The sequence below is a fragment of the Micromonospora sp. WMMD1102 genome, assembly GCF_029626265.1.
Classification (GTDB): Bacteria; Actinomycetota; Actinomycetes; order Mycobacteriales; family Micromonosporaceae; genus Plantactinospora.
This window is the reverse complement of the sequence record NZ_JARUBN010000001.1, coordinates 8,588,661-8,671,726: the sequence shown is the minus strand read 5'-3', so window position 1 is coordinate 8,671,726 and position 83,066 is coordinate 8,588,661. Positions and strand designations below refer to the sequence as shown.

Here is an 83,066-nt window from a genome sequence, read left to right as displayed (position 1 = left end):
GGGCGAATGCGCGGAGGTCCCGATTGCTCGCCGACACGACGCCCCGGCGAGACACAGGCGATGCGGTCGGATCCCGTTTCCGGGCAGCGTCGATCCGCAGAACCCGAGTGTGACACCCCTCGTGATCTCGCGTCAAGCCGCACCACTACTCACCGCCTCGCACTGGCTACGCTCCTGGTCAGCCTTGCGCTCGGCGCGCCGCGCATCCTCCAGCGCGGCCCGCTTCAGCACGTCGCCCAGGTCGTACGTCGGCCGGCCGTGATGCTCGCCCGTCGCGACGATCCGCCCGCGTGACGCCCACTGGCGGATCCGCGCGGCCCGGATCGGGTACGCGGCGGCGATCTCGGCGGCGGTGTACGAGTAGCCGCGTACCAGCGAGCCAAGCTCGGCCCGCCGGGTGGCCACGTCCACCACCGCGCCGCACGCCCGGCAGGTCGCGGTCGCCGCGTACGCCCGCGCGTGCAGGTCGGCCCGGCACTCGCCGTCGTCGGTCTCTGCTCCGCACTGGCCGAGCCATCGCCGGTCGCCCGGCCCGTCGACCACGGAGGTGATGACCCGGGCGGCGGCGCTGATGTCCGCGAACGCCTGCGTCGGGCCGAGGTAGTCCTCGGGTGCGCGGTGCCGCAGCCAGTCGAGCTGGGCGGTCAGCCAGCGGGCGGCGGTCACCAGCGGGTCGGCGCCGGCCGGCACCGGGATGCCGCGTTCGGCGGCGATCTCGCGTACCAGCGCGGTCAGCACCGTCTGCGTCTGGTCGAGCCGGGCGGTCGCGCCGAGGTCGAGCGGAAGCCGGCCGCGACCGCCGCCACCGCCGACGGTGGTGCCCCGGCTGGTGAGCCCGGCGGCGACGGCGCGGGCGGCCGGGGTGAGGTCGGCAACGGCGGCGAGCTGCCGCAGCGCCCGACCGCCGCAGCCGGTGCACGCGTACGCGGTTCCGGCGTCGCGCTGGCAGATGGCGCACTCGATCACGCTGCGAGCCTCCAGATCGTGGATTTGCCGGGCCGGGGCAGCCGGTGCACGTCGCCGCTTTCGGCCATCCGCGCCAGGGCCCGGGCGAGCGGGCCGTAGCGCTCTTGCTCGGTGAGGCCGAGGTCGTCGGCCAGCTCGGTGGTGGTGCGGGCGGCACCGTCGCTGAGCACCTTGGCGACGGCGGCGGTGATGCGGGGTCGCGAGATCCAGCCGTCGAGCTGGTCCGGCGGGCCGTCGACCACGCGCACAGCGGGCCGGTGGTAGCCGTACTGGCAGGCGTGACCGAGGTCGAGATCGATCAGGGGGCGCCAGCCGGGCGGGGTGGTGTGGTTCCGTCGGGCCCTGGTGTAGTCGCGGGCGTAGCAGTTGACGCACTTGCCGCGTGCGTGGCTGGGCCTGCCGGGGTGGCAGTCGGCGGGCCGCCGAGGGGTGGGGCTCGGCATCGTCACGCCTCCTTGCCGGTCGGGATCGGCCGGTCGCACTGGTCGCAGATCAGCCAGCCGCGTACGGCGCGGCGTAGTCGTAGGCAGATGCCGCAGGCGAGCGCCCACGGCCGGGTCGGTGGGTGAGTCACCGCCACCACCACCGACGCCAGCTCCACGAGCGGCGGAGTCGGCCGCTGCTGTTGATGGCGTTGCGGAGCGCGGACACGGCGTCGTCGGTGGCGAGCTTGGCCGGGCCGGCGAGGTCGCGCACGGCGTCGGCGTTGAGGTCCGTCGCCGGGTCCCGCTCGATCGCGGCGGACAGCTGGCGAATCTCTTCGACGGTGACCGGGGGGCCGGCGGGCCGGCGCCAGACGACGGTCATCGTTCCGGCGGCTTGGCCGACGGCTACGGCGGCGTCGTCGGGTTCGGCGGTCCAGGGGTCGCCGATGTAGGGCTCGGCCGTCTCAGCGGGCCGTAGAGCGTCCGGATCGGCCGGACCCTCACTCGGGTACGGGTTCGCCCCCGTTCGGCGCCCCACGGCGGACCCGGGGCGGTAGCCGGGCACGGCCTCGCGGTAGGTGGCGTGGCCCGGGTCGGCGTTGGCGGCGGCGCGCCAGCGGCGCTCGAAGTCGTCGGTGGTCACAGCACGCCCCCGAGGTCGCGGGGCGCGGCGACGCAGCGGCCGTGCGCCTCGGTGTGCATCGCGGTGGCCCGGGCGGTGACCGCGTCGAGGTCGGCGGTGGCGGTGATGGTGACCGAGGCGCCGGAGGTGGTGATGGTGACGGTGACGGGCTGCTGGTCGCGAGTGTCGTCGGTGGTGGTCACGCTGCCTCCTGGGCTCGCTGGGCCGCGCGCAGACGGCGGTGGTACGCCTCGCGCTCGTACTGGGTCATGCCGCCCCACACGCCGTGCAGGTCGGCGGTCGGCTGGTCGAGCGCCCAGCTGCGGCAGCGGGCCAGCAGCGGGCAGCGGTCGCAGATGGCGCGGGCCGGTGCGGACGCGGTGGGGCCTTTTTCCGGGAAGAAGATCTCGGGGTCGGCGCCCTGGCAGGCGGGTGTCTGGTCGGTCTGGTGGAGCCAGCGCGGGTAGGCGTCGGGCTGGAAGCGTTGGGCGCGGAACTCGCCGGCGAATCGGGCGGCGGGCATGGTCAGGCCTCCTCTCGGGCGAGGCGTTCGGATCGGCAGGGGCCGCACGAGCCGGCCAGCTGGCCGCGGTGTTTGCGGCAGCGGGGTGCTTCGGCGATGCGGCGGGCTTCGGCGGCGGCCTGGTCGCGGTCGTGCTGCTGGCGGGCGCGTCGGGCGTCGCCGCATGGTCCGCAGGGTCCGTCGGCCGGGGTGTCGAGGTGTTCGGGGCATCGGGAGGGGGGCGGCTCTTCGCGCGCGCTACCGCTAGCTACGTACGAAGAGCGCCCCCCTATAGGGGTCGGGTCGGGTCGGGTCGGGGGTTCAACGATTGGCGAAGCAAGTGCTTCGGTTTTGCTTCCCTGGTTGCTTCGGGTCTTTCCGCTGGCCAGGCCACCTTTCCGCCCGGCTGCCGCGCGCTTCTCGCGCATCGCTCGAACGTCGCTCGCGGCCGGGTTGTAGTCCGTCCAATCGTGGAACTGGTGGCCTCCACGGACCCGACGCCACAGCCCGGCGGCGACCAGCTTCCGAGCCAGCGGCACCGAGTCCGGGAGCAGCCGCGGCAAGGCGTGGTCTGGCACGAATCCCTCGGTGAGGTGCGCGCTCGACCAGGCCCCAGCGACCACCCACAGACCCAGCGCGGCCGGGTCGGTGGCGAGCACCTTGGGGTGTGCGTGGAACGTGTCGTCCACCTTGAACCACGTCATGCGGCGGTCTCCATCGCGTCGAACAGCGACGGGGCGGCCCGCAGGCCCCGGAGGACCGAGATCACGAGCCAGGCCGTCCGCTGGTTGTTGAGGTTGCCGACCAGCAGCGAGCACGACGGATCGAGGTGGAGAGCCTCGCCGACGTAGCGGCGCCGCTGGGTGTCCGACAACTGGGTGAGGTTGTTGTGCTTGCGCATCAGCTCGTAGACGCCCCAGTCGCGGAGCATCAGCCGGTGCGGGCCGCGGTCGTCGGCGAACCGCAGGCGCGGGATGTACGGGAACCGTCGGGCGCCGGCCGGGATCTCCGTACCGACGTCGAACAGGGCGAGCTGCGGGGAGTCCGGGGAGGCGGGGTTGTGCTCGAACTCCAGCTCCATCGCGTCGGCGTGCAGGATCGCCAGCGACAGCCGGCGGTCGTTCGCCTCGGCGATGGATGACACGGTGCAGCGGCGCAGCAGCTCGGCGCGGGCGGTCCGCGGTACGGTGCCGGTCGCCTCGAAGACCCGGTTGATGTGCTGGTGCACGCCGGGGCGGCGGTCTCCGGCGAGCCGGTAGGACTCGGGCCGGGAGTCGCGCGGGTTCCGCTCCAGGCGGACAGTGTTGACCGACCAGCGGGCGGGGGCGCCGTGCCGGGCGAGCGGGTACACCCGGACGAGGCTCCGCAGCGTGGCCGAGTAGCCGGCCGAGCAGACGAACACCCGGCCGTCGCTGTTCGGCTCGGGCACGGTGGTGCCGAGCATCACGAAGTCGTCCAGGACCATCACTGCTCGGTCGCCTCCTTCAGCACGTCGCCGTGGCAGTCGTCGGGGGCGCACCAGCACGCGAGCGCCTTGCCGGTCAGCGATTCGATCCGGTCGAGCAGTGATGGCTTGTGCGGCAGGTAGTGGTCGGCGTAGTTCCGGATGACGGTCTGGCGGTCGCCGTCGGCGGGCATCTCGAACGGGTTGCCCCAGTCGGTGCGCCGGTCGATGCGGACGAGCAGCCCGGCGGCGTCGGCCCACCGGGTGAGGTTGGCGTGGTGGGCGCGCAGGGAGACGACGACGGTGCGGCCGGCCTCGAGTTCGGCGCGCAGCGCCAGCTCGTCATCGGACCACTGCGGCTCCGGGGCCGGCTCGGGCTCGATGGCCGGCGGCGGGGTGGTCTCGCGCTCGTCCTGGTCCTCGGGGCGGCCGTGGCACATGACGCACCGGCCGGGGCCGTTGGGGAAGTTCTCCGAGTAGTGGTCGCCTTCGCCGTCGCATTCGTCGCAGCGGAGGTAGCCGGCCTTGGCTTGGTCGTCGGGGAGTTCGGTGCCGCATGCCTCGCACGCCACCGCATCGGCGGTCGGCTCAGGGGTGGGCAGCGGTGCCGGGGCCGGGGCGGACTCTGGTCGGCGAGCCGGGTAAACCTTCCCGTCGGCGCCCCGTCGGGAGTCCGGCAGGTGTTCACTGGTGAACACCTGCGGGTCGCTCAGCACCTTGTTGACGTACGACGGGGCGACACCTGCCACCTGCGCGATTTCGCGCTGCGACAACTCCCCGATGCCTGCCGGGGTGGCGCGCTGCGCCAGCATCACGATGTGCTCGCGCAACTGCTCGCCGGTCAGGTGCCGACGCCGGGAGTTCAGGTGCCGGGCCACCTCCCGTGCCTCGTCTTCGTCGGCGACCTGGACGACGTCGACCCGGTACTCCACGCCGAGCTCGTCGGCAATCCGGGCGCGGTGGTGGCCGTCGATCGTGTTGCCGTGCTGGTCGCGGACCACGGGGACGAGCACGCCGAAACGCTCGATGCTGGCGCGCAGCGCGTCGGCGATGTGTGCCGGCAGGACGTCGAACAACTGGTAGGGCGCGCTCACTTACTTCCTCGTCTCTTGCGGGTGGGCGCCGGGCCGGGGTCGGCCGAGTCGGCGCCGCAGGTTGTGCAGGTGGAGGGGAACCACTGGCGTTTGTCGATCCAGTACGGCGGGCCGGGTCGGAGGTAGCCGCCGCAGGGGCAGCTGCCGACGACGCCGCCGGCGGATCGGGTGTGCTCCCATGGGGCCGCGTTGATCCGTCCGCCGGCCAGGTATTGGCGCCAGATGGTGCGCCGGCCGGTGGGGAGCAGCGTCGGCCCCTCGGTCATGCCGACCGCCCCCCGACGTCGAACAGGGCACCCTGGACGCCGAGCGGGCGGTTCGACCAGAGCACCTCGGCGGTCGCCTTCGCTGAGCCGCCCTGCGTGGTCTGGGCGGCGATCTCGTGGCGGTGCCAGTCGGGGTACAGCTCCCGGTCGTAGAGGTCGCACGCGTACCCGGACACGACGACCGCGGCGCGGCACTCGTGGAGTGCCTTGGCCAGTTCGCGGTGATCTGCCGGGTCGGACATCTCGCACCGGTAGTTACTGCTGTTGCGAACCTCGGCCGGGTACGGCGGGTCGACGTACAACAGCGCCGACGGTTCGGTGCCGTACTCGCGCGCCACCTCGAGCGCGGGGCGGCAGTCGAGCGACACTCCCACAAGGCGCTCGGCGGCGGCGGGGATCCTGTCGCGGTACCAGGCGAGGTAGCCGGTCATCGTGGACCCGCCGGCTGTCTTCCGATGCCAGCGCCAGCCGGTGGGCCGCAGTCGGGCGTTGACGCCTTGCGTCAGTCGGACGTGGACCCGGCGGGCCACCTCGAGGTCATCGGCGGCGGGAGTGAAGGCGGCGACGTGTTCGGCGCGGGAGTGCGGGGTGAGCCCAACCGCCACCTCGAGGTCGCCGGGACGATCTCGCAGCACGCGCCAGTACGTCACCAGCTCGCCGTCGAGGTCGTTGACGGTCTCCATCCGGCTGCGAGGCTTGGCCAGCAGTACCGACAGCCCGCCGCAGTACGGCTCCACGTAGTGCTCGTGCGGCGGCAGCAGCGCGACGATTTGGTCGGCGATCCGCTGCTTCCCGCCGTGGTACGGCACGGGCGGCCTCACGACCGGCTCCGTACTGGGATGTCGGCGATCACCCGGGCGACCGGTCCGCGGCCGGGCCGGTGCTGGTGTTCGCACGCCTCGTCTCGCCGGCCGCCGTGGACGTCGCGGACGACCATGCGGCCCGTGCAGCGATGGCAGAGGCCGAACAGGCACAGGAGGCAGGCACGGGGCGGGCCCTTGAAGGCGCCGGGGTCGGCGGGGCGGGCGCGGAAGTACGTCACCTCGGGCCGGGTCACGGTCGCTCCTCAATGGCCTGGCGCAGGTAGCACACGAGGTCCAGCGCTTCCTGGTAGGCGTCGACCAGGGCGTCCCGGCCGTTGTGCGCGTGCAGGCTGGTGCCGTACCGTTCCCGGCCGACCGCCTCCCGGTCGACCAGGTCGCGCCGCACCAGTGCCTGAATGGACATCGGCGGCTCTTCGCCCGGCTGGCGCGGCGGCGGCTGGTCCACGATTCGGCCCGGCACGTACCGGCGGCCGCCTCGGGCCAGGTCTTCGACGGTGGTGACGTCGATGCGCTCGAAGTCGGGCTTGCTCGGCGCGGTGTCGTACTCGCTCACCGGTCCTCGCTCTCGGGGTCGGGCGCCGGCTCACGGTCGGCCGGCTGGTGGTCGGGGGCGGGGACGCCCCGGCGGTGAGGCCGGGGCGTCCCGAAGCGCTCCGCGAGCACCTCGCGGTACAGGGCGGCGCGCTCTTCGTCGGTCACGGCCGGTCCGGGTACTCGTCCCAGGTGCGGCCGTCCAGCTCGCGCCCGCCGGCCTTCGGTGTCCGCCCGCCCCACTGCTTGAAGAAGAAGGCGACCCCGGACGCCTGGCACCGGTCCCGCAGGTCCCGCACCCATCCCGGGTCGACCGAGCGGGCGCCGGGCCCGGACTCGCCCCCGGCGATCAGCCAGTCGATGCCGGTCAGATCGAGCGAGGGCAGCGGGCCGAGTAGCGGCTCGGCGGAGATGAATCGGACGGCGGCGGACGTAGCCCGGAGCGGGCACGCGCGGCCGGCGTACCGGTCCAGCTCGATCGACGTGCCGAGCCACACGTTCGGCAGCGGCCAGGCGGCCTCGTAGAGGGTCTGGGCGGTGTCCGTGAGACCGGCTTCGTCGGCCGCCTCCAGCAGCGTCACCCCGCCGTCGATCTCTTCACCGACCAGCCGCAGCATCCGCTCGGGCCGCTTCGTCAGGATCTGGTAGGTGTGCTGCGGGGTCCGGGCCATGACGCCGAAGGCCTGGGCGACGAACTCGCGCGGGACGCGGGCGTGGAACAGGTCGGACATCGAGTTGACGAACACGGTCCGGGGCGCCCGCCACCGCAGCGGCTCGGTCAGCGCCGACTGGTGGACGGCAACCCCGAAGCCGGGGCCGCTGGTGCGCGGGTCACCGTCGGTCTGGTACTTCGCCGACCCCATGGCCTTGAGCCGCTTCGCGAGGGTGAGGGCGTAGCAGTTGTCGCAGCCGGGGCTGATCCGGTCGCAGCCGGTGGTGGGGTTCCAGGTGGCTTCGGTCCACTCGATGGTGCTGCCGTCACCCATCGGTGCCTCCGATCCGGTCGCCGATGAGCAGCCGGTCGCCGAGGTCGTTGACGCCGACCCGATACCGGCCGTACCGGCTGCGCGGTGGCAGGTCGCCGACGGCGGCGGCGATCTCGACCTGGACGCGGACCGCACACGGGATGACCCGGCAGGTGGTCGGGTGGTCGACGGCCCAGCCGCCGTCGGCGGTGAGTCTCAGCACGTGGTCGAACGGGTCCGGCTCGGCGGCCGGCAGTACCCCGGCGGACCGCAGCAGTCCGGCCAGCCGCTCGACGTCGGCCCGCCGCCACTCGGCCAGGTCGTCGCCGTGCCGGCAGTCGCCGGCCATGCACTCCGCGTCCTTGACGTCGCAGCGCACCAGCTCGGGTAGGAGGATGACGTGCCCGGCCTCGCACTCGACCTGCCAGCCGCCGCCGAGCGCGTCGCCGGGGGTGAGGATGGTGCCGCCGGGCTCCAGCTCGCCGGCCACCAGCGGGGCGTAGAGCTCCCAGCGGACGGTGAGCGGCTCGCGGCAGTTGGGCAGGATGCAGGTCAGCGATCCGTACTCGTCAGGCATCGCCGGTCACCTCCGCCGCGATCCGCTCGGCGATCCGGCGCTCGATCAGGTCGCCCCACGCCTCGGTGAGCAAGCGGTACTCGGCCTGCATCGCGCCGCTGCCCCTGGCCTCGATCTCGGCCAGGGCGAAGAACCCGAGGTCCACGGCCTTCGGGTCGGCCGGCTCGGCGGGGTAGAACGGCGACTCGTCCCAGCCGCCGTAGAGCTGGCCCACCACGCAGTGCTCGGGGTCGTGAACGTCGAGCGTGATCAGGTCGATGTCGCCGACCCAGCCGGGCCGGTTCTCATCGAGCCAGCGGGCGCCGCGTTGGACGCGGGCGGCGATCCGGACGTCCTCAGCCATCCGAGGCACCGCCCGTCGCGGTCTCCGGCGGCGTCCAGCCGAGCGCGACCAGCGCGGCCGTCGTCTCCGTGTCCAGCACCGCATGGACGTCCACGCCGGCACTCACGCGCTCCCGGATGGTCGTGCTCAGCACCAGCAGCGGAGCCTTGCCGACCTCGCTGGTGAGCATGAAGCCCCGGACGAGCTTCGACATGTCGCGGCCGCCGACCACGATCTGGCCGTGGCCGCCGCCGTCGACCTGGATCACGGCCTTCACGGCTGGCCGTCCTGCGCGGCCTGCGCCTCGGCGCGCTCGGCCAGCAGCTCCTCCGCGCCCGCCTCCGGCACCACGTCGAACAGCGCCGGGTCGCCGTCCAGGTCCTTGCCCGTCCGGTCCTTGTACCGCTCGGCCAGGATCCGCTTGACCGTGGCCTCCAGGTCGCCGCGCACCGGCTCGATGTGCGTGAACTGGACCGTCGGGATCTTCTCGCCACCCTCGGCGATCTCGTCCGACACGCGCTTCACGTCGTACGCCACCACGGCGTACCGGGTGCCGCGCGGCTGCTCGACCAGCTCGTCCGCGATGCTGTCGAGTCCGCTGAATTCGCGCCGCTCGCGGGTGAGCTGAGCGCTGGTCTTGACCGTCAAGGTCGTACTCCTTCAGTGGTTGGTCCGGCCGGCGGGCGCCGGCCGGGTGAGGTCATGCACCGGTCGCGGCCCGCCACTGCTCCACGACCCGGCCGGGCGCCCGCCCGTGCGACGGGCACTCCACGCCGTTTGCGTGCGCCCACGACCGGATCTCCCGCGTCGGCAGGCCGGACGCGCCACGCTGGACGGCGCCGGACCGGACCGGCTTACCGGTCGCCTGCCGCAGCGCGGCCTGCGCGCCGTCCAGCTCGGCCCGCAGCTGCTCGACCCGCTCGCGTAGCTCCCGTGCGCGCTCCAGCTCGGCGACCGCCGACCGCAGGTCGTCCACCTGCGACCGGATCCGGGCCGCCGCCTTCTGGAGCTTGAAGATCCCGCTGCGGTCGGCGGCGTCGAGCAGTTCCAACACCGAGTCGGCCGGGCCGTCCGGGTCCGGTTCCACCTCGATGACGGGCCGCTGCTCGGGCGCCGGCTCGGGTCGGGGAGCGGCGGGCGGCGGCGCTGGGCGGGCGGGCGGCGCCGACACCGGGCGGGCCGGGGCGGCGCCGTTGCGCTGGTCGTAGTCGAGCACCGCCTGGCGGGCCCGGCCCCGGTCGAACCGGGCCACGTCGGCGACCAGCTCGGTCGCCAGCTTCTTCGGATGGCCGGCGTTGGTCAGCTCGGTGACGGTCTTGCCGGCGGCGTAGCCGGCCAGGATCTCCCGCTCCTTCGCGCTGACGATGCCGCGCTGGACGGTGGGTGCGGTGGTCATCTCGACGGTCCTCCGTCGTCGTCGGGGTCGGGTTCGTGGTGCCAATCCAGGCCAGCCAGCACGGTCAGGTCACCGCGGTCCGGCCGGCCGTAGCCGGTCGCGGCCAGTTCGGCGACGGCGAAGAACAGCAGCGCGGCCAGCTCGCCGACGGAGAACTCTTCGAGGACGTCGGCGACGGCCTCGCCGGCGCACGCCTGCGGGCTCTCGCACGCCTGCGCGTCGGTGTGCTCGCGGGCGGCCTGGACCAGCGCGGTCAACTCGGCGCGGATCTGGTCGATGCCGGCGACGGTGCCGACGGGCACGTCCGGCATCGGGGGCGGGGCGCTGGTCATCCGGCGTCCACCGCCTCCCGCTCGGCACGGGCGGCCCGGTCGGCGTCGGCGGCGGAGACGCGGGCGGTGTCGTAGCCGCCCTCGGCCCGGCTCACCGCGCACCCGCCAGGTCCGGCCAGCGCACCGACGTGATCGCCCGCGTTCGCTTCGGGTTCAGCACGGTGGTCAGCGGCGCGTCGTAGGCGTGCGCGGCCAGGGCCAGCAGTCCGAACGAGTCGGCCTCGTGCTCGGTGCCGACGTGGGCCAGGTGCCCGTACTCGGCGATGACCGCCTCGGTGACCTGCGTCTTGTCCGCGTTCCCGTTCCCGGTGACGTAGATCTTGATCTGCTGCGGCTCGACGTAGACGTACGGAACCTTCTTCGTCCACAGAAAGTGGGTCACCACCCCGTGCAACTCGGCGAGCCGGAGCGGGGTGCCGCCCTTGCCGGTGCCGGCGTACATCGCCTCGATGGCCACGATGTGCGGCCGGCAGGCGATGGCCGCGGCGACATCGGTGAGGATGTGGTGGATCCGCTGGTGGCCGGCGAGCCGGTCGGCCCAGACGGTGCGGGTGCCGGGCTTCGGCTTGGCGTGGTGGTCGCACGTCCAGCTCAGGCCGGTGGCCCGGAGAGCGAGGTCGATCGCGACGGCGCGCAGGGTCACTGGCCCTCACCGCCCGGGACCGGTTCCGGCTGCGTGACGAGCCGGATCGTCCGGATGTCCTCTTCGCGGGCCGACAGGGTGAGCGTCCAGTGCCCATCGAGTTCGGCGTGCATTCGGATGATCGACGGTGCTGACTCCTGCGCGGCGCCGAACATCAGCCCCGCCGGCACCAGCGCCATGCCGTTGTTCGGCCACGACACCTGGTGCGCCAGCACGGTCTCGATGTGCCCGGACATCCAGGTGATCTCGTACGTCTGGACCGGGCCGCGGTCGCTCACGGCTGGCCGCCCGGCGTGGCCGTCTCCGGCCAGGGCTCGGCGTCCGGCCCGACCGGCGGCACGTCGCCCGGCACGTCGGCGGCGTCCTCCACCACGTCCCCGTCGATGTAGTCCGCCTGCGCGGCTGCCGTCCCCTCCGGCATCACCGGCTCGGCCGCCACCCGCTGCGCCTCGGCCGCCGCCCTGAGCTGCTCCCGGCGGTACTCGGCGCTGGTCGGCACCCACTTCTGGAGCTGCCGGACCGCCGACTTCAGCCACATCGCGGGCTCGTGGTTGACCCACGGCGAGTACTTCGAGTCGGACCCCTGCGACGACTGCTTGATCCGGGCTATGTCGTCGCGGCCCAGCTCGACCACCCGCGACACCGCGCCGTCCTTCATCCGCGCGTACGCGTAGACGCCGAGCAGCGGGCCCCGCTCGGCCTCGCCCGCGAACGGCGTGAACCGGTGCACCGGCACTTCATCGACGCCGCGCTGGTACCGGTATTCGTCGTGCTCGCGGACGACCTCGGCGACGATGCTGGATACGGCGCCGGCCCGGTACATCAGCTCGATGTGGCCCTGGTAGCCGACGATGCCGAGAATCTCCAGCCGGCCGCGCTGCTTGCGCGGGGTCAGGTAGTACTGCTCGGTGCCGGGGTCCAGGCCGAGCCGGGCGGCGTCGAGCAGCGCGGCGAGGAACACGCCGGGGTTGTTCGCGGCGGCCTGTTCCAGCTCGAACGGGTTGGTGGGCTTGTCATCGACCCGCCTGCCCCGCTTCAGTGCGCCCTGGGCGAGCCGAACCCACGTCTCTGCCTTGACGTGCGAGGGGAGCACCTGGGCGAAGCTGGTCGAGTACTGCTTGATCAGGCCGGCCGGGGAGTTGTCCCGCTGGGCGACGGCGTTCGCGATGGTCTCAGCCACGGTTGGCGCTCCTCAGTGGAAGTAGACGAGGCCACCGTCGGCGGCCAGCTCGAAGGCGCGGGTCCAGTCGGCGTACCGCTGGCGGTCGTAGTCGTCGTCGAACTCGGCGGCGTACCGGTCGGCGTACTCGCGGAAGTCGGCGAGCAGATCCCGGGCGGCGTCCGGCCCGATGGAGCCCTCGTTGTCGGCGAACCAGATCAGCTCGAAGAACGGGCGGGCCGGATCGGCTGCCGGGTTGAACGCCTCGCGCAGGCCGTCCCGCCAGCGGCCGTAGCCGGAGTACGAGCCGGCCCGGAAGCCGTGCGCCTCCGTCTTCTCGGTGCGCTCGTAGCAGCCACCGTCGAAGAATGTTGAGCCGCTTACGCGGGTGCCGAGGATCGGGATCCCCCGGAACGACTCCGGGAACGCGTCGTAGGCGTACGCCTGGATGTGCTCCTCGCTCTCGCACCAGTCGTCGGTGTGCTTGCCGAGGTGGTTCAGGTGGCTGTAGGCGGTGATGTCCAGTCCCATCGGACAGCTCCTCTCAGGCGTAGGTGGCCGATCGGCCGGGGTTGAGCCGGTCCACGACCGGCCAGTCGTCTTCCAGCGCGGTCAGCTCGGCCGTGTCGCCGGACTGGTCGTAGACCGACCGGGACGCGACCAGCCGGCCGTTGCACATCGCCCGGCGGCCCGAGCCGATCGCCGCCCGAATCCGGGCCTCGTAGCCGTCGACCACCCGCTCGATCCGCTGCCGCAGCGCCCGCGCCCGCCGGTAGCCCTCGGCCAGCTCGACCGGCACCTCCACGTCGAAGTCCTCCACCGACGGGTGGAGCGCCTTCAGCGCGGTCGCGGTCGCCGGGTGGTCATCGATCGGCGGCGGGGTGCCGGCGGCGCGCTGGGCGATGTGCACGGCCGCCGCACCGCGCAGGATCCGGAGGTCTTTCTCATCCCGGCGGCCGTGGTAGGCCCGGAAGCCGCCGGGGCCGAGCATCGCCAGGTGCCACTCATCGACGTCGAGGACGTCGCACTGCCAGAGCACCTGGGCCCGGTAGTAGACGGGGATCTCATCGGTGTCGGGCTCGCCCCAGCCGTCCCAGCGGGCGGTCCACTTGCACTCCAGCACCGCGTGGGCCGGGCCGCCGGCACCGGTGCCCCGGCAGTCCACGCAGAGCGAGATGCCGAAGCCACCGCCGCAACCGCAGCCGCCGCCGGATCCGTCACAGCACGGGCAGGCCATGTGCACCAGTCGGTCCGGGGTGGCGAGCTGCCACGGTCGGGCTTGGCTGGCGTACAGGCCGGCTGGACACACGACCGCGTCCGGGTGGGTGTCCGCCCACCACTCTGCGATGACCGGCTCGCAGCGGCGACCGTTGGACAGGTCCTCGTTGTCCTCTACCTCCCAGCCGTTGGCCTTCCGGTGGTAGAGCGAGAACGCCGAGTCCCACGGGCTGATGCCGACCAGCGCGGCGACCTCGGACGCGGTGACCCCGGCCCGGCGCAGCTCGTGCCAGCGCGGATTGTCCGGGGTGGCCTCGGCGGCGGGCAGCAGCTCAACGGCGGTCATCGCCGATCACCCCGGTTGCTGTCCCAGAGCTGGAAGACGAAGAGGCCGATCACGAACAGCGGCACGCAGCCGACCAGGGCGACGACGGACCCGGTGTCCTCGGCGGCGGCGAGCGTGGCCGCGAGCGTCGAGATCACCGGTCACCGCCGACCGGGCCGACCGCCCGCGCCAGGTCGCTGATCTGTTCCGGGCTCAGGCCGGCGAGGGTCACCGCCGTCAGCTTCCCGGTGCCGCCGACGAGGGCCTCGATCCGGCCTCCGGGTCGGCGCAGCACGTACTCCGTGCTGCCACCGGCCATCGGGGTGCAGGAGTCGCCGCGCCAGCCGGTGGCGATCAGGTGACGGTGGGCGCGGCTGATGATGGACCGGTGGTCCACGGTGGCCAGCGGCGTCGCGCCGGCTGGGTACGCGCTGTCGGGGATCGGCGGCAGCGGCTCGCCCGGCACGGCGGTCCGCTCGGGCAGCACGTCGTCGGCCAGCGTCACGACCGGGCCGCCGGTGACGACGGCCTTCACGGTCGCCTCGGCGAGCTGGGCGGTCAGCCGCTCGGCGTCGGCCCGGGCCTGGTCCCGCTCGGCCAGGACTTCATCCCACTGGTGGACGTCCGGCACGGTGCGGTCGGCGCGGCGCCACGTCTCTGCGGACCACTCAGTGCACGGGTGGCACGAGCCGCACGGCAGGTCGAGCTTGGCCCGCAGCGCCCGCAGCTCGGCGACCAGCGCGGGCAGCGCGGTCCGGGCCTCGGCCACGAACTCGGCGTCGCGCTCTAGGAAGAACGGCTCGCCGTGCAGCCCGCCGTCGGCGCAGCAGTCGAACACCGTGTCGCCGTTGGGGTCGACCTCTTCCGTGTGGCTGGGCGAGGCGCACACCTGCCACACGGTGGTCGGGCTCTCGGTGTCGTCCAGCACGACCCGCCACGGGCCGGGCGTCGCCCGCGCGTCGAGTGCGGCGAGGCGGTTCAGGTCGAGCGGCTCCCGGGCGGTCATCGCGAACCCCCGACGGGCCGGACCGTCCACGCCTGGTGCCCGTCCCGGCCCAGCAGCAGCGCCGTCCACTCCGGATGCGCCCGCCACTCCCGGTCGAGCCGGCGGGTCAGCTCCCGGACCGGGACCGGGCGGGGGGACAACCACCGGTCGCCGCCCTGCGGCCGGAGCACGTAGCCGATGGCGAGCAGCACCAGGGCGGGGATGACGGTCGCGCCGAGGATCGGCAGCGCGTCGATGAGGGTCTGCATCATGGCTGGTCTCCAGGGATGATCGGAAGGTCGGTAACGTCGCCGGCCGCGTAGCGGGTGATGGCCTCGGCCTGGCGGATGACGGCGGCCACGTCGGCGTCCAGCGAGTCCGGCTGGAGCAGCGCGGCGGCGGTGGCGAAGTGCGCGTCGACCGCGTCCAGCTCGGCCGCCCCCGTGGCGGCGATCTGGTCGGCCTGCGCGATCCGGGCGGCGAGGGTGTCGGACAGGTCCGGGGCCGCCGGGCGGCGGGCGGGCTCGACCCGCTCCGCCTCCCGGTTCGCCTTCGCGGCGCCGTAGAACAGGCCGACGAACAGGGCCTGCAACCCGACGACGATGAGGCCAACGCCGACCCACATCGGGGCGGTCACCGCGCGGCCCTCAGGGGCGGGTCGGCGTCCACGGCGGGCCGGCGGATCGCCCGCTCCCCATCCGCCAGCACGGCGGCGTCGATCAGCCGGACGCCGATCATGCGCGACTCGTCAGGGGTGAGTACGTGCTCGCCGACCCGGACCAGGCCGGTAGCCGGCTGGACGGTGATGTCGAGCTTCGCGCTGAGGATGTCGGCGTGGAGGGTGCCGTCGGGCTGCGCGCGCCAGCGGGTGTAGTTCCTCAGGCCGCTCACAGCACGGTCCCCCTCAGGCGCGCATCGAACGCGGCGGCCACCGGGCAGCCCGGCATGTGCGCGACGATCCGCGACGTCTTGCCGCAGCCCTCGCACCGGTACGGCCGCTCCAGCCCGTCCGCCTCCCGCCGGGCCTGCGCCTCCCGGGCCAGCTCCGACGACATCCACTCGGTGTCGTCCCAGTGCCAGCCGGGGTGCGAGTCGTCCAGGCCGGACGCGTAGGCCGCGATCTGGTCCTGCATCTCATCCGGGGTCCGGGCGAGGATCGTCGGCGTCGGGTCGTAGCCGCGCGGCGTACGGCGGGCATCCGCCGAGGTCGTCGTGTCCCTCGCACCCTCGGCGGCCGTCTTCGTCGGGGCCAGCAGCGACCGGCCCGCAGTGATGTAGTTGACCTCGTAGCCGCACGGCTCACCGGAAACCCCGCCAGCGGTGCGGGCCCGCAGGCCGGCCGCCAGCAGCGCCGCCATGGCCTCGCCCCGATGCACGGTGCAGGGGTAGACCGTGCCGATCCGCCCACCGTCGAGCCGGTACACCTCGATCCGCTCGGTCGCCGGCTCGGTGCAGTCGGCCATCGGGACGGCCGACGCGGTCGCGTCGGCGATGTGCTGGTAGCCGTCGAAGGAGACGCCGCACGCGCACTCAACGCCGGACTCGCCGCACCCGGCGTAGCCGTACACCTGGCAGTGCTCGACGGGGTTGTCCGGGCCGGAGGCCGGCACCTCCGGCCCGGACGGCGCGGCCGGGCCCGTCCCACCCGCCGCACCAGCCACCGAGGGGGAGGTGTCCCCGGTGGACGTCTCGATGGCGTCGGCCCGGCACTGGACCTCCACCACCGAGTACGGACCCGCCTTGACGAGCGGGATCACGCCCGGTGTGATCGGCGGGGCCGGCAGCCCGTACGACGCCGTCCAGCGCTCCAGCTCGGACCGGTCGCCGAGGACGAACTTGATGTAGTGGTAGCCGATCGGCAGGCGGTCCCGCTCGATCCGCTCGGCCAGGTCGACCAGTGCGGCGGCCAGCTCCCTGCGGCGGTCGCTGTCCCGGTGCTCGGCGATCTCCGCCTCGGTCGCCAGCGCGACCAGCGCGCCGGCCGGGAAGCGGACGATATCCGGGTTCCCGCCGCCGAGCAGGGTCACGGTCAACGCGGCCATGGGGTCGCCGTCGGCGTCGGAGTACGGGGTGGCGGCGACGACCTCGTGCAGGCCGGTGTAGGGCGGGTCGTCGGTGGCCAGCGGCAGGATCGCGCCGGGCTGGATCTGGTCGGCGCGGACCGTGCCCGCCTCGGCGGCGGCCGGCTGCGGTTCGATCGCGGCCAGACCGGCCGGCGTCGCGAACCACTGCCCGTCGGGGCCGGACTCCCGGTCAATCCAGCCGGCCACCTCGCACCGCTCCACCACGTCCGGCCGCGACGTCCACACGTCCTCGCCGGGGATCCGGCCGGCTGCCCGGCGGATGCACTGGATCTGCGCGGCGGTCGGCTTGTCGGGTACGGTCTGGTTCATGTCCCCGGTCCTTTCGTAGGGAGGGTTGGGGGTTGCGGGTCGGGCGGTCGGACGCCCGGCCCGTCTTGCGTCAGCGGTTGCGGATCTGCTCCAGCTCGCGGGCATGCGCCCGACGGCGAGCACGGATGAGGAACACGGCGTCCATGACGGCGACGCCACCGGTCAGCGCGGCAGCCGGCCACGCCGCCCACATCGCGAAGTTGACGGCCAGCGCGACCGACAGCGGCAGCGCGACGGACAGCGCCCGGGCCTCGGACTCCGGCCGGTGGCGGTTCCGGACGGCGGTGATCCCGGCGACGACATACGCGGCGGCCATCACCAGCGCGATCCACGGTGCGAACACGATCAGCTCCTTCAGGCGGCGGTCGCCGCGACGGTGGACCCCGGCCGGCCCGGTGACTGACGAGCGGCGAACTCGATGGACGGACCGGCCGGGGGGTACGGGCGCCCGCAGTGCCAGCCGTCAGCGGCCGGACGGGCGTACGCGGGGTGCAGACGCGGCGGCCACCAGGCGGCGCAGGGCTCGGCCCGGTCGCCGTGCTCGATCAGCAGACGGGCGGTGATCGGACCGATGGCCTGGTACACAGCGCGCTACTCCTTCGGTGGCGGGGGCGGCGGGGGTTTGCGGATTCGCGGGGGCTTGCCGGGCGGGCGGTTGTCCGGTGGCCGGCCGGGGTCCTTCGGGCGCGGCCAGAGCCGATCGATCCAGCTCACGCGGCGTCGGCCGTGCTGGCGGCGGCGCGGGTCAGGCTCGGCAGGAAGTTGCCGACCGGCACGCCGAGCGCTTCAGCGATGCGCTCGATCTCGGACAGGTCGAACGGGATCGGGTCGTCGCCGGAGAGCCGGCGGGAGAGGTACATGTCGCTGACGCCCAGGGCGCGGGCGAGCGCGGCGGCGCTGATGCGCTGCCTGCCCATCTCGGCGCGCACCTCGGCGGCGGCCGTAACGGCGAGCGTTTGGGGGCGAGTCATGACGCTAGTATCTAACGCCTGGCGTTACTCTGTCAAGGGTAGACTCTAACGGATGCCGTTAGCAGCAATGTTCATGGATGTTTCTACACGCTGAGGGTTGAGATATCACGCGCAGCGTTAGACACTTGACCCATGAGTGAGGGGTCGAACGAGGAGATGCGCGAGATGCGCGTACAGAACCGGCTCCGCGAGCTGGTCGCCGAAGAGGTCCGAGCGCTGCTCGGACGCAGGCAGATGAGCGGCGCCAAGCTGGCAACCGCCATCGACCGCTCGGAGATGTACGTGTCCAGGCGCCTACGCGGCGAGACGGCGTTCGACCTGGACGACCTAGAGCGGATCGCCGGAGTACTCGGGGTCCAGGTCGCCGACCTGCTTCCCAAGCGCGAGGGTGCAGATACCCTTACGTAACTTCGGGGTGCGCGACATCACTCCGGCCCTGCCCGATGCGTGACCTCCAACCCTGGGAAGTCCCGTTTCGCCTGTTCCGCGCCGTGGCAGTGCTGATCCCTGGCAGGACGCGGCCAGGCTCGCCGTGGCAAGCGGCCAGGGCGATGCCGCGCAGATGCCCTGGACCCGGCCGGGGAGCCTGGGCGGGTGGACTCGGGCCGCGGGTTAACGCCAGAAGACCGCGACGGCGGCGTTGACCAGGGTGAGCCCGATGATCGCCAGGAAGTGACCGCGGTTGACCTCCGCCCGCTTCCGGGAGAAGAACACCATCACGAAGATCATCAAGCCGATCACCAGCTTGGTGGCGAGCTTCGCCGGGGCCGGCTCGTCGCCGTCGCGCAGCGGGGCGGACAGCCCGATCCCGGTGAGCACCTGGATGACGGCACCCCACAGCATCAGCGGGTTGATCCGGATCCGTCCGGTGGCGTACTGCGCGGCGGCGCCGCCGAGCAGCAGGGCGAACCCGATCAGGTGGGCGTAGAGGAGTATCAGCCGGAGAGGTTCCACGCCCGACATCCTCCCCCATCGCGTACCCGCACGTCGTCCCCGGTCCGCCCGCCCCGGACCGGGGACTCCGGTGCAAGGTCACGCTCTTTCCGGGAAAGAGTCCCCTCAGGTCGTCGGAAGGGGACTATTTCCGCCAAAGAGTGCGATCATCCTCGTCTGCGTGCAGCACTAGCGGGGCGGGCGGGGCGGGTGGGGCGGGTGGGGCGGGTGGGGCGGGTGGGGCGGGTGGGGCGGGTGGGGCGGGTGGGGTGCTGGGGTGGGCAGCGGGACGGGGGCGGGCGACGGCGACCAGGAGCAGCCCGGCGGCGGCGTACCCGGCGAGGACCAGCAGCGGCGTGCCGCCGCCGGCACCGTCGAAGAACGCGGTGGACCGGAGCAGGGTGCCGCCGGCGCCCATCGGCAGCCACTGGCCGAACTGGCCCCAGGGCTGGGGCAGCAGCTCGGGTGCTGCCGCGACCGCCGAGAGCGGGTTTCCGACCAGGAAGACCAGTACCGCACCGAGCCCGACGCCGGGCCGGCCGAGCAGCGCCCCGAGCCCGCTGACGGTCGCCGCGATCGCCAGGCCGACCAGCCCGAGGACGGCGCCGACGGCCAGCGGGTCGCCGGGGAGCAGACCGAGCCAGCCCTGCAGCACCAGCGGCCCGGCGACGCCGACCAGCAGCCCGAAGCCGACCAGCCCGGCCAGCCTGGCGAGCAGGCTTCCGACCAGCAGGTAGAGCAGTGCGCCGGCCACCAGGGCGGTCAGCGCGATCGGGAAGAACCCGCCCGCGAGACCGGCGCCCCGGGGATCGTCCGGGTCGGCCGGTACGACGTCGACCACCGGGACGGGGCGGCCGGCCGAGAGTTCCCCGGCAGCCTGGCCGAGCAGGGCCGCGACGGTCGGGCTGGCCGCGCTCGCGGTGTGCAGGGTCGGGCCGTCCGGGCCGAGCACGAAGGCGGCGTACGCCTCGCGGTCGCGCAGCGCCCGGTCCGCCGCCGCGCCGTCGGGCAGCCGGGTCACCTCGAAAGCGCCCGGCGCGGCGCTGTCCAGTCTGGCGACGAGCTGCTCGGCGGCCGGCGCCGGCCCGGCGACCACCACCGGCAGGTCACGCGGCGCGAGGTTGGCGGCCGGAGCGGCGAAGAGGGGTACGAGCAGCGCCTGCAACAGCACCACCGCCACCACCAGCAGTACGGCGACCGGCAGCGGCCGACGCGTCGGGACGGGCTGGAGCGGCCCGGCAGGGGCCGATTGACGAGTCATCTCCGGGACTCCTCCTAAAACGAATGCTCGTTCTCTTAAAATCCAGGGTCCTCCCCGCCGTCGGCCGAGTCAAGAAACGAGCGCTCGTTTTACAATGTGTGTCGTGCCACGCGTATCCGACGAACACCTGGCGGCCCGACGGCAGCAGATCCTCGACGCCGCCCGGCGCTGCTTCCTGCGCAACGGCTTCCACGCCACCTCGATGCAGGACGTGATCAGCGAGGCCGGCCTCTCGGTGGGAGCCGTCTACCGCTACTTCGGCAGCAAGCAGGAGCTGATCACCTCGATCGCCGAGTCGGTGCTGGTGGGCGCGGAGGAACTCTTCACCGACCTGGCCGCGACCGAGCCGCCGCTGCCCCTGGTGGAGGCGTTGGACCGGGCGCTCCGGTTCGTCGACTCCCAGTGCGGGCCGGACGGAGTCTTCCCGCTCGCCATCCAGGTCTGGTCCGAGTCGCTCCGCGATCCCGCGCTGGCCGAGTTCGTCGCCCGGATCTACGCCAACTTCCGGGCCCGGTTCACCACCCTGGTCCGCCGGGCGCAGCAGGCCGGCGAACTGCCCGCCGACGCCGACGCCGACGCGACCGGAGCCGCCCTGTTCAGCCTGGTTCCGGGCTTCGCCCTGCAACGGATCCTCGCCGACGGTCCGGACCCGAAGACCTATCTGGAGGGCGTACGCGCCCTGCTCGCCAGCCAGGGCGTGCGACGGTAGACAACCGCCACGGCGTGCGACAGTGGACAGCTGTAGGCCCGCTGACCGGCAGGGCGCCGAGGTCAGGGCGTACTGGATCTTCCACGGTCCCGGTGGTCGGGCTACCATCGCCCCATCTGCGGGGTTGACGACCCGGCCCCGGCGCGGAGCCCCGGCCACGCCGTGACCGGCCGGCAGGGCGGACGGGAGTCACGCTGTGGTGTTGGCCAGGAGCGCGGCCGGTGGCGGTCGCCGACCGGCGATCGTGTTTCTCGTGCTGGTGGAGGCGGCGGCGGTGCTGCTCGCCCTCGGCATCGCCGGGATCGCCGGCAGCGGGGACGGCCGACCGGCACCCCGGGCCGAGGCGCCGGCCGGTCCGACTCCGACACCCACACCCTCGGTGCTGCCCACCTCGGCGATCGGCACCGCCCCGGTGATCCAGCCCGGCCGGCCGGGCGAGTCGGCCCAGGTGCTCCGGCCGGACCAGCTCACCCCGCCGCCCGGCGCGCGGCACAACGCGGCCGACATCCGCTTCGTCAGCATGATGGTGCCGCACCACGAGCAGGCCCTGGAGATGGCCGGACTGGTCCCGGAGCGGGCCGGCAGCACCGGCGTGATCGCGGTCGCCGACCGGATCAGGTCCGCCCAGCAGCCCGAGGTCGAGGTGCTGCGCGGCTGGCTGCGCGACCGTGGCCTCGACTCGCTGCTCGGCGGGACCGGGCACGAGCATCCCACCATGCACGGCATGCAGAGCCCGGAGGCGATCGCCACGCTCACCGCGACCACCGGGACCGACTTCGACCGGATGTTCGTCGAGATGATGAGCGCGCACCACCAGGGCGCCATCGCGATGGCCCAGGAGGTACTCGCGAACGGCCTCGACCAGCAGGTCCGGGAACTGGCCCGGAACATCGCCTTCGAGCAGTCCGTCGAGGTCAACCGGATGCGCGAGGTACTCGACCCGGGATCGAAGTGAGCTGCCGTCAGCCCAGTCGCCACACCTGGAAGGTCGGTCCGTCGCCGGGCAGGGTCAGCCCGCCGTCCGGGTCCGGGCGGAGCGCGGGCGCCCCGCCGTGCAGGTTCGCCGCCTCCGACCCGGCTTCGGCGAACCCGGCCAGCCGGACCGGTTCGCCGGACGCGCGCCGGGCCAGCACCAGCACCGACTCCGTCGGCGACTCGCGCAGGAAGACCAGGCTGTCCGCGTCGGCGTACGCCCAGCGCAGGCCGCCGTGCCGCAGCGCCGGCACCGACCGGCGCAGCCCGACCAGGGCGCGGTACCGCTCGAAGGTCTCCCCGTCCCAGCTCTCCGGCCGCCGCCACGGCATCGGGGTACGCGAGTCCTCGCCGTTGCGCCCGGTCAGCCCCAGCTCGTCGCCCGCGAAGATCATCGGTGTTCCGGGCAGCGTGCAGAGCAGCCCGACCGCGACCTCCTGCCGGGCGGCGTCGCCGACCACGGTGCGGATCCGGGCCGAGTCGTGCGACCCGAGCAGCAGCCACGAGTGGGTGAGCGCCCGCCACGAGACGAGCGCGCCGAAGGCCCGCATGGTGGCCAGCACCTCCGGCCCGGCCCGTCCGGGCACCCCGCCCGGCACGCCGAGGAAGTCCGGCAGGTCCAGCGCGTCGTGCCGCAGCCAGCTCCACACCGGACGGCAGAACCCGGCGTAGTTCATGGTGCCCTGCCAGCCGTCGGCGTCCAGGTCGCCGGTGAAGTCGTGCCCGTGCTCGGCCACCACGAGCGCGTCCGGTCGGGTCGCGGTGACCGCCGCCCGCAGCGCCGCCGCCACCTCGTGGGTGTACGCGTCCCGGCCGCGCCGGCCGGTCATGTTCGCCACGTCCACCCGCCAGCCGTCCAGCCCGTACGGCGGGCGCAGCCAGCGGGCCAGCACCGGGTCCGGGCCGGTCAGGAAGCGCCGCCGCAGTTCCGGGCTGCCCCAGTTCAGCTTCGGCAGCGACTTCACGCCGAGCCAGGACTCGTAGTCGCCGCTGGCGTCGAAGTAGTACAGGTCGCGTTCCGGGGAGTCGACGTCGGAGATCGCGTCGACGAACCACCGGTGGCTGTCCCCGGTGTGGTTGCTGGTGATGTCCCCGAGCAGCCGCCAGCCCCGGTCGTGCACGGCGGCGGCGAGCCGGGCCAGCGCGGCGTCGCCGCCGAGCAGCGGGTCGACGGCGTCGAAGGTGGCGGCGTCGTACCGGTGGTTGGAGCGGGCCGGGAAGATCGGGGTCAGGTAGACGGTGTTCACCCCGAGCCGGTCGAGGTGGTCCAGCCGCTCGGCCACCCCGTCCAGGTCGCCGCCGTAGAACTGGTACGGCGTCTCCGGCCCCCGGCCGACCACCGGGGTCCGGTCCCAGTCGCACGGGATCGCCCAGTCCGGCACCTGCCGGGCGTCGGCGGCGGCGGACCGGGCGAACCGGTCGGGAAAGATCTGGTAGACCACCGCGTCCCGCGCCCAGGCCGGCGGCGGGTCGTACGCCACCAGCCGGAAGTCGGTGTTGTCGGGTACGTCGTGGCCGAAGTCGCCGAGCGCGTTGACCCAGCGCTGCCGCCCGTCCGCCCCGACCACCAGGAACCGGTAGTTGGTGACCGGGTTGCGCACCTCGACCTCGGCCCGCCACCAGACCTCGCCGCCGGCGCGCCGGTCCACCCTCGCCGGGGTGAACCGCGGTTCGCCGTCCGGGGTGCCGCGCAGGTAGACCCGGCTGGCCGGGGACGACTCCGGCACCCGCAGGAAGACCGCGACGGTGTCGCCGAGCGCCGGGGCCTGCTCCGGGACGTGCAGCGCCGAGCCGTCGTGGTGCGGTCGGGGCCGGCCGCCCACGGTGGGCGCGGTCATCCCTTGGTCCCGCCGCCGGTCAGCCCGGAGACCAGGTGCCGCTGTGCGTAGAGGAAGACCAGCCCGGCCGGGATGGTGACGAGTACCGCCGCCGAGGTGAGGTACTCCCACTGCGGGTTGAACTGCGGCACGAACTGCCGGAGCCCGTACGCCAGGGTGAAGTTGCGGTCCTCCTGGATGAACGCGGAGGCGTACGCGACCTCGCCCCAGGCGGTGAGGAAGGCGTAGAAGCCGGTGACGGCCAGCGCCGGCCGGGCCAGCGGCAGCACCACCCGCCAGAAGGTGCCGAACGGGCCGCAGCCGTCGAGTGCCGCCGCCTCGTCCAGCGCGGTCGGGATGGAGTCGAAGTAGCCCTTGAGCATCCAGGCGCAGAACGGCACCGCGATGGTCAGGTTGGCGATGATCAGCGAACTGGGGGTGTTGATCAGACCGAACCGGGCCATGATCATGTAGATCGGCACGATCAGGATGGCGACCGGGAACATCTGGGTGACCAGGAAGACCGTCATCAGTGGTCGCCGGCCGGGGAAGTTGAACCGGGAGACCGCGTACCCGGTGGTGGCGGCGAAGAAGATCCCGAAGAGCATGGTGAAGGCGGCGACGAGTACGGAGTTGCCGAACCAGCGCAGGAACCGGGTTTCGGTCAGCACGTACGCGTAGTTCGCCAGCGTCGGGTCCTTGACCAGGGTCAGCTCGCTGCTCTGCACCGCGTACCCGGGTTTGAAGGAGGAGAGCAGCACCCAGACGATCGGGCCGACCGCGATCAGCGCGGCGACGATCAGCGTGGCGTGCAGCCCCACCGACCGCAGCGGGCTCCGGCCGGTACGCACGGATCGGTTCATCGTCACCACACCTCACCCTGTTTGCGCATCGCCCGCCGGTAGAAGACCGAGAAGACGAGCAGGATCGACAGGATCAGCACGCCGTACGTCGAGGCGAGCGAGTAGTTCCGGATCCCCTCGAAGGCGGCCAGGTAGGCGCCGGTGACCAGGATGTCGGTCTGGCCGGCCGGCTGCCCCTCGGTCACCAGGAAGATGATCGGGAACATGTTGAAGGTCCAGATGGTGCCGAGCAGCAGCACGGTCATGCTGACCGGGCGCAGGCCGGGCAGGGTGATGTGGACGAACCGCTGCCACGGGCTGGCGCCGTCGATCTCGGCCGCCTCGTAGAGTTCGCCGGGGATGGTCTGCATCCCGCCGAGCAGGGCGACCATCATGAACGGCACCCCGAGCCAGATGTTCGTGACGATCGCGGTGAACAGCGAGGTCCACCGGTTGGCGAACCAGTCGACCGGGTCGATCCCGACGGCGGTCAGCAGCGAGTTGGCCAGTCCGAACCGCTCGTTGAAGATGAACTTCCAGGCGAACGCGCTGACGAAGGCCGGCACCGCCCAGGGCAGCACCAGCAGCACCCGGTAGAGCCCGCGCAGCCGCATCGGCCGGTTCAGCATGGTCGCCAGGCCCAGCCCGAGCCCGAAGTGGAAGACCACGCAGACCGAGGTCCAGATCAGCGTGACCCCGGTCCACTGCCAGAACTCGCCGACCTCACCGGTGAGCACCCGGGCGTAGTTGTCCAGCCCGACGAACTCCCATCGGTTCGGGTTCTCCGTGCAGATCTCGCCGCCGGTGAGCGACTTCCGGCAGATCTCGGCCAGCTGGTTCGCCTCGGTCAGGTTGGTGAGCGAGAGCCAGATGCCGCGGGCCAGCGGATAGAAGACCAGTACCGCGAGTACCAGCACGACGGGCAGCACCATCGCCCAGGCGTACCAGTGCTTGTCCCAGCTTCGGCGCAGCCGGGACGGGCCGGCGGGCCGGTCTCCGGGCGGCGCGGGCGCCGGCGCCGGGCCGGCGGTCAGGATGCTCATCAGCAGCGCTCCAGGAGGGGAGCCCGGCGGAGCCGGCCAGGGCCGGCCGGTCCCGCCGGGTACCGGACGGGTACGCCGGCCGGAGCCGGCACCGCAGGTCGGGTCACCTTCCGTACGACGGCACGACCTCGGCCTTGTACTTCCGGGCGACCTCGTCCAGGGCCGCCTTCGGGTCCTTGTTCTGCACCAGCACCTGGGTGGCGAGCTGGTCGAGCGGGCCGAACAGCTGGCCGCCCTCGGGGATCCACGGCCGCTCCATCGCCGACTCGACCACCGGCCGGAACGCCGTGACGACCGGGTTGTTCCGCACCGCGTCGAGTTCGTACGCCGACTTGCGGGTCGGCAGCAGCCCGAGCCGCTCGGCGAGGAAGCCCTGCGACTCCGTGGAGTTCATGAACCTGATGAACGCGACCGCCGCCTCGACCTTCTCCTGCGGCATGCCGGACCAGATCACGTAGCTGTGCCCGCCCATCGGCGCGGACGACCTGATCGAGCCGGCCGGAACCGGGGCGATACCGAGGTTCTCCAGGCCGCCGAAGGTCGGCGCGCTCCTGATGTTGTTGACCTCCCACGGGCCGTTCAGGATCATCGCGACCTTCTTCTCCTTGAAGAGGGTCATCATCGTCCCGTACGCGTCGTTGGCGGCCGGCTTCGGCGCCGCACCGCTGGCGATCAGGTCCTTGGCGATGTCCAGCGCGACGATGTTCCGCGAGGAGTCGACCATGATCTTCTTGGCCCTGGCGTCGACCAGGTCGCCGCCCTCGCCGTACATGAAGGGCAGCAGGAAGTAGCCGGCCGGGTTGAGGTAGATGCCGTCGGCTCCGGTCTTCCGCTCGACCGCCAGCGCCGCGGTCCTCAGGTCGGCCCAGGTCTTCGGCGCGGCGGTGATGCCGGCCTCCTTGAGCAGCTCCTTGTTGTAGAGCAGCGCGAGCGAGTCGGTCACCTGCGGCACGCTGTACGTCTTGGCCTCGTACTTACCCGCGTACTGCAGCGTCTCGAGGTAGTCGGCCTGGTCGCTGGTGAGGTCGGAGTCGTCCAGCACGTAGAGGTGGCCGAGCGAGGCGAACTCCGGCACCCAGGCCACCTCGGCCCGCAGGATGTCCGGGGCGCCGGTCTTGGCCTGGGCGGCGGTCTTGAACTTGTTCTGGGCCTCGCCGAAGGGCACCGACTGATAGTTGATCTTCACGTTCGGGTACACCTGGTTGAACTTCGCGATGAGCTGCTGGAACGCCGGTCCCTCGTTCTTCGGGTCCGAGGTGTCCCACCAGGTGAGTTCCGCCTTCAGGGCTGCGGGATCGGTCGTCCGCCCCGACTCGCCCGCGCTGTCGTCGTCGCCGCAGGCGGCGAGCGTCAGGGCAAGGGTCGTGCAGGCGAGCACGGCCATCCCTCTGGCTGTCCGACGCATGGAGCACTCCTAGTCTGCCGGCCGGTGTCGGCGGGACAGTAGCAAGGAGTTGCCGGTTTCGAAACCCCTTGCAAACGTCCTTGCAACAACTGTCGCCCATCCGTTCCCCCGACGAGATGTTTTGTCCTTTTTGGAAGTCCTCCTCGTCTGGACCCGTCGACCCGTGATCGCGCGTGATTCGGAAGCCGCCGGCACCTGTCTCCGGGTCGAGCCCGGCGTCGACCCACGTGGGGGAGGCTCTGCAAGTCCTTGCCGTGGACTACGCAAGAAACTACTCGTGGGCTACAGTTCCGCCATGCGTGCACGACTGGCCGACATCGCCCAGCAGGCCGAGGTGAGTGAGGCCACGGTGTCGCGGGTGCTCAACGACCGCCCCGGGGTGGCGCCGGAGACCCGGCAGGCCGTACTCACCGCCCTCGACGTTCTCGGCTACGAACGGCCGGCCCGGCTGCGCAAGCGCAGCGCCGGACTGGTCGGTCTGGTGGTGCCGGAGCTGGAGAACCCGATCTTCCCGGCCTTCGCCCAGGTCGTCGAGTCGGGGCTGGCACAGGCCGGCTACACCTCGGTGCTCTGCACCCAGACGCCGGGCGGGGTCACCGAGGACGAGTACGTCGAGATGCTGCTCGACCGGCAGGTCTCCGGGATCGTCTTCGTCTCCGGCCTGCACGCCGACACCGCCGCCGACCCGGGCCGCTACCGTACGCTCATCGCCCGGCCGATGCCGATCGTGCTGGTCAACGGCTACCAGCCCAACCTGCCGGCGCCCTTCGTCTCCTGCGACGACCGGGAGGCCGGCGAACTGGCCGTCGCCCACCTGGTCGCGCTCGGGCACCGCCGGATCGGCCTGATCACCGGGCCGGACCGGTTCGTGCCGGTGCAGCGCAAGGTGGCCGGCTTCAAGGCGGCCATGAAGCGGCTGGTCGGGCCGACCGACGCCGAGCTGGCCGAGCTGGCCGAGCTGTCGCTGTTCGGTGTGGAGGGTGGCGAGGTGGCCGCCGCCCGGCTGCTCGACCGGGGCGTGACCGGGCTGGTCTGCGGCTCCGACCTGATGGCGCTCGGCGCGATCCGGGCGGCCCGGCAGCGCGGCCTGTCGGTGCCGGCCGACCTCTCCGTGGTCGGCTACGACGACTCGCCGCTGATGGCGTTCACCGATCCGCCGCTGACCACGATGCGGCAGCCGGTCACCGCGATGGCGGTGGCGGCGGTACGCGCCCTGGTCGACGAGATCCACGGGCACGCCGCGCCGCACTCGGAGTACATCTTCCGGCCCGAGCTGGTGGTGCGCGGCTCGACCGCGGTCGCACCGGGACTGCTCGGCAAGCCGGCGCGGCAGCCCCGCCCCTCGGCCGACCTGCCGCTGCCGGTCTGACCCCGGGCCCTGAGCCCTGCTTCGGCGCCCCGGCTCGGGCGACCGGCGACAGGCAACGCCGAGACCTCTTTGCGCAAGGAATGCTTGACTCTTGCAGAGCCGGCCCCGGCATCCTGCCCTGACCCGCCCGGCGCCTCGCGCGCCCGACGAACGGACTTCCCGCATGAGCGTCTCCCCCGCATCCGGCCGACCCGAGACCTGGTGGAAGGCCGCGGTGGTCTACCAGGTGTACGTCCGCAGCTTCGCCGACGGCGACGGCGACGGCACCGGTGACCTGGCCGGGGTACGGGACCGGCTGCCCTACCTGCGCGACCTCGGGGTGGACGCGCTCTGGCTGACCCCGTTCTACCGCTCGCCGATGGTGGACGGCGGCTACGACGTCGCCGACTACCGGGACGTCGACCCGACCTTCGGCACCCTCGCCGACTTCGACGCCATGATCGGCGACGCGCACGCGCTGGGACTGCGGATCATCGTCGACATCGTGCCGAACCACACCTCGGACACCCACCCGTGGTTCGTCACCGCCCTGGCCGGCCCGCCGGGTTCGGCCGGGCGGGACCGCTACCTGTTCCGGGACGGCCGGGGCACGGACGGCGAGCTCCCGCCGAACGACTGGGAGTCGATCTTCGGTGGCCCGGCCTGGACCCGGGTCCCGGACGGCCAGTGGTACCTGCACCTCTTCGACCCGGCCCAGCCCGACCTGAACTGGCGACACCCCGAGGTACGCGCCGAGTTCGAGGACGTACTCCGGTTCTGGCTCGACCGTGGGGTCGACGGCTTCCGGATCGACGTGGCACACGGAATGATCAAGGCGGACGGGCTGCCGGACGTCGGCGACAGCGTTCCGGCCGGCCAGCGCCAGGTCGAACTGCTCGGCCGGGCCCGGCTGCCCTACTTCGACCAGGACGAGGTGCACGACATCTACCGGGCCTGGCGGCCGATCCTGGACAGCTATCCGGGCGGCCGGATGGCGGTCGCCGAGGCGTGGGCCGAGACCCCGCAGCGGCTGGCCCGCTACGTCGGGCCGGACGAGCTGCACCAGGCGTTCAACTTCGACTTCCTCGACGCGAGCTGGTCTGCCGACTCGTTCCGCAAGGTGGTCGACACCGCGCTCGCCGAGTCGGCGATCGTCGGCGCCCCGACCACCTGGGTACTCTCCAACCACGACAAGCAACGGCACGTCACCCGGTACGGCGACGGCGCGCTAGGGCTGCGCCGGGCCCGCGCGGCCGCCCTGCTGATGCTGGCCCTGCCGGGCAGCGTCTACCTCTACCAGGGCGAGGAACTCGGCCTGCCGGAGGTGCTCGACCTGCCCGACGAGCTGCGCCAGGACCCCGCCTTCCGGCGCACCGGCGAGAGCCGGGACGGCTGCCGGGTGCCGCTGCCGTGGAGCGGCGACGTTCCGCCGTACGGCTTCGGTCCGGCCGGCGGCGCTCCGGCCTGGCTGCCGGCCCCGCCCACCTGGCGGGCCCTCTCGGTCGCCGCCCAGACCGGCAACCCGGACTCGACCCTGGAGCTGTACCGGACGGCCCTGCGGCTGCGCCGCGTGCACGCCCCGGCCGGCGCGGCGACCGACCCTGGCCGGGTCACCTGGCTGGAGAGCGAGCCAGGAGTCATCGCCTTCAGCCGCCCGGCCACGGCCGCCCCGCTGCACGGCGGCAGCCCGGCAGCGAGCGGGCCTGACGAGGACACCGTTGCCGGGGGCGGCGTTGCCGGGGGCAGTGCGGCGGAGCTGGTCTGTGTGGTCAACTTCGGCAGCGCGCCGGTGGATGCCGGCGGCTACGGGACGCCGATCCTGCGCAGTCAGCCGTCGGAGGCGACCGGCGGCCCGGCGGAACTGCCGACCGACACGGCGGGGTGGTTCATCCGCCCGGCAACCGGGTAACCCCATCAGCGACCCGGTCGTCCGCCGCGCTCCGCGCCGACGGGCGGCTGGGCCGCAGACCCCTTTGTGGTGGAGGGGATGGTGGTGCCGGTGTCCCGGGAGTGCACTCCCGGGACACCGGCGTAACTCCCTACGCCCGCCCCGCCGAGCCCCCAGGATGGCCACTCTGCACGGGAAAGAGTGGCCACAGCCGGGCACGAAAGGACTCTTTCCCGGAAGTAGTGCGACCATCCGCACCGGGTCAGGGGGTGGTGGGGGTGGTGAGCAGGGCGGCGATCCGGGCGATGCCGGCGCGCACCTCGGTGGGGTCCGGCGGGTGGCGGGGTTCGGCCGTGCCCTCGCCGATCACCTCTTCCTCGCCGAGGTCCTCGAAGTCGCCGTAGATGCTGGTGTCGTCCAGGTCCGCCGCCTCGTCCTCGGCCTCGACCGCGAGCTGCGCGGCGGCGATCTCGGCCCGGATCTCATCGGCGGAGACCCGGGGCAGCAGCGGCTCGACCACCGCCATCAGCTCCTCGTCGGCGACCACCGACTCGGCCAGGGCCAGCGCGTGGGGCCGCTCGTACGGGCCGCAGACCACCGGCTCCCACTCCTCGGAGTCGTCGAGCGGGCCGAAGGTGATGATCCAGGGCAGGGTGCGGATCGGCGAGTCGTCCGGCAGTTCCAACGTCACTAGTGCGCCCACGCGAATCATCATCGCGGCGATCGACGTACCGTTAGTGGCTTTTGCCCGAATCGTAGTGCTGGTCCCTTTCGGCTGCCCCGATCACGTTCGGCCACCACCCGGGTCCCGGTGGCCGCGATCCCCCCGCCCGACCGGGCCGGGCCCCCCGGGTTCCGGCCCGGGTTCCGGCTCGGTCGAGGGGGGCTCGGGGCGGGCCGGGTCGGGCACCCGGGGCGCCCTGGTCAGGTCCAGGACCCGCCCCTGGTGGCTGGTCGCCGCCAGCGCCGCACCGAAGAGCAGCAGCTGGTTGAGCAGATAGAGATAGATCAACAGGCCGACCGCGCCGGCCACCACCGTGTACGCCGGATTCCGCTCCCAGCGCACCACGTAGAACCGGCCGAGCGAGTTCAGCAGCGTCACGCCCAGCGCGACCAGCGACACCGCCGGCAGCCAGCGCCGGAAACTCATCCGCAGCCGGGGTACGGCGAGCAGCAGTGCCGAGGCCAGCAGCATGTTGATCAGGAAGCCCAGAATCCAGCTGCTGATCGTGAGCACGATCGAACGGGCGCCGAGCAGCCAGCCCAGCAGCGACTCCAGCGCGTCCACGGCCCCGATCGACAGCCCGAGCAACACGAAGATCGCCAGCAGTACGGCCAGGTCGACGAGCTGGCGCAGCACGAAATAGCCGGGGTGCTGGGCCAGCCCGTGGATCAGCCGCTGCGAGGAGCGGATCGACTCGACCCAGCCGATCCCGGTCACCGCCAGCAGGATCAGCCCGATGATCCCGGGCCGGTTGCTGCTCTGCCGGATCTGCTCGGGGTCGACGAACGGCAGGTTCCGCTGGAGGAATCCGACGATCACCTCGCCGCTCTCCGCGCTGTCGCCGAGCAGCGCGGCCAGCACGGCGTACGCCACCAGGCCGAGGGCGAAGACCGCGAAGAAGCCGTAGTAGGCGATCGCCGCCGCCAGCCGGCCGCCGAGCACGTCGGTGTAGCGGCCCACGGCCCGGGCGAGGTGGTCGAACCACGGCGCCTGTCGACGGTACGCCGTCAGTCGCACGTCGATACGCAGCAGAACCCGCTCGAACGCGTTCACGCCGTCATCCTTGCCCATCACCACTCGGTCCGGGGCCTGACATCGATCCGCCACACCGCAACGGCACGTCCCGGGAAAGCCCCGGCGACGGCGTGAGCGACAACGGGAGGCGAGACCGCCGACGAAAGCGGAGGTGGCAGCGCCGGTGGGCGGTGGGCTGCTCCGCGTCCCGCTGCGGCGGGGGGCCGGTTCAGCCGCCGAGCGGGTAGTCGCGGCGGGGCTGCCAGCGGGCGTCCCCGTTGTGCGAGAAGAGGGTGAAGCTCTCCACCGTGAAGCGGGCGGAGAAGTCGGCCAGGTCCTCGTACACCTTGTCCAGCGCCTCCGGTGCGACGTCCTGGGCGACCGTGACGTGCGGGTGGTACGGGAAGCGGCTCTCCCGGCGCAGCTCGGGCGCCCGCCCGATCGCGGCGGCCAGCAGCTCGCACTCGCTGATCCCGGCCGCCACCACGACGAAGACAACCTCGGTGATCGGCCGGAAGGTGCCGGTACCCCGCAGGTGCACCGGATACGGCCGGTGTGCGCTGGCCACCTCGGCCAGGTGCCGCTCCACCGCCGGCAGGCTGGCCAGGGGAATCTCGGTCGGCCCGAGCAGGGTCAGATGCGCCGGCACGTACGTGGCCTGCGGGTCACCGGCCTCCGCCCGGCGGCGGGTGAGAAACTCGCACCACGGCTCCGGAACGTCCACGGCGATCCCGACCCGGGTCGTCGGGACCGCGGGATTCTGCGACCCGTCCGTGACAATCACCCTCCGCTCCACTTCACCGCCGGCCGGCAGCGCGCCGGGCCGGCGACCACCTGCACCGGTCCGCACCGGTCCGGTGCACCCGTCCGGTACGCCGTAGCTGTTCGATACGCCGCACCGGTCCGGTGTGCCGGACCGCTGCGGGACTCAGCCGTTGCGGACGCCCGGCAGGAAACCCACCCGCTCGTACGCCTCGCGCAGCGTGGTCGAGGCGACCGACCGGGCCTTCTCGGCGCCGATCGCGAGCAGCTTGTCGAGCTGCGCCGGATCGTCGAGGTAGCCCTGGGTACGCTGCTGGATCGGCCGGACGAACTCCGCCACCACCTCGGCCAGGTCCTTCTTGAGGTCCCCGTAGCCCTTGCCCGCGTACGCCTCGACCAGCTCGTCGACGCCGCGCCCGGTCAGCGCGGCGTAGATGACAAGCAGGTTGGAGACCCCCGGCTTCCGCTCCGGGTCGAAGAGGATGTCCCGGCCGGTGTCGGTGACCGCCGACCTGATCTTCTTGGCGGATTTCGCCGGGTCGTCCAGCAGCATGATGATCCCGGCCGGCGACGAGGACGACTTCGACATCTTGGCCGTCGGGTCCTGAAGGTCGGTGATCTTCGCGGTGTCCCGCACGATGTACGGCGCCGGCACGGTGAACGTCCGGCCGAACCGGGTGTTGAAGCGCTGCGCCAGGTCGCGGGTCAGCTCCAGGTGCTGCCGCTGGTCCTCGCCGACCGGCACCGCGTCGGCCTGGTAGAGCAGGATGTCGGCGGCCTGCAGGATCGGATAGGTGAAGAGCCCGACGCTGGACCGGTCGGCGCCCTGCTTCACCGACTTGTCCTTGAACTGGGTCATCCGGCTCGCCTCGCCGAACCCGGTGATGCAGCTCAGCACCCAGGCGAGCTGGGCGTGCTCCGGCACCTGGGACTGGACGAAGAGCGTCGTCCGCTCCGGGTCCAGACCGACCGCGAAGAGCTGCGCCGCCGCGACCCGGGTGGAGTGCCGCAACGCGACCGGGTCGTGCCCGGCGGTGATCGCGTGCAGGTCGACCACGCTGTAGAACGTGTCGTGGGTCTCCTGCATCGCCACCCAGTTCCGCACCGCACCGAGATAGTTGCCCACGTGGAACGAGTCGGCGGTCGGCTGGATCCCGGAGAGCACCCGGGGCCGGGCGGCAGCGTCGGACATGCCGGCAATTCTGACAGCAACCGTGGGAGCGTGTCCCGACGCCCCCGTGCCATTCTGCGACCGGCGTGCCGGGCCGGTCGGGACGGTCCGGCGGGAAATCGCGGGAACCGGCCTGACCGGTGCGGACTCGTACCCTGAAACCGGAGTTGGTCGGCGGCTCCGCCGCACCGGTGTGCGGCGTGCCCGTCCGGCCGGGAGGGACAGCGCTTGGTGGGGCAGCGGGGCGGACGCGCATCCGGCGGCGGGCGGGACGCGGTGGACGAGGCGATGGGCGAGCTGTACCACGCCTGCTACCGGCGACTCGTCGCGCAGGTGTACGCGTTCACCACCGACCTGATCGAGGCGCAGGACGTGGTGCAGGAGGCGTTCGCCCGGGCGATCGCCCGGCCGCAGGGGCTGGCCGGTATCGACAACCCGGAGGCGTGGCTGCGTACGGTCGCGGTCAACGTGGTACGCCGACGCTGGCGGCGACGCCAACTGCTGAACACCATCCTGCTGCGGGACCGTCCGGTGAGTCGCCTGGTCGAGGCCGCTCCCGGCCCCGAGCGGACCGACCTGCGTCAGGCCCTGGCCGGCCTGCCGGTCAGCTATCGGGAGGTGATCGTGCTGCACTACTTCGCCGACCTGCCGGTCGAGGAGATCGCCACCGTGCTTGGGGTGCCGACCGGCACGGTGAAGTCCCGGCTGTCCCGGGGGCGTACGGCGCTCGCCGCACGACTCGGCGACTACCAGGGCACCGGCGAGCCTGCCCCGACACCCGGTCCGGGCGACCGGACCTTCCCGGCGGCGGTGCGACCTGAGGTGAGAAATGCCTGACCGAGACACACCTGACCGGGAGACGCCCGACCGGGAGATAACTGTCCGCGACCTGCCGGGCCGGGAGGTGCCGGGCCGGGGGCGGTTCGGATCGGAGCTCGACGTGCGGCTGGCTCGCAGCCGGACGGCGCTGCTGGACAGCATCGAACAGCCGCCACTGGCCCGGATCCGGGACCGTGCGGCGACCCGGCGCCGCCGCCGGCACACGGCTGGGGTGGCCGGGGGTGCCGCCCTGCTCAGCCTGGCGGCGGCGGCCACCATGGCGCTCCAGCCGTGGGCGCCGGACGGCACCGCTCCGGTTCCGCCGCCGGTGGCCGAGGCGCCGCCCGGCGGGCCGGTCTACAGCGGCGCCGGCATCACCGTCAACGGGCTCGACACGTCCCCGGTCACGCACGTGCCGGGGACCATCGCCGACGTCGAGTTCGTCGATCCCGACCACGGCTACCTGCTGGCCCGCTGCGGACCCGCCGAGCCCTGCCCGGCGAACCTGGCCCGTACCTCGGACGGCGGCGCGAGTTGGGAGCACAGCGAACTGCCCGCCGGCAGCACCGGGCGGCAGGACCTGGAGCTTGCCGCGTTCCCCGGCGGCCGGCTGCTGGTCAGCCACGCCGACGGGGCGTACGCCTCGGCGGACGAGGGACGGAGCTGGCGGGAGGTCGGCAGCGGGACCGGGACGGGCCGGGTCACGGCGGTCCGGGGCGACCTGCTCCGGGCCGGGCCGGGCGGCGGGCGGTGCGACCTCGACGTGCAGGTGTGGCAGCCGGAGTCGCCCCGGGCGGGTGTTCCGGCGACCCGGCCCCAGCTCGACGTCTGCTGGGTGGCGCCGGCGGCCGGGGCCGACGGGGCCTGGTGGGTCGGCGGCTTCCGGAACGGTCACGCCGCCGTGGCGATGACCCGGGACCGGGGCGCACACTGGCGCACCGTGGACCTGCCCGGCAGCACCCCGCCGGGCGGTACGGTCGAGGTCGCCAGCCTGGGCAGCCAGGCGTACGCGGCGGTGCTCGGCGCCGACCGGAGGCTGCTGGCCCTGCACCATTCCGCCGACGGCGGACGGACGTTCACCCGGAGCCTGGCGGGGTCCGCCGGCTCGGGGCTGCCGGACGGGCTCTCCGGTGCGCTGGTGCCACTGCTCGACGGCCGGCTGTTGGTGCCCGGCACCGACCGGCAGCTCTACCTGAGCGTCGACGACGGGGTGACCTTCCAGCGGGCCGGTGGAAACCTGCCGCCGCTCGCCCGGCTGGAGCGGACCGTCGCCGGCTATGTCGGCTACGACCTGTTCGGTTCGGGCTGGGCGGCGTACTCGGCCGACGGCGCGACCTGGCGCAAGCTCCAGATCATCTGAGCGACCCCTGCTGCTGTTGCGGCAGCCGGGCCGCCGAGACGCCGAGCCGGGCCACTCGGCGGCCCTCGACCGCCAGCACCCGCAGCAGCCAGCCCTCCGCACCGGAGCCGCCGTCCGGGGCGTCGCCGGTGCGGGGCCCGCCCGCCGACCGGCCGTTACCGCCGCTGCCGGAAGCACCGGTCTGCCCGCCGACCGGCACCGGCACCTCGTCACCGCAGACCGGCAGCCGGCCGAGCGAGGCCATCACGAATCCGCCGACCGTCTCGTACGGGCCGGGGGGCAGGGCGAAGCCGACCCGTTCGGCGAAGTCGGCGAGGTTGAGCCGGCCGTCCACCTCGGCCGGGCCGCCGGTCGGCACCGGGTCGGGGGCGTTGTCGTACTCGTCGTGGATCTCGCCGACCAGTTCCTCGATCAGGTCCTCCAGGGTGACGATCCCGGCCGTGCCGCCGTACTCGTCGATCACGACCGCGAGGTGGTGCCGCTCCCGGCGCATTTCGGTGAGCGCCGCCAGCACCCGCTTGCTGCCCGGGATCTTCTTCACCTCCCGGGTCAGGTCCCCGATCGTGGTGCAGTCGTCCTCGTCCGGCCGGAGCAGTACGTCGCGCAGGTGCACGAAGCCGACCACGTCGTCGGAGGTGCCGTCGACCACCGGGTACCGGGTGTGTGTCTCGACCCGGACGAGTTGGGCCGCCTCGGCCAGCGGCAGTCCGGCGGCCAGGAAGACCACCTCGGTACGGGGCATCATCACCTCCCGGACCAGGCTGGCGCCGGCCACGAGTACCTCGTCGATGATCCGCCGTTCGACCGGGTCGAGCCGGGTGTTGGCGGCGACCAGGTCCCGCAGTTCCGCCTCGCTGATCTGCTCCCGGCCGGCTGTCGGGCTCGCCCCGAGCAGGGCGGTGACCAGTCGGGTCGAGCCGTCCGCCGCCCGTACGATGATCCGGGCCAGGGCCCGCGCGAGTGGACCCGGTTGCCGCCGTGGGCGCCCCGGCGATCGGCGCCGGGGCCCGGTACTGCCGCCGTCCCGCATGCCAAGGATGGTAGACACCTGAGGTGCCCGGTGTGGGCATCTGTCGAAGCAAGCAGAAAGGGCACAGGCGTGAAACTGCTCGTCACCGGAGGTGCCGGTTACGTCGGCAGCGTCGTGACCAGGCTGCTGCTCGACGCCGGACACGAGGTGGTGGTCCTGGACGACCTGCGTACCGGGCACGCCGAGGCGCTGGCCCCGGACGCCACCTTCGTCCGGGCCGACGTCGCCGAGGCCGCCCGGGTGCTCACCCCCGGCTCCGGCTTCGACGGCGTACTGCACTTCGCCGCGCTGATCGCGGCCGGCGAGTCGATGGTCAAGCCCGAGTTGTACTGGCAGGTCAACACCGTCGGCTCGCTGGCGTTGCTGGACGCCGCCCGGCTGGCCGGAGTGCCGAGGTTCGTCTTCTCCTCCACCGCCGCCGTCTACGGCAACCCGACCGAGACGCCGATCGAGGAGACCAGCACCCCGCTGCCGACCAGCACGTACGGCGCCACCAAGCTCGCCGTCGACCTGGCGCTGACCTCGATGGCCACCGCGCACGGGCTGGCGGCGGTGTCGCTGCGCTACTTCAACGTCGCCGGTGCCTACCGGCGGGCCGGGGTGGCGCTCGGCGAGCGGCACGAGCCGGAGACACACCTGATCCCGATCGCCCTCCAGGTCGCCGCCGGCCGCCGGGACAAGCTGCAACTATTCGGCGACGACTACCCGACCGAGGACGGCACCTGCGTCCGGGACTACATCCACGTCGAGGACCTGGCCCGGGCCCACCTGCTCGCCCTGACGGCCGCCCAGCCCGGCGCGCACCGGGTCTTCAACCTCGGCAACGGCTGCGGCTTCTCCAACCGGCAGGTGGTGGCGGCGGTCCGGGAGGTGACCGGGCATCCGGTACCGGTCGAGACGGCGCCGCGCCGTGCCGGTGACCCGGCCTCGCTCGTCGCCTCCGCCGAGCGGGCCCGGACCGACCTCGGCTGGATTCCGGCGAAGCCGGCCCTGCCGGAGATCGTCGCCGACGCCTGGGCGTTCTACCAGGAGCAGATCCTGCCGGCGACAGGCGGGGCCGGCGAGCAGGCGACAGGCGGGGGTGCGTCGTGACCGGCGGCTCCGACACCACGCACCGGCCGGCCGCCAAGGACCACCCGGACCAGCCCGTCGGGCCGGTCGACGAACGCGCCACCGCCGCCTTCACAAGCGAGTACGCCGACCGCCCCGCCGGTGTCTGGGCGGCGCCCGGCCGGGTGAACCTGATCGGCGAGCACACCGACTACAACGACGGCTTCGTGCTGCCGTTCGCGTTGCCGCAGCGCACCGTGGTCGCGGCCGCACCGGAGCGGGGGCGACGCTGGACGGTCTGGTCCGAACAGGCCGGTGCACGGATCTCGTTCGGCCGGGCCGACGCCGCCGAACCGGGTCGGGTGGGCGGCTGGGCGGCGTACGTCGCCGGAGTCGTCTGGGCACTGCGCGAGGCCGGGCACGACGTACCGGTGGCCCGGCTGGCGATCGCCTCCGACGTACCGCTCGGGGCCGGGCTCTCCTCCTCGGCGGCGCTGGAGTCGGCCGTCCTCACCGCGCTGGCCGACCTCGGCGAACTGAACCTGCCACTCGCCGACCGGCCGGCGCTGGCGCAGCGGGCCGAGAACCACTACGCCGGGATGCCCTGCGGGATCATGGACCAGTCGGCGTCGCTGCGCTGTCAGCCGGGCCACGCGCTCTTCCTGGACTGCCGGAGCCTCGCCGTCGAGCAGGTGCCGTTCGACCTCGACGCCGCCGGTCTGGCCGTCCTGGTGATCGACTCGAACGCGCCGCACCGGCACGTCGGCGGCGAGTACGCCGCCCGCCGTGCCGCCTGCGAGTCCGCCGCCGCCGCGCTCGGGGTTCCGGCGCTGCGGGACGTGACCGTCGACCGGCTCGACACCGCGCTGGCCCGGCTCGACGACGAGACGGTACGCCGCCGGGTCCGGCACGTGGTGACCGAGAACCAGCGGGTACTGGAGACCGTCGAACTGCTCCGCGCCGGCCGGCTCGCCGAGATCGGGCCGCTACTGACCGCCTCACACGCCTCGATGCGGGACGATTTCGAGATCACCGTCCCGGAGGTGGACACCGCGGTCGAGGCTGCGCTGGCCGCCGGGGCGTACGGGGCCCGGATGACCGGGGGCGGGTTCGGCGGCTGTGTACTCGCCCTGGTCGACGCGGCAGCCGCCGAGTCGGTGGCCTCGGCGGTGACCGACGCGTACGCCGAACGCGGTTTCCGCGCCCCGACCCCCTTCACCGTGACCCCCGGCGCAGGAGCCCGGCGGCTGCGCTGACCGCGCCCCGAAGAGCTCGGCGAGCAGCTCGACGGTAGTTCGACGGATAGCGGGCGCACCGTCACGGCGCCGGAAGGCGGCCTGTCTCCGCAGAGACTGTCGAGCTGCCCCGCCTGCGTTTCCGGCGCCCCTGCCACCGCACGTGGAGCACGGTATAGACCGTCACCTGGACACCAGAGGCGTTATGCGGCATCGATAACGCCTCTGGTGTCCAGGTGACCGATTCTGTTGGCCCCACCCGCCACGGTCGGACAGCCCGACGGCGCCGAGTGTGCGCCTTCGCCGGTCGGCATGGGCGCCCTGGCGGTCGTAGCCTTGGGCCATGGGCCGTACCGCGACCAAACTGATCGCCGCGGCGGCGGGCGCACTGGTGGGCGCCGCGGTCGCCAAGGAACTGGAGAAGCCGCCGGAGCAACGCACCTGGCACGGCGACGTCGTCGGCGTACCCTACGACTTCCGCCCGCCCACTGCGGAGAAGCTGCGGCGGTCGATGTGGAACCCCGACGACTCGCGACTGCTGGCGCCGCACGCCTTCGGCATGGGCTGGAGCGTCAACTTCGCCGTCGTCACCGCCCTGGCCACGCAGGCGCGTCAGGAGGTCGACACGGCCGACGACCGTCGCCGACAGTGATCTGACAGCGATCTCGCCGCACCGCAGATCTCGCCGCACCGCCGTTGCCGTCACCCGGCGAAGGCGAGGCCCTGCTCCGCGAGCGCGGCGTCCAGGATGCGGATCGCCTTCGGTCCGACTCCGTGCAGGGCCAGCAGATCCCGGCGGCTGTGCGTGGCCACCTGCGCGAGCGTCGTGATGCCTGCGTCGAGCAGGGCGCTGTTGGCCGGTCGACCGATCGGCGGCAGGTCACCGATCTGGGCGGGCACGTCGCGGGTGGTCATATGGTCACGTTAGCCCGACCAGGTGACCGCAGGCCCGCCAGGCCACCGCACAGGTAGGGGGCGCCCCGCCGTCAGGTGACGACGAATCGGCTGGGCTCGCGTAGTACCTCGAGCGCGGCCGGCAGGTCGGCCAGCCGGGTGGCCAGGGTGGCGAGCGCGACCCGCTGAGGTAGCGCGCTGTTGAACTTGAGCCCGGTCAGCGCCTTCTCGTCGACCTCCGGCAGGCAGAGCCGGTCGGCGGAGTCCGCGATCCCGCTCCGCCACTGCGCGGGGGTCAGGTCCCGGCGCAGCCGGAGGTAGAGGTCGGTCTGGTCCTGCACCGGATCGGTGAGGCCGGCCAGCGTGCTGGTCAGGGTGGCGTTGGCACGGAAGCCGGCCCAGGTCCACCAGCGCACGTCACCCGAGGCGAGCCGCGTGACCACCGTCCCGCCCGGATGCGCGGCCGGCAGGTGCTGCTCCCGGAGTTCCCCAAGCTGGTCGGTGGCCCGCCGGGTGATCGCCACCGGTGGTTCCGCTCCGAGCACCACCGCACGCATCGCGCGGCTCAGCTCGTACGAGAGCCCGGCCACGCCGGCGCTGGTCCAGCGAGCCTTTCCACCGCTGTCGACAGGTTCGACGAAACACCGGCGACGGTGCCAGTCGACGTAGCTGACCTGCCAGCTCCGGCCGCCGAGGAGAAGCCGGCGTGGCCCCGGCACCTGTTCGGTCAGCAGACTCGGATCGATCCGGCCGAGTTCGGTACGCCCGGCCAGCACCGTGAATTCGGGCGGCGCGGTGAAGACGGCCGTCATCCCAGTGAAGTGGCGGTGCCCGAACCGCAGCTCCGCCTCCGGGCCGATGAAGAGCATGTCGCCGTCCCGCTGCAGGTAGCCCTCGTCCACGAGGTACCGCAGGATCACGTCGGCGGCGTTCCCGGTGAAGGGTTCGAGACCGTTCCACCACTCGGGCCAGACCTGCCCGCCGACCTGACGCTCCTGCAGGCAGAGCGCCAGGATCTGCTGGGCGACGATGTGCCGTGGCTCGGGCGGCGGGATCACCGGTTCCACCCAGCCGCGCCCCCAGAGCAGCAGCAGGCCGGCGGCGCGGAGCAGGCTCGGCCGGTCGGGTGCCAGGAAGAGGCAGTTGCGGGTGGTGCCGGGTCGCCGCCCGGTGCGGCCGAGCCGTTGCAGCAACGAGGCGACGGATCGCGGCGCCCCGATCTGGACGACCCGGTCCAGGTCGCCGACGTCGACGCCGAGTTCCAGGGTGCTGGTGGAGACGATGACACAGTCCCGGGCCTCGGCGAACGCCTGTTCCGCCCGCCGCCGCTCGTCGAGCGAGAGGGAGGCGTGCGAGAGGAACGTGCTGACACCCTTCACCCGGAGCAGTTGCCCGAGCTGTTCCACGTCCTGGCGAGACTCGCAGAAGACCAGCCGCTTCTCGCCGCTGTGCAGGGCCGCGATCACCGTCGCGGCGTTCGTGAGCGAACCGACGTAGTCCAACTCGATCTCTCCCGGCGGAACCGCGGTGCCGGGCGTGGTGGCGGCCGGCACCGCCGACCCGGGCGCGGGCGGGTCGAGGTGCGGCGCCACGACCCGGCCCGGCCGGCGGCCCGCCGCCGCCCCCTGCAACCAGTCGAGCAGCTGCGCCGGGTTTCCGACGGTCGCGGAGAGCCCGATCCGTTGCAGCGGCCGGCCGATCGCGTGGCCGAGCCGTTCGAGTACGGCGAGCAGGTGCCAGCCCCGGTCGTCGCCGGCAAAGGCGTGCACCTCGTCGACGACCACCGCCCGCAGGTCGGCGAAGAACCGGTCATGGTCGACGTTGACGCTGACCAGCATCGCCTCGATGGACTCCGGGGTGGTGAGCAGCAGATCGGGCCGGTCGCGCAGGATCGCCTTCCGGGTCGGGGCGGTCACGTCGCCGTGCCACACCGCGACGCGGCGGCCGAGCCACGAGCCGTAGCTCGCCAGCCTTGGTTCGAGGTTGTTCAGCAGCGCTTTCAGCGGGCAGATGTAGAGCACGGAGAGGCCGGCCCACTGCTCGCTGGCCATCCGGGACAGCAGGGGAAAGACCGCCGCCTCGGTCTTGCCACTGGCGGTGGCGGCGAGCAGGACAGCGTCGTCCCCGGCGAGCAGCGGCTCGACGGCAGCCTCCTGCAACTCGCGGAGCTGCCGCCAGCCGAGCGTGTTGACGATGTGGTGCAGCAGCACCGGATGGAGCCGCTCGGCCGCCTGGCCGTCGGCAGGCGCGGCGGTCACGGCAGATCCAGGGCGATCTCGTCGGCCCGGGTGGCGTTCCGTTCCACCTCGGTCAGCTCGGCGTCGGCCACCGTCAGGGCGTAGTCGCGGCGCGGGTCGAAGTCCGGGTGCAGCTCGATCGGGTCCAGCACCCCTGCCACCAGCTTCTTCAGGAACAGCCGGGGGGCGATCCCGACCCTGCCACCGAGCCGGCCGGCGAGCGCGGTCGCCAGGTCGGCCAGGTATGCGTCGTCGGCGAGCCGGAGCAGTCGGTCCCGGGCGGGGTTGTCGGCGGCGAAGAGGTCGCGTACCCGGGCGCCGAGTTCGACGAGCGCGTCGACGGTGAACCCGGGCAGCCGCAGCTGCACGGCCCGAGGGTTGTCGAAGCGCGGGTCGGCCGGGAAGTCTGTGGCGAGTCGACCGGCGAGCGGCGCCAGCCGGGCGACGCCCTGCGGCCCGTCGTAGAAGGCCGGGGTACCGGTGATCACCAGATATAGCCCCGGGAAGCGGCCGGAGTGCACCTCGTCGACGAGTTGCCGGAGTGCGTTGAGTGCCTTGTCCCGGGCGTCGGAGCGGACCCGTTGCAGCGTCTCCACCTCGTCCAGCACCAGCAGCAGGCCCGGATAGCCGCAGTCGCGGAGCACCGCCAGCAGCCCCTGCAGGAAGCCCAGCGCGCCGAAGTGGTCGAGGTCGCCCCGGATTCCGGCGTGCCGGCGGGCCGCCGCCGAGACGTGTGGCTGCCCGCCCAGCCAGGCGAGTACGGCGTCCGCACCGGCCGGGTCACCGGCGGCGACGGCGGCCCGGTAGCCCCGGAGCGCGTTGGCGAAGGTCGGTGCGGTCCGGCCCACCACGCCGAGCCGCTGGCCGAGCAGCTCCTCGACGGCCCGGTCCACCGCCGGCTGGTCGGCCGGGTCCACCGTCCCGGCGCCGAGGACGTCGTCCTCCAGGGCGTAGAACCAGGCGTCGACGACGGGCCGCAGCGCGCTGGGTGGGAAGGTGGCGGTGCTGAGCCGCTCGGTGAGGCGCCGATAGACGGTCTCCAGCCGGTGCAGCGGGGTCTCGTTCTCCGAGATCTGCACCTCGGCGGTGGCCAGGTTGGCCCGCTTGGCCTGTTCGGCGAGCCAGCGGGCGAAGAAGGTCTTGCCGGAGCCGTACTCGCCGCGGATGGCTTTGAAGACCGCGCCGCCGGTGCGCACGGTGTCGATCTCCTCGGTGACGGCGGCGGCGAACCGGTCCAGGCCGACGGCGAGCAGGTCCAGACCGGTTTCGGGTACGGCACCGCGGCGCAACGCGTCCAGCACCTGGCGGCGCCGGGCGCTGCTCACCCCGGTAGTGCTGCTCACGACCGCCTCCCGGCGGAGCCGGGCAGTTGGAACTGCTCGCGCAGCAGGGCCAGGTCGAGCCGGACGGTACGCCCGTCGTCGACCAGGGAGAGCACGGGAAAGTTGTCCACGTTGAAGATCCGCTGGAGGGTGGTGACGAATCCGGTGGCCCGGACGGGCTGTTCGCCGGCCTGCTCGGCGACGAGTACGGCCGGCAGCACGCCGTTGGCGTCGAGCAGCGCGATGAGCGCTCCTCTGATCTTGCCGATCGGCACCTTCCGGGGGGTCAGCGAGTGCTGTGCCGTGAACATCTCCGATCCGAGCAGTGCGTCGACCAGGGCAGCCGGCCCGTCCGGCCGCGCTGCCGGCCCGTCCGGCGGGGCCGCTTCGGCAGCCGACTCGACGACGGCCGGCAGTTCGAAGAGGGTGCCGCCCTGCTCGGGCGTCGGGGTGTGTCGCCGCGCCCCGGACCGCTCCCGCCGGCTCGGTTGCGCGCCCCGCCCAGATGCGGACGTCGCCCGCCCAGGTGCCGACGTTGCCCGCCCGGCTGGCTGGGTCGGGGGCGCCGACGACAGCGGACCGGTCGCGTCCGTGGCCGCCGTCCACCAGGCCGGCCGCTGTGGGCTGAGCAGGCGCCAGCCGGGTGGGGCCGCCGCGCCGAGCGGCAGCAGGGCGAGCAGCGGCACGGTCACCTCGGCCAGCGAGGCTCCGCCGTGATAGCCGGCCTGGCGGGGCAGGTAGCGCAGTTGCGGGTCCCAGAGTGCGACCACCCGGTTGCCGTCGGCGACGACCCGGGATCCGACCAGTTCGACCTCGCCGTCGGTGGCCGGGGCCGGATCGGCACGGTGTCGGGCCGATGCCGGGTCGGCGACCGGCCGAGGGCTGGGGTCAGGATCACGCCCGGACCTGGTGTCAGGATCACACCCCGACCTGGTGTCAGCACCATGCCAGGCGCTGGTGTCGCGGTCCAGCACGTGCCCGTGGTCGCTGCTGACGACAACGGCCCGGCCCTGGTAGCGGGCGTAGTCGAGCAGTGCGCGCAGCGCGCCGAGGTTGTCGATCCGCCAGCCGGCGTCGGCACTTTCCCGACCGTACCGGAGTGCGTCGTCGACGGTGTTGACGACGACGCCGACGACGGTGCCCGGGTCGCCGAGTGCCTGGATCAGTTTGTCGCTGAGCACCTCGCCCGCGTCGCCCTGCAGGGTTCCCTTGTGGAACAGCTTCGCTGGCCGCCCCTGCCACAGCGGATTGCGTTCGAAACCGGCCCGCTCCTCGGACTGTCCGCCCGCCCGCAGCTCACCACTGAGCAGGGAGGTACGCGACACCGTTGTCACCGTCGGCAGGGCCGCGACGACGCCCCGGCGCCGGGGTTCGGTCTTCCGGCCGGGCCGGACGGCCAGCGGGTCGTACTCCAGCCAGCCCTGCCGGGTGAGCTGCTCGGCGAGGTCGGCGGCGATGGCGGCGGTCATCCCGTCGACCACGACGACGAGTACCGGCCGGTTGTCCTCCCGGACGACTGGCGCGACGACCCGGGACAGCACGGTCTCGACGGTGAGCAGGTCGCCCGCTCCCCCGGCTCCGGCGGCGGTCCAGTCGGCGAGGTGGGCGGCGAAGGCCCGGTCAAGTTCCCGGCGGCGCTGCCGCACCTGGTCGTGGACCAGCCGGTAGGTGGCGGCCAGTTCGGCGTGGGCGTCCTCGCCGGTCCAGACGTGTTCCAGGGCGAGGTCGACCCAGGACCACTGCTCGATCTGCCGGCCGATGCCCTCGGCGACGCCGGCCGGCGGTGCGGCGGGCTCGGTCAGCCAGCGGGCCAGCCGCAGTGCCATCTCGGCCCGTTCGACCCGGTGTGGGTAGTGCGCGGCGAGGCGGTGTGCGGCCAGCCGAGCGACCGCGGTGGCGGCGGCCGGTAGCGCGTCGGGCAGCACCTGCCGTCGGGTGACCGTGCGGCCGAGTGCCTCGGCGACCTCGCCGAGCCGGTGGGTGAAGCTGGATCGGAGGATGTCGCTGTGCCGGGCGGCGCCGGTCGCGGCGAAGCCGAGCAGCAGTTCCTCGGCCCGGTCGAGCACGGTGTGGCCGAGCTGGCGCGGGTCGAGCGCGCCGGGCCCGAGCTGTCGTGCGTCGGGCCCGCCGTGCCCGAGCTGACGCGGGTCGAGCCCGTCGCGGCCGGCGGCGTCGGTGAGCAGGCCGAGCATGGTTTCGTGCGCGGCGGCGGCGAAAGCGGCGACGCCGTCCCGGTCGAGCTGGATCCCGCCCAGGTACTGCTCGACCCGGCCCTGGGCGCGCAGGCTGTCCGGGTCGTCGGCGGCCCAGAGTGCCCCGCAGACCAGCCCGAGCGGCAGGGTGTCGGTGACGTGCCCGACGTCGTGGAGTACGGCGAGCATCCGCAGCGCCGGCCCGAACTCGTCGCCGAGCCAGCCGAGCAGTCCGGCCCGTTCCGCCTCGGGCAGCGCGGTCAGGGCCTGCGGTGCGACCGGCAGGGCGCTCCAGCGCAGCAGTGTCGCCGGGTCGATGTCCTCGGCGGCGGTGCCGAGCCGGCCGAGGTGGAGGCGTTCCACGGTCAGGTGCCGCAGCGCGGTGTCGCGGTGCAGGACGATCCCGGGGAGCTGCGGCCAGCCGCCGGGTGGGGTGGCCTCCAGCAGGGCCCGCCCGGCCCAGGGAAGTTCCGCCAGCCGGGGGTCCAGCTGCCGGGCGCCGAACGCCTCCTTGATCAGCGTCCACGGTTCCATGCTGAGGATCCGTTGCTGGTGCACCCGGCTGAGGATGCCGAGGCCGAGGTCCTGTTCGGCGAGGTCGGTCAGCAGCACGGTGGGCAGGTCGTGTGGTTCGGCGAGCTGTTCCCAGATCGCCAGGGTGGAGCGGCAGGCGACGACGCGTACCTGGAGTTTGTCGTCGACGGTCAGGATCGCGTCGTACGGCCAGTCCGGCACGGCGTCGACGAGCAGCACCGGGGCGGGGCCGTTGCCGGGGCGGGTGTTGCGCAGCCGGCGTCTGATCCGTTGGGCGAGGGTGTGCGGGTTGACCGGCAGCGCCCGGCGGGACGATGCGCTGACGGTCACCGGCGTACCCGCCAGACGACTTCTATCCGGCTGCCCGGGTTGCGGCCGGCGACCTTGCGCAGCGTCTCGACCAGGTCGGTGAGGTCGTCACCGTCGACGAGCACGCTGCCCTGTTCGGTCGGGCCGCGATCGAGCGTCGGTCGGCCGGTCGGCACGCCGGCCAACGTGCCGGGCTCCGGCTCGCGGGCCGGGTCGGTGGTGTCGTCGGGGCGCTGCGGTCGGGGCTGGCTGCGGGTGACCCGGCGGAGCAGGTCGGTGCTGCGGCTGCGGGCCCGGGTCAGGGCCGGCGCCAGCGGAGTGGTCAGCTCGTCGTCGTTGGCGGCCTGCCGCAGCGCGGAGAGGATGTCGGCCGCCTCGGCGGACCACGGTTCGGCCAGCTCGTCGAGCAGGTCGAAGCTGTCCCAGGAGGTGTTCCGGAGGGCCTGGACGACGTCCTCGGCGCTGCGGATGCTCCGGCCGGCGCGCTGGGCCGGGCCGCCCAGGTCGGTCTGGGCGAGCTGTTTGATGATGTCGATGTCGCGGTGCCGGCTGTCCAGGCCGTCAAGCAGGTCCCGGGCGGCGTAGGCGGTGTGCAGCCGGCCGGCGGTGGCGGCCGGGTCGAGGCCGAGCCGGTCGGCGTGCCGTTCCAGCTCGTCGACCAGGCGGTGGGCGGCTTCCCGGTGCTGCCGGGCCTGCCGGGACAGGTCCTGGACGAACATCGCGACGAGCCGGCCCCGGGCCAGGGTGGGTCCCATGAAGCCGAACAGGTGCATGGACCGCAGCCGGGCCTCGGTCCAGTCGTCGTCGTCCGGCCGTTCCGGGGTACGCAGGGCCAGCTCGCCGCTTATCGCGGTGAGTTCGGGTTGCGGGGTCAGGATCGCGCCGTGCCGCACCCAGGTCCGGTCGGTCTGCTCGGCGAAGGCGGCCAGCACGAGCTGGGCGACCGCCGGTTCGAGGCCGCGCGGCTGCGGTTCGTCGAGCCACCGTTGCAGGTCGGCGACGCGCAGGTCCCCAGTGATCCCCTCCTGGTTGGCCCGGCGCTGGAAGTGCTCGACCCAGTCCCGGCCGAGCACGTACGCCGCCTCGTGCATGACGCCGAGCCCGAGCGGGTTGACGATGCGGCGTACGACGGCCCGGTCCTTCTTGTCGACCTCGGTGCGGTCCTCGCCGGACTCGACGGCCCGGCGGACGTATTCGAGGGTGGTCTTGAGGTCGGTGATCCGCAGCGGTTCGCCCCGTCGGTCGGGGTCGAAGTCGGGGTGGGCCGGATACTGCGCGGAGAGCATCTGGTCGGCGAGCCAGGGCAGCACCGCACTCAGTTTCGCGCCGACCGGCAGGGTCAACTCGCGCGGGTCGCTGAGGCTGAGCAGGTGGTCGGCATAGGTGGTGAGCACGTCCGCGGCCTGCTTGTTCGCCACCCCGTACGCCTGGCGCAGCACACCTTTCATCGCGACAAGCAGTGCGTCGCGCTGGTTGGTGAGGGTGGCGTGGGCCCGGCGCCGGTCGTCTTCGCTGAGGTGCCGGGCGGCGGTCTCGAACCGCTGCGCCGCCTGCGATCCGCTGAGCAGGGCGTCGAGCAGCACGAGCCGGCCGAGGTCGTTCTGCCTGCTGGTGGTGAGGGTGGCCGGGATCCAGCAGACGGTACGCGCGGTGAAGCTGAACCCGAGCACCCGGTTGCGGTCCTCGGCCGGGCTGTGCGTGCCCTCGTCGAACGGATAGTCGACGATCAGACGCCAGGTGTTCGGGGTGAACGGGTGGAAGGCGTCCTCGCGCAGCTCGTCGGGGTCGCGGATGTTGCCGTAGACGACCTCGACGCTGCGCTTGCTGCCCCGCCAGACCAGGTGCGCCTGGTCGAAGTAGCCGTCGGTGGCGGTGATGCCGAGTTCTTCCCAGAGCAGCCGTTTGACCATGTTCTGCCGGCCGCCGTCGGAGTCGAGGTGCCGGGCGTTGTTGAGCACGCTGCCGACGTCGACGCCGACGAGTTCGAGGCGTACCCCGTCGCCGTCCAGCATCTTGATCTCGCCGAACCGGGCGGCCAGTTGTTCGATTTTGCGGCCGATCAGTCCGACCTCGCCGCCGGGGATCGGGCTGGTGATGCTGCCGTGGTTGAGTGCGGAGAGCTTGCGCGGGGTGAGGTTGTGCAGGGCTGGCACCGAGGGGGCGAGGGCGGCGAGCAGCAGGGTCTTGACGATCCGGTCGTCGCCGGTGAAGGCACGGACCCGGCCGGCGAGGGCCCGGTCGAGCTGCTCGCCGCGCCGGGCGCGTTCGAGGTCGTCGTCGGTGACGCGGTGCTCGTCCATCAGGTGTGGCCGCAGCCGGGTCTGGTAGAGCTTCTGCGCGGTCTCGAACTCGACCTTGAGCCGTTCGGTGAACGGCTGGTCGCCGCCCCGGCTGAGTACGTCGTAGAGGTCGCCGAGCGGGACGAGCTGGCCGAGCCGCAGCTCGTCGCGGCGGTCGACGAGCATCTGCCGCATCAGTTTGAGGCCGGTGCGGGAGCGTTGCAGGGCGCTGGAGACGTAGACCAGGGTGGAGAGGAAGGCGGGGCTGAACGGGTAGGTGAGCCGGAAGGAGTCGAGGTCGGCGCCGCTGCCGGTGTCGGTACCGAGCAGCACGTCCCAGACGTCGGAGCGGACCCGGGTGATCCGCTGGAACGCCTCGTTTATCGCCGCTTCGGCGGGGGCGTGCTTCTGCTCGTCCTCGCCGACCCGTTTGAGCACCCGGGCCCGGGTGATCGCCGGCAGGTTCCGGTCCTCCAGGTTGATCACGTCGAACCGGCCGCTGGCCAGGTTGAGGGTGTCGTGGAAGGCCAGGTCGTGCGCGCCGGTGACGTCTTCGCCGACGAGTTCCCGCAGGTCACGCTGCCGGGCGATGAAGGTGACGATGGGGATCGGGCGGCTGGCCTCGGAGCCCTCCACGAAGTTGGTGATCTTCTGGATCTCGCGGGCGACGAAGCGCTGGTCGCCGATGCTGTTGGCGAGCCAGAGGATCAGCTCGTCGAGGAAGAGGACCAGGCCGTCGTAGCCCAGCTCCTTGGCGTGCGCGGCGATCTCGGTGAGCCCCCGGTCGAGGGAGACGAAGCCTTCCTTGTCTTCGAGGGCGTTCCGGAAGAACCCTTGCTGCCAGGTGCTGAGCAGGTCGTTGACCAGGTCGCGGCGCAGCTCGTCCTGGGGGGTGGCAGTTTTCGGGTCGTGCAGCGGGGCGGCGGCGAAGGCGGCGTCCAGCTTTTCGCTGGTCCAGCCGTCGGAGTCGCCCCAGTCGTCCTCCTCGCCGCCGGGCAGGCCGGCGATGAACGCCTCGTCGCCGATCTGGGCGCGCAGGTGCTGGCTCTGGTCGAGCAGCGCGTCGGTGCGGTGCACCGCCGGGATCCGGGCCTCCGGGTGCAGCTTGCGGACATACTCGACATAGCCGCCGAGGACCCGCTGCTCAAGCGACTTCGCCCCCATCATGTGGAAGGGCACCAGCAGGAAGCGCCGGCCGTCGAGCCAGCCGTCGTGCCGGGCCAGCAGCGGGGCGAACTCCTCCCGGCGGCGGGCGGCGTGCTCACCGCGCAGCAGGGCGTGCAACGCTGCCATGAAGTGCGACTTGCCGGAGCCGAACGAGCCGTGCAGATAGGCGGCCCGGGAAACTCCGGTGGTGAGCGCGTTCTGGATCAGCCGGAGCGCCTGGTCGAAGTTGTCGACCAGGCGGGGCGGGATGACGTACTCCTTGAAAGTCGCCTCGGCGTCGGTGATGCCGTCGGCGAGCCGGAGCACCAGGTCACTCGCGGACGGGGACTCCGGGATGACGATGACGTCGCGCAGCAGCGGTAAGGGGGTCTGCTCCGGCATGGCTACACCGTAGCGGAACCGTCACCCCAGGCCAGTGACCCGGAGTCCGGTCCGGGACGCCCGGTCGCGGCGGTCCGGACCAGGGCCGGCGAGGTCGGTTCGGCGGTGGTGCCGTAGGCGCGGCCCCAGCGGTCCCGGCAGGCGTAGGAGAGGCTGGCGTGGATCCAGTTGTCGTCGTTGTCGCGCAGCACGGCCAGGCCGCAGTGCCGGCAGGGACAGACCCGGGGGTACGGCGGCAGCGGCCCGCCCCGGGTCGGCCGACTCACCGATCCTCCGTCCGGTCGCAGTAGCTGGCCGAACCGGTCGGCTTTTCGGTGCTCCAGTTTTCGATGCTCCAGCAGGAGCCGCCGAGGACGCTGTCCCAGTGGCAGCCGGGATGGTCGGCGCCCCGGACGCAGACCTCGCCGTCGGGTCCGGGTCGGCCACAGGTGACCGGCTCGTTGTGGTTCCACTGGTCGGCGCGGGACAGCAGGGCCGGGTGTGCGGTCAGCTCGGGGCGGAGCAGGAGGAGCGCCTCGGTGTAGGCGGCGGCTTTGCTGCGGGCGGCGAGCAGGTCGTGGGCCGGGAAGGTGACGTGCAGGGTGTAGCGGCGGCGGGGCTCGGGGGTGCGGCCGAGGGAGCGGAGTCGCAGGTTGGGGCTGGTCTCGCGGGCGGCGTGGAGTTGGCGGTGGGCGTCGGGGTCGGTTGGTAGGTCGGGCGGGGTGGGTGGGTTGAGGGCGTGGGCGAGCGCGGCGCGGACGGCCTCGGAGACGTCGGCCCGGTCGAGGACGGCGAAGAGATCGGCGTACTGGTCGGGCTTTGCACTGTGGGCGGCTGGGTCGGGGTGGGGGTCCTCGGGAGGGGTCCGATCGCGGCGCGGCTGCTCCCAGTGCGGCGAGTTGTTCTGAGTCACGCGTACCTCCAGGCGTTGATCGTCATGGGTGAACGGCGCGCTACAGAGAGCATGGACGAACCGGCTTAGTTATGCAACGTCACATGTGAGATCTGATGGAGGAGCTTGAACCGGATGATTGACGCTGCATGGTGATGAGGCAAGAATCGACGGAACTCACAGAAGGGCGAGGTAGTGGCGCAGATCCCCAGTCCGACCATCAGAGCTCGCCGGCTGAGGCGCGAGTTGCGGCGGCTCCGCGACCAAGCCGGCCTGATCGCGGAGGAGGTAGCAAACGACCTGGGCTGGCATCGCACCAAGGTCATCCGCATCGAGCTTGGCCACTCACGGGTCACCCAAAATGATGTCCGAGACCTGCTGACGCTCTACAAAGCCTCGGAGGAAGACCAGGAGAAGCTGACGACCCTGGTTCGACAGGCCAGGCAGAAGGGCTGGTGGAACGCGTACGGCGACGTGCTGCCGGACGCCTACGTGGGCTTCGAGGCGGAAGCTTCCTCGATCAGCTCCTACGAGAGCAGCTACGTGCCGGGCCTGCTACAGACCGAGGAGTACGTCCGAGCGATCATCCACGCCGGTCGAGTCTCGGCCGACCCAGAAGAGGTCGACCGCATCGTCGCCGCCCGCCTGGCGCGGAAGGCGTTGCTCTCCCGCGACGTTCCGCCAAAGCTCTGGATCGTGCTGGACGAAGCTGCACTCCGCCGGATCGTGGGAGGCACCGAGGTGATGCGGGCCCAGGTGGGACGCTTGATCGAGGCGTGTGCCAACCCGTCGATCGTGTTGCAGATACTGCCGTTCGACGCCGGAGCCCACGCTGCCATGGGCGGTGCGTTCACCATCCTGGACTACGACGACCCGGTGCTTGACCCGACGGTCGTCTACATCGGCAATGACACGAGCACCCTGCTCATGGAGAAGGAGGCGCAGGTCGCGCGCTATAGACTCACGTTCGACCATCTGCGCGCGAAGGCACTCGACCCCGATCAGTCGGGCGAGTTCTTGGCTCGGGTGGCAGACAGCTACCCCGGGTGATCCGTACGAGGAGACGACCATGACCGCCCCCGACCTGAGTCAGGCCGCCTGGCGCAAGAGCAGCCGCAGTGGTGCCAACGACTCGAACTGCGTCGAGGTCACCGGACTAGCAGCGGCGGTCGGGGTACGGGATTCGAAGGATCCGACGGGGCCAGTGCTTCGGTTCACCCCGCACGCCTGGACCAGCTTCACCAGCGGTCTACAGCGAGACCCCGGACTCACAAGCGCGCTGAACGGCAGGGCCTGAGCCGAGAAATGCCGCCGGCATCGCCACCTCCAAGTTGGCTCGTTCGGAGGGTGACGTCCGCTCTTGCGCAGAAGCCGGACTACAGCGGGCCGGCTGCGAGGAGCATCCACCCCGTTGGTATCGCCGCGCCGTCAGCGGCATGAGAGCCCGTCACAAGTGTTCCGAAAGCACTGAACGAAAGATCCAACGAGATTCGTGTGCACTGCCGAGTAGAGCCGAGCCGAACACCTGCTTCTGGCCGCCTCTACGGGATTATTTGCCGCGCCGCAACAGCTAAAGACCGATCTCGCGCCTATCGTAAATTTCTTGATTTAGGGCGTAGTCGGCCATCGCACGAAGGAGAGACCCCATCTGAAGAATGGCATAGATGGTTGCGGATGCCATTATGAAAAGACCAAGACTCGATCGGCGGCAGTTCGAGCAATCAACCATATTTAGGTCACCCGCTATCGCGAAGTATAAAAGACTAACCACTCCGAGGCCAAGCTGAGCGCCTAGCGTCCACACGAAGGTGAAGATTAGATCGCCGTAAAACGATCGGAACCTTTGACCATAAAGTTTCGATTCAAGAAGCGGCTCCTCGTCCGGGTCGACAGCCTCTGCTTGCCAGCCGGTGTCAGTCTTGGTGATTCGAGCACGTGGCGCACCAGGGCCGTTGGTGATCATGGTGTAATAAAGCTGACCGCGGGGAATACCTAACGCAAGCACAGTAGCAGCTGTGGCGGCGCCGAAACCCAAGGCGGAGAAGGCCAGCATCCCTGCGACAAGGTCCTTGACTGCCACCTTTTGCAAGGCAGGAACCCAAGCAAAACGGAACGCTAAAAAAGTCAGAGCTCCGGAGAACAGCACACTCAAGGCAGCATTCTTATGGAGGATGGTTTCCCAAAGCCTCGGAAGTAGATAACGCCGCGTAAATCTGAAGGTTCGTTGTCTTGGCATCGCACGGCTTTCCTTCATGGTGCCGCCTGGGGCCTCCGAGGTGCCGCTCATAGCAAGAGCATATGGCTGGGGTATGACAACTTTGACCTACGGGCCCTCTAGCTGCCGGGACTGTCGTTGTCGCCCGCGTCCTGAAGCGTTCGCGGCTCGCTCACTGGAAGAAGCGATATGTCGGGCTCAGGAGCTGGAGCCTCGCCCCGGACGATCAAGCGGGCTTCTGCGGCAAGGCGCCTCACTGCTACCCAGACGCTCTCATCTTGTTCCTCTGCGGGAGCTCCATCGTCGACCTGCGCTTTCACGCGCAACTGATGCCGTTGAAGCGAGACTGTGTGGTCGGTCGTTTCGCCCTCACGGCGACCCACCACACGCATGTCGCGCACGTTAGGAAGCCGTCGCCGGATATTCCCGATAATAACGCTAATGATACCCTCTTCTTTGCTCAGGGATTCCCCTCGGGGAGCATGAATAACAACCGCAGCATCCTTGCCCTTCGAATCACCTGCAAGCTCGGAAAGAACATCACTCGCATCGTTCCAATCGACATTTGGACGGTTAACTACAATCGATGCCTCTTTGATCCGACTCAGGTCCAGGATCTCGCGCTCTAGGGAGAGTGCCGGCAATGGGTCTAGATCTAGGTCAACCGGACCGTACCCGCGATTAGCGCTAATTCGGAAGAAGTAGCGCTCAAGACTCGTGGCACTGACACCGCGACGGCGGTTTTCAATGAATATGAGGCGATCCTGCGCATAACCGAGACGCGCGTCGCCTCGGCGAGCCAAGTATTGTCGGGCGTCCTTGCTTCCATCGTTGCACCGGTCTGGCGATCAAACAGAAGGGGAATTTCCCTCGGATTTCCACTCACGAAACGGAAATGGATAAGGTCGTCTTCGATCGTGGCCGCAGTTACGGCGATAACCTGATCTTGAGCTACTGCCGCCTCGGTATCGGCATACGGGAGGTTGGCCAACCACCGAAAGAAGCCATCGTAGTTAAGGAGGCTGCGCAGCGTACGACCGTGCATTACGAATGCCTTGACCTGCCGCGCTCGCTTCACTGCCACGGTTACCCCCAAGTGACCAGTCGCGCCATCCTACTAGATGCTGTGCAACTTCCGTCGAAGAGTCGCCTGGTTGAGAGAGCGGTTGATCAATTCGGGATCCTAGGGTGTGGGGTCCTCGGTCGGGTTAGGCGGATTCAGAAGTTTCGCCCGTATATGTACTCTTCTTCTGGAAACGAACGCACTCTTCTCGGCATGAGAGAAAGCCAATCGATAGACGCACCCAGGCCATTCGTCACGGAGGGTCACTGAAGTTACCGCCAGTAGCGCACCCGGTAGTGCTGGTGGTACCGCTTGGCGTAGCGAAGTCGACATTGCAGCGTAAGGTTCGACGTTAGGCTGCGGTGCTGGTTATCCCCGCACGGCGAGGCAGGTCCGGAAGGTACTCGTGTCGGGAGCGTGTCCAGTGAGACTCAGTCAGATCCGCACCTACACAGTGCGGCCGGAGCGGCTGGACGAGTGGGTGGCCAAGTGGCGCACGTTGGTGGTTCCGCTGCGCCAGCAGTTCGGCTTCGAGATCTCCGGCTCCTGGGTGGACCGGGAGCGCAGCGAGCACATCTGGGTGATCTCCTACGACGGGGACGACTCGTTCGAGGAGGCCAACGCCCGCTACTGGGCGTCTCCGCAGCGAGAAGCGGTGAACCTCGATCCGTCGCAGTTCCTACTCGATGAGCAGGTCCGCCAGGTGGAGACAGTGCTGTAGATCCCTACTCGTGCTGAACGGGCAGCAGATGCGCACGCCGCTCGTCGGCCGTCAATCCCCGGAACACCCGGGAACGCGCGGCAGCCGCAAGTTCCTGCGGATCGACCTCGATGGCCCAGACACGAGCGGTTGCGTCCACTGACCCGGTGACCACCTGCTCACCGTCCGGCATCCAGGCGATGCTGGTGACGGCGTCGCGGTGTACGCCGATAATCTCAGACCGGAACTCGTGATCGTGCGACCAGAGGCGGACGGTGCGGTCGTCGGACCCGGAGGCCAGCCAGCGGCCATCGGGGGACCATGCGACAGCCCGCACCCGGCGTTCGTGTCCGGTGAGCACCTGGGCGCAGGTGCCTGCGGGCAGATCCCAGACGCGAGTGGTCCAGTCGGCCGAGCAACTGGCGAGGGATCGTTCGTCGGGAGCCCAGCACACCCCGTCGACATAGTTTTGGTGCCCGGCCAAGACGATCACGTTGCTCGGGTTCTCCATGTCCCACACACGTACGACTCGGTCATCGGAGCCTGACGCCAGATAGCGTCCGCTGGGCGAGAAGGCCAACGCTCCGACCCAGTCAGTGTGGCCCCGAAGTGTGCCGGCAGCCGCTCGCGTACGTGCGTCGAAGAGATGGATGGTGTTGTCCTTGCCACCGGCGGCAAGCCTCGTCCCGTCCGGTGACCAGGCGATCGACTCGTACTCCAAGCCGTCGGCGAGCAGCACGTCTTCCCCGTCGGAGTGGATGAGGCGCACTGAGCCGTCCTGCAACGCGACGGCCGCAGGGTCGGCAGCTCGGGGCAGCGCCAGCGCGATGACGGGCGCGCCGACCGCGACGGTTGAACGGCTGGACGCGAAAGGACGCCATCGGCGAACGCTGGCGTCAGACGAACCGGTCACCACCACGCCGGCACTCGACACGGCGACCGCGGTGACACGATCCCGATGGTCAGCCAGGCTCGCCCGCTCCGCCCCTGGTGGGTGCAAGGACCAGAGCCGAGCGGTGTTGTCTCCGGAGCCGGTGATGACGCGATGGCCGTCCGGAGAAACCGCCACACACCAGAGGGTCTGCGAGTGCCCGCGCAGCCCCGCGACTTCTCGCGACCGGTGTACGTCCCACACCTGGGCCGTACCGTCGCCGCTGGCGGACACGATCCGTTCCCCATCAGGTGTCCACGCGATCGACCAGATGGGATCGCGGTAACCACCGAGAGACGTCTGCTGGTCACCTGTGCGTGGATTCCAGAACCGGATGGTGTGATCTCCCGAGCCGGTCGCGATCGACTGCCCGTCCGGCGACCACGCCACCGCTTCGACGAAGTCCTGGTGCCCGCGCAACGTGACAGTCGGGCGACCAGTGGCCACGTCCCACACGATTACGGTGCGGTCGTGCGAGGCAGTAGCGAGGCGGGTGGAGTCGGGCGCCCAGTGGACACCCCAGACATCACCGCTATGTTCGGTGAGGGTGTTCCGGAGCTGCCAGGTGGCGGTGTCCCAGAGTCGCACAGCCTGATCACGGCTTGTGCCGGCAAGCAGTGTGCCGTCCGGCGACCATGCCACCCCTCGCGCGGAGTCGCCGCACTCCAACACCTGGATCGTGGCCCCGGTTTCCGCGTTCCAGACCCTGACCGTGGCATCCCGAGACGCCGTCGCGACCGTCGTCGCATCCGGTGACCAGGCGATGGCCTCGACCATTCCGGTATGCCCGCGCAGCACCCGCAGCACCGTTTCGCCGTCGGTGTGCCAGATCCGCGCCGTGCCATCTCGTGAGGCGCTCGCCAGGTGCCGCCCGTCGGGTGACCAGGCGACCCCGCGTACCGCGTCGGTGTGGCCGGCGAGCACGGCCTCACCATGGCTGAACGCCAGAGCCGCCATCAGCGCGTGCCGAGCGATCGGCGTGGGCGGGCATTCGACGAGCGCCGCCGAGGTGAGCAGGATCGCCAGCTCCGGATATCGGTCGATGTTGGTCATCGCGTACCTGCCGACCGACTCCGACACCCGGCGCAGGAACGCGGTGTCCCGGGCCTGCGACGCCTCCACCAGCGCGCGGGCGCTCGGCGAGTCCTGGCCGGCTGAGGTCATCGCCTCCAGCCACTGCCCTGCCAGCTCAAGCCGAGCGCCGGTGAGCAGATAGTCCGGGCTGCGCCCGGACCGCAGCCAGTCGCCCGCCCAGCGGTCCAGTTCTGTCCGTCGCTTCAACGCCTCCGCCCGTGCGGCGACCTGCTGCCGCAACGGCGGCCACTGCCGGAACAGCGCCTCGTGGGCAACCTGCACGATCGGTACGCCGTCGGAGACATCGGTGGTCAACAGCCGTGCATCGGTGAACACCTGCACTATCCGTCGCTCGTCGGCGGCCAACTCGGTGGTCGGCACCCTCCGCCGGGTCGGCTCCGGACCCTCCATCGCCACCAGGCGCAGCAGGGTGGCCAGGATCGTCTCCGGTTCGTGGTAGTTGCGCAGCTCGGCGAGGACCGTGTCCGCCTGCCGCGCCAGGGCACCGGCGACCCCACCCAACTCCTGGTACACCCGCCGGGTCGCCACCCGATCCGGACCGGTTGCCAGATACAACTCCTGCAACAGGTACGCCAGCAGCGGCAGCGCGTCCGCCGTGCCGGTGTCTTCGACGATCTCGTCGACCAGTCCGGGCTCGAAGCTCATCCCCGCGAGCCGGGCCGGCTGCTCGATGACTGCCACCAGGTCGGCGGGGCGGACGGTGCCCAACGCCACTGGCGCGGCGAACAGCGACGCGTGTGCACCGGCGAGGACATCCGCCAGAAACTCGACCCGCAGGGTGGCCAGCACCCACAGCCGCCGGTCCGCGGCCAGTGCGGACGCGATCCGGTCGAGGAACAGTTCCCGCTCGGTTGGTCCAGACAGGGTGAACAGTTCCTCGATCTGATCGATGACCAGCAGCACCCGCCCGTATCGGTTGCCGCTACCGGCCCGCCACCTGGCCAGAACCTGCGTGAGACTGTCTGGCCGGGAACGCAGCTCCCGCAGCAGTGCCACGCGGTCACCACCGGACAGGTCTGCTGCCATCGACGCCATCCGGGTCAGCGGCTCCCCGGCCGGAGCGACTGCCGGCAAGACGTGCCACCGATGGCGCCGCAGACGCGGCACTACTCCGGCATGTACCAGGGAGGACTTCCCGCTACCCGAGGCACCGGTGACGCAAACGAACCGGGAGGAGCCTTCGGCGCCAAGGGCGTGTAGCCGAGTTACGAGATCCGAGACCTGCGCCCCTCGGCCGAAGAAGACGGCCGCGTCCTCCTCCTGGAAGGCCGCAAGGCCCGGGTACGGCGAACGGTCCGCGTTCCAGGTCAGCCGTCTACTGCGTGGGTTCTCCCACCAGTACACGACCGCGTTTCCCACGAGCAGCCCGGCCAGCAAAATGATCAGCGCCGGCCCCGCGACCGTCTTCATCAGGCCAACGAACCAGGAGCTGTCGTCGTTGGCGAGGACGTTTGTCGCGAGTTCGAGGAGCACAGCCACGACCAGGAGAGACAGTTGCAGAGCCTTCGACGCACGCCGCTGCCCCAAGACCCGCCTCCCCGTCGTCAGCCCGCGTCTACAGTAGTCGCTCGTGAGCGATCAGTAACAGGGTGGATCGAAGGGTGCCACGGCTGCACAGGCACCGCGAGGTTCGACGTCTACCCGCTCGTCCTGTTCCCAGTAAGTCGTTGCTTGTCCTCGTCATGCACCGCGCTGGCCAGACTCTGATCGGTCCTGTGATTATCAGATGCAGACGCAGTCCTCCCCGACCACGGAGTTATCTTGGCGACGGGTCAGAGACTGACAACAGCATCCTCCGCCAGCGTGAACAGACCGGCACTAAAAGTTACGGACTTCAGTTTCGTGCCATTGGGGACATCGAAATAGACATTCGCACGCACCGAGTTTCCCGGGTTGATCTCGTCGAGGAAGCCCTGCGCATCCTGGTTGCCGTAAATACCAGCCTGTCCATCTGGGCTGTACTCCCGACCGGCCCTGTCCTGGGCAGTAAGAGTGCTGTCGGCGTGGAACAGGTGAGCTTTTTTGGTGACGTTCTTCGCGGTCACGGTAATCTGACAGTAGCTGCCCTGCGCCTTGACATTGAGGAAGTCGTTACCGACACGGGAAATCCCGCACTTCACTTTGTGCACCGTGAACTCGAAGTCCCCACCCCGTACCTTGTCACCGATTCCAAAGGTCTTTGCTTTGGTCGGAAGCGGCAGGTCAGGGGTCTTGGAGGGTTTCGGGTTGACCTGTGCCGGGCTTGACGGGGTCGGGACTTCCGCCTCCGAAGCCGACGCAGTGGGAGTGACTACTGAAACACCGCTGGCGGACTCCGTATTTTTGCCAGTATCACCGGCTAATCCCAAGGCGATAGTGCCACCACAACACAGCACGACAAACGCGGCCGCACCAATAAGAGTGGGCATGAGCCAGGACGGACGCCCACGGGTATTGGGTCCTTGTGACGGAACGGATGACTGCCAGCCTGCAGGAGGCAGCGGATGCGGTCCAGGAACCTGCTGAAATTGAGCAGTAGGGGGCAACTGTTGGCCCACCGGAGGCTGGTTCTGGGCCGAATTATCGGGCATGTTCATACTGTGGCCGCCTTCAAGCTAACGCTCATTCACCCCGCACGGTAAAGAGCCCTCACGACCGTGCCACAGGGCTTCCAGAAGCGCATTCCCACAACCGTCTTCTGGCAGCATCTAATCAGGTGGCAACCAATCGAGGCGCGTACTGCGCCAGGGCTATTGCGTGTTTGGTCGAGTGGCCGTTGAACTGGGGATTCCCGGGGTGGGCGGACCCTTGCGGGGTTGAGGAAGGCGGGTGAGGCCTGTAGGTGATCATGGAGTTCTCGACGCTCCCGGACACCTTGAGGACCTCACCCGCGATGTCAGCATGCCCGATTCAGGTACTGTCCGCAGTTCGCACCCCCACCGACTCGCCACCGCGCCTTGTCACCGAGGGTGAAGAAGCTGGGCTCCAGCACTCGTTGGCCACCATCGCGGACCCCCGGTCCCCGCGTGGGGCGCGTTACCCGCTCGTCGGGCTACTGACCGTCGCGGTGTGCGCCGTGACCGCCGGCGCATCATCGTTCGCGGCCATCGCGGACTGGCTGCACGACCTCGATGACCTCGCCAGGGCCCGGCTCGGGTTCATCCGCGCCGTCCCGGCCGCGACCACGATCTGGCGGCTGCTGACCAGGTTGGACGCTGACCTGCTGGCCACCGTGCTCGCCGACTGGCTGCGTACCCGCGTCCCGCCTCCGGTCACGCCCCGACCTCGGCGGTACCGGATCGTCATCGCCATCGACGGCAAGACCATGCGCGGCGCCCGCCGCGCCGATGGCAGCCGGGTCCACCTGCTGTCCGCGCTGGACACCAGCACCGGCATCGTGCTCGCTCAGGTCACCGTGGCCGCGAAAAGCAACGAAATCCCCGCGTTCACCCCACTGCTGGACGCGGTCGAACAGGTTCTGGGTAGCCTGGACGGCCTCATCTTCGTGGCCGACGCCCTCCATACACAGACCAGCCACGCGACCGAGGTCGCCGCTCGCGGCGCCGACCTGCTCATCCCGGTCAAAGGTAACCAGCCGACCGTGTTTGCCCAGCTCAAGGCCTTGCCCTGGGCCCAGGTCCCGGTGGGTGACCGACGCCGCGAAACCGGTCACGGCCGGCGGGAGACCCGCACGGTCAAGGCGCTCACCGTAGCCACCCCCGGCGGTCTGCTGTTCCCTCACGCCGAGCAGGCCGTCCGGATCACCCGCACCCGCACCCTCAAGGGCAAGACCACCAGGGAAACCGCCTACTACACCATCTCCCTCCCCGCCGAGCACGCCCAACCCGCGGACCTGCAGTCCTGGGCCCGAAACGAGTGGCTGATCGAGAATCAGGTCCATCATGTCCGCGACGTCACGTTCCGTGAAGACCTCCACCAAGCCAGAACCGGCACCGGCCCCGCAATCATGGCGACGCTACGTAACACCGCGGCCAGTTACCACCGCACCAACGGCGATACCAACATCGCCCGCGCCACCAGACGCGCCGACCGTCGCCCGCACGACCTCATCACTGCAATGACCAGCAGCTACCCCAGAACGCAATGACCCTGCGTACTGCGCAGCACAACCTTTAGTTGCGGTATGGCCACCGGTCGCCGAGACAGCGCGGCCAGTGAGGCATTTTTCTTGTCGGGTTTGCGACCTTGGTTCCCGGACGAGCCAGGGTTTGCACCGGAAGCAACCCGTAGCTGAGAAGACTTCCCAGTGCAGTAACTCTGAGCGAGGGATCAGCCCCGTCGTCGGCCCCGTGCTGCGGCAGGAGGGCCCCACGCCGTTAGATCACTGCCGGTGAGGCCGTGAACATTAAGCCGGTCGGCGAGGAAGCCGTCATATATAGCGTCGGGCGAGTCACCGATCTCCGGGTCGAACTCGCCGTGCCACTGCTTCACCCAGGGCATTACCTCCCGCAACCCAGCCAGCAGGGGTGTCAACTTCTCCCCCGACCAGCCTGCCTGCTCATCACGCTGCACGATGAGTACGGCCAGCGCCTGCGCCTGCTCCCGATGGTCCCAGCCAGCCCAGCCGATCAGCAGCGACGGATCGTTGTCCCGGCCCGCCTGCGGGTAAGAGATGAACCGCTCCTTCGGCACGTCGAGCTTGCCCCGGTTGCTCCAGTAGCTGTTCTTGCGGAAGTCGGCCGGCTTGTACTTCTCCGGCACCGGGATCTGGTCACGAATCTTCCGCTTGGCCGGCTCGTCGGGCGCCGAGTCCTCCTGCCGTTGCAGGTCCCACACGTGCTCCCAGCCGGCCCGCTTCTCCAGCCCAGTGGCGGTGTAGCGCAACGCCGCCAGGTACGGCACGTGCTCGGGTTCAATCAGCTCGGTGAGCAGGACCGACAGCTCCTTGCCCGGGTCGTAGAGGTCCGCCACGGCGAGGAAGTCCGGATCCCGATGCAGCTCGTCCCCAAGCTGCGCGACCGACAGCGGACGAGGCTGCGGAACGCCATTCTCGTCCGGGGCGTACCACAGTTCACGCGCCTCGCACCGGTCCAACAGCCAGTCCCGTAGCGCCTTGTCGAGCATCCGGTCCCAGCCCTCGGTGGCCCACCGCCGCTTGCACTCGGGCCGCTCGATCAGCGCCAGGTAGCGGTTCTGCTGGATGACCGCGATCCGGTTCTCCACCACCGCCCGATACTCGGGCGACCAGTGCTGCGGCAGCTCGGTGATCGGCGTCGACCCATGCCGAGCGAACCACTGCGTCTCAGCCTTACCCTCCGCCATCTTGCGAGCGAGCACGATCTCGAAGGCACGCTCGCCAAGCCGCAACGCCGGCACAGACTCGGCTGGCGCGGTCAGCTCGTCCGGCAACAACCCATACTGGTGGTAGACCTGCCAGTCCAGCTCCTCTTGGAGCGCGATCATCCGTCCCCGCGTCGACTGCCACTCAGCCTCCGCAGCGGACAACCGCTCCCGCGTCGGCACGCCCTCCTCCGCGACCGCCGCCGGGCTCACCGCCGTCAAGCGCTGCGCCGCCGCATCCAACTCCCGCGCCAACTCCAACGGGTACGCCTTCGGCAGCGGAAACTCCTGCAACTTTGTAGCAGTAAACTCGTAAAACCGTTCCCACTCGTCGTGCATAAAGCCGCCAGTGCCAGATTGGCTCCCCTTATCGTGACTGACCTGCTTTAACCAGAAACATCCACTGGAACTATTCAGCAGACCCACCAGACCTAGGTGGTCACTTTGTGACTACTCAGGTCATCAGTTGATTGCGGGGATCCAGGGTCGGCCCGATGTTAGCTGGACGAGGGCGTCGTAGAGATTGATGCCGTGTTTGGCGGCGGTGGCGAGATATGAGCGCAGGTGGCAGAACTGCTCCGCGCCGGTCAGGGTGCGCATCGCGCCGGAGATTTTCTGCCGGATTTTGACCATGCGGACTTCCCGTTCGGCGGCGTTGTTGTCGAACGGGCAGTGTCCTGGCTGGTGCGCGAATCGGAGGTAGTCGTCGATGCGTTCGGTCATCCGGCGGGCCAGCGCGGCCAGTTTCTTGCCGATCGCTGTGGTTTGGCCGGTGTGGTCCTTGACCCCGACCAGAGCGGCGTGGCGGAACGAGGCGACCCCCGCGGCCAGAATCTCGGGATCGATGCGATCGTGGCCGGCTGCCACAGCATCGTCCGTGGCCTTCTTGAGGGCCAGCAGGGCGTCGATGCCTTGCGCGGCCCAGGTTGCCGACGGGTCGAGCTCGGCGGCGGCTACCAGTTCCCGCAGCAGATGGGCGCAGCACAGGGCGTGGGTGGCCTGTGGGTAGCAGTCATAAGGTGCCCAGGCGTCGTGCACGGCGATCCCGGTGAAAGCGGGCAGGACCCCGCCGGCGTCGATGGCGTCCCGGCCGCGTTTCGGGTGCACGTAGAGCAGGCTGTACTTACCTGTCGATGCGGAGTGAACCCAGTGCAGTTTGCCTGCGACCCGGAACCCGGTCTCGTCGAAATGCACCAGCGGTGCCGCCGTCAGCGCGGTGCGGATCGCGGCCAGAAAGTCACCCTCGAGCCGGCGGGCGGCGCGGGCGGTCAACGCCGCGACGCTGCCCTGCGAGATCGGCACCCCGAACAGATCCCCGACGGCCTGGGCGACGCGTTTCTGCGCCCCGAACTGCGCGACCAGCAGATACACCACGATCGCGGCCAGCCTCGGCCCGTACTGCACCGGCGCGTCCACCCCGGCCGGGCCGTCCGCGCAGGTCACCGCACCACACCCGCACCGGCGAATGTTCAGCCGGTGCTCGGTGACCCGGGCTACGACCGAGGGAATCTCGAACACCTGACGGCGGGTCACCGCGGCCAGCGGCGCGCCGGCCAGCCCGCCGCCGCACCCGCCACACGCGACCGGCTCATGAACAACGGTCTCGTCCGGGCTCTCGACCTGCCGCAACGTACGACCCGGATGGCCGTCCTGGCCACCCGAGCGGCGCCCGGACCGGCCCCGCAACGACTTCGGCGCGGGCTTGTCCAACCCCTGCGCCGAGGGCGGCATGTTCGAGTTCCGCGGAGACTGACCCAGACGACGCCGCAACTCGGCATTCTCCGCTTCCAGGACCGCGATCCGGGCATCCCGCTCCGCGACGGCCTTCTCCAACGCGACGAGCCGCTCCAGCAACTCCACGATGGACGGCATCTCCGGCACCCGGACATCCTGCCCAACAACCCCGCCAAGATCAAACCGGCCCGAACCGACCGACCTGATTAGTTACGTCACTTTCAGGCATCCCATCCGTCAACTTAAGGACAGGGGCCGACCGGTTGAACACCTTTCCACCTCGGTCAAGCACAAATTGATTATGGGTTGCAACGAATGCGAAGGCAATCGAAAGGCGCGTCGACAGCTTGTCGCGATAGAGTTCACCGAACTCATACCACCTCAGCGAAGGAATCGCCTCGATTACGACGCCAAAGCGCTTGCGGCGTTGGAGCATCCGCCTGTTGGGCCACAGTAGCTTGATGGATTGCGAGATATTACCGAGCTTCTCGGGGCGAAGATCGGCATCATAAGGGAAGATGCAGTGCAAGTGCGAAGATATTGCATAATCCCGGACAACTTCCCCGGTAGCCACTGGCCTGATCGATTCGATCCGCTTACGTTGCAGATGCCGCAATCCCGAGAAGAAGGCATCATCTTCAGCCGTAATGGCCACGAATCCAGCAAGCTCTGTGAACTGGGAGAGTTTTGCCAACGAACCGTTCTCGAGTGCCGCCATTAGCTCCCCGGCGCCGCCTCCAGCGAGGCTCCAGGGGTAAATTGAAAGCTGAGTTCGAGGCAAATCTGCGACAGAGATCCACTCACTCTCCGAGCCAGGCTGGTTATACTGGGCTTTAATCGCGCGCCAGACCTTGCCATTATCTGGCTCGAAAGGTTCCTCTGGTTCTCCGCGGTTGCTCATTACTGTACGGATCGTGTCGGCACGCTGTATTGCCGATGTGCGCCGACCAGCAAGGATTACAGTTGGTGTACTGTGGCCAGGTATATGTGCACCTGACGTATCGATGACGTAAGCGAGGTCAACCTTCTCGGCTAAGTAGTGCTCAATAAGCTTCCGACCGAACTCGCGCTTCATAAATGAATTCGCTGTGATTTGGCCCACGTAGCCCGATCCACGTCCATCGGACTCAGGTCGCTTAGCCAGGCCAAAGAACCGCTTCACAAAGGGAACTGATAGCGCATACTTTCCGGTGCATACGTCCTTGTAGAGCCTTCGGTACAGCTCATTCAACTCCTTGTCCTTCGGCGTAATGTAAGGTGGATTGCCAACAACGACGTGATACCGGTTCTCTGTCAGGAGTCCCGGGAATTTGTCGATGTCCTCGGTAACGTATCGAAACTGAGCCAACTCATCTACGTCATCGAAGAGGGTTCCCTGACGGTTCTTGATTAGGGAGTCGCCGACCGCAATCCGGATGGGAAACTCATACCTGCGGGCTCGCTTGAAGTCTGCGAAATCGGCAGCGCGCATGGCTTCGAGGAGCAGGCGAAATCGCGCGATAGCCACCGCGAACGGGTTGATGTCGACCCCGTGTACCGACTCCAGCGCCGCCCTGACCATCTCCCAGCGGTCCCGCTCCGGGTCCTGCTCCTCCCACTCCTTCATCAACCTTCGGAAGATGCCAAGCAGGAAGTGCCCCGACCCGCACGTCGGGTCGATCGCCTTGATGGTCTCGTGGCCGAACTCGTTGACCGCCGGGGTCAGCGTCAGGTCGAGGATGAACTCCTCGACGAACTCCGGCGTCTGCAACAGCGCATACCGCTTCCGTGCCGCCTCCGACAGGTCCTGGTAGAGGTCGCCGAGGAACCGGGTCCCCCACTCCGGGTCGGTGAAGTCGTGCACAAGCGTCCCGGCCTGGTCCCGCCGCCGCCAGAACCCGATCAGCGCTTTGGCCGCGTCGTGGCTGATCGGGATCCGGTACGCCGGGTTGTGCTCGGGGTCGAAGAGCAGCCGCCCGGCCTGCGTCCCGCCGATGTGCTCGAACGACGCCAGCAGCCAGTCCCGGTCGGTCCGCTCCGGGTGTCGCCGGAAGTAGTCGTCCTGCGACTCCTCGGCCAGCACTGCCCGGTCCTTCTCCGGCCCGGCCAGATAGCAGACGTCACCGAAGAGCCCGTTGTCCTCGCAGAACCTGACGAAGACCGAGCCCAACACCCAGGCCACCGCCGTCTGGGTCACCCGCTCGTCCCGCCACGCCGCCCAGGTCGCCGCCGTGCGCTTCAAAGCAAACGCCCGGTCGTACTCCGACCGCAGCTTGTCGTAGTGCTCGCCGGAGCCGCCGATCTGCTCGGCCAGGTCCTTCTCCAACGCCCTGACCTGGCCCTGAAGGTCCTTCAGCAGCGCCCGACGATCGATCACAGTCCGCCCACCTCACGCTTGCCCCGCACCGAACCGCCCCACCGTACCGGGCTGGCGCCGCCGCTCTCCGCAGCCGTCCGGCCGCAACCGGTGCACCACCCGTCCCCCGGGCAGGCGCCGATTACAGCGTCGCGGGCGGCGAACAGAAGAGATGCTGTGGCCCGTTCAGCGGATACTTCCCGCGCCCTTCGTCGGCCGGTTTCGGCGCGGGAGCCTCGCTCTGCAGCACGACGCCGAGACAGAAGACCACTTCCCGCACCGGCTCCGGGAGCTTGACCTTGCCGACGTAGGGGCGGTTGCCCTCCAGCGGCAGGTAGGTCGTGAGTTCTTCGGTGAACTCCTTGCCGGGTGCGACGACCGTGCCTTCGATGGTGACGATCCCGTCGGCGTTCACTCCGGGCGGGATGTCGAAGGTGCGCTTGGCCAGCTCGACCGTGCCATCCTTCCGCACGCTCACGTAGACATCGTTGGCATGCGACGCGACGCCGTCCTCCACCCCAACGTAGGCGACGATCGGTTCCGTCCCCTGGTTGCGCAGTGTGTAGCGGATGGCCAGCGCGGTTTCCGATCGAGGGGTGACTTCGGCGTCGAAGCTCGCCGTTGGCTTGGTGCCGGTCGGGACCCACTCCGGCTCGAAATCATCGTACGGGTCCGCGCAGCCGGCCAGCATGACGACGGTCATCGCAGCGCAGCCGAAGAGAGGCAACTTCCTGATCATGAATAGGACGTCCTCTTCGGCAGGCCCAGTTCGTCACGCAGAGCATTTTCGGTGTACTGGTAGGGGTGGTCGGGGTCGACCTGGTCGGGCGTGCTCGGGTCTTCGTCCTCGTCGATCGGCAGGCCGACCGCCTGCCGTTCGCTGTTATTGACCCCGACATCGTCCGGCCCCTGATGGGTGCCGGAGGCGGAGGTGTCGTTTCCGAAGTCGTAGACGTGCGCAAGTTCGTGGAAGAGACCCACAACCGGCGGGCGCTCGTTCGACGGCACCGTCGACAGCCGCTCCGGGTTGTAGCTGACCTTGTAGTCCTCGCCCAGGACCCAGTTCGTCCTGTACGAGGCTTTGTTGGCGTCGTCAGCGACGATGACCAGCGGGTTGCCCTGGTACGCGATGTCCCCGAGCACGGGCCAGTCGGCGGCGACGGCGGCCGAGTCGTTGTGGATGTCGTCCAGCTCGGCGAGCATTTGCTGCCCGATCGGGGAGGCGCGCATCATGTCGAGGTCGGCACGGACCCGCTCCTGGAACTCGGCCGGCCCGTCGATCTTGATGTAGTGTGCCGCGTCGCTCACCTCGATCCGGATGTCCTGGCGCACCCCGGCCACCTGGTCCTCGTCCTGCCGGTAGGCGGTGTCGGCCCCACCGCCACCCGAGACCGTGTCGCGGCCATGCCCCGCGTAGACCACGTCGTCGCCCGAGCCGCCGTCGAGCCGGTCGTTGTCCCGGCCACCGGAGACGATGTCCCGGCCGGTCCCGCCGTGCACGGTGTCGTCGCCGGTCGCGCCTTCGAGGTAGTCCCGGCCCTCACCGCCGGCGATGTTGTCGTTCCCGGACAGCCCGTAGACGACGTCGTCGCCCCGCCCACCGGCCAGCAGGTCGTCGCCGCCCTGGCCGTCGGCGTAGTCCCGGCCGGAGCCGGCCGAGGCATAGTCGTTCCCGGCGCCGCCGGAGATGGTGTCGTCGCCGTGCAGGCCGACGATCCGTTCGTCGCCGTCCCCGCCACGCAGTTTGTCGCTGCCGTCGCCGCCGAGCAGGGTGAGACTCAGGTTGGCGCCCGCGGGCACCTCGACCGTGTCGTTGCCCTCCCCGGCGCGAATTGTCACCGGCGTGCCCTCGGGGTAGCGATACGCGACGCCGTTGACCTCGACGACCACCTGCCCGGTCGCCGGGTCCCGGGTCACCCTGACGTTGTCGTTGCCCGGACCCGTGTTGACCACCGCCCGGCCGTCGACCATCAGCACCGAGACGCCGGTCACCTCCGCAGGCAGCATGAACGGATCGGCCGTACCGGAGGAGACGCTGTCCCACTGCGTCGAGACGGCGTCCCACTCCGCGGCGGAGAAGCCGCTCAGCTTGCCCTTCAGGGCATCCGCAAGCTCCTTGCGCAGGTTGCCGGCCCGGTTGGTCGCCTCGCTGACCTGGGTCGCCTGCTCGGGCTGGTTCCACCGGAAGACGATCTGACCACCCGAACGCCAGCTCGGCACAGCGCCCATGATCTGCTCACGCTCGCCATCGAGCGCGTTCTGATACCACCGCAGCAGCTCGGCCACACCCTCCAGCGCCGAGGCGAGCCGGTCGGCCTGGCCGCCCATCGTGTCGAGGCTGCCGAACACCTTTGACTGGTGCTGGCCGAACGAGTCGCGAGCCGCTCCCGACCACTGCGAGCCGAGCAGGTTCCGGCTGTCCGCCTCGATGTCGTCGCCGACCGCGACGGTCGCCCTGCCGAAGCGCCGCCACGCGGACGCCGCACTCTCGATCCGGCCCGGGTTGGCCTGCAGGTCCCAGAACGCGGCGTCGACCCGGATCTCCCGATCCTCCGGCGGGATGCCCATCGGCGAGTCCTCTCCTAGATCGGGATGTTCGGATGGTCGCGACGATGCCGCTCGGCCGCCCGCTCGTCGGCCTGCCGATAGGCGAAGGCGACGTGGAGCAGACTCTCGTTGTCGACCTCCAGCACCCCGATGACCCGCTCGACGGCCGTGCCGGCAGCGGCAGTCACCGTGTTGTAGGCGTCGGTGAGCTGCCCGGCCGGGCTGACCTGCCCGAAGTCGGCCGGCGAGAGCACGGCGTCGGCGCGCACCGCACGCAACGCGGACGCGAGTTCGCTGGAGTTGTCCAGATAGGACTGCGCGACCCTGACGATCTCCACCGGGTCGGCACGAACCTCGTCCCCCATGCTTGTCCACGCTACCGCCGGCCGGCCAGGCCCTCCATCATGGCGGTACGCAACCAACCGATCACCCGACTATGGTGTGGCCCATGTCTCTGGTCCGGATGGCCCTCGGCAACTATCGATGCTTTGCCCAACGGCAGGACATCGAGCTGCGGCCCATCACACTGGTCCTCGGCCGCAACAACTCCGGCAAGAGCGCCCTGGTACGCGCCCCGGTGCTGCTCGACTCCGGCATCCACACCGACGCGCCGACCCCACTCGACCTCGACGCCCTCGGCGAAGGGCTGGTCGGCCTCTTCGTCGACCTGATCCACGGCCGCCGCCCGCACGGCAGCATCAACCTCGACCTGACCGTCGACAGCCCGCTCTCGCCGACCCGACTCAGGGCCACGGTGCAGAACGTCAACCGCGACCGCTACGACACCCAGGTGGTCTCCGAACTGGAGCTGTCCCAGTCCGGGGTGCGCTTGGCCCACCTCGAGTGGGAGCTGAACGACCCTTCCGAGCCATCCCGTTATGCCGTCGAGTTGGGCGACCAGGTGTGGAGCGACCTGCCGGTCCCCTTCCACGGGCTACTGCCCGCCGAGCCACCCCTGCTGCGGCGGGAAGATCCGTCGCTTCCGAACGAGATGGTCAACGAGTTGCTGGCCGCAGTCAGGTTCCGGAACTACTTTCCCTCCGTCCGCTATTTCGGGCCGTTCCGGGAGCAGCCGCAGCGACGCTACCTGCTCCCCGCCCGGATGCCGAAGGAGCTTGGCAGCACCGGACTGCACGCCGCCGGCATCCTCGCCAGCGACACCGCCGGCCGGCAGGGCGAGCTGATCCGGCAGGTGAATACCGGGCTCGCCGAACTCCTGCCCGGCTGGACCCTGGACCTGGTCAGCCGGGGCGAGGTCTGGTCCGTCGTACTCCGCTCCGCGGCCGGCACCGACTTCGCGGTAAACCTGGCCGACGCGGGCACCGGGGTCGCCCAGGCCCTGCCGATCTTCGTCCAGCGGGCACTCGACGTGGTCAGTCCACCGGATCGACCCGTACTCGAAATCATCGAGCAGCCGGAGCTGCACCTGCACCCGGCCGCGCACGCCGACCTCGCCGACCTCTATCTCGCGGCTGTCGACGCCACCCCGGTCCGGTTCCTGATCGAGACGCACAGCGAGACGTTCCTGCTCCGGCTCCGGCGACGCATCGCCGAAGGAAAGGTGGACCCCGACACCGTGGCCGTCTATTTCGTGGAACCGTCCGACGGTGCCGCCCAGGCCCGGCGGATCACGATCGACGCCGAGGGCAACCTCGACTACTGGCCGACCGGCATCTTCTCCGAGGACTACACGGAGACCCGGGCGCTGGCCCGGGCCCAGTGGGCGAAGCGGGACGCCAGTGCGGGTTGAGCTGGCCCCGGAGGTCTTCGCCGACACCGACGACCGCACCGGACCGTACTCCCTGGCGGACCTGCACCGCGTCTACGACCTGCTGCGCTGCTTCGCCGAGGAGCGGCACGAGTGGGTCGTCGCGGACGTGGCCGTCGTCGCCGCGGTACGCGACTTCGTGTCGAGCCACCTGCCGAAGCTCGCCGGCACCTACACCGCGCTCGCCGAGGACGCGGCCGTGGCCGTCAACGCCTGGACCGGCACCACCCAGGCGACCACCGAACCGGTGACCGTGTCCCGGGCCAACCTCGCCGACTACTCCGATGATCTGTGCCAGCGTGCGGTGATCGTGGTGGAGAACCAGGAATCCGACGGCCATTTCCTGGAGACCGTCGCCTACGTACTCAATCATGAGCGGATCCTTACCGCGTTCCGCAACCGCTGGGTCGAGATCGGGCACGGCGGCGGCAGTGACCTGATGAAGGCGGCGCTGGCCGCCGGCAACCGCTTCCGCCGGGTGATCCGGGTCGTCGCGGTCCTCGACAGTGACCGGCTCATCCCGCGCCAGCGGACCGGCAGCCACGACAAGGCCAGAACCCTCAAGGAACTGGACATCGGCGTGCACGTCCTGGTCCGCCGGGAGGCCGAGAACTACGTACCCGACAAGGTGCTCGCCGGGGTCGGCAAACTCGCCGAGGCGTCCGCCCGGCTCGACCGGCTCAAACAATTGACGCCGGAACAGCGCGGTCACTACGACATGAAGCACGGCTTCACCAAGATCCACAAGTCGCCGGACGCGACCCGCGCCCACGCCGAACTCTTCCCCGACCTCGACCACCGGACCCGGTCCGCCCTGCACGACGGCTTCGGTTCCGACCTGCTGAGCCGGATGCACACCTGTCGTGAGGCGCTCACCGAGCACGACTTCGCCCAGCTCGGGCCGGACGTCGTGGCCGAGCTTCGCGCGCTGCTCGCGACCATCGCCGGCAGAATCTGACGGTACGACAACCAGCTGCCACACCAGCGGGACCAGGGGGAACGGATGGCCGTGCGGACCGAGGAGTTCAGCATCAGAGTGGAGGTGCTGCTGCTGGAACAGCTCCTCGACGAGGTCCGCTCCGGCCGGCTCCGGGTCCCCCGGTTCCAGCGCCCCTACGTCTGGCAGCCGCACCAGATGCTCGACCTCTACGACAGCATCGAGCGCGGCTATCCGATCGGCAGCATCCTGGTCTGGGAGACCAGCCGCGCCCTGCCCAGCCTCGACCGGGTCGCCGGCATCGAGGTCCCGCCCGCCCCGGACGGCCCGATCGCCTACCTGCTCGACGGGCACCAGCGACTCTCCACCCTCTTCGGCACCCTCGTGCACCGCCCCGAACCGGCCGGCACCGGCCAGGACCGGCAGTGGTGGATCTATCGCACCCTCGGCGCCCCGGACCAGCGGGACCTGCTGTTCCAGCACTGGGGAAAGCATGCCCCGCCCGCCAACCTGCTCCCGATGCAGGCGGTACTGCGCACCATGGACTTCCTCGCGCACGCCCGCCGACTCGCCCGCGACCCGACCACCGCCGACACCTCCGACGCCCTGGTCGACGAGGCCGAGCAGGTCGCCCAGCGGATCAAGGCGTACAAGATTCCGGTGATCCGGCTCTTCGGCGGCGACCTGGAGCACGCGGTCGAGGCGTTCTCCCGGGTCAACAGCAGCGGCCGGCAGATCAGCCCGGACCAGATGGTCTCCGCGCTGACCTACCAGGCCGAGCACACCGAAACCCTCACCGACCGTATCTCCGGGATCCGGGAGAGCATCGCCGACAGCGGGTTCGGGGACGTCGCGGCCGAACCGGTCTTCCAGACCATCGTCGCGATCACCGGCGAGGACGACGTGCAGGGCGCCCGCTGGACCGCCCTCGCCGACCGGGTCGACAACACTCTCGACGGGATCGTCGGGCAGGCCGAGGTCGCCCTGCACCGGGCGGTGCGGTTCCTCCGGTACGAGGCCGGGGTGCCGGTGGCCTGGCTGGTGCCGTACCCGCAGCAGCTCACGCTGCTCGCGCTCTTCTTCCACCACCGCCCCGACCCGGACGGGGCGCAGAGCCGGGACCTGGTCCGCTGGTTCTGGAACACCTCGTGGTCGACGGTCTTCGTCGGCGGCAACGCCTTCCAACTCCGCCGGGCCCTGCACCACATACGCGCCTACGCCACCGGCCGCGCCCCGCTCCGCCTACCCGGCCAGGCGCCCCAGGCGCTGCCGGAACGCTTCGACACCGAGGACGGCCGGGTACGCGCCTTCCTGCTCTGGGAGCTGAACCACTTCGGCCAGCGCTACGGGCTCGACGGTGAGCCGATCGACCTGGTCGACCTGCTGGCCCGCTCGGGACCTGCCGCCTACCGCCGGATCGTCACCGGAACCCGGGGCGCCGCCAGCATCGCCAACCGCATCGTCCTACCCACCCCGCCCGGCACCCCCGTACGCGACGCTCTGCGCAATCTTCCGTTGAAACTGCTACGGCCCGTGACGGTCAGCCACGGCATCCCGCCGGCAGCGCTGGCCCAACTGCTCGCCGATCACCGCGAAAACTTCATCCGGGAACGCGCCGCTGCCCTCGTCAGCCTGGAGCAGCAGTTCATCCAGCAGATTGGCGGCGAGGAAACTACCTGGAACACCACCCAGGAGGACGGACCCTGATCGGAGGGTCGGGTGGTAGGAGCATCGGCGCTATCCACAGGTTCCCGACCCTGGAGTGACGAGGCAATCGCTCTTCGTGCTATAACCTTCGAGGCAAATTCGCCTCAATCGGGGGAGCCGGATCTTGGAGACCACCGAGCCGGGCTGGCGGTCTGCGTATCGTGGCGACGACGTCCGCGTCCGAGGTCTCGGCTCGGGCAACCTGCTGAGGATGCGGGGAAGCCAGTGACGCGCCGCACGATCGTCATCGCCAGCACGTCCGTAATGGTGCTGCTGTTGACTGCGGCGGGCGTGTGGTGGGCACAGCAGCCGGACGACAAGCCAAAGACCGCGGCCTGCCCGTACCCGAAAGTGCCCGAGACGTTGTCCCTGGCGGTTCCCGATCGTTACGACCGGACGAGGATCGCGGCACCGTCAGGCGGTGCCGTCACAGTGATCGACACCGGCTTCACACAGACCGAGAACGACAGCGCGGTCAGCATCGGTGCCGTTTTGGAGAATACGAGTTCCCGCGTGGCCTACCGGACGCGGGCGTTCTTCCGAGCCCATGCCGCGGACGGTGACTATGCGCTCGACGATCCGGCGCTGTTCCACTACCACTTCGAGATTCCGATCATCCGGCCCGGTGAGCGTGCGGTAGTCGGCACCTATGCGTCGCTCAACTCGACGAACTTCCGCCGGACAGGCATCTGGCTTCAAGTCGCCCGAGCCCACCTCGACCTGTTCCGGACCCAATGGATTCCGGAGACCGACACGGGGACGTTCCCGGCGATCAGCGCACAACCCGACCCCACACAGCCGCCGCTGGCGGAGGACGATCTCGTCACCGTGCGCCTGGCAGCAAACTCCAACGCCTGCCGTGCCCTTGGCGGCCGGGGCATGAGCATGGTGTTCCGCAATGCAGCCGGAGCGGTGGTCGGCGGGGCGTTCGACGGTACCCGAGAAGCTGATTTCTGCGCGGCAGGCGACTTCAGCCCACGGGCGCTGGTTTTCGGCAGCAGGCTGCCCGATGCGGACCTGGCCCGTACCGAGGTCAACGTCTACTGTGATGTGGCTCCGAGCAGTGGCTTACCTCCGGGCCCGTTTCAGCCTGTCAACTGACAGGATCACCGGATAGTTGGGCGACCCCGCCCGCGGTCGGAGGATAGCCAGGATTGCTGGACCCGGCCGGACCATGATGGCGGACCGCCTTACCGTGGCGACGATGCCAGCTCGGGTAGGACAGTCTGTTGACTCGAGGTTATCCACAGGTTTCCGACTGTAGCGTGACGAGATAGTCGCCCATCGTGCTATAACCTCCGAAGCAAATTCACCTGCAACCGGGGGTAATCGGATCATGGAGACAACCGAGCCTGGGTGGCGGCCGGAGTATCGAGGGGCTGACGCCAGCGTCGGCGACGTGGGCTCGGGCAGGGAACTCGGTGCCCACCTCTACTACCTCTACCGGGCCGGCCGCAACGAGTTGCCCCAGATCGCCAAGACCTACGCCGACGTGGCCGTGATCGTCCACCGGACGGCCGGGGCGATGGAAGGGCAGTTCCATCTGCCCGACCGAGGCATCGGTCCGGCCCAGCAGCGTCTGCTGGAGTTGCGCGCCGAGGTGCAGGACGTGCTGCGGTTGACCTCGCTGCGGATGTCGGAGGTCGGCGCCGCGCTGGTCACGATCGCCGACCGGTACGCGGCCACGGACGAGGCGGCTGCCAATGAGTTCAGCCGGCTCCTGGGCAACAACGCCTCGGACTACCAGCGTCCCGCCCTCGCCCCGCCCGATCCCCCGGCCCCTGGGGATCCACCCCTGGCAGATCCCCGCATTCCCCGCAACGTCGTTGACTGACCTGGCCAGACGGGAGACGCCATGGTCGACAACTCGATCCCCTTCGACTATCGCCAGATGCACCAGTACCTCAACGAAATCGGCACCTACCTGGCCGAGTTGCACTACATCGACCAGGTCTTCGCGTACATGCAAGATATCGAGTCCAGTGCGTTCGACATCTTCGCCGAGATAGCCGCTCTCGGGAGCGCCCCCGGTTCCTGGATCAAGGTGGACTTCACCGGGACTGTCTCGTTCAGCCGTATGTGGCGCGTGCCGCCGCCCTTCCCACCACGCCTGATCTGGCAGGATTCGATAGAGGAGGTGATCCAGAAGCAGATTGACGAGTTCAAGACAAAAGCGGCAGGGTGGGCGTCGGACAACATGGACTCGATCAGAACGATGGTCAAGCCGCTGGCGCATCCCACCGGATCCGTCTATCTCAACGACATCGTCCAACCGGTGCGGGACGCACTGGCCCGGTTGGAAGACTTCGTGCCCCACGACTTCGGCAAGCTGCGGCACACCCTGGGTAACTGGTCTGGTGAGGCGGCCGATGATTTTGCCGGCAACTTCTACGACCCGTTCGAGCACACCTTGGCAAGTCATCATCGGATGCTCGCCTCGCTCGTCGCCGGCTTGGAGGCCGCGCACGCGACTGTCGACCTCACCCAGCAGAGCCTGATGAACGTGCTGCACGCCACCCGCGAAGCGCTCCTGGAGCAGCTACGCCGACGCCCCCAGCAGGCGGCAGCGCAGCAGCAGGAACAGTCCACCAAGCACGCCATGATCATCGTCAGCGCCTTCGTACCCATGGCAAAGGGCCGGGATCTCTGGGCCAACAGCCTCGACATGGCCAGCGCCGCCACCTCTGCAGTTACGAGCGGCGCAGCTCCAAACCCCATGGATGAGCATGCCCTGACCGGAGGCACCGCCGAAGAACTACTCCACGCCCTGACCGATGCCATCACTCTGATCGATGGAAACTCGGAGAGGCAGTACTACGCCCTCAACGACGACGTGCAGACCGTGCTCGCCCGGATGGACGTGATTCGGTATGCCCCGGACGGCAAGGACGGACGTTTGGTGCCCCCGCAGCCCCGGCTGCTCGACGGCACCAACAGCAGTGGTTTCTATCTACCGCAGGCCCGATGAACGGAGTTGTCGGCATGCACGTGCGCCGTCGGACCCGCTATCCCATCGCTCGACGCTGGGCAGCACTGGCCGCTGTGAGCGCCCTCGTCATGAGCGGATGCGATTCCGGCCCGGAGCCGACCAAGACCCAAGAACCACGCGTGACGTATGGGCAGCCAACCGCTGACACGTGCGAGGGTATGAAGATGGGGGAGGTCGCGGCAGGGTCCGGTCTGAAACTCAGATCCTCAGACGATCCGACAGTAAAGTTCGACACTCGTGGTAGCTACGTCTACCTGAGCTGTGGCGTCAGTGCCTATGACGAGAGTGATCGCTTCCGCACCGGGATCGGCAAATTCGAGCCGAGGGGCACCGTCAGTCTGAGCACGTACCCGACCCACGAGGATGCCGAACGCGACCACAAGTCGAAGGTGTTCTCGCTGAGAACTCATGAACGGGCCGGCCAGTTCGGTGCGTCATCCCAGCAGATCAGTGGCTGGTGGGACGAAGGAGTCTACGTCCAGTTGATGCTCCCGATGGATCCAAAAGAGTACCCGAGCATTGAGAATCTCGACGCTGCCGCGGTAGAGGTCATCTACGAACTCCGGCACGGGAACCTTCTCATCAGTACGGACCTGCATGCTCGGGCAACTACGCCGCAGGTCGAGCAGGTTCTCGCCTTCCTTCGAGAGTTCGTGGAATCCATCACCGAGGAGGCCGTGGCCCATCTCTCCCGTACCGGCCCGAACTGATCCAGCCCCCACCGCCCTAGGCGGCCGAAGTGACAGACCAGCAGGGCTACAGCGGATCTCGTCGACGAAGCCAATGACCGAGGACAGCGATGAGAATCTTTCGAAACCCCTCACCGGGCCGGGCCCGAAAGCTGGAACCGACGAGTCCGGCGACGAACAGGATGGTCAGGGTAGGTTCATGCTTTCCGAGCCAGCCGGAGAGCACAGCTCGCAGCCGATCCATGTCGATGTCGCCGACAAGGTAGACGGTCAACTTCACCGCGGCGGGCGGCCGTTCCGGTGTTCGTTCGCCACCCAGGCGTCCGGCAGCGTCACCCACTCGTCCTGGGCCACCGGCACCACCGTGGCGTCGAGCCGGGGAAGCTGCCCCGGATCCTCCATCGGGCAGAGCAGCCACACCGCCCCCGCCCCACCCCGGGCCAGGTCCGCCAACTCCTCCAGCAGCTCCATCGCGCCGTACCGGGCCAGCGGCGCGGCGTCGAAGAGCAGCAGCGGCAGCCGCGGGTCCGGCAGGGCCAGCAGCTCCGGCCGGAGCTGCTGCCAGGTCCGGGTGGCGAACTCGGCGAGCTTCAACGCGTCCCGCGAGTTCGGGTCGGCCGCGTCGGCGGCGAGCACCGTCTTCCAGGTCGGCTTCGGCCGGGCTTCGACCAGGGTACGCAGCTGCGCCAGGAACCGTCCCGCCACATTGCACGGACGCGCGTTCAGCCGGTGGACCAGCTCGTGCTGAGCGGCCGGATACCGGTCGGTGCGCACCGTCAACGCCCGGAACCCGCCCTCCTCACCGGTACGGCTGAGCTGCTGCTCGGCCCGGAACGCGGCGGCCAACTCCGGTGAGGCCGCGTTCCACATCGTCATCCTGCTGTCGGTCGACCGCCGCTGCTGCGACGACATCCTGGTCGACGAGCCGGTCCCCGGCCGGGCGTGATAGGCCCCGTTCCGGTAGATCAGCGGAAAGCCCGCCTCGGCGAGCAGGTGCCCCAGCCGGGGATGGCCGGGCAGCGGCGGCATCTCCGGAAACCGTGCGGCGACCCGCTGCTGGATGTCCTTCTCGCGCAGTTCGGCACGCCGCTGGGTGGTCGACGGCGGCACCAGGCCGGCCTGGGTCAGCCGCAGTGCCCGCACCGGATCGAGATCACGCGGATAGATCTCCAGCCGGGGCGAGGCCGCCGCCCGCGCCGAAGCCACCGCCGCCAACTGCACCATCCGCCGGTCGTCGAGCCGGAAGCCCTGCTCGCCCACGGTGACGGCGGCCAGCTCGCGCAGCACCGTCGCCGGGCTCGGCAGCACCTCCAGCTCGGCGAGCCGGTCCGCCGCCTTGCCGAGCGCGTCGGCCAGGTCGAGCAGCGCCGGCGCGGACGGGGTGTCGGGTGACTCGTCGGCCGCCACCTCTAGGGCGATCAGCAGCCGGTCGCGGTTCCGGCTCTCCGGCGACGGATCACCGTGCCGCCGTACGGCGAATCTCGGCTCGTCCGCGAGCGGGTCGATCTCGACGGCCGCCCGGACCACGGCAAGGGCCACCGCCCGGCGTACCGGTTCGAAGTCTTCCCCCGATCCGCGTCGTACCAGCAACGCGGTGGCCAGCTCGGTAGCCTCCATCACCCGACCGCTCTCGGCGAGCAGGGTGATCAGCTCGGCGCGGACGCTGGCCAGCACCGGGTCGGCGTGCCAGCGTTTGCGCTCGGCTATCAGGTACTGCGCCACCCGGCCAGGGGTCACCCCGACCCGCTTCGCCACCTGCGACTGCAGCGGCCAGGGTGGCAGGTCCGGCAGTGCACCCGCCTCGTCCGGCAGACCGAGCAACAGGCGTACCGCCTCCACCTGCTTCTGGTTCGGGTGCTGCGGCACCAGGAAGGCGGTGACGGCGTCCAGCCCGATCCGGGCGAGGTCCGCCGGCGACCTGCCGTCGGCGCCCGACCGCTCGTCCGCGCGTACCGTCTCGGCGGCGATCTCGGCGCGCGCCTCCGCACGGTTCCGCGACGGCGCCGGACCCGACTCCTGCTCGCCGAGGCGGCCCCGCCACTCCCGCAACCGCTGCTGCAACTCGCCCCGGGTCTTGGCGCCCAGACCCGGCAGAGTGAAGAGCTGCTTCGAGCCCAGGCCGAGCAGGTCCCCGACGGTGGTCGCGTCGAGCCGGTGCGCCGCCGACACCGCCCGGGGGGTCAGCCCGGAAGCTTCGAGTACGGTCGCCCGGGTCGCCCTGGCCGCCGCCTCGTCCCGGTCCGCGACCGTCGTCTCGACCTCGACATCCGGATGCTCCGAGCCGGCCGGGTGCTCCGAGCCGACCGGGGCGGTGTGGTCGGACTGCCGGAACACCTGCTGCCAGGCGTCCCGCATCTCCTTCAGCGACGCGTGCCGCTGCCCGGCGTCCCGGTGCAGCGCCCGGTGGAAGAAGCCGACGAGCGCGCTCCGGATCGCCGGGTCGAACGCCTCGACCGCCAGCACCGGCGGCCCCTCGGTGTGCAGCGGGTTGGTGAGGTCGTCACCCCAGACCGGGATCTCACCGGAGGCCATCTCGTGCAGGGTGACCGCGACCGCGTACCGCTCTGCCTGCTCGTCGTAGACGGGCCGGGTGGTGGTGCCGAGGAACGGGTCGAGATAGCGGGGGGTGCCCGCCTCGATCTCGTCGACCGGCAACGCGGCCAGCGAGAAGTCGAAGAGGACGAGCTGGCGGGTGCGGTTCGGCCGGATCCTGATCGCGATGTTGTCCGGCTTGATGTCCCGGTGGAAGACTCCCTCGCCCTGGAGGTGGTCGACCGCCCCGAACAGATAGTCGGAGTACGTCTCCAACTCGTCGACGGTCAGCCGGCCGTCCTCGCGGAGCTTGCGGGCGAGCGTCTTCTCCCCGGCGTGCTCCAGGACGATCATCCAGCGCGGCGGTACCTCGATCGGCTCCTCCCGGGCGAGCCTGATCACCCGGGAGTCCTTGTGCAGCCCGCGCAGCACCTGGGCCTCGTGGCTCAACCGGGCCGCCTTCTCGTCGGAGAGTGCGACCTTCAGCACCTCCAGCGCGCCGGTCCGGGTGTTCTCCGCCAGGAAGGCCCGGGAGGTCGAACCGGTGCCGAGCTTCTTCCTGATCTGCCAGTCGAGCACCGTGTCGCCGAGCTTCGCCTCCAGGACGTCGATCTGCTCCTCGGCAACCGCCGGTGGCGCGGTGAACTCCTCCTCGACCAGTTGCAGCATCTCCAGCAGCTCGGCCACGGAGGCGAGCCGGCGGGCCGGCACCGGCGCGGTGGCCGCCTGCACCAGCTCGTCCATGAACTCGGAGACGGAGTCGACAGTCGACGACGGGCGGAGGCCGTCCTCCTTCGCCAGCCTGGCCAGCAGCTCGGCCCGGCTGGCGGCCGGCGGTTGACCGGAGAGCAGCAGATAGGCGAGGGTGCCCAGCCCGAAGACGTCCAGGGCCACCGGGTCCGGTGCCGGCGCGCTCAACTCCGGCGCCAGGTATGCCTCGGCGGAGCGCTCCAGGTGCGGACCGAGCCGCGACGACGGGGAGATGCGCAGCGCGTCCGCGCTGCCGCCGACCGAGTCGGGCCCGCGGGTGGCCGCCTGCCAGTCACTGATCTGGAGCTGCGGGCGCAGCCAGGCCGCCTCCTCCGGCTCACCCCGCTGCCGGTGGCCCGGCCTGACCAGGACACCCCGGGCCGAAAGGCTGCGGTGGTAGAGCCGGCGGCCGTGGGCGTACCCGATCGCCTCCACCAGCTGCCGGACCATCCCGATCCGGGTGCCGACGTCGAGGCGCTCGCCGTACTGGGCCATGAAGTGGTCGAGCCGGACCGCCCGGGGGTCGTGCCGGAAGATCAACGCCGGGCCGCCCTCGTGCGGCTCCATCGTGTCGACCTGCACGATCCCCGGATGGCTGATCCCGTGCAGGGCGATCATCTCCCGGCGGGCGGCCCGCTCGATGCTGGCCCGTTCCGCCTTGGCGGAGTTGCGCTCCAGGAGATAGATCCGGATCCGGCGCTGCTCGTGCGCGAACTGGGCGTGCTCCGCCAGATGGTCCTGCCAGGTCGGGCCGACGTCGAACGGCTTGGCCTGAAGCTGCCACGAGCCGACCTGCTCGTAGCGGCGGCTCCGCGCGATGCCCACCTCCCGGAGCAACCTGGGCAGCGCCCTCGACACCTCCGGGGTCACCTGGCGGCGCTCGTCGCGGGGCAGCGCACCGAGCAGGTCTGACCAGATGCCCGGCAGCGGCCCGGCCGGCTGCCCCGGGTGCGGCTCCGGACCGTACACCCCGTGCAGTTGGTGCTCGTCGAGCTGGACCTGGAGGTCCGGCGCGGAGAGGAACACCGCCCCCTGGATGAACGGGACCCGCACCTTGAGCTTCTGCTTCGCAGCTTGCCGGTCGAGCAGCGAGCGGAGTCGCTTGGCCTTGAGGTCGGCCAGGTGCAACGGGTTGTCGAAGGTGCGGACCGATCCCCGGTTGTCCCGCTGGTTGTCGGCGATCCAGTTCGGACCGCTGTTGGTCAGCCGGCCGTGCAGACTCTTTATCTCGATCAGGTAGAGGCCGGCCCGAGCTGCCACCAGCAGGTCGATCTCGTAGACGTGGCCGGTGTCGGCGGTGAAGGTGAAGTTCGACCAGGCGCGGTACGGCTCGGCGTCGGGCAGTAGCCGGCGGATGTGCTCCAACGCGGCCCGTTCGTGGTCGAACTGCGACGGCGTGATCGTCGTCCACCGGGCGTCCTGCATCGGTGCACGCCTCCTGTTCCGTCCCGCTGTGTGACGTCGACGCCGCTGTGGCCTCGTCCGGACAAGTCAGCGGCAGGCACCCCAGCGTAGTGACCTCGCGACAACCCGCGCGCTCGGGTTATCGGCGGATGGCACTCGGTAGCCGGCTCGTTCGGTGACCCGTTCGACCCGGTCGAGGGGGTACGACCGTCAGCCGCCGGCTGCGGCCATTCCGCCGAGAGGAGTAACACTTGGTGACCGCCGTACGAAGAAGGGGTGTGAACGGGGACCGGGGTAGCCAGCGAGTCGGGCGGCCCGTCCGCTCGGCGCCCGTGCCCGGTTCCGGCACGGTTGGCGGCTCGCCGGCGCATTCGGCTGGCGGCCGCCCTGACCGTCGGTGTGCTGGCGGTCCAGACGATGGAGGCGGGCGACCAGCCGCCGCCCACGGCGAGCGCGTCGGAGATCTTCCGCCTGGCGGCCTCTGCCGCGCGGCAGCAGCCCGAACTCACCGCCCGCCCCGGCCAGTACGTCTTCACGGAAGTCCTGGCAACGTCGCAGGACAAGCCGGGCACGGGACCGTACGTGACTGGCCGGGTGCAGCTGTGGACATCGGCCGGCGGAGTGGCACACACTCAACGGCGACACCAGTCGGAGACCGAGCCGGACGGGTGGAGCGAACTGGAGGTGCTCCGTCTGGACGACCCCGCGGACCCCGACAAGAAACTCGACGCGTTCCCGCCGCCCGCGTACCACGGCGACCTGCCCATCGACCCGGACGAGCTGCTCCGATACCTCCGTGAGCACCCGGTCGAGCTGCATCTGCCGGAGGGCGCCGACGAGGATGCGTCGTCCGACCACATG

General features: G+C 70.6%; 85 protein-coding genes and 2 pseudogenes (1 of these 87 only partly in view). 22 read left to right on the top strand and 65 right to left on the bottom strand.

The features are described from left to right. Positions 1-132: 132 nt before the first annotated feature. From O7626_RS39565 to O7626_RS39395, 35 genes are all read right to left on the bottom strand, one after another. Positions 133-966 (bottom strand): hypothetical protein, encoded by an 834-nt coding sequence (locus O7626_RS39565; protein ID WP_278058030.1) that lies wholly within the window; start codon positions 964-966, stop codon positions 133-135. Beyond that, a complete protein-coding gene (locus O7626_RS39560) occupies positions 963-1,409 on the bottom strand; it encodes a hypothetical protein (protein ID WP_278058028.1) in 447 nt (148 codons plus the stop codon). Before O7626_RS39560 ends, O7626_RS39565 begins: the two co-directional genes overlap by 4 nt. A 2-nt stretch (positions 1,410-1,411) precedes the next feature. Then, positions 1,412-1,540, bottom strand: a complete 129-nt coding sequence (locus O7626_RS39555) for a hypothetical protein (protein ID WP_278058026.1) — start codon at positions 1,538-1,540, stop codon at positions 1,412-1,414. Beyond that, a complete protein-coding gene (locus O7626_RS39550) occupies positions 1,537-2,034 on the bottom strand; it encodes a hypothetical protein (protein ID WP_278058024.1) in 498 nt (165 codons plus the stop codon). The genes O7626_RS39555 and O7626_RS39550 overlap by 4 nt, the downstream gene beginning before the upstream one ends. Continuing rightward, complete coding sequence (locus O7626_RS39545) at positions 2,031-2,216, bottom strand: hypothetical protein (RefSeq protein ID WP_278058022.1); 186 nt, start codon at positions 2,214-2,216, stop codon at positions 2,031-2,033. Before O7626_RS39545 ends, O7626_RS39550 begins: the two co-directional genes overlap by 4 nt. Continuing rightward, a complete protein-coding gene (locus O7626_RS39540) occupies positions 2,213-2,536 on the bottom strand; it encodes a WhiB family transcriptional regulator (protein ID WP_278058020.1) in 324 nt (107 codons plus the stop codon). Before O7626_RS39540 ends, O7626_RS39545 begins: the two co-directional genes overlap by 4 nt. Positions 2,537-2,538: 2 nt before the next feature. Next, on the bottom strand, positions 2,539-3,219 hold the full coding sequence (locus tag O7626_RS39535; protein WP_278058018.1) for a hypothetical protein: 681 nt from the start codon (positions 3,217-3,219) through the stop codon (positions 2,539-2,541). After that, a complete protein-coding gene (locus O7626_RS39530; RefSeq protein ID WP_278058017.1) occupies positions 3,216-3,983 on the bottom strand; it encodes a hypothetical protein in 768 nt (255 codons plus the stop codon). Before O7626_RS39530 ends, O7626_RS39535 begins: the two co-directional genes overlap by 4 nt. Beyond that, a complete protein-coding gene (locus tag O7626_RS39525) occupies positions 3,980-5,053 on the bottom strand; it encodes a DUF4326 domain-containing protein (protein ID WP_278058015.1) in 1,074 nt (357 codons plus the stop codon). The genes O7626_RS39530 and O7626_RS39525 overlap by 4 nt, the downstream gene beginning before the upstream one ends. Beyond that, a complete protein-coding gene (locus O7626_RS39520; RefSeq protein WP_278058013.1) occupies positions 5,050-5,319 on the bottom strand; it encodes a hypothetical protein in 270 nt (89 codons plus the stop codon). Before O7626_RS39520 ends, O7626_RS39525 begins: the two co-directional genes overlap by 4 nt. Then, positions 5,316-6,140 (bottom strand): DNA adenine methylase, encoded by an 825-nt coding sequence (locus O7626_RS39515; RefSeq protein WP_278058011.1) that lies wholly within the window; start codon positions 6,138-6,140, stop codon positions 5,316-5,318. Before O7626_RS39515 ends, O7626_RS39520 begins: the two co-directional genes overlap by 4 nt. Beyond that, entirely contained in the window at positions 6,137-6,376 is a 240-nt protein-coding gene (locus O7626_RS39510) for a hypothetical protein (RefSeq protein ID WP_278058146.1), read from the bottom strand. Before O7626_RS39510 ends, O7626_RS39515 begins: the two co-directional genes overlap by 4 nt. Further along, positions 6,373-6,696 carry a hypothetical protein gene (locus O7626_RS39505; protein ID WP_278058144.1) on the bottom strand — a complete coding sequence of 108 codons (324 nt, stop codon included), beginning with the start codon at positions 6,694-6,696 and terminating at the stop codon, positions 6,373-6,375. The genes O7626_RS39510 and O7626_RS39505 overlap by 4 nt, the downstream gene beginning before the upstream one ends. Next, positions 6,693-6,842 carry a hypothetical protein gene (locus O7626_RS39500; protein WP_278058143.1) on the bottom strand — a complete coding sequence of 50 codons (150 nt, stop codon included), beginning with the start codon at positions 6,840-6,842 and terminating at the stop codon, positions 6,693-6,695. Before O7626_RS39500 ends, O7626_RS39505 begins: the two co-directional genes overlap by 4 nt. Beyond that, positions 6,839-7,660, bottom strand: a complete 822-nt coding sequence (locus O7626_RS39495) for a phage Gp37/Gp68 family protein (protein WP_278058141.1) — start codon at positions 7,658-7,660, stop codon at positions 6,839-6,841. The genes O7626_RS39500 and O7626_RS39495 overlap by 4 nt, the downstream gene beginning before the upstream one ends. Further along, positions 7,653-8,216, bottom strand: a complete 564-nt coding sequence (locus O7626_RS39490; RefSeq protein WP_278066006.1) for a hypothetical protein — start codon at positions 8,214-8,216, stop codon at positions 7,653-7,655. Before O7626_RS39490 ends, O7626_RS39495 begins: the two co-directional genes overlap by 8 nt. After that, positions 8,209-8,559 (bottom strand): hypothetical protein, encoded by a 351-nt coding sequence (locus O7626_RS39485; RefSeq protein WP_278058137.1) that lies wholly within the window; start codon positions 8,557-8,559, stop codon positions 8,209-8,211. The genes O7626_RS39490 and O7626_RS39485 overlap by 8 nt, the downstream gene beginning before the upstream one ends. Next, positions 8,552-8,806 (bottom strand): hypothetical protein, encoded by a 255-nt coding sequence (locus O7626_RS39480; RefSeq protein WP_278066005.1) that lies wholly within the window; start codon positions 8,804-8,806, stop codon positions 8,552-8,554. The genes O7626_RS39485 and O7626_RS39480 overlap by 8 nt, the downstream gene beginning before the upstream one ends. A 5-nt stretch (positions 8,807-8,811) precedes the next feature. After that, entirely contained in the window at positions 8,812-9,186 is a 375-nt protein-coding gene (locus O7626_RS39475) for a hypothetical protein (protein ID WP_278066004.1), read from the bottom strand. Between the two features lie 52 nt (positions 9,187-9,238). Then, complete coding sequence (locus O7626_RS39470) at positions 9,239-9,934, bottom strand: hypothetical protein (RefSeq protein WP_278066003.1); 696 nt, start codon at positions 9,932-9,934, stop codon at positions 9,239-9,241. Then, entirely contained in the window at positions 9,931-10,266 is a 336-nt protein-coding gene (locus tag O7626_RS39465) for a hypothetical protein (RefSeq protein WP_278066002.1), read from the bottom strand. Before O7626_RS39465 ends, O7626_RS39470 begins: the two co-directional genes overlap by 4 nt. A gap of 91 nt (positions 10,267-10,357) precedes the next feature. Then, positions 10,358-10,909, bottom strand: coding sequence for a crossover junction endodeoxyribonuclease RuvC (locus O7626_RS39460; protein ID WP_278066001.1), 552 nt, complete (start codon positions 10,907-10,909; stop codon positions 10,358-10,360). Then, complete coding sequence (locus tag O7626_RS39455; protein WP_278066000.1) at positions 10,906-11,187, bottom strand: hypothetical protein; 282 nt, start codon at positions 11,185-11,187, stop codon at positions 10,906-10,908. The genes O7626_RS39460 and O7626_RS39455 overlap by 4 nt, the downstream gene beginning before the upstream one ends. Further along, positions 11,184-12,089 carry a recombinase RecT gene (locus O7626_RS39450; RefSeq protein WP_278065999.1) on the bottom strand — a complete coding sequence of 302 codons (906 nt, stop codon included), beginning with the start codon at positions 12,087-12,089 and terminating at the stop codon, positions 11,184-11,186. Before O7626_RS39450 ends, O7626_RS39455 begins: the two co-directional genes overlap by 4 nt. A gap of 12 nt (positions 12,090-12,101) precedes the next feature. Beyond that, positions 12,102-12,599 carry a hypothetical protein gene (locus O7626_RS39445; protein WP_278065998.1) on the bottom strand — a complete coding sequence of 166 codons (498 nt, stop codon included), beginning with the start codon at positions 12,597-12,599 and terminating at the stop codon, positions 12,102-12,104. A 13-nt stretch (positions 12,600-12,612) separates the two neighbouring features. Beyond that, positions 12,613-13,632: a lambda-exonuclease family protein gene (locus tag O7626_RS39440; protein ID WP_278058121.1), complete on the bottom strand. Its 1,020-nt coding sequence runs from the start codon at positions 13,630-13,632 to the stop codon at positions 12,613-12,615. Next, on the bottom strand, positions 13,629-13,769 hold the full coding sequence (locus tag O7626_RS39435; RefSeq protein ID WP_278058120.1) for a hypothetical protein: 141 nt from the start codon (positions 13,767-13,769) through the stop codon (positions 13,629-13,631). The genes O7626_RS39440 and O7626_RS39435 overlap by 4 nt, the downstream gene beginning before the upstream one ends. Beyond that, positions 13,766-14,617 (bottom strand): hypothetical protein, encoded by an 852-nt coding sequence (locus O7626_RS39430; RefSeq protein ID WP_278065997.1) that lies wholly within the window; start codon positions 14,615-14,617, stop codon positions 13,766-13,768. The genes O7626_RS39435 and O7626_RS39430 overlap by 4 nt, the downstream gene beginning before the upstream one ends. Next, complete coding sequence (locus O7626_RS39425; RefSeq protein WP_278065996.1) at positions 14,614-14,868, bottom strand: hypothetical protein; 255 nt, start codon at positions 14,866-14,868, stop codon at positions 14,614-14,616. The genes O7626_RS39430 and O7626_RS39425 overlap by 4 nt, the downstream gene beginning before the upstream one ends. Next, complete coding sequence (locus tag O7626_RS39420; RefSeq protein ID WP_278065995.1) at positions 14,865-15,233, bottom strand: hypothetical protein; 369 nt, start codon at positions 15,231-15,233, stop codon at positions 14,865-14,867. Before O7626_RS39420 ends, O7626_RS39425 begins: the two co-directional genes overlap by 4 nt. Beyond that, a complete protein-coding gene (locus O7626_RS39415) occupies positions 15,230-15,487 on the bottom strand; it encodes a hypothetical protein (protein ID WP_278065994.1) in 258 nt (85 codons plus the stop codon). The genes O7626_RS39420 and O7626_RS39415 overlap by 4 nt, the downstream gene beginning before the upstream one ends. After that, entirely contained in the window at positions 15,484-16,989 is a 1,506-nt protein-coding gene (locus O7626_RS39410; protein ID WP_278065993.1) for a hypothetical protein, read from the bottom strand. The genes O7626_RS39415 and O7626_RS39410 overlap by 4 nt, the downstream gene beginning before the upstream one ends. A 70-nt stretch (positions 16,990-17,059) precedes the next feature. Beyond that, entirely contained in the window at positions 17,060-17,332 is a 273-nt protein-coding gene (locus O7626_RS39405; protein ID WP_278065992.1) for a hypothetical protein, read from the bottom strand. 11 nt (positions 17,333-17,343) lie between these two features. Beyond that, on the bottom strand, positions 17,344-17,574 hold the full coding sequence (locus O7626_RS39400; RefSeq protein ID WP_278065991.1) for a hypothetical protein: 231 nt from the start codon (positions 17,572-17,574) through the stop codon (positions 17,344-17,346). A 125-nt stretch (positions 17,575-17,699) separates the two neighbouring features. Further along, a complete protein-coding gene (locus tag O7626_RS39395) occupies positions 17,700-17,960 on the bottom strand; it encodes a helix-turn-helix transcriptional regulator (protein WP_278065990.1) in 261 nt (86 codons plus the stop codon). Positions 17,961-18,092: 132 nt separating this feature from the next. Between O7626_RS39395 and O7626_RS39390 the strand changes: the two genes are divergently transcribed. Continuing rightward, the gene (locus O7626_RS39390; protein ID WP_278065989.1) at positions 18,093-18,368 is read left to right on the top strand and encodes a helix-turn-helix transcriptional regulator; all 276 of its coding nucleotides are present in this window, start codon (positions 18,093-18,095) and stop codon (positions 18,366-18,368) included. Positions 18,369-18,572: 204 nt separating this feature from the next. Here the strand turns inward: O7626_RS39390 and O7626_RS39385 are convergent, their stop codons facing one another. Then, on the bottom strand, positions 18,573-18,914 hold the full coding sequence (locus tag O7626_RS39385; RefSeq protein ID WP_278065988.1) for a hypothetical protein: 342 nt from the start codon (positions 18,912-18,914) through the stop codon (positions 18,573-18,575). A 124-nt stretch (positions 18,915-19,038) separates the two neighbouring features. After that, positions 19,039-20,154 (bottom strand): hypothetical protein, encoded by a 1,116-nt coding sequence (locus tag O7626_RS39380; protein WP_278065987.1) that lies wholly within the window; start codon positions 20,152-20,154, stop codon positions 19,039-19,041. A gap of 103 nt (positions 20,155-20,257) precedes the next feature. Between O7626_RS39380 and O7626_RS39375 the strand changes: the two genes are divergently transcribed. Then, a complete protein-coding gene (locus O7626_RS39375; protein WP_278065986.1) occupies positions 20,258-20,863 on the top strand; it encodes a TetR/AcrR family transcriptional regulator in 606 nt (201 codons plus the stop codon). Between the two features lie 202 nt (positions 20,864-21,065). Continuing rightward, positions 21,066-21,818: a DUF305 domain-containing protein gene (locus O7626_RS39370; RefSeq protein ID WP_278065985.1), complete on the top strand. Its 753-nt coding sequence runs from the start codon at positions 21,066-21,068 to the stop codon at positions 21,816-21,818. 7 nt (positions 21,819-21,825) lie between these two features. Here O7626_RS39370 and O7626_RS39365 read toward each other — a convergent pair whose 3' ends face one another. The 4 genes from O7626_RS39365 to O7626_RS39350 all read right to left on the bottom strand — a co-directional run bounded on the left by O7626_RS39365 (position 21,826) and on the right by O7626_RS39350 (position 26,942). After that, the gene (locus tag O7626_RS39365; RefSeq protein WP_278065984.1) at positions 21,826-23,673 is read right to left on the bottom strand and encodes a glycoside hydrolase family 13 protein; all 1,848 of its coding nucleotides are present in this window, start codon (positions 23,671-23,673) and stop codon (positions 21,826-21,828) included. Beyond that, positions 23,670-24,515 carry a sugar ABC transporter permease gene (locus tag O7626_RS39360; RefSeq protein WP_347404843.1) on the bottom strand — a complete coding sequence of 282 codons (846 nt, stop codon included), beginning with the start codon at positions 24,513-24,515 and terminating at the stop codon, positions 23,670-23,672. Before O7626_RS39360 ends, O7626_RS39365 begins: the two co-directional genes overlap by 4 nt. 2 nt (positions 24,516-24,517) lie before the next feature. Further along, positions 24,518-25,537, bottom strand: coding sequence for a sugar ABC transporter permease (locus tag O7626_RS39355; RefSeq protein ID WP_278065983.1), 1,020 nt, complete (start codon positions 25,535-25,537; stop codon positions 24,518-24,520). 103 nt (positions 25,538-25,640) lie between these two features. Continuing rightward, on the bottom strand, positions 25,641-26,942 hold the full coding sequence (locus O7626_RS39350) for an extracellular solute-binding protein (RefSeq protein WP_278065982.1): 1,302 nt from the start codon (positions 26,940-26,942) through the stop codon (positions 25,641-25,643). Positions 26,943-27,237: 295 nt separating this feature from the next. Here O7626_RS39350 and O7626_RS39345 point away from each other — a divergent pair, with 295 nt between their 5' ends. Continuing rightward, on the top strand, positions 27,238-28,311 hold the full coding sequence (locus O7626_RS39345; protein ID WP_278065981.1) for a LacI family DNA-binding transcriptional regulator: 1,074 nt from the start codon (positions 27,238-27,240) through the stop codon (positions 28,309-28,311). 163 nt (positions 28,312-28,474) lie between these two features. Continuing rightward, positions 28,475-30,199 (top strand): glycoside hydrolase family 13 protein, encoded by a 1,725-nt coding sequence (locus O7626_RS39340; protein WP_347404842.1) that lies wholly within the window; start codon positions 28,475-28,477, stop codon positions 30,197-30,199. 241 nt (positions 30,200-30,440) lie between these two features. Here O7626_RS39340 and O7626_RS39335 read toward each other — a convergent pair whose 3' ends face one another. From O7626_RS39335 to trpS, 4 genes are all read right to left on the bottom strand, one after another. Continuing rightward, positions 30,441-30,881, bottom strand: coding sequence for a hypothetical protein (locus tag O7626_RS39335; protein ID WP_278065980.1), 441 nt, complete (start codon positions 30,879-30,881; stop codon positions 30,441-30,443). Between the two features lie 81 nt (positions 30,882-30,962). Next, a complete protein-coding gene (locus O7626_RS39330) occupies positions 30,963-31,955 on the bottom strand; it encodes a YihY/virulence factor BrkB family protein (protein WP_278065979.1) in 993 nt (330 codons plus the stop codon). 190 nt (positions 31,956-32,145) lie between these two features. Continuing rightward, complete coding sequence (locus O7626_RS39325; RefSeq protein WP_278065978.1) at positions 32,146-32,700, bottom strand: 2'-5' RNA ligase family protein; 555 nt, start codon at positions 32,698-32,700, stop codon at positions 32,146-32,148. 144 nt (positions 32,701-32,844) lie between these two features. Beyond that, positions 32,845-33,870 (bottom strand): tryptophan--tRNA ligase, encoded by a 1,026-nt coding sequence (trpS, locus tag O7626_RS39320; protein WP_278065977.1) that lies wholly within the window; start codon positions 33,868-33,870, stop codon positions 32,845-32,847. Positions 33,871-34,080: 210 nt separating this feature from the next. On the opposite strand from trpS, the gene O7626_RS39315 reads away from it, so the two are divergent. Both O7626_RS39315 and O7626_RS39310 read left to right on the top strand, forming a co-directional pair. Beyond that, positions 34,081-34,686, top strand: a complete 606-nt coding sequence (locus O7626_RS39315) for an RNA polymerase sigma factor (protein ID WP_278065976.1) — start codon at positions 34,081-34,083, stop codon at positions 34,684-34,686. After that, a complete protein-coding gene (locus O7626_RS39310; protein WP_278065975.1) occupies positions 34,679-36,028 on the top strand; it encodes a hypothetical protein in 1,350 nt (449 codons plus the stop codon). The genes O7626_RS39315 and O7626_RS39310 overlap by 8 nt, the downstream gene beginning before the upstream one ends. Here the strand turns inward: O7626_RS39310 and O7626_RS39305 are convergent. Next, positions 36,021-37,058 (bottom strand): hemolysin family protein, encoded by a 1,038-nt coding sequence (locus O7626_RS39305; protein WP_278065974.1) that lies wholly within the window; start codon positions 37,056-37,058, stop codon positions 36,021-36,023. The genes O7626_RS39310 and O7626_RS39305 overlap by 8 nt on opposite strands. A gap of 69 nt (positions 37,059-37,127) precedes the next feature. Between O7626_RS39305 and galE the strand changes: the two genes are divergently transcribed. The 3 genes from galE (at position 37,128) to O7626_RS39290 (ending at position 39,995) form a co-directional block, all read left to right on the top strand. Beyond that, complete coding sequence (gene galE / locus O7626_RS39300) at positions 37,128-38,150, top strand: UDP-glucose 4-epimerase GalE (protein WP_278065973.1); 1,023 nt, start codon at positions 37,128-37,130, stop codon at positions 38,148-38,150. Further along, positions 38,147-39,364 (top strand): galactokinase, encoded by a 1,218-nt coding sequence (gene galK / locus O7626_RS39295; protein ID WP_278065972.1) that lies wholly within the window; start codon positions 38,147-38,149, stop codon positions 39,362-39,364. Before galE ends, galK begins: the two co-directional genes overlap by 4 nt. A gap of 322 nt (positions 39,365-39,686) precedes the next feature. Beyond that, positions 39,687-39,995 (top strand): DUF5808 domain-containing protein, encoded by a 309-nt coding sequence (locus tag O7626_RS39290; RefSeq protein WP_278065971.1) that lies wholly within the window; start codon positions 39,687-39,689, stop codon positions 39,993-39,995. 50 nt (positions 39,996-40,045) lie between these two features. Here O7626_RS39290 and O7626_RS39285 read toward each other — a convergent pair whose 3' ends face one another. The 7 genes from O7626_RS39285 to O7626_RS39255 all read right to left on the bottom strand — a co-directional run bounded on the left by O7626_RS39285 (position 40,046) and on the right by O7626_RS39255 (position 51,550). Beyond that, a complete protein-coding gene (locus O7626_RS39285; RefSeq protein WP_278065970.1) occupies positions 40,046-40,258 on the bottom strand; it encodes a DNA-binding protein in 213 nt (70 codons plus the stop codon). A 71-nt stretch (positions 40,259-40,329) separates the two neighbouring features. Then, positions 40,330-42,495: a DEAD/DEAH box helicase gene (locus O7626_RS39280; protein WP_278065969.1), complete on the bottom strand. Its 2,166-nt coding sequence runs from the start codon at positions 42,493-42,495 to the stop codon at positions 40,330-40,332. Then, positions 42,492-43,817 (bottom strand): BREX system ATP-binding protein BrxD, encoded by a 1,326-nt coding sequence (brxD, locus tag O7626_RS39275; RefSeq protein ID WP_278065968.1) that lies wholly within the window; start codon positions 43,815-43,817, stop codon positions 42,492-42,494. Before brxD ends, O7626_RS39280 begins: the two co-directional genes overlap by 4 nt. Then, entirely contained in the window at positions 43,814-46,852 is a 3,039-nt protein-coding gene (pglZ, locus tag O7626_RS39270) for a BREX-2 system phosphatase PglZ (protein WP_278065967.1), read from the bottom strand. The genes brxD and pglZ overlap by 4 nt, the downstream gene beginning before the upstream one ends. After that, the gene (locus O7626_RS39265) at positions 46,849-50,658 is read right to left on the bottom strand and encodes a hypothetical protein (protein ID WP_278065966.1); all 3,810 of its coding nucleotides are present in this window, start codon (positions 50,656-50,658) and stop codon (positions 46,849-46,851) included. Before O7626_RS39265 ends, pglZ begins: the two co-directional genes overlap by 4 nt. A 2-nt stretch (positions 50,659-50,660) precedes the next feature. Beyond that, positions 50,661-50,924 carry a hypothetical protein gene (locus O7626_RS39260; protein ID WP_278065965.1) on the bottom strand — a complete coding sequence of 88 codons (264 nt, stop codon included), beginning with the start codon at positions 50,922-50,924 and terminating at the stop codon, positions 50,661-50,663. After that, positions 50,921-51,550, bottom strand: a complete 630-nt coding sequence (locus O7626_RS39255; protein ID WP_278065964.1) for a hypothetical protein — start codon at positions 51,548-51,550, stop codon at positions 50,921-50,923. Before O7626_RS39255 ends, O7626_RS39260 begins: the two co-directional genes overlap by 4 nt. Positions 51,551-51,724: 174 nt before the next feature. Between O7626_RS39255 and O7626_RS39250 the strand changes: the two genes are divergently transcribed. Both O7626_RS39250 and O7626_RS39245 read left to right on the top strand, forming a co-directional pair. Beyond that, complete coding sequence (locus O7626_RS39250; RefSeq protein ID WP_278065963.1) at positions 51,725-52,579, top strand: helix-turn-helix transcriptional regulator; 855 nt, start codon at positions 51,725-51,727, stop codon at positions 52,577-52,579. A gap of 19 nt (positions 52,580-52,598) precedes the next feature. Further along, positions 52,599-52,826, top strand: a complete 228-nt coding sequence (locus O7626_RS39245; RefSeq protein WP_278065962.1) for a DUF397 domain-containing protein — start codon at positions 52,599-52,601, stop codon at positions 52,824-52,826. A gap of 273 nt (positions 52,827-53,099) precedes the next feature. On the opposite strand, the gene O7626_RS39240 is transcribed toward O7626_RS39245, so the two are convergent. The 3 genes from O7626_RS39240 to O7626_RS39230 are packed head-to-tail and all read right to left on the bottom strand — an operon-like array spanning position 53,100 to position 54,828. Then, positions 53,100-53,816 carry a hypothetical protein gene (locus O7626_RS39240; RefSeq protein ID WP_278065961.1) on the bottom strand — a complete coding sequence of 239 codons (717 nt, stop codon included), beginning with the start codon at positions 53,814-53,816 and terminating at the stop codon, positions 53,100-53,102. Positions 53,817-53,863: 47 nt separating this feature from the next. Next, positions 53,864-54,388, bottom strand: a complete 525-nt coding sequence (locus O7626_RS39235) for a hypothetical protein (RefSeq protein ID WP_278065960.1) — start codon at positions 54,386-54,388, stop codon at positions 53,864-53,866. An 11-nt stretch (positions 54,389-54,399) separates the two neighbouring features. After that, complete coding sequence (locus O7626_RS39230) at positions 54,400-54,828, bottom strand: hypothetical protein (protein ID WP_278065959.1); 429 nt, start codon at positions 54,826-54,828, stop codon at positions 54,400-54,402. A gap of 403 nt (positions 54,829-55,231) precedes the next feature. Here O7626_RS39230 and O7626_RS39225 point away from each other — a divergent pair, with 403 nt between their 5' ends. Continuing rightward, positions 55,232-55,528 carry an NIPSNAP family protein gene (locus tag O7626_RS39225; protein WP_278065958.1) on the top strand — a complete coding sequence of 99 codons (297 nt, stop codon included), beginning with the start codon at positions 55,232-55,234 and terminating at the stop codon, positions 55,526-55,528. Between the two features lie 4 nt (positions 55,529-55,532). Here the strand turns inward: O7626_RS39225 and O7626_RS39220 are convergent, their stop codons facing one another. Together O7626_RS39220 and O7626_RS39215 are read right to left on the bottom strand one after the other, a co-directional pair. Further along, positions 55,533-59,012 (bottom strand): AAA family ATPase, encoded by a 3,480-nt coding sequence (locus tag O7626_RS39220; RefSeq protein ID WP_278065957.1) that lies wholly within the window; start codon positions 59,010-59,012, stop codon positions 55,533-55,535. A 293-nt stretch (positions 59,013-59,305) separates the two neighbouring features. After that, entirely contained in the window at positions 59,306-60,103 is a 798-nt protein-coding gene (locus O7626_RS39215; protein ID WP_278065956.1) for a DUF4352 domain-containing protein, read from the bottom strand. 404 nt (positions 60,104-60,507) lie between these two features. Between O7626_RS39215 and O7626_RS39210 the strand changes: the two genes are divergently transcribed. After that, the gene (locus tag O7626_RS39210) at positions 60,508-61,620 is read left to right on the top strand and encodes an ISAs1 family transposase (protein WP_278060713.1); all 1,113 of its coding nucleotides are present in this window, start codon (positions 60,508-60,510) and stop codon (positions 61,618-61,620) included. A gap of 182 nt (positions 61,621-61,802) precedes the next feature. Here the strand turns inward: O7626_RS39210 and pglX (O7626_RS39205) are convergent. The 6 genes and pseudogenes from pglX (O7626_RS39205) to O7626_RS39180 all read right to left on the bottom strand — a co-directional run. Beyond that, positions 61,803-63,248 (bottom strand): annotated as a pseudogene (gene pglX, locus O7626_RS39205) (BREX-2 system adenine-specific DNA-methyltransferase PglX); the annotation flags it as partial. 27 nt (positions 63,249-63,275) lie between these two features. Next, positions 63,276-64,685 (bottom strand): IS66 family transposase, encoded by a 1,410-nt coding sequence (locus O7626_RS39200; protein ID WP_278061713.1) that lies wholly within the window; start codon positions 64,683-64,685, stop codon positions 63,276-63,278. A 40-nt stretch (positions 64,686-64,725) separates the two neighbouring features. After that, complete coding sequence (gene pglX / locus O7626_RS39195; RefSeq protein WP_278065955.1) at positions 64,726-66,903, bottom strand: BREX-2 system adenine-specific DNA-methyltransferase PglX; 2,178 nt, start codon at positions 66,901-66,903, stop codon at positions 64,726-64,728. Positions 66,904-67,024: 121 nt separating this feature from the next. Beyond that, positions 67,025-67,621: a hypothetical protein gene (locus O7626_RS39190; RefSeq protein WP_278065954.1), complete on the bottom strand. Its 597-nt coding sequence runs from the start codon at positions 67,619-67,621 to the stop codon at positions 67,025-67,027. Next, the gene (locus tag O7626_RS39185; RefSeq protein ID WP_278065953.1) at positions 67,618-69,450 is read right to left on the bottom strand and encodes a M91 family zinc metallopeptidase; all 1,833 of its coding nucleotides are present in this window, start codon (positions 69,448-69,450) and stop codon (positions 67,618-67,620) included. Before O7626_RS39185 ends, O7626_RS39190 begins: the two co-directional genes overlap by 4 nt. A gap of 14 nt (positions 69,451-69,464) precedes the next feature. Continuing rightward, a complete protein-coding gene (locus tag O7626_RS39180) occupies positions 69,465-69,794 on the bottom strand; it encodes a hypothetical protein (protein ID WP_278065952.1) in 330 nt (109 codons plus the stop codon). An 83-nt stretch (positions 69,795-69,877) separates the two neighbouring features. Between O7626_RS39180 and O7626_RS39175 the strand changes: the two genes are divergently transcribed. The 7 genes from O7626_RS39175 (at position 69,878) to O7626_RS39145 (ending at position 77,540) form a co-directional block, all read left to right on the top strand. Then, the gene (locus O7626_RS39175; protein ID WP_278065951.1) at positions 69,878-71,179 is read left to right on the top strand and encodes a DUF3696 domain-containing protein; all 1,302 of its coding nucleotides are present in this window, start codon (positions 69,878-69,880) and stop codon (positions 71,177-71,179) included. Beyond that, on the top strand, positions 71,169-72,155 hold the full coding sequence (locus O7626_RS39170; RefSeq protein ID WP_278065950.1) for a hypothetical protein: 987 nt from the start codon (positions 71,169-71,171) through the stop codon (positions 72,153-72,155). Before O7626_RS39175 ends, O7626_RS39170 begins: the two co-directional genes overlap by 11 nt. Before the next feature lie 45 nt (positions 72,156-72,200). Beyond that, positions 72,201-73,841 (top strand): DUF262 domain-containing protein, encoded by a 1,641-nt coding sequence (locus tag O7626_RS39165; RefSeq protein ID WP_278065949.1) that lies wholly within the window; start codon positions 72,201-72,203, stop codon positions 73,839-73,841. A gap of 225 nt (positions 73,842-74,066) precedes the next feature. Continuing rightward, positions 74,067-74,942, top strand: coding sequence for a hypothetical protein (locus O7626_RS39160; protein ID WP_278065948.1), 876 nt, complete (start codon positions 74,067-74,069; stop codon positions 74,940-74,942). A 298-nt stretch (positions 74,943-75,240) separates the two neighbouring features. After that, the gene (locus O7626_RS39155; protein WP_278065947.1) at positions 75,241-75,675 is read left to right on the top strand and encodes a hypothetical protein; all 435 of its coding nucleotides are present in this window, start codon (positions 75,241-75,243) and stop codon (positions 75,673-75,675) included. A 21-nt stretch (positions 75,676-75,696) separates the two neighbouring features. Beyond that, positions 75,697-76,809, top strand: coding sequence for a hypothetical protein (locus O7626_RS39150; RefSeq protein WP_278065946.1), 1,113 nt, complete (start codon positions 75,697-75,699; stop codon positions 76,807-76,809). 179 nt (positions 76,810-76,988) lie between these two features. Beyond that, positions 76,989-77,540: a hypothetical protein gene (locus tag O7626_RS39145; protein ID WP_278065945.1), complete on the top strand. Its 552-nt coding sequence runs from the start codon at positions 76,989-76,991 to the stop codon at positions 77,538-77,540. 255 nt (positions 77,541-77,795) lie between these two features. Here O7626_RS39145 and pglW read toward each other — a convergent pair whose 3' ends face one another. Continuing rightward, entirely contained in the window at positions 77,796-82,226 is a 4,431-nt protein-coding gene (gene pglW / locus O7626_RS39140; protein WP_278065944.1) for a BREX system serine/threonine kinase PglW, read from the bottom strand. A gap of 312 nt (positions 82,227-82,538) precedes the next feature. On the opposite strand from pglW, the pseudogene O7626_RS39135 reads away from it, so the two are divergent. Continuing rightward, positions 82,539-83,066: pseudogene (locus O7626_RS39135) on the top strand (CU044_5270 family protein); its annotated part runs 315 nt beyond the window's last position; the annotation flags it as partial.

Coding starts and splice junctions, on each gene's coding strand:
- trpS (WP_278065977.1), bottom strand. CDS start 33,870: ATGTCCGACGCTGCCGCCCGGCCCCGGGTGCTCTCCGGGATCCAGCCG.
- O7626_RS39355 (WP_278065983.1), bottom strand. CDS start 25,537: ATGAGCATCCTGACCGCCGGCCCGGCGCCGGCGCCCGCGCCGCCCGGA.
- O7626_RS39165 (WP_278065949.1), top strand. CDS start 72,201: ATGGCCGTGCGGACCGAGGAGTTCAGCATCAGAGTGGAGGTGCTGCTG.
- O7626_RS39265 (WP_278065966.1), bottom strand. CDS start 50,658: ATGCCGGAGCAGACCCCCTTACCGCTGCTGCGCGACGTCATCGTCATC.
- O7626_RS39185 (WP_278065953.1), bottom strand. CDS start 69,450: ATGGGCATCCCGCCGGAGGATCGGGAGATCCGGGTCGACGCCGCGTTC.
- O7626_RS39465 (WP_278066002.1), bottom strand. CDS start 10,266: ATGACCAGCGCCCCGCCCCCGATGCCGGACGTGCCCGTCGGCACCGTC.
- O7626_RS39395 (WP_278065990.1), bottom strand. CDS start 17,960: ATGACTCGCCCCCAAACGCTCGCCGTTACGGCCGCCGCCGAGGTGCGC.
- O7626_RS39440 (WP_278058121.1), bottom strand. CDS start 13,632: ATGACCGCCGTTGAGCTGCTGCCCGCCGCCGAGGCCACCCCGGACAAT.
- O7626_RS39180 (WP_278065952.1), bottom strand. CDS start 69,794: ATGGGGGACGAGGTTCGTGCCGACCCGGTGGAGATCGTCAGGGTCGCG.
- O7626_RS39485 (WP_278058137.1), bottom strand. CDS start 8,559: ATGGCTGAGGACGTCCGGATCGCCGCCCGCGTCCAACGCGGCGCCCGC.
- O7626_RS39520 (WP_278058013.1), bottom strand. CDS start 5,319: ATGACCGAGGGGCCGACGCTGCTCCCCACCGGCCGGCGCACCATCTGG.
- O7626_RS39490 (WP_278066006.1), bottom strand. CDS start 8,216: ATGCCTGACGAGTACGGATCGCTGACCTGCATCCTGCCCAACTGCCGC.
- O7626_RS39340 (WP_347404842.1), top strand. CDS start 28,475: ATGAGCGTCTCCCCCGCATCCGGCCGACCCGAGACCTGGTGGAAGGCC.
- O7626_RS39365 (WP_278065984.1), bottom strand. CDS start 23,673: ATGACCGCGCCCACCGTGGGCGGCCGGCCCCGACCGCACCACGACGGC.
- O7626_RS39495 (WP_278058141.1), bottom strand. CDS start 7,660: ATGGGTGACGGCAGCACCATCGAGTGGACCGAAGCCACCTGGAACCCC.
- O7626_RS39425 (WP_278065996.1), bottom strand. CDS start 14,868: ATGATGCAGACCCTCATCGACGCGCTGCCGATCCTCGGCGCGACCGTC.
- O7626_RS39240 (WP_278065961.1), bottom strand. CDS start 53,816: ATGAGCGGCACCTCGGAGGCCCCAGGCGGCACCATGAAGGAAAGCCGT.
- O7626_RS39360 (WP_347404843.1), bottom strand. CDS start 24,515: ATGAACCGATCCGTGCGTACCGGCCGGAGCCCGCTGCGGTCGGTGGGG.
- O7626_RS39200 (WP_278061713.1), bottom strand. CDS start 64,685: ATGCCGTCCATCGTGGAGTTGCTGGAGCGGCTCGTCGCGTTGGAGAAG.
- O7626_RS39390 (WP_278065989.1), top strand. CDS start 18,093: ATGAGTGAGGGGTCGAACGAGGAGATGCGCGAGATGCGCGTACAGAAC.
- O7626_RS39310 (WP_278065975.1), top strand. CDS start 34,679: ATGCCTGACCGAGACACACCTGACCGGGAGACGCCCGACCGGGAGATA.
- O7626_RS39290 (WP_278065971.1), top strand. CDS start 39,687: ATGGGCCGTACCGCGACCAAACTGATCGCCGCGGCGGCGGGCGCACTG.
- O7626_RS39410 (WP_278065993.1), bottom strand. CDS start 16,989: ATGAACCAGACCGTACCCGACAAGCCGACCGCCGCGCAGATCCAGTGC.
- O7626_RS39215 (WP_278065956.1), bottom strand. CDS start 60,103: ATGCCCGATAATTCGGCCCAGAACCAGCCTCCGGTGGGCCAACAGTTG.
- O7626_RS39145 (WP_278065945.1), top strand. CDS start 76,989: ATGAAGATGGGGGAGGTCGCGGCAGGGTCCGGTCTGAAACTCAGATCC.
- pglW (WP_278065944.1), bottom strand. CDS start 82,226: ATGCAGGACGCCCGGTGGACGACGATCACGCCGTCGCAGTTCGACCAC.
- O7626_RS39540 (WP_278058020.1), bottom strand. CDS start 2,536: ATGCCCGCCGCCCGATTCGCCGGCGAGTTCCGCGCCCAACGCTTCCAG.
- O7626_RS39190 (WP_278065954.1), bottom strand. CDS start 67,621: ATGATCAGGAAGTTGCCTCTCTTCGGCTGCGCTGCGATGACCGTCGTC.
- O7626_RS39150 (WP_278065946.1), top strand. CDS start 75,697: ATGGTCGACAACTCGATCCCCTTCGACTATCGCCAGATGCACCAGTAC.
- O7626_RS39285 (WP_278065970.1), bottom strand. CDS start 40,258: ATGACCACCCGCGACGTGCCCGCCCAGATCGGTGACCTGCCGCCGATC.
- O7626_RS39245 (WP_278065962.1), top strand. CDS start 52,599: ATGACCGCCCCCGACCTGAGTCAGGCCGCCTGGCGCAAGAGCAGCCGC.
- O7626_RS39380 (WP_278065987.1), bottom strand. CDS start 20,154: ATGACTCGTCAATCGGCCCCTGCCGGGCCGCTCCAGCCCGTCCCGACG.
- O7626_RS39430 (WP_278065997.1), bottom strand. CDS start 14,617: ATGACCGCCCGGGAGCCGCTCGACCTGAACCGCCTCGCCGCACTCGAC.
- O7626_RS39470 (WP_278066003.1), bottom strand. CDS start 9,934: ATGACCACCGCACCCACCGTCCAGCGCGGCATCGTCAGCGCGAAGGAG.
- O7626_RS39350 (WP_278065982.1), bottom strand. CDS start 26,942: ATGCGTCGGACAGCCAGAGGGATGGCCGTGCTCGCCTGCACGACCCTT.
- O7626_RS39535 (WP_278058018.1), bottom strand. CDS start 3,219: ATGACGTGGTTCAAGGTGGACGACACGTTCCACGCACACCCCAAGGTG.
- O7626_RS39560 (WP_278058028.1), bottom strand. CDS start 1,409: ATGCCGAGCCCCACCCCTCGGCGGCCCGCCGACTGCCACCCCGGCAGG.
- O7626_RS39175 (WP_278065951.1), top strand. CDS start 69,878: ATGTCTCTGGTCCGGATGGCCCTCGGCAACTATCGATGCTTTGCCCAA.
- O7626_RS39345 (WP_278065981.1), top strand. CDS start 27,238: ATGCGTGCACGACTGGCCGACATCGCCCAGCAGGCCGAGGTGAGTGAG.
- O7626_RS39305 (WP_278065974.1), bottom strand. CDS start 37,058: ATGCGGGACGGCGGCAGTACCGGGCCCCGGCGCCGATCGCCGGGGCGC.
- O7626_RS39445 (WP_278065998.1), bottom strand. CDS start 12,599: ATGGGACTGGACATCACCGCCTACAGCCACCTGAACCACCTCGGCAAG.